The following is a 112961-nucleotide window of genomic DNA, read 5'->3' as shown; positions in this document are numbered from 1 at the left end:
GTCCTGATGTGGCTGGCAACGGACATATTTGGCCTGCGCAAGCAGTGATTGGAGAAAATGTGCTGCGTCGATCCCGCACATATAGGGGCGGTTATCTGCGTCCTGGCAGGGCTGGTTCAGCTCCGGTGCATCTATGCCGAACAGGCGCACAAACTTCTGCGTACCTTCCAGCACAATCGTGTCGCCATCCATAGCATTTGCAGGGCCTTGCATGGGTGCGGCAGCAGCTGAGCCGCCACAAATCAGAAGTGCAATCAGAGCAGAAAATGCCATTCGTTTTGCATACCCGCAGAGCGAATTACTCACTGAATTTCGGCCTTCTGGAATGTTGTACAACTGCAACAGGCGAGGGGTGCTCTGGATTGTGGCCATTGTTCAGCCTCAAGTGGCATCCATATCAGCGGCATACAACCTGAGCGTGAATGAAGCATCGGCATTCCCAAGCCATTCATTTGCGTCAATACCATGAGGGGTTTCGACATGAAACGTATTGCACTTCTACTTGCTTCTGCCGCTTTGATCACGCCTGCTGTTGCAGCCGATGTTATCTATGAAGAACCAATTGCTCCGGCTCCGGTTGTGGCTTACGAGCCTGCCTTTACCTGGACCGGCTTTTACATTGGTGGCCAGGCTGGCGTTGCTTTCAACCGCGATGCAGGTGATTTCACCAGCACGTCGTTCGTTGGCGCCAACAATGACAGCGAAACATCGTTCATCGGTGGTGGTCACATCGGTTATGACTACCAGATGGGCAATTTCCTGATTGGTGCTGTTGCTGATCTGAACTACATCGACGCTTCCACGACATCGACCTACGTTTTCCCAGGTGACAGCATTGTTTACGGTGCTACGCAGGAAATCGACTATGTCGGTACTGTTCGTGCCAAGCTCGGTTACGCGGCTGACCGCATCGCTGTTTACGCAACAGGCGGTCTGGCTTACGGCGACACGAAGAACAACTATCTCGGCAGCGCGACCACGACCATTGGTGGCACGCTTTACGACGTAAGCGTTACGGAAGACACCGATGATGTCGGTTACGCCGTGGGCGCAGGCATCGACTATCTCGTCACTCAGAATTTCTCGGTTGGTGTTGAATATCTCTACACCGATCTGGGTGATTCGAAGCTGAACGTTGATTACTCGCTGCCAGGCGGTCCGGGCGTAGCTGCGTTCTCGAACTCTTCGTCTTCAGATCTGGACTTCCACACAGTCTGGGCCAAGGCTTCTTACCGCTTCAACTAATCAACCGGCATTCGTGCCGATCGATGATATTGATGCATAAAAAGATGGGGGCGCTGTTTACAGCGCCCCCATTGATATTTCGCAAAGGTTTTACAAGCAGAAAAAATCAACCGTAGTTGAGGTCGATTTTCTTGCGGTATTCCTGCAACTGGGTCGTGCGTAGTCCCGCCAGACCATGCTGATCAATGGAAACCTGCCAGGAAAGAAATTCTTCCACCGTCAGTGTATATTTGGAGCAGGCTTCGTCCAGGCTTAAAAGCCCGCCACGAACAGCAGCCACAACCTCTGCCTTGCGCCGAATGACCCAGCGACGGGTATTTGGCGGCGGCAGGTCGGCTATGGTGAGCGGACTTCCGTCCGGCCCGATGACATATTTTACTCTCGGTCTAACCTGATCGGTCATTGTACTCTCTACACATTTCAAGGACCCAATCGTCGGAATGAACTTAGACCACTGCATTTAAAAAATTCGCTAACCTACGAGTAACTAATCGCTAACTTGTGTTAATTCCCACAGGCCCGTCTTTTAAGATATAAAGGTCTGACCACCGCGCGCCGCAATTGTCAGGCGTGACTTGCCGTCGCTAAAAGCGATACCGATTTGCGTGCCAATCCTGTAGGAAGGGTTCAGTCCGTCAATGACGATGACCTTTTCCGGTTCAACTCCCTGGAACTCTGCCTGATGTTGAATAGTCTCGATATTTCAAAGCCAGCGGCCGACACACGTGTTGTGGTCGCCATGTCCGGTGGCGTCGATTCATCTGTTGTTGCCGCTATCCTGCAAGCGCAAGGCTATGAGGTTATTGGCATTACGCTGCAGCTCTATGATGGAGGTGCGTCTGCGCGACGTGCCGGTGCCTGCTGTGCCGGCCAAGATATTAACGATGCCCGGCGCACGGCGGAAATTATTGGCATTCCGCATTATGTTCTCGACTATGAGGACAAGTTTCGCGAGCAGGTGATCAACCCGTTTGCGGAAAGCTACATGGCGGGAGAAACACCGATTCCCTGCGTGGCCTGCAATCAGACCGTCAAGTTCAAGGACCTTCTGGCAACGGCGATTGATCTGGGTGCCGATGCACTTGCAACGGGCCATTACATCGAAAGCCGTGCCAATGGTGCGCACCGCAGCCTTTACCGACCGATAGATCTGGCGCGCGACCAGAGCTATTTTCTCTACGCAACGACGCAGGCGCAGGTGGATTTTCTGCGCTTTCCGCTGGGCAAGCTGACAAAGCCGGAAACTCGCGCCATTGCCGAGCAGTACGGGCTGGGAGTCGCTGCCAAGCCCGACAGCCAGGACATTTGTTTCGTTGCAAATGGTCGCTACACCGATGTGATACAGAAACTTCGTCCCAATGCGGGAGAGCCGGGCGATATTGTTCATATTGATGGGCGCGTTCTGGGACGCCATGACGGTGTGGTCGGCTTTACCATTGGTCAGCGCAAGGGCATTGGCATTGCCACCGGCGAGCCGCTTTATGTCATATCCATCAATGCGCGGGAAAAAACTGTCACCGTTGGACCGCGGGAATGTCTATCGACCAACCGGCTGGCGCTGCGGGAGATCAACTGGCTTGGCCAGATGCCATTGGGTGAAGCGGCACGCAACCGCACCGAGCTGATGGTCAAGGTCCGCTCCACCCGGCCGCCAGCCCCGGCAGTTTTGATGGAACAGGACGGAGAAATCCTGATCGAGCTTCTGGAGGGCGAAGAAGGCGTTTCACCCGGCCAGGCCTGTGTTTTCTACGCGGCAGATGGGGCAGGGGCCATGGTGCTTGGCGGTGGCGTCATAGCTCGCACCCATCGTGCTGTTGTGGACAACGTGTATCAACATCGACCGTTCCAGACAAACCCTGGATCGCCGGAAACAGTCTGACACTTCTTGTTGTTGCCTTGCCCGGTAAAACGGAGCTGGTTCAGCGGGTCATGAGCTAGGCTCGTGGCGATGCCGTACTGAGCAAGGCGACAACCAGCGCTGCTTCCTCCGCACCTGTCCGCGGCATGCTGCGCGTTTCGACGCAATGGATGAAATGCTCCATCTCTCGCGTCAGCGGCAGGCCGGGGGGCACATCCAGATAGACCGGATCCGCGTGATGGAAGGCGTGTTGCGAGCCCTCTGCCCAGACACGATGGCCGTAAAATGCCAGTTTCTGGCCATCGGGCAGAAGATCATCAAATGTCAGCATACCTTCCGTGCCGATGACGCTCAGCCGGCGGTCGCGGAATGGCGATATGCGCGAAACATGAATTTCCGCGGTGATGCCATTGTCGAAGGTCAGTCGAATATCCGCAACGTCTGTTTCGTTGGACAAAATTGTGCTGCGCATGGATTTCATGGTGACCGTATGGCTGCCCGCCAGATCCAGCACCATGGAAAGATCGTGCGGCGCAAGGTCCCACACGGCATCCATGCCAAGAAAGCGGCCAAGGCCAAGTCTGGTCGCAACAATATGCCGCAATTCGCCAATTCGCCCTTCAGCCACCTGCTGGGCCAAAGCTTCATAAACCGGGTGAAAGCGCAGTACATGACCGACCATCAGCAATTGCCCGCTGCTTTTGGCAAGCTCGACAGTTTCTGCCGCGTCCAGAGGATCAAGCGCAATCGGCTTTTCGATCAGCACATCCTTGCCGGAACTGAGCACCTGCCGCGCCACGGTTCCATGCAGATAGGGCGGCAGTGCAACCGTGGCAGCATCAATCTGGTCAGATGCGAGCAGCGCTTCCAAGGAGAGTTGCGGAACGCCATACTGGTTTGACAAATGTTCAGCACGCACCGGATCGTTGTCACTGATCGCCGCAAGGGCGCCAAGGCTTGATAATGTTCGCACATGGTTCTGGCCCCATTGGCCGCAACCGATGACCGCAATTCTGGCTGACACAAAACCTCCTGCAATGGCATGCTATTCCTAACGGCGTAGCCCCGCACGCTGCCGAGTGCAACCCGGGGGAAGTAAGGCACAGCATATCATTTTGATGATTCTTCGAAGTCGGTACTGGTATTTGGCCAAAGCTGTGCCATGTTGGATTTGGCTGAATCAGCCAGTGACTATGGAGGCATATATGAGCGACAACCCATTTGAAGAAGGCAAGAAGGACCATGCCCGCGGTTTGGCGCGCTCTGCCTGCACATATGACGTTGGAACACCAGAATTTGACGCCTGGAATGAAGGTTGGGGTGAGGCGATGAGCGTTGCCGCCTATGTTTCTGCACCGGCTGTTGGTGAATCTTCGAAAAAGAAGGCAGAAGCCGCTCCAAGCGCCAAGCTATTGGGTATTTTATAAGCGCAGCCAACCGTTTGGCGCGCATTGACCCAGGCTTATAATATTCAACGAGCCCGCAGAAATTGCCGGGCTCGTTTTTTATTGGCCATTGGTCTGGTCTGGAATTTATAGAAAGATCATGAGCGTATTCAAGCCGCCATAAATTATCACCGTAAAGGCAATGGCGGCTGCTCGCCTGTATCTGTTTTGCGAGTAAGACAACACCGTAAACTGGCCAACATCGTAATCGGCAGGCAGCCATTTTACGACCCTGTAAAAGTTTTTGAGCATGGTGTAAAAATCAATCAGGGGAAAGAAGAAAGCAAGTCCAAATCGCCAGACCCGGACTTCCCTGTATAAATGATCTTTAAATGACAGTGTTCGCTGGTCAGATTGTATTGGGACTGCTTTGATGGCAAAAATGGCTTTTCCAATGGAATTGCCAAATACCGTTATTGTTAAAGCGCTAGATATCAGAATATTTGGTACTATTAATATATAAGTTGCATTTTGGATTATATTATTAATTGTTACAGGTAGAGCAATGATGATGATCGCATGCATAATGATGGTGATGATTGATGCGGGAATTATCATCACGATCATGTCCAGCAAGCGTGCAAAGAACCGCGTCCATGGGCCTGCAAGCTGGCGATTGGCAGAGTTTTCCAAGAGCAATCGAACATTGATGATTTGCTCATGCTCCATATCAATGGCGGCGGCCCCCTGATCAGTCTTCGTACCTGATAAAGTGGGCGATATTGCCGCTGAGGGCAGAACAGGAGGCAGCCGGAAAATATCTGCAAGATCCTGGACATCGCGCGCCGGTGCCCAGTCTTTCATTTCCTCATTCCGGACAAGTGTATCACCATTGATCTGGCCAGACGATATGGCCTGTCTGATAGCTTGTTCTTCGAATGGGCCGCTGTCCACTTCATTTACTGTGTAATACCAATGCATTCATGCCATCCCCGCGCCGTTTATACACACAGCCATGTATTAAGAGATGGTTCTCGCGTCCAGCAAAATTCATATATAAAATAGAGAATATTTCTGATTGCGTGACCGCGCCGGCCGGCATTGCAAAGGAATGCCAGCAGATAAGCTGTCAGGATATCAGGTGACGGGGTCGGCGCGGGCCCTCAAAAGCCCGCGCAAGCTCTGGTTAATCAGAACAGGTCGAGCGAGAAGACCTTGGATATGCCAATGCCGAAATAGAGCTGGTCTCTGCTGCCAGCCTGCATGATGGGTGAATCTGCCGCGCTGCCAATCAGGCGATCGTAGCCGGCCTGGCCGTTGAGGAACCACGAGGGCTGGAACTCCAACCGGGCCTCGGCGCTGAGCCCCACCGTCTTGAAGCCACCTGATGGATCATAAATATCCAACGCGCCACCGGATGCTATGCTTTCCTGTGGGGAAACTGAAAAATACGTGTCGATATAGCCGTTTGAAGCGAATGTGGCCGTGGGGCCAAACTTCAATGTCAGGCTTTGGGTCGGGCGAAATATACCATTTGCACCGAGTCCGCCCACCAGGCCGGTGGCCTCTCCGAACGCGTAACGTGCCTCACCATAAACTTCCGCGCCATATTCCGGCGCAAAGCTCCAGCCGTAACCAAGACGAAGGCCAAGCTCATATGTCGCGTCAAGGTCCTCAAGCCCATAGAGGCCTGGTACGTCGGTTGCCTTACGCTCACCTGTGTAGCCAAAAGAGGGGCCGATGCTCAGGCCCGTATCCAGCCCCTGTCCAATTTCTATCAAGCCTGGAATGTTGAGATAATGCAGCCGGATGATTGGCGAAGGAACGATCTCGTACTGCGAGGACCCTTCAAAGCTTGGACGGATGAGCGGACCAACACCAAGTTCCAGCAGGATATCGGTTTCCGGCGCCGGAGCGATGCGCACATCCTCCTGTGCTGCTGCATTGCCAATATGCATGGCGCCCAAGGCGAATATTACAGGTAGCAGTTTACGCATCACATTCAGCCCTCGTGACGAATTCTGAGACAAGTCCGGAAACTGCCTGCCGGCCGTTCGCCCGAAATTGCGGCGGAACAAAGAGTTGGAGAGTCCCGCAGTGAAGACAGGGGGCGGTAAGCTCCAGCGTCATTTATTCGTAATGAAGCGTTATCAGATTATAAATTTAATGGTACTGCCTACCTGTGGTCAGCAATCAATGTTTTGAATTGTGTTGCTTTTGATACAGGCCCAACAGCGGATAGCGTCAAGCGCCATTAATCTGCTGCTGCCTTGACGGCATCAAATGCATCGTCCGCAAAAGAGCCGATCGCTCCCTTCCCACTTTCGTAGTCGATGCCTTGCACCACGCTGACTGTCACATCACCAACGGCAATGCACTGCGCGATGAAAGCCCCGCTTCCTTCACGTCCGCCGCTGACAGTCACAAGCTGGTTCGGATAGCTCTGGATGTCAGAGCGCAGGCCGGTATTTCTTGCCTTCTGCATGACTGCCTCGCCGCACGTTTCGATACTGAGTTGAGCGCTGGGAGTGCGTTCAACGTGGTAAGTCAGATGAAAATCGGATTGTTCGGCATTTGCGGAGAAGGCCAGGCCAATAAAGCCGATGCTGGAAAGCATCAGGGCCGCATAGTTCATTGCAAATTCTCCTTTGGCACTTGGCAGGCCCGGCCAAATATGGAGCGGCGTCGCGCTGTGTGTAGCTAGATGAAGCGATTATCCAGTGCGCAGGCGCTCCATGACATAATCGGCACGCTCTTCAACTCCAACGAACGGCAACTCGACAATCTCATAGCCGAGCCTGGTGTAAGTTTCGACCATAACCCTGCCGGTAGCCTCAGCTTCTTCCAGGTTTTGCTTCCGTTCGGCATCTTCGGTAAAAATTGCGTTCCAGAATGGCGCGAGGAAGACGCGCCTGTTGTACCGGTAGAGTTTTGCGGCGGCCTCGACATGACTTGGAACAGGCAGTCCGCAGAGGTCGAGATAGCCCATCACATCGGGGATGCCCCGGTCCATCACGACAGTTCCCGTTATTGCTGAAGCTTCGTGCCAGGAACGCAATTCCCATCCAAGCATAAGGTCTGCAAAGGCAGCTCTGTCTGACCAGGGCAGAGCCACTCCGCCAATCCTGACCTGATCCTGTATAATTGCCCGGCCGGCCTCTGGCATGCTGAGAAAGCCGCGTTGCGCCAGTTTCTCGATCAGGCAGGTTTTGCCTGTGCCGGGTCCGCCCGTGACAATAAACATATGGTCAGGCATTCGTTGCGTTCCCCTTAGATCATGCCGCCATTGGCCCGGAGTGTCTGCCCGTTGATCCAGCCGCCATCGGGGCCGGCCAGAAACGACACCACGCGCGCAATGTCATCCGGCTGCCCCAGTCGTTCCAGCGGGTTGGCCTTGCTCAGGAACTCAATCTGCTGATCCGTCTTGCCGTTGAGAAACAACTCCGTTGCCGTCGGGCCTGGCGCAACTGTGTTAACGGTGATCGAGCGCCCACGAAGTTCGTTGGACAGGATGGTGCTCATTGTTTCCACCGCCGCTTTTGTTGCGGCATAGACGCCGTAGGTGGGCAATCTGGAGCCGATGACCGAGGTTGAGATATTGATGATCCTCCCGCCATCCGGCATGCGTCGTGCAGCCTCGCGAAGAGTGTTGAAGCTGCCCTTCAGGTTGACGCTCACCAGCCGATCAAAAAGATCGTCGTCACTTTGGGCAAGCGATGCCAGTTGCATGATGCCTGCCGAATTCACAAGCACCTGAGGTGAACCAAAGGAGCTTTCAACCTTGTCGAACAAATGGGCGACCTGTTTGGCATCGGCGACATCTGCTTTTACAACATGCGCCTGCCCACCAGCCCTGGAAATTGCTGCTGCAACCTTTTCTGCAGCTTCCAGATTGGTTGAATAGTTTACGATGACAACAAAGCCATCCGCTGCCAGACGTTCTGCAATTGCCGCGCCGATGCCACGAGACGCGCCTGTAACCAAAGCGACCTTAAGATTTCCAGTGGTCATATGCCGTTTCCTTTGCAAGCATTTTTCATGGACCCATGTGTTTGGTCACGGACAGATAGTGGCAATATTTCTGTGGGTAATCCCGTTTAATCCAGCATCAGTATCCGGTAAATTCGAACAATGGACAGATTCGATGCGATGCGTGTTTTCTGCAGGGTGGCTGAAACGCGCAGTTTCACCCAGACCTCTCTGGAATTGGGACTTCCGCGCTCGACGGTCACCGACGCCGTCAAGTCGCTGGAGGCTCGGCTTGGCGTGCGCCTTCTTGACCGCACCACGCGTGTGGTTACGCCAACCCTTGATGGAGAGGCTTATTTGAGCGCCTGCCATACAATCCTGGCCCATATTGAGGATGCCGAGGCCAGCTTTACGAGGGGTGAGGTGAGGGGGCGCCTGCGTGTCGATGTCCATGGCACGTTGTCGCGCCACTTTCTGCTGCCGCAGATAGGCAGCTTTCTCGATCGGCATCCTGAGGTTGCACTCGTTCTATCAGAAGGTGATCGGCTCGTCGATCTTGTCAGAGAGGGTATCGATTGTGCGGTTCGTGTTGGCGTTCCGCGCGACAGCGACCTTATCGCCCGACGGCTTGGCGAGTTAGCCGAGATCACCTGTGCGGCTCCGGCCTATCTAGAAAAGTGTGGGGTGCCTTCCTCGTCTGATGCGCTCGACGGGCACCAGATGGTTGCCTTCATATCATCGGTAACCGGCGCGGTCATTCCGTTGGAATTCATGACGGCAAAGGGCAGGCGCGAGATTGTGCTGCCAGCCAGAGTTTCCGTGACGGGAGGAGAAACCTTGCGGTTGGCGGCCCTTGAGGGGCATGGCCTTATCCAGTTGCCACGCTACCATGTGGAGGCCGATCTGGCGACGGGTCGTCTTGTCGAAGTGCTGCAGGATGCGCCGCCATCGCCGTCTCCGGTTTGCGCAGTCTACCCTCGTGATCGACAGCTTTCTCCCCGCGTGAAAGTCTTTCTGGACTGGCTCGCCAATATCCGGTTCGGACCCTGACAACGGGCAGGTATAATGCGCGCAGTGCGAACGCATACTGAGTACGCCGCGCTCGACGAGGAGAACGCTCTCGTGGTATTTCGCATGCAGCCGACTGCTCAGAATGGGCAGGCTTCAATATCGGCGGCGATAAATAAGGAAGCAAGCATGATCCGCAGTAAGACTATCACCATAATCCTTGCCGTTTTGATGATTGTGGCAATGGGCGCATGGATGCTTCAGGGGGTTGCGGTGGATGATGATATCGTAAACACCGAAATCAACGGCACGCCGGATTGATCAATGACATCACGAGCGGATTTCAAAAGACCGGAACGGGTCTGACAGTTCGAGTCATCAACGGTGTTCGCAAGCGACGACGCACAAGTGCTTGCGACTCCGTCATCGAACCACCCTTATATTTTAGGCCACAGGCTTGGACTTCTACCACTAATTGAGTATGGTCGCGCTGACTTCCCCGGCAGAGAGTGTGCAAATGTTTCGTGATCTCAAGCTTGGCGATGAAGCCGGCCGGTTGGCCGCTGTGGCGCGTTATGAGGTGATAGACACGCCTGCGGAACCACAATTTGATCATATCGTCGAACTGCTCAAGATTATTTTCAAAGTTCCCATAGCGTTGGTTTCAGTGATTGATGACAAGCGTCAGTGGTACAAGGCCAGTGCAGGGCTGAGCATTTCTGAAGTGCCGCGTGACATTGCATTCTGTAATTATACCATTCAGTCAGATGCTGTTCTCAGTGTCGAAGACACTTTGCTGGACTACAGATTTGCCAACCACCCACTGGTTGTCGGTCCACCGCATTTGCGCAGTTATCTTGGCATTCCGCTGACGTCTCCCGACGGGTATAATGTTGGCACTATCTGCATTGCAGACACGAGCGTGAGACAGTTCGGGCCGGGTGACTTTGCTACGCTGCGCCATTTCGCCGGAATTGTGATTTCGCAGTTTGAATTGCGCCAGATCGCCTCACGCGATGCGTTGACTGGAACCGCCACACGCAGGGCGTTTACCGAGGCGGCTGAGCGCGAGATGAAGCGGCATGTGCGCCATGGTCAACCGGTCACCCTTGCTCTTTTTGACCTGGACCATTTCAAATCCATCAACGACACACATGGCCACGGCGTTGGGGATGCCGTGCTCAAAAGCGCGACCGCTGCCTGTGAGGACGTTATGCGGAGTGAGGAACAACTGGGACGAATTGGCGGGGAAGAGTTTGCTGTGCTGCTGGTCAACACAGACGGTGCGGACGCGTTGAAAGCTGCGGAGCGTCTGCGCCACGCTATTGAATCCGCGACGATCCCTCAATTGCCCAGTCTGCCCTTTACCGCGAGCTTTGGCGTAGCGGCATGCCACGGTTTGGAGGAAGTGCAATCCTGGTTCGATAAGGCCGATAAAGCGCTCTATAAAGCCAAGTCACAAGGCAGAAACCGCTGCATTGTGGCATAACCGCGTGGCGCACGCGGGCCACCGTGCCTTTGAGTGGCGCGGTCCCAACTGTAGTCTGTTTTACCTGGATCAATGAGCGCGACAGACGCCGAAGGCCGGATGTCAAGTGTCCGGCTCTGTGCGCGTTACAAGCCGGTAGGGTCGGCTCCAGAATCCTCAAATTTTCCGTCTCAGTAGCATAAGCATTTCAGAAGGCTACTCAGTATGAAATGATAATCCTTATTGTCTATGGATTTAATAGATATTGTTGGTTCACTGTTTAGGAGCCGCAATATGACAACCAGATCCCCATCCCGTCGCCTCATTCTCAAGGGCGCGCTGGCAGCAGCGGCGCTGGCCACTCTGCACAGACCCTCGCATGCAGACAACGCGCTGCCGGACGTTATAAGACTTGCCGGGCCGGGTGCAGGCTATGGCAAAAACTACGGATTGCAGGGACTTGGACTGGTGCGAGCCAAAGAAAGTCTCGAGAAGGAATTTGCGGGCGAAAACGTTCGCATCGAGTGGGATTTTCCAACGAAAGCCGGACCGGCCATCAATGAGGGTCTTGCCGCTGGGCAGATAGACTTTGCCGCGTATGGAGGGCTGCCAAACATTATCGGCCGCAGCCGCGGGTTGAAGACAAAGATTTTGTCATCCTATGGCGCGGGCCACATGTATCTCGTCGTGCGCAAAGGGGCGGGGATCGAAACGATCGAAGATCTTCGCGGCAAGAAAATCGGATTGAACCGCGGCAGTATCGGCCAGCTGACTTTATCCAATCTGCTGGCCACCCATGGTCTCAAGGAAAGTGACGTTGAGCTTTTTGATATCACCAACCCTGATCAGATCACCGGTCTGACGACGGGCAATCTCGATTTCGGCTGGGGCGGATCCAACTTTCTGAAGCTGGTGAAGGATGGTGTTGCCGACCTGCTCTATTCTTCCAAGAATGAGATTTCGCCGGTCAGCACGTTTGGCTCGTTCCTTGTCACTGAAGAATTTGCAGCAGCATACCCTGAAGCCACGCAGAGGGTTCTGCGCGTTTTCATTGAAGAGTCTGCTTGGGGCTCGAATGAAGAGAACCGCGAGGAAGTTCTGGATTTGTGGACGCTCTCCGGCCAGTCACGCACGGTGATGGAGGAGGAGTTCGAAGGGGTCAATCTGCAAACCCAATTCTCTCCGGTCATTGATGAGCTGTATCTGGCGCAACTTGAAGCGGGAATAGCTTTCAGTCTTGAAAACAAGTTCATCCGCTCTCCGATTGATCTGGATGAGTGGGTTGACCGGCAACCGCTGGACACTGTTCTGCAGGAGCTCAACCTTACAAATTTCTGGCCGGTTCGTGATGCCACGGGCGCGCCCGTCAAGGCATGAATTCCAGCCTGCTGGCATCGTAAAGCATGCACGTGTCTGGAGCGGAAATGGCAGCAAGACAGCACACACTATCCAACAACAAGCAGGCATTGCGCACAGGCGTTCTGGTTATCGGCGGCGGACCCGCAGCGGCATGGGCCGCTTTGACTGCCGCTGAAGCCGGAGCGGAAGTTACGCTCGTCGACAAGGGTTATCTGGGTACAAGTGGAGCAACCGCCCCCTCCAGCACGGGTACATGGTGTGTGCCGCCTGGTGAAGGGCGCAGACTTACGGTGGAGAAGCAGCTTACGGCTTCCCTTGGTCTCGGCGACGAGCTCTGGATGTATCGAACCCTCGATATGTCGTTTGCAAACCTGGTTCGCCTTTCCGAACTTGGGTTTCCGTTTCCCCGCAAGGATGATGGAACGGTCTATATGACCCATTTGCGGGGCATGGACTATATGCGCTTCATGCGCCGGGAAGTGCTGAAGCGCCGCGTGAAGGTTTTCGATCATCATCCAGCCTTGGAGTTGCTGGCGGACGCTGACGGTCGGGTCATTGGAGCGGCAGGGGTCGAGCGTCACTCAGGTGATGTCTGGCAGATAATGGCAGGCGCTGTGGTTCTTGCCAGCGGCGGCTGCGCCTTTCGCGAGCGCATATTGGGTGGCACCGGTATGACGGGCGAGGGCTATCTCATGGCCGCAGAGGCTGGTGCTTTAATGTCCGGAATGGAATTTACCGGCAAGTACACGCTGGCGCCGCTGGGCAGTTCCCTCAACAAGGGCGTGGCCTTTCAATATGCCAATTTTTACAATCAGGATGGCTCGTCCATTGAAGCTGCAAACAGCCCAGGTCTTGCCGGGGATGAGCGTGATGCCGAAGTTGCCCGGGCGCTGCTTGCAGGGCCGGTTTTTGCCCGGATCGAGCGTCTGAACGATTATCGCCAGAAGTGGTTTCGCATCGCCCAACCGAACTGCTTTCTTCCATATGATCGGATTGGCGTTGACCCGTTCCAGGACCTTGTTCCGGTGACCATGCGGTATGAGGGAACAGTTCGAGGCACGGGCGGCGTGCATGTGGTGAATGATGAATGCTGGACAGGTGTTCCTGGCCTTTACGTTGCAGGCGACGCCGCCAGTCGCGAAAACCTGTCGGGCGGTGTTTCCGGCGGCGGTGCGATCAATGCCTCATGGGCAATTGCCAGTGGCGCCTGGGCGGGCAAAGGCGCAGCAAAGACCGCTGCTGCTGCGAAAAATGCCGATGGCCGGGAAATTCCCCTTGGCAAAGCAGGTTTGCGACCGGACGTCGCTGGCAGCTTGAATCAGGAGGAAATACTTGCAGGCGTTCGTGCGGAGTTGGTGCCGCTGGACCGGAGTTTCTTTCGAACGGGCGCAACGCTTCGCAACTCCCTGGGTGTATTTGATGATCTTTGGGCACATATCCGGGAACGCGGCGGCCAACTGCCCGCTGAGCGGTTTCGACATCGTGAACTGGCGGGCATGGTTGCTGTGGGTCGGTGGATCACACGGGCTGCACTGGCGCGGCAGGAAACACGGGGCCTGCACCGGAGGCAGGACGCACCCCAGCATCTGCGCACGCCCGCACGACTGCTTCTGAGTGGTGAGGATGGGCAGTTCGTTGCACCGCTGTCCCGGAGTGCTGCGTCATGATCGAGGTCGTTTCAGCCACCCGATGCATCGAATGCGATATCTGTGTCAAAATTTGCCCAGCGGGAGTTTTTGACACGACGCCCGAGCGCATACCCGTCATAGCCCGGCAGGACGACTGCCAGACCTGCTTTCTTTGTGAAATCTATTGTCCGGCCGATGCGCTTTATGTGCATCCGCATGCCGAAGGCCCGCTCGGCATCAGCGAAGAGAATGTCAGCGAGGCGGGTCTTTTTGGCAGCTATGCACGTCAGTTGGGGTGGGCGCGCGGAAAGGTTGGCGGAAGTGAAAACGCACAGAATTTCAGGTTGAGCGAATGAGCCATCAGATAGAAGCTGGCGGAGCGCTTCCGGCAGGTCGCGCGGCCTGGTGGAGTGGGCGCGGCGATAAAGCGCCGCTTGTCTGGCGCGGTCGCGCCTTCTTGCCAATTGTGCTGCCACTTTTGCTTCTGCTGGTCTGGAGCGTGTCTGCCCGGTATGAGCTGATTTCGCCCTTAATCCTGCCGCCTCCTTCACTTGTGCTGCAAACCGCTGTTGAACTGATCGGTACCGGCCAGTTGCAAAGCGAATTGGCGATCAGCTTTCTGCGGGTGGTGCAGGGCCTGCTGTTGGCGGTGGTTCTGGCGATCCCGCTGGGAATTGCAATGGGGCGTTCCAAAAGGGTTGATGCCTATCTCGGCCCATTCATTCGTGCCATCTGGTTTGTACCAAGTCTCGGTTGGATTCCCTTTTTGATGCTGTTCCTGGGCATTAGCGAGGCCCTGAAGATTACGGTGATTGCCAAGGCCTGCTTTCTGCCCCTCCTGGTCAATTCCTATGAAAGTGCGCGTATTCTGCCGCGCCGCCTGTCGGAAGTGGGTGACGTACTGGAGCTTTCCAGGTTTGCACGGCTGCGCTTCATTGTTCTGCCGGCCATGGCTCCGGCGCTGTTCACAGGCTTCCGAACCTCCGTAGGCAAAGGCTGGCAGGCGTTGGTCGTTGTGGAAATGATCGCCTCGGCGTCGGGCATTGGCTATCTGATGACGTGGGGTCGGACGATGTTTCAGCTCGATATCCTGATCGTTGTGGTGATTGTCATCGGCTTGGCCGGTTGGGCACTCGACTATGGCCTTCTGCACGCGCAGACCTGGCTGGGTCGCAAATTTCCGCGAGGATGAGAAATGACGGCCGAATTGCCCCCAAGCTATCCCCCCAGATCCTTGTTTCGCCGTGCCTCTTCGCCGGAAAACTCCGCGAAAGCGCTGACCATGCCTGATATGCGTGGTCTGGCACTGCCGGTGATAATTCTGCTCGCCTGGGGGATTGCTGCCCATTTTCAGTGGGGAAACCCCAATATCATTGTGCCCGTCCACTCCATTCTTTCCGCCTTGGTCTCAATGGCGGCGGACGGTACTCTGCTGACTTCGCTTGGCAATACGGTGCTGAAAATGCTGCTCGGTTTTACGATCGGAGCATCAGCCGGAATTGTTCTGGGTTTGGCATTCGGCCTTTCCACCACAATGCGTTCTCTTGGCAGTCCAAGTGTCAATGCTTTGCGGCAGGTGGCCATATTTGCCTGGGTGCCACTGCTGACAGCCTGGGTTGGCAATGGCAGCACAGCGATTGTCGCGCTGGTATCGCTTGCCAGCTTTCTACCGGTTGTCATCAGTGTCGAAGCCGGCTGCCGCGAGGTTCCACGCTCGTATCTTGAAGTAGGGGATGTGCTGGAACTGGGCCGTTTGGCGCAGATACGCACAATCGTGGTGCCAGCGGCCTTTCCGGCCTTTGTATCCGGGCTTGAACTGGCCATTGCTTCTGCGTGGCTTTCCACCGTTGGCGCGGAGTATCTCATTGCCAGCGGTGACGGGCTGGGTGTCGTTTTGGCCGCGGCCCGTGTGGACGGGCGGATGGACGCCGTTCTGGCCGCAATTCTGGTGCTGGGCATCATTGGCTTCATTCTGCACCGAATTCTGAAAATCGTTTCTCGGAAGGGTGAAGCATGGTTGGAGAACTGATCAACGAGGCAATTGCCCCGGCGAGTGAGGGACTAAGCCTCGAACATGTCTCAAAAAGCTTTCTGGTGAACGGTGCTGCATTCGATGCAGTGAAGGACGTTTCGCTTGATGTGCCAAAAGGTCAGTTTGTGAGCATCGTGGGCCCAAGCGGCTGTGGCAAATCAACCATTCTGCGCTTGCTTGCGGGCTTGGAAACTCCAGATTCCGGCTTGCTGAAAGTTGGCGGCAGGCCCATTGCGGGTCCCAGTATCCAGCGGGGCATGGTGTTCCAGGATCATAGGCTGCTGCCATGGCTGACCGTGGAGCGCAATGTGCGGTTGGCCCTTCACAAGTCCCAACTGGCACCGGAGATCAAACAGCAGCGGGTTGCGGAACTGCTGCAACTCGTTGGCCTGACCGATTTTGCCAGTGCCTTTCCGCATCAACTCTCTGGCGGCATGTCGCAAAGGGCGGCATTGGCCCGCAGCCTTGTGACGCGGCCAAATGTGCTGTTGCTGGATGAGCCGTTGGGTGCTCTGGATTCGCTGACGCGGCGGCAGGTGCAACTGGAACTTCTGCGGATATGGCGGCATCACCGGATAACGGCCCTGATGGTCACACACGATGTGGAAGAAGCAGTTTTGCTGTCCAGCAAGGTCGTTGTCATGGCTTCTCGCCCCGGACGCATCAAAGATGTTGTCGACATTCCGTCTGACGCGGCTGACAGAAACAGCACTGCGTTCAACCTGGCCAAGTCCGAAATTTATCAGTCGCTTGAAACCTGATAGCTTGCTGAGGAGGATCTCCGCACAGATTCCTTTGATTGATTAGGCGGCATTGCAAATAAATAGCCCGGTGAAGAGCGGGCTATTTTCGTCTGTCTGAAGACTAAGATGCTCGTTCTTGCACTACTTAATTTGGATTGTTGCGCGCCGGGCAGCGAACTTTCTGCGAGCCATAACAGCGCTGGCTACAAGTGAGTGAAGGTCGCTGACTTGGCGCCCGCGTGTCGCACGGATTCGTCGTTAGCCCAGGATGCCACTGTCATAAACGGGAATTTCACGCATCCGTTAGCGACCTGAAACCACCCATCATATAGACGGCGTGACAATTAAGGCGCTGTTTTAAAAGCTTATTTTTGGTAGCGGAGGAGGGACTTGAACCCCCGACACGCGGATTATGATTCCGCTGCTCTAACCAACTGAGCTACTCCGCCAAAATCGAGCTAATGGAAGCACCGACCCACCGCCCGAGCCGTATTAGCCGCAGGCAGTGGCGCGATATAGGAAAAGCATTGCTCTCCTGTCAAGCAGGATATTCACTTCTCTGCCGATGTTTGGACATAAGCTTCCACAGTGCCCTTCAGCTTTATGGTGATCGGGTTGCCCGCGCGGTCCAGTGCCTTGCCGGCGGCAACGCGAATCCAGCCTTCGCTGATGCAATATTCCTCGACATTCGTCTTTTCGACGCCGTTGAACCTTATGCCAACACCCTGCTTCAGAAGGTCTTCATTGTGAAACGGGCTCGATGGATTGACCGATAGACGATCCGGAATCTCACTCATTCATTACATCCCTTGTTTAGCGTTGCAGGCTTAATCCAACACAACGCGTGAGGAAAGCCTTTATCAGCCAACAAATGCTCAAAGCATTGACTTGCGTCTGTACATAAGTCACACAAAAGCAAATTTGGTCAGGCCAATTTGCTCCTGTCATTTGAGGGTTGAATCAATGAGCATAGACAATGCCCGTGCGGTGAAAATTTTCGCTCCCGAAGATCTGCGAGTTGTGGATGAACCTCTGGGCACCGTGGCACCCGGCATGGTTCGCGTCAAATTCGGCGCGGGCGGCATTTGTGGCTCCGACATGCATTATTTTCGCCATGCACGCACCGGGGATTTCGTTGTCACCTCGCCACTGACGCTTGGCCATGAAGTCGCCGGAACGATTGAGGCGCTGGGTGAGGGCGTATCCGGGCTGGCGATCGGAGACCGTGTCGCGGTAAATCCTTCTCGCTGGTGTGGTGAATGCCCGCAGTGCCGCGCTCATCGAGAAAATCTGTGCGAGAATATCTACTTCATGGGCTCGGCGTCCAAAACTCCGCATATGGCCGGCGGTTTTGCTTCCAGTTTTGACGCAGTGCCCGCACAATGCGTAAAAATTCCTGATGGCGTGCCTATGGAGGCCGCAGCGCTGGCTGAGCCGCTGGCAGTGTGCCTGCACGCTGTTTCCAGGGCGGGCGACGTATCTGGCAAGCGTGTGCTGGTCATGGGGGCTGGCCCCATCGGTCTGCTGACTGCAATGGTGGCTCGTTACCGGGGTGCCGCGCACGTTGCCCTGGCCGATATTGCTGTCGGACCTCTGGCCTTTGCCGCCAAGCTGGGCTTCACGCCCGTGGATCTGTCTCACGCTGATCTGGCGGCTGCTTTGGCAGAGATGCCAGATGTCGTGTTTGAAGCAACGGGCGTGCCTGCGGGGTTGAACTCCGCTATCCGCGTCGTGCGGCGTGGTGGCACGATTGTGCAGATAGGCAATCTTGCTGCGGGTGAGCTTCCGGTGCTGGCCAACAATGTCATGTCCAAGGAAATTGATCTCAAAGGTTCTTTCCGCTTCGGCAATGTCTTTGATCTTGCAGTGCAATTGATCGGCAATGGCACCATTGATGTTGCAGCGCTGATCACCGCCCGGCAACCGCTGGAAAACGCCGTTGCTGCGTTTCGTCTGGCCCTCGACCGTTCGCAGAGTGTCAAGGTTGTGCTGACTGCCGCCTGAAATTGGAGCATTGCATGTCTCTTCGCCTTAGCCAGGCCGCTTTGTCGCGCCTGCCGGAAGCCATTTCACGCCCGGCCTATCGCCCGGACGACTTGCAAACCGGTATTGTGCATCTTGGAGTGGGGGCGTTCCACCGAGCCCATCAGGCGGTTTACACGGAATCCATTCTGAACTCCGGCGACATGCGCTGGGGCATCCTGGGGGTTTCCCTTCGCTCGCCAGCGACGCGCAATGCCCTTGCGCCACAAGACGGCCTTTACACGGTTGCCGTGCGTGATGCTTCAGGAGAGACGCTGCAGATTGTTGGTTCATCTACAGGCTTGCTCGTCGCCCAGGAGTTGCCTGAAGCCATTATTGCGGCCATGGCCACCCCGGATGTGCGCATTGTGACCTTGACTGTTACGGAAAAAGGTTACTGCTATTTGCCTGCAACGGGCGCACTGGACGAGCAGCATCCGGATATTCTGCATGATCTTGCAAATCCACACGCGCCTGTCAGTGCCATTGGTTTTCTGGTTGAAGCGGCCAGCCGACGTCGCGCCGCCAACCTGCCACCATTCAGCGTGGTTTCCTGCGATAATCTACCAAGCAATGGCAAAACCGTTGCCAGTGTAGTGCGTCGTTTTGCCGAGCTGCGGGATCCTGAACTCGCGGCGTACATCGCGGAATCGGTGTCATTTCCCTCCACTATGGTGGACCGGATCGTGCCCGCGACGACGGATGCGGATCGGCAGCATATTCAGGCCCAAACTGGTCTTACCGATGAGTGGCCGATTTTTACCGAACCATTTTCGCAATGGGTCGTGGAAGACAGCTTTGTGAGTGGCCGACCTGCCTGGGAAAATGCCGGAGTTACTTTCGTTTCTGACGTTGAGCCATTTGAGCTGATGAAACTGCGACTGCTGAACGGCAGCCATTCAACACTTGCCTATCTGGGATATCTGGCTGGCCATGAAACCGTGGATGCGGCGATGGCTGCGCCGGGGTTTGAACCATTGCTTGCCAGCCTGATGCGCGAGGCAATGCCAACCTTACCGCCATTGCCGGGTTTTGATCTGGCGGTTTATTGCGACCAGTTGTTGGAGCGCTTCAGAAACCCGGCGCTGAAACACCGCACATGGCAAATTGCCATGGACGGCTCGCAAAAAATCCCGCAACGCCTGCTGGGAACAATACGGGCCAGAATTGCCCATGGGCAGGGTTACACCTGTCTGGCCCTGGGTGTTGCGGCCTGGATGCGCTATGTCAGCGGCGTTGACGAAGCCGGTGATTTCATCGATGTGCGCGACCCGATGCTGAATGAGATCCGCGGGCGGTTGCAAGGTGCCGGTTCGACCGACGACATTGTTGCGGCGCTTTTGTCGCTGGATGCTGTGTTCGGCACAGATCTTCCGGTCAATGCCGGTTTTGTCTCGGCTGTTTCGCAGCACCTTGAACAATTGCAGGCAGACGGTGCTGCCGCAACCGTCGAGAGTTTTTTACGCGGCGCCGAATAGCAGAGCGTCACGCTTTTCCCTCAGATAATAGCGCATCGTCATGAGCGAGGACGAGAAGGTGAGCCCGATCGCCAGACCCCACCAGATGCCTATGCCGCCCCATCCTGCTGTAAAGGCAAGAACATAAGCTGCGGGTATTCCCACCAGCCAGTAGCTGAAAATTGCCAGCAGCATGGGAACGCGCGTGTCTTTAAGCCCACGCAGAATGCCGCTGGATATGACCTGAACCGTATCACCCAGCTGAAAGGCCGCCGCAATTGCCAGAAAGCTGATGGCGAGCGGCACAAGTTGCACGGCATCTGCCTGTGCAGGATCAATGTACAGACGGATCAACGGTGAGGGTAAGAGAAGGAACAGCAACGCTGCCAAAGCCGCTATGCTGATGCCGACGCCATGCGCCACCCATGCTGCGCGTGAGATTGCAAGCGCATCATGCCGGCCATAGGCACGTCCGACGCGCACCGTGGCCGCACCTGCAAGACCCAGCGGAATCATGAATGTAATGGAGGCGAGCTGCAGCGCGATGCCATGAGCGGCCAGCGGCAGAGGGCCGAGCCAACCCATCATGATGGATGAGGCCGCAAACATGGAAACTTCCGCCAGAATAGTCGCACCAATCGGCCAGCCAAGCCTTACAACTTCCCTGAATGCCGGTGCGTAAGGCTGCCAGATCTGGCTCAACAGATTATAGGGCTTTAAATCGGCCTTGGCCCGGCAGTAAAATGCCAGATAGCCCGCCACACAGCACATTGAAACAACCGTGGCCAAACCCGAGCCGGGCATGCCAAGTGCCGGAAAACCGAAATTGCCGAAGATAAGGCAATAATTGAGCAGAATGTTCAGTGCGCCGCCAGCCAGCAATGCATAAAGAACAATCTTGGGCCGCTCGATTGCGCTGAGAAAAGAACGCAGTGTCATGATGACGAGTTGCGGCAAAAGCGACCATTGCAGCACGCGCATATAGTCGCCCGCCATGGCCGCAATAGTGTGGTCCTGACCCAGCAGAATCAGCAGCGCTTCGCCATTCCAGAGCAAAACCATCATTACCAGTGTATAGAGTGTGATGGCCCACAGCCCCATATGAACCGAAAGTCGCACGGCCTGATGGTCGCCGCGCCCCGCCGCGTTTGCTGCCAGTGGCATGACCGCATAGGAAAAACCGGAGCCGAACATCCAGATAATATGAAACAGCTGCATGCCCAGCACTGCCGCTGCCAGCTCATGCGCACCCAGCTGCCCAAGCATGATGGTGTTGCTGACATTGATGCCCATCTGGGCAAGCTGCGCACCAATCAAAGGCAGGCCAAGCAGCAACGTCGCGCGGATGTTGCTGCTCCAGGAGTGTTGTGGTTCAACCACCCTTACGGTGGCGGGGCTGTTCATGGCAGAGTGTTCTCCGGCAGGCAGACAGCGGCGAAGAATGATGGTTCGCCTGTGCAGTTATGTCGGCCGCCCTTTGTAATGGCTTCCTTTCTCTTAGCCCAAGTCGGGCAAAAGGAAAGGGGCATCCACGCCGGAGTAAGTGATGAGTGTTTGGGCGATCGGGTTGATGACCGGAACAGCGCTGGATGGCAATATTGATGTTGCGATGCTGCGCACCGATGGCGAAACTATCGATTCGTTCGGTCCACAATCACTTGAGCCATATTCCACTGACATTGGGCCACTGCTTGCTGACGCTGTGGCCATGGCACGGGAATGGAATTTTGCCGGCCCGGAGCCGGAACTATTTGCCAGGGCGCAAGCTGCTCTGACGAGAGAGCAGGCCAATGCTGTGAACGCGGTTCTTGCTCGTCACCATATCGATCCGGCCGAAATTGCCGTCATTGGATTTCATGGGCAGACCGTTCTTCACCGCGCGCCTGCAAGCGGAATAAAGGGTGCAACCCGCCAATTGGGAGACGGTGCATTGATGGCCCGGATGACCGGCATTTGCACTGCATACGACTTTCGCACTGCAGATATTGCCTCTTGTGGGCAGGGAGCGCCATTGGCCCCCATCTACCACAGGGCATTGCTGCGTTGGCTGGGTGCGGGGCAAGAAACCGCAATCCTGAATTTGGGTGGCGTTGCCAACATCAGCTGGTGTGATTCTGCCGGAACTGTGCACGGTTTTGACACGGGGCCTGCCAACGCCCCGTTAGATGACTGGATGCGGCTCCATACAGGGGCAGCAATGGACCGGGACGGCGTCCTGGCCGCAGCCGGAACGGTGGATGAGGGGCGGCTGGCTGTTTTGCTATCGCACCCATATCTGACTGCTGACTATCCCAAATCGCTGGATCGAAATGATTTCACCTCAGGCATGGCAGAAGGATGCAACCTGCAGGATGGGGCGGCGCTCTTGACGGCATTCACCGCCGCATCCGTAGGTGCGGGTCTGGACCGCCTGCCAAGTCGCCCGGACCACCTGATTGTGTGCGGCGGCGGACGCAGGAACCCGACGCTGATGCGGCAGCTGCAAATTCGGGCTTGCGTGGAGATTGTTGATGCAGATGATGTGGGGTTGCGCGGCGATGCAATCGAAGCCGAATGCTTTGCGTTTCTGGCTGTTCGCTGTTTGAAAAGCTTGCCGATCAGTTTTCCCATGACGACCGGAGTGGCCGCTCCGTTGGCGGGCGGAAAGCTGGCGCAACCTTGAAAGGACCTCTCGCAGTTCTGACGGAACCGGCGTAATTTGCGCAAATCGATCTTGTAACGGGAGACGGGCCATATGACAGCATATGTGGTGTTCATACGCGAAGAGATGCATGATCCGCAGGGCTTTTCCCGCTACTCAGAAAAAGTTCCGGCCAGTTTTGACGGTCATCCGATAACCCCTTTGGTGATTTACGGTGAACACGAAACGCTGGAAGGTGAGGAAATTGATGGTGCCGTTATCTTGCAGTTTCCCGATATGGAAGCTGCCAAAAACTGGTACACAAGCAAACGATATCAGGAAGCGCGCAAACAGCGGCTGGCTTCCAGCCGATATCGTGTGATCCTGCTGGAGGGGCTGTAAACCATCAGCGCTGATTTCACCTGTACTTTTTTTTGATAAGGACTATTTACATTCATATGTGGATGTAATGAGGGAGCCTGTTTTGCGGCGCACGAAGGAGGAAGCAGCCCAGACGAGAGAGGCCATTCTGGATGCTGCCGAAGAAGTTTTTTTTCAGCGTGGCGTCAGCCAGACAAGCCTGAACCAGATAGCCGCGGCCGCACAGGTAACACGCGGGGCCATTTACTGGCATTTTTCCAACAAATCCGATCTGTTTCGCGCCATGCAGGACCGGGCTCATCTGCCCCAGCAGGAATACTTCAAGGCTCAGGCATTTCTGGAGCTGGAAGACCCGCTGACGGCGCTGCTGCGCTTTACCGATGAGACATTTGCCCGTTTCGTTACGGATGAACGCGCCAAGCGTGTGTTCACGATTATCCTGTTGCGCTGTGAATATGTCGGCGAAATGGAAGAAGCGCTCTGCGAGCACCGCGCCAATGAAGATTCAATGCGCACTCATGTATTTGCCGTGTTTGAATATGCAAACCGGCTTGGGCTTTTGAATCGCCGCTGGACGCCTGAAGCTGCTACGGATGCCTTTGTGTGCATTATCGTCGGACTGCTGGTGGAGTGGCTGCGCAACAGTTGCGAATTTGATCTGCGAACAGTGGGCGCCCTGAGCATGCAGGGGCTTTTTGCCAGCCTGCAGAAAATTTGAAGCACACCCGTTTCGAGACGATGCATCTCGAAGGCTTCGTTAGTGTTGATTTTCCCTGTGTCGGACCCGGCCCGCCCTTTTAAATCGCGCGTTGAGCTGGCTTCCTGAAAACCGTGGTTCAGCAGCTTTCTCAGCGGGTTTTGCATCCAGCATCGCTTGCGCTCGTTTAAGGGCGATGTGTGCGTTGATATCATATTGATGCCCGCCCTGGCGCACTTGCCGCCCCATAGCCTGAAGCTGGATTTCAATGGCTGCTCGCGCTGCGATTCGCAGTTCCTGCGACAGGCTGGCTGTACCCCGCTCCGGCAACCGGAGCACCTCCTGACAATCGAACCCAAGCCGCACCAGAACCTTATAGAGCTCAAAAATGCTGGCGTTGTCCTTTTCCTGCTGGCGCAGAAGGTTGACATAGCGGTGCACTGCCTTGGCCAGAGAGGACTCAGTTTTGTCGAGCGACAGGAAGTTTTTTTGCATAGGGCACCTCGGGCGGGAAAAACCAGAGGATGCACTGCGCGCAGAGAGCGAGGATAAAATTCCTTTAACAGATAGTTGAATTGCAGTGGAAAACCCAGTGGCCGCGGCCTTGCAATGGTGCGTTTAAGCCTTTCAATGAAGGAACTTATTCACATGGCTTCGGATCATTGTTCAATCATGCCGATAGAACGCCGATAAGGACATTCGGAATGATACAGATACTAGAAGTTGTGCAGGGCGGAGGAGACAAGATCAGTGCCAGCGCGTCGCAGCGTCGTGAAAGTGACCGGGCCTGTTCGCTGGCCATCTCGATAGCCGGTGCGTTTTTTGACAAGAAGGAGGACGAAATCTCTTCTCCTTCCCGATCGTCTGCGGCAGCCTGTGAAGCGCGGCATATTGCGATCTATCTGGCGCATGTTGTTTTTCAGCAGCCGCACCGAAGCATAGCCGCTGCCTTTGCGCGGGACAGGACCAGCATTACCCACGCATTGCGCAGAGTGGAGGACAGGCGCGATGACGTTAAATTTGATGCACTCTTGTGCCGGATGGAGCGGTTAGCCGCCAGCTGCCGCGACCAGCTTAACCACCACAGCATTGACGAGGGAGTTGCACAATGAAGCGCGGGGCGGATAGCCCGCTCGCCCGCCTGGCAAGTCGCGATGGCTCGCATGGTGGCGCCTATCTTTCCCGAGCAGAGGCGCTGGCGGGAGAACGGCTGGGCAGCGATTTTCTGCGTGGAGGTATGCAGCCTCGCGTGACGCAGAATTATGAGTTTGCCGTGCGCGCGGATAGCGGTTTTTCTGGCGGCAGCGACCGGCTGAAGGACACCGCCCTGGACTGCAGGCAGCGGGTGAGTGATGCACTGAAAGCAGTGGGGCCGGAACTAAGTGGTATATTGCTGGATGTCTGTTGCCTGGAACGGGGCGTTGCCGAAGTGGAGAAAGAACGCCAATGGCCCGCACGGTCCGGCAAGCTGATGCTGAAGACAGCCTTATCGGTACTGGCCAGATATTACGGCTATGATGAAACCGCATGCGGAAGCGGGGCAAACGCAGGTCGTGTCAGAAGCTGGCACGACAACCGGGTGGCTTCCATGCCGGTTTGAACTGCCATTCAGACACCGGATTGAGAAAGACTTTCCGCGTCCTTCCTGATCCGCGCCACCATGGAGCGAAGCCCGTTGGACCTTTGCGGCGTCAAATGCTCCTTGAGGCCAAGGCTCGCAAAGACCTCTTCCGCGTTGGTTTCCAGAATTTCGGCTGCCGTACGGTTGGAAAACAAGGCGAGCACAATAGCCACAAGCCCTTTGACAATGTGGGCGTCCGACTGACCTGAATAGTGAAGCCGGGGCGGTTTCGAATCATCTGTTTTTACAGTCAGCCACACCTGACTGACACAGCCCGGAACCTTCGTTGAATCATTCATCTGCGCTTCGGGCAGGGGCTCGAGCTCCCGCCCAAGCTCAATGAGATAACGATACCGGTCTTCCCAATCATCGAGATAGGCAAAATCTGTGTCGATATCCTCGATGGTTCGCATGACATAATTCCAGTGATCTGGTTCGGTTGGACGTGTAACGAATTGCGCCCGGAGTTGCTCCGGGTGCAGCCCATAAGTCAAGAACCTGTTTGACCGGGGCGGGATGATGGCGTCGGAATCGCATTTTCCGGCTGGGTCACGCCATGCGTTGCGGCCGGTACAGGGGTGCCGCCTGCTGGAGGGGCGCGGTTTTGCGCCGGGGTTAGAGGCAGCGAAGCGGGCGGTGTGTTGGTGCCCGGGGGCGGGTTGTTCTGCCCGCGTATCAATTCGTAACCGTAGTTGAGCCCGTCACCAATGCGGTTGCCAACAAAGCTGGCTATCTGCCCGCCTGCGCCGCACGCTGTCGGAGCCCGGTCACAAAAGCCGCTCATATCCGACATTAACTCTTGAAACCCGGCAAAGGCGACAAAATAATTGATCTCGCCGCCTTCATTCGAGCTTTTACTGCCCGGAAGGAAAAAGGCGATAACGCCCAGCCAGAATGCAATTTTGATAATGAAGCGGATCACCTTTCGCGCCTGTCCTGCCGGTTGGTCTGCCTCGTTCTACCGCATGGCGGTTTCTGCTTTCTTGCCAGTGAGCAATCTACCAGTAACCGCAAAGCCAGAAGCAATAACGAAAATAGCTAACTAATTGATTTGTATGTATCATTGCGTGATACCTGGCGTTAACCATAAAAGACATTGGTCAAGATTTGCGGGTGTTTGAGGACGTTTTACCCGGCATTTCGGCCCCGGGAGCAGGAGCAATTTATGGCTTCCTTAAAGGATTGGCGTCACCATTTGCCAACAGATTCCTGATGCACCTCTGCATCGGGCGGCAAGACATGGAACAGGCGATGACACAACGACAGGGCAGGAAAGGGAGATCATCCACATCTCATGCTGCTGCCTTGTTGAACGCGGCGTTCAATGGGCTGGATACTTTTGTGCCTGCCGAAATTGATTGCGCGCGGGAGAGGCGTCTGCGTGCTGTGCTGATTGGTGTCGGGCTGACCATATCCGTTGTGTTCACGCTGGTCTTTCTGATGCTGGTGCTTTCCGGCCAATTCACCGGCCCCGTCCTCTATATTATCTGTGCCGCTTCCTTGATGTTGACCGCCGTTGCCGTTCTTGCGTCCAGCACATTCAAACTGGCGATCTGGCCGGCTTTAAAGCGCGCTGCCAACGGTTTGTCTGCACAGGAAAGCAGCCTCCTGGCGCAAAGCGCTGCCGAATATGTGCTGAAGTTTGACCGTATGGGCAATCTTGTTCGTCTGCCGGACGCAGCCACCGCGCTTTTTTCACAGACATTGAACGTCGGCGACAGTCTTGCAACTGCAATTCATCTTCGCGACCGGGTTTCCTTTCTTTCGGCATTTTCAGATTTGCGCGAAGGCCGCGAGCGCTCGAGCACCCGCTTGCGCGTGATGCAGGGCGATGCTGATTGGATCCTGGTGGAAATGCGGCTCATAAAAGCCGACAGCACCGACCGAAACGGAGCCGTTCTGGGGCTTTTTGACCGTTTGCCAACGGAACGCGCACAGGCCACCAGCAAAATGCCTGCTGTTGCAAATGGTGGTTTGCTGGCGGCTATTGGTGAAGAGCTGCAATCGCGTCAGCACGCGACTTCGGCGTTTGATTTGCATAGCCTGTCTGTTGCCATTTCCGATCTGGCAAGAATTGAAGCCGGGCTTTACGCATTGCAGCCAGACACCATGGTCTTGTCGGAACTGGTTACTGATGTTCATGATTCGCTGCCGGACAAGCAGAGGCTGATGATTGCCTCAGCGGCCGATGTCGCCACGACTTTTACCGGCGATCGGCGCTCGCTTCATCAGATGCTGAGTTGTGTGTGCAGCAATGCCCTTCGGCAGGCACCGCAAGGCGTCGTAACCATAAGCATTGCCCTGGACGAAGGCGCACTGACCATCAGGGTGGCAGACACCGGCCCTGGCATTGGGTACGAGCAATCCGCGCAACTGCCATTCATGCTGCTTCTGGCCAAGGCTTTATGCGAACTGCACTATGGCCGAATGGATGTTTCCAGCCAGATCGGTGTGGGAAGCGAGGTCAGCCTGTGCATTCCGGCTGATTGTGCCGAAAGATTTCAAACACCCGCATTCAACCCATTGGAAAATATCGTAGACCTGATCGATGCCCGCAAGAAAAACCAAGACCACCCGCAGTCCCGCTCGCAGAAGACCGACCGCCGCACAGCCTAGCCGTGTGCGAGAGGTTTTCGGCCTGTTGATGAGCCTGATTGTGGCGGGCATTGTGGCCGCCACCAGCGCTTTCGCACGCCGCCCGGCCTTTTATTCCGGTGCAGCAGCCTTTGTGATTTTGTGCGTCATGATTGGCAGCAACGCCTTTCGCCAGGAGGCGACAAGCACTGCGCCAATTCTGGCGACGCGCATGGACACCACAGTACCCGTGGTTGGCGCCTTGCCGGAAGTTGCGGTGGAAGAGGTGGCTGCAGAGCCTTGGCGTCCGACCAATGACCCACGCGTAATGTCTGTGCCGCTGGTGCGGGAAGTGCAGCAGCTTCTGAAAGAAGAAGGCTATTACAAGGGTGCGATTGACGGACGACCCGGGCAGGCTACCGACCTGGCAATCCGTGAGTTTCAAGCAAGCCAGGGCTTGAAAGTTGACGGTGTGATTGAGCCCATGCTGCTGATACAGATCAGGCAACTGCTTGCCGTCAGCCCTACGCCGGGCGGTGATGACCGCAGTCTGGAAGAGCGCGTTGCAGAGCTGAACGCTGAGCCGCAGCCTGATCGTGAGCTTGTGCGCCAGATTCAGGCTGCGTTGACCAACGCCAAAGTTGCCGAGCTGAAAGCCGACGGTATTGCCGGAGAACAGACCCGTGCAGCCATTCGAGTTTTTCAGGCAACGGCAGGGCTGAATGTGACCGGGGAACCTGACGGTGCCGTGTTGGAACGCCTGACCCAACTGGGTGCTGTGAACTGATGGCCGGCCCATGCGGATAACCGCGGAGCTTTTTGTTTCTCAACTCGTGCGGCGAGTTTTCAATGATGGCGGCTTTGCTGCAATCGTTCGTCGCGGTGCAGAAGCGGCCGGTGCTGTTTTTGTGATCATACGCGGGCAGAACGGCGCAAGCGCGCTTTATGGACCGGCTGTGCAGATGATGGCAGCTGACGATGGTGAACGGCGCTTCATGCGCGAGAATGTTGACACCGACGAGGCTATTGAGCGCCGCATGGAGCGCGAGGAGCGCTTTGACCCGGATTTTTGGCTTGTCGAGCTGGAGACCGGAACTCCCGAGCGGTATCTGACGCTGGTAGAATGACTGCGAGTCAAATCCTTACGTTACGATCAGTCTTTCGCCGGAAGGCTGCCGGAGCAAACCGAAATTTCTTAGCAATGGCCGTTTTTTCACGCTTTCCTGAGCCGGCGGGCACATTTTCGAGCTGACATGACGCTGCTCGGCGGAGATTCGATGCTGCGCAAGTTGCGTTTTTCGCACATGGCTCAGCATTGAGGCAGCAGCAGGCGGCAAGGCTCTGAACGCCTCATCCTGAGCAAACAGTGCTGAAAGGCCCGCAGGTATGCAGGCCGCTGTGCACAATGCCTGCCGGATGGCGCGCCGGGTAGATGGCGCCAGCTTTGGCCAATTGGCGGCAATCAGACTGACGAGCGCGTTTTGCTGATGGTCCGTCGGGCGCTGAAGGGCCGTGTAGGCCGCAACCGCTGCGAGAGTCACCGTGTCGAAACCGGCACGCCCCTCTGCTTTTTCCAGCGAACGAAAAATATATGGTAGCGAAGATGTTTTCATAGCCAGATGATTGCCCCCGATGCGTGGTCAATGCCTGTCAGGTTGAAATGCCACCTTGTTTGGCCTGTTCGCCAAAATTAGACCAAAAGTATTAATCATCCATTAACCATGCGATCAGAGGTTGGGATTTTGCAGCGGCGTACAGGACAAGGTCGAAACAAAATCGCGCGCCTTTTCTGCAAGGCTCGGCTCTTCTGCAACTGAACGCAGGATCACATATCCTTCGCTGGCATTAAACGGCACAGGAATTGCGGAAGCTTCATCAAAAAAGCCGGCAATTCTGGCTTCGTCCAATTGTTCCTGAGAGCCGATCGCCAGATCCAACTGGTTATCAAGTGCCGAGCGTTGGTTGATGCTGTATGAATTATCCCCCGCTCTGGTGAAAATGGCGGTGGACCAGAACGCACTGTTGGGTTGCGCTGTAATTCGCACTGGACCACTTGCAAGCGCAAAGCGGCACACCGCAATCTCGAACGCCGGATCAAAGAAGGGAAACATGGTGCGCGTATCCGGCGCAATTGTTGCGCTTTCGAACACTTCCGCCGTCCGGGCGATGCGCCCCCAATTGTTGTCCTGCGCCAGCGAGGGCAGGGCGAAGATGACCGCAATATGGACAATACCCGCGCCCACGACGCCAATCAGAATTGCAAGCAGCACTTTACCCATTTGGCTTGCATCCCAGGCGCTCGATTGACGGCATAACCGGAACTGCTGCACCGGTGGAGGTGGTGACAGGTGTGTCGTACAGCGTCAATGCAAGGACGTAAGGCCTGTTTCCTGCCAAGGCCAGCCAGTTTCCCGGCTGAGCTGTTGCGCTTACGATAATGGGTGCCTCGTTGGCGTCATTGCGCGCCAATCCGGAAGACAGGAGATAGGCTGGAAGATTTGAAGGCTGAGCCACAAGCATCTGGCCGTCAACCGAAAACGCAGCAAGGCTGTACAACCGAGCGGCCGGAACGCGCCCGCTAAGTCTATAGGTGCAGTTTGTGTGCAGCGCCTGCCCGGAAGAATCCAGTGCCGCGCGAAACGAGACACCTTCGCCCAGCCCTGGTGCCAGACTGCCTTGCCGCGCGTAACTGGCACGCGAATAAGGATCGGCATTGGGCGAACCGGCCATTCTGTCTGCCTGCCATGGCCCCACGCGCAAAATGTCCGAACCGGAAAAATGGTCCAGCATGGCTTTTGCAGACCAGGCTCCGCCGGCAAATGCGATTGCCAGAGCAGCGAGGCTTAGCAAAACTGTGCGAATGAATGCCATTTCCGGACTCTTCAGTGTGTTTCGACAGGCCGGGTGCCGGGCTGCCGCACCGTGGCGACACGATTTGTGTCTATCGGCGCTGCATTTGTCAGGCGTTTGGACAGGTCTACCAACACTTTTTGCGCCTCGGCGTTGATGCCGGGTCTGCGCACCACAACCGGCTGCTCACCGTCAGTGTTGCTGGCCACCGGCACACTGCCTGGATCCGGCAACGGATTTTCAATGCCGGGGATTGGCAGGAGATCGATGCCCTGATGCGCCGCTTCCATAAAACGTTGCCATGTCATTGCCGGCAGAACACCACCAGTAAGCCGCTTTGTTGGCTGGTAGCCATCATTGCCGAACCAGACCGCTGCGGTGAAATTGCCGGTATAGCCCACAAACCAAGCGTCACGATAGGCCTGGGTGGTGCCGGTTTTGCCTGCGGCGCGTGTCATGGTCAGTGCCGCACGCCGCGCTGTTCCGCGCTCGGGAATCTGAACCAGCATTTTGTTCATGGACCCGGCAGCCTGTTCTGACAGGACGCGGCGTCTTTCCGGCAAATCTGTTGCAGCATTCCAGATGGTGTTGCCTCTGCGATTGCGTATTTCCAATATTGCATGGCGGTGGGAATCCATGCCGCCGGCCGGAAACACTGCATAGGCCGTTGCCTGATCCATGACCGTCACTTCATTCGTGCCAAGCGCGATGGTTTTATCGCCGCGCAGGGGTGTCGCAACGCCCATTTCCTGAGCAAGCTTTGCCACATTCCCCGATCCGACTTTTTGGCTCAGCTTGACCGCAACCGTGTTGATGGACCGCGCCAGCGCGGTTTCCACCGTCATGCGCCCTGCAAACGAGTTGCCGTAATTGCCTGGAGACCAGTTGCCAATTCTGACCGGGCTGTCCACCACCATGTCTTCCGGCTTCATGCCATCTTCCATGGCTGCGGCATAAATATAGGGTTTGAAAGAAGAGCCGGGCTGGCGCAGCGCCCGCGTTGCGCGGTTGAACTGCGAAACGCCATAGTCGCGCCCACCGACCAGCGCCCGAACGCCACCTTCATGGTCAAGCACGACCATGGCGCCTTCTTCCACGTCATAGGTTTTGCCAAACTGCTTGAGGTGATAATCCACCGCGTCATCCGCAACTTTCTGCAGGCCCATATCAATCGTGGTGCGTGCGGTGAAATTGCGAATGTTCATGTCTGCGGTGATGCGGCGCACCTCATCAAAAGCAAAATCCAGAAAATAGTCCGGCGAGGTGATGGTCGATCTGTCTACCGCAGTGGCTGGACGCAGCCGTGCCGCCACCACCTGACCCTCGGTCATCAGACCGGAATCCACCATGGCTTTCAGGACCACATTGGCTCGTGCGCGGGCGGCAGGCAGGTTGATGTGCGGAGCATAAGCCGCAGGTGCCTTGAAAAGTCCGGCCAACATGGCGGCCTCTGCAAGCGTCACGTCCCGGACATCCTTGCCGAAGTAAAATTCGGCAGCCGCAGGCGCGCCAAATGTGCCGCCGCCCATATAGGCACGGTCCAGATACATAGCCAGAATTTCGTGCTTGGTCAGGTTGGCTTCCAACCAGAGCGAAATGAAAGCTTCCTTGATCTTGCGATCAAAGCTGCGCTCATTGGTCAGGAACAAATTTTTTGCCAATTGCTGGGTTAACGTCGAGCCACCCTGCACCACACTGCCGGCACGCGCATTTTCGCTCATTGCGCGCGCCAGACCGACAAGATCTATGCCCCAATGCTCAAAAAACCTGCGGTCTTCGGTTGCCAGCACGGCTTTGAGAAAATGGTCGGGAATTTCCTCAATCGGCACAGGTTCAGCCCGTACTTCTCCGCGGCGGCCGATTTCGTTGCCATGCCTGTCCAGAAACAAAACGGAGTAAGCGCCTTTTTGTGGCAGCCCCCCTGCGGTCAACTGCATGGCCGGCTGGGCAAGAGCAAGCAGGACGAAAAGCCCGGCGAGGCCCAATGTCATGGTTTCACAGCCGAGTTCCACCATGGCGCGGTTGAAGCCGCGCACGCGAAACCGGCGGAAAAAAATGGTCAAACGCTCCCACATGGCAGAAAAGCCATGAAAAAAACGCCACAAGCTGGTATCCAGCCAGGCGTCAACCTCAATAAGAGGTGTAAGCCTGTGGCTCTTCGGTTTCCTGGGTGGGAACTGTTCTGGCACGCTTCTGACCACCACACATTAGGGCACTGACTTTGCCCAGTTATCATACGCCTTTCTTAACTCTAGGTGTGCAAATTGACGTTAAACAACAAGCCACAAGTCGCGGAATCGTCATTGATTCCTCCAGTGCGTGATTTCGGCAACGGCCCGTTCTGGAAAGGGCGGCCGTTGGAGGCTTTTTCAGAAGCGGAATGGGAATCACTCTGCGATGGCTGTGGGCGCTGCTGCCTGAACAAGCTGGAAGACTGGGATACGGGCGAGATTGTCTGGACCTCGGTGGCGTGCAGTTTGCTGGACTGCGACACCTGCCGTTGCGGCGACTATCCCAACCGGCTGGCCACAGTGCCGGACTGCCTGCCGCTGACCCCCGTCAGCGTGCGCGAAATTTCGTGGTTGCCGCCAACATGCGGTTATCGGCTGGTGGCCGAAGGCAAGGATCTTTACTGGTGGCACCACCTTGTTTCCGGCAGCCGGGAAACCGTGCACGAAGCCGGAATTTCCGTGCGTGGGCGGGTGGTGAGCGAGATTGGAATAGGGCCGGACGATTACGAGGACCACCTGGCGGATTGGCCGGGCGAGAATCCTATGAAAGATTAAATTCATTTTATGAAAGAATAAGGATTGACAGCGTAACGGATGTTGGGTAGACGTTACCTACAGTCGGAAAACTGTAAGAATTTTGATGGGTCGGCAATTGCCGGCCTTTTTGCGTTCGGGGTGACAATGGCCCGTCAAACACAAACCGGAACGGGCGCACGCCAGAAACGGCGAACCGCAAAAACTGACCGGCAGCAACTGGCGGATATGGCAAAGGGACACGCCGAGGACGCATTGGCGGCACTTGTGGAAATTGCGCGTGAAGGGGGAAGTGAAACGGCCCGCATTTCCGCAGCAAATGCCATTCTAGATCGCGCCTATGGCAAACCTTCGACCGCAAGCCAAACTGCCGCAGACATTGAGCCACTGCCGAGTTCAGTTAACCTTGGCGAACTGTCGGATGAGGAACTGGTGGCCATTGCCCAAGGTGGGCCTATGCTTGCAAAAGGCACCAGCGAAACTGCTTGAAGCACGCGTGATAAGAGCCGTACCTTGAAGTTTCGCTGGTTTGTTGATCATTCCGGGCAATCTTCATCTGCCATTTCAGCGGCAGTTTTCTCGCCTTCCTGTTGAGACTGAACATCCTGAGGTGACGTCGCCACCTGACTGCCGTCCTGCCCAGCAGGCGCAAGAGGCATGGTGCTGCCATCCTTGGCAATGGCGTTGCTGCCGGACTCGGCACCAGTTGTGGCTGCCGCATCCTGCCCGGATTGCGGTGGCGCCTGTGTGGTGTCTGGCGTCTGCAAGGGGGCCATGCTGCCATCCTTGGAGATTGATGCCTGGTCGTCATGGCATTTTGCAGTGGCGGTGCCGCCAAGACCAATGGCGAGAATAGTGGCCAGAACTGCGGTTGTGCAGGTCTTCATTTTGACCTCCCGTGTTGTTGGCGCCCAATCGCTTAAAGCCACCATGTGGGCCCAGCGTTCCATCACATACGCGTTTTTGCGGAAATTCCAGAATGATGACACTGCCGATTATGCCGTTTCAGGCTGCTCGGGAACTCTTGCGCCGCAGGCGCGGACGCCGAAGCCTGATCGGCTTTTCCAAGGCTGTCGATATACCCGGCAAGCCTGAAAATGAGGATGAGGACTGCGAGGAGTTTCTGGAGGTTGAAAGTGGTATTGCCACGCATCACCGCCTTTTAATGCAGGAGGTGCAGACCTGTGTGGACACGCCAAACGGCCGGCTGATGGTATTCATGCCGCCCGGTAGCGCCAAAAGCACCTATGTCAGTGTGTTGACACCGCCCTTTGTTATGGGGCGCAAGCCCGGTTTCAGGGTTATCGGCGCCAGTTATGCGAGTGATCTGGCGCGCAAACTCGGGCGTCGCTGCCGCGCAATAGTTCGGCAAAGCGCCTACCGCACCACGTTTGGCACCGCGCTTTCCAGCGAAAGCGCGGCAGCGGATGAATGGGCACTGAAAAATGGTTCGGAATACATGGCGGGGGGTATTCTGTCCGGCATCACCGGCAATCGCGCCGATCTGGTGTTGATTGACGATCCGGTCAAAGGCCGGCAGGACGCTGAAAGCCTGGCGGTTCGCAAGAAGACAATGGACGCCTATCAGGATGACCTGATGACGCGGCTGCTTCCCGGTGGATCGGTGATCATTGTCCAGACGCGCTGGCACGAGGACGACCTCGCCGGGGCGATTCTGCCGCAGGGTTATGACGGGCAATCCGGCGCAATCGAATGCCGCGATGGTCAGACCTGGCGCGTGGTCTGTTTGCAGGCAAGGGCAGAGCGCGGCGACGACCCGCTGGGGCGGAAGCCGGGGGAGTATCTCTGGCCGGAATGGTTTGGCCGTGAGCACTGGCGACAATTCGAGCAGAACCCGCGAACCTGGGCCAGCCTGTTCCAGCAGCGACCGTCGCCCGATAATGGCGACATTTTTCAGCGCGAGTGGGTGCAGTATTACGACACTCTTCCGCAGGGTTGCCGTTTCTATGGCGGTTCAGATTACGCTGTGTCGGACGAGGGTGACTTTACCGTTCACGTTGTTCTGGCGATTGACCGCGACGGTAATTTGTACATTCACGATTTGTGGCGCGGCAAAGGTGAACCGGACAAATGGATTGAGCCGCTGCTGGATCTGGTGGAGCTTCACAATCCGCTCTGCTGGGCGGAAGAGGCCGGACAGATTAACAAATCCATTGGCCCGTTTCTTCGCCGCCGCATGGCAGAGCGCAAAGTGTTCTTTCAGCGCCGACAGGAAGCATCGACAACCGACAAAGTGGCGCGGGCGCGCTCGTTTCAGGGCCAGATGGCTTCCGGCAAAGTGTTCTTTCGCCGTGGCACCGAATGGCAGGCTGACCTGATCAGCGAGTTGATGGTCTTTCCAAATGGCCGCCATGACGATCAGGTTGATGCCATTACCAAGACAACACAGATGCTGGACCGCATGCGCGGCGCACCTGACAGCCAGGCTGCAAACACAATGCGCAATGCGTTTGCGGCACGCAATGCATTTGCCCCCAGAAAAGCAGGAACACGACTTTGAGCAACGCAACGGATTGGTCGGGCCGCATTGAAGAGGCGCGCCGGGTGGAAAGAGACTGGCGAACCAAGGGCAGGGAGGTGATCGACATTTACCGGGCCGAGAAAACTGCCGATGGCGGCAGCGGGCGCGGGCGATTCAACATGCTTTACGCCAATACATCCATTCTGGCCCCTGCGATGTATCAGCAGCCACCACGGGCGGACGTGCGCCGCCGCTTCAGCCGGGCAAACCCGGTGGCAGACCGCGCGGCCGCAATTTTGCAGGCGGCGTTGAATGCATCGTTTGAGACGGGTGGGCTGGACAGTGAAGTCAAGCGCATGGTGCAGGATGTGCTGCTGCCCGGGCGCGCAGTGCTGCGTGTCAGGTGGGTGCCCGTGGTTCAGGAACTCTTGAGCACCGGCCCCGACGGCGTGCCACTGAAAGAGGTGCGGAAGGTCTGGGAGACGCTGGAATACGATCACGTGTTCTGGGAAGATTTTATCTGTGAGCCGGCGCGCCGTTGGAAAGAAGTCAACTGGTGCGCTTTCCGCCATTATCTGACCCGGCAGCAAATGCGGGAAGAGTTTGGCGACAGCGAAGACATTGCCAGGCTTTTGGATGATGGTGAATGGTCGCGCGCAGCATTCGTTCATTCTCCATCCGATACGGAGCAACTGAGCAATACTTGCAAGTCTGCGGAGCCAAGGGCCATTGTCTGGGAATGCTGGGACAAGACTGGCCGTGTGATTGACTGGATTGTGCCGGGCATCAGCTCGCAATTGTTGCGGCGTGACGAAGATGTCCTGCAGCTTCAGGGATTTTTTCCATGCGCCGAACCGCTGACATCTGTTTCTACCAGCAACACAATGGTGCCGGTGCCGGAATATGAGATTTACCGCGACCTTGCAGCGGAAGTCGCCCGGCTGACCGAGCGCATAGATGCGATTATGAAGCGCATGCGCATACGCGGCCTTTTTAACGGATCAATCGAGGAACTGGCCGATGCGCTGGATGGCGAGGATGGCAAGATGGTTGCCGTTGCCTCCGTGGAAATGGAAGCTTTGGCCAGCAATATCTGGTTGATACCACTGGACATGCTGGCGCAGACCGCCATGGCACTCTACGGCGCGCGAGAGCAATCCAAACAGGCACTTTATGAAGTTACCGGCATTTCTGATGTCTTGCGTGGGGCGTCTGTAGCAGGCGAAACCGCCACTGCACAACGGATCAAAGGCAATTTCGGCACTTTGCGCATTGACGACCGGCGGCGTGCGTTGAACGGCACCATTCAGCAGGTTAATCGAATTGCCGCCGAAATCATGGCCTCGAAATTCTCCGCACAAACCCTGTCGATGATGAGCGGATATGAGCTGACGCAGGATGTCGAGGCGTTTCTGCGCAACGAGGCCATGCTGATGTGCCATGTTGATGTGGAAACAGACAGCACCATTGCAGCCGATGAGTTCGGCGAACAGGAAACCGCAACCCGGCTTGTGCAGGCCGTGGGCGGAATTCTGCAAACCTTTGCTCCCTTGGTGCAGGCCGGTTTCGCTCCGCCGGAATTTGTGGCCGAAACCATGAAAATGCTGCTGCGGCCCTTCAAGGGATCGCGCGATCTGATCGACATTCTGAACCAGGCGATTGAGCAGCAACAGCTTCAGCAACCGGCGCAGGACCAGCCGCAACCGCCATCCCAGGAACAGGAAATGGCTGGCCAACAGGCCCGGATGCAGGCTGCCAAAGCGCAGATAGACCTTCAGGCAAGGCAGCAGGACATGCAACTGCGGCAGGAAAAGCACGCAGTTGATATGGCACGTGCTCAACAGGACATGGCCTTGCAGCGCGAAAAAATGCTGCTGCAAACAGCACGAAGCAGCGCCCCACCACCCCCGCATATCTGAGGAAACCATGAACGATTGCCGTTCTGATTTTCCATGTCCCGGCATTGCCCGGGCCATGGCTCCATACCGCTCGCCCGTATCCGGGCGCGAAATCACCACCCGTGCAGAACGGGCGGAAGACCTGAAACGCCATGGCTGTGTTGATGCCCGTGACCTGAAGGGCATGCGGCTGGCCAATGGCACAACGCATAGAGGATAGATCATGCGCACGACGGACCAGACAGAAGCCCAGACAATTGATGACGCCCTGCGGGCGGCATTTGATACGGTAAAGGCCACACGGGCTGGAACTGACGCGCAGAACAGCCTCCGCACACAGAATCAGACGCCGGCTGCAACCGCCGAACAGGTGGTTGCGGCCCCCGATGAATGGACTGAAGCAGACCAGCTTGCGCTGGCCGCATTGTCACCAGAGGTGCAAGCCCTTCTTGGCAAACGGATTGGTGCAATTGAAGCTGGCCACACCAGCAAAATGAATGAACACGCCGGTGCCTTGAAGCTTGCAGAAGGCGTGAACGCTCTGCTTGACGGCGATTTGCGCGGTCGCCTGCAAGCCTCTGGCATGGACGAAATTGCCGGTCTTCAGCATCTGATTAATCTTGAACGCTTTGCCACAAAAGATCCTGCGGGATATCTGCGGTTTGTCGTCCAGCAGGTTCAGGCCAACGGGGTTGATCCGGCAATGGTGCTTGGCCTGCGCACCGATGCCTCTGCGGCGGAGGACGACCCGTTTCAAGACCCGCGTGTCGCCAGGTTGCAAAGTCAGATCGGCGCAATGCAACAGCATTTGCAGCAGCAGGAGCTTGCCCGCCAGCAGGCAATTGTTGAGCAGCAGATAACCGCGTTCAAGGCCGACCCCCGGCACAGTCACCATGATGCCGTAACTCAGGACATGGCTCTGTTGTTACGGGCGGACCCAAAGCTTTCGCTTGAGCAGGCCTATGAACGTGCTGCGTGGGGCAACCCATCTGTGCGACAGCAAATGACGGAAACCGAATTTGCCAAACGGCAAGCTGATGAGCGAGCAAAGCTGGAAGCGGCCCAGGCCGCAAAAGCTGCCCGGCATAATGTCCGGGCTGGCGGGCGCGCTCTCAGCGCCAAGCCGGAAATCAACAATCTCGATGACGCAATCAACGCCGCCCTTGCCGGGCTTGGCGCATAAAAAGGAAGTATCTCATGTCTCCAGCCATGCTACGCCAGCTGCTTGCAACAACAATTTCCAACTACCGCAGCCAGCTTTATGACAACATCACTGGCTCCAACCTCATTCTTGCGACTTTGGAGAAAAAGGGCCGCATCACGTCTATCGACGGTGGCGCAGACATTCGCGGCCCGGTGATTTTCGATGAGGAAGAATTCAAATGGTATGATGGAATGGACAGCCTTGGCCGTGTCCAGAAGGAAACCATAGGCGAGGCGATTTACAGCCCCGGCATGGCAGCCGCTTCCATTACCCTTTCCGGTGAGGAAATGGCCAAGAACAATGGCAAGTCGCAGATCGTCAAGCTGATGCGCGGCAAAACGCAGAACGCCGAAAACACTCTGAAATCCGGCATCACCCGCGCCATTTATGGCGATGGTACGCTGGCAAAGTCTTTTGTCGGTCTGGACGCCATTGTTTCTGATACGCCAGCAGTGGGCACCGTTGGCGGCATTGACGCGGCTGCCAAGGCATGGTGGCGCAATAAGGCCGTAACTGTGGCCATGGCGGGTGCTGCGGATGACGCAGAGCGCTATCGCCGCCTGCGCAAAGGGATGAGCGCCTTGTATCGGGCCTGCGCCGTTGGCACCGAAAAGCCGGATGTCATTACGCTGGAAGATGATGTCTATGGCGTGTTTGAAGGCGGGTTGCAGGAAAACCAGCGTTATGCCGATGCCAATGCGGCGGCGTTGGGCTTTGACACGCTGAAATTCCGCCAGGCATCGGTGATCACCGAAAGTGCTGGCAGCGCGCACCCGGCTGATCATGGCTTTTTCATCAACACGGACTTTCTGGGTCTCGAATATTATGAGGGCCGCGGGTTTGATGAACTGGACCTGCCGGAATCCACCCCGGATGTTGATGCTGTTACCAAGCACATTGGCTTCATGGGCGCGATGACCTGCTACAAGCGCAACCGCCATGGCCGGTTGATTGTCACCGGCCTCTAATTTCCCCCGCATTCAATGTGAAGCGCCGTCGCAAGGCAACTTGCGGCGGCTTTTGTTTTTACAGGAGAGCAGAATGATCCGATTTTACGACAAGGCTGAACCGGCAGAGACCGGAGGCGACGGCCTGGCTACCTACCGGTTGGAAACCTATTTCGAAGCTTACCGCGACATCACCACGCGGATCGTGCGCCGGGCGCGCCCGGCCGACATTGCTGCATATCCGGCACAATACGCTGCTTACCAGGCTGCGCGGGTGGATGCTGATGATGGCTTTCCGCTTGTGGCCTGGCCCGGCGCGGATGAGGCCGTGCGGTTGGGTCTTGCCGAACGGGGCATATACACCGTGGAGCGTCTGGCACAGGCCGACCTTGCCGCTGCGCCGGTGGAATATCGTGATGCCCAATTGAAGGCCGCAAAATTCATCGATGACATTCGCATGGATGCGCCACGACTTGCGGCAGAGATTGCACAGTTGAAAAGCGAATTGACTGCCCGGGATGAGGATATTGCCGAACTGCGCAGCGAGATTGCGCGGCTGAAAAAACCGGCGAAAAAGCCCGCAAAGCCTGCTGAGGGCGAATAATGCAGGTGGGCTCGCTGGTTCAGGAAATTCTGGTCAGCCTGCAGTTGGCGCGACCGGGCACTGTGGTTGGCAATTCTGACCCGGCTGTTTCGCAAATGCTGTCGGCGCTTGCATCGGCAGCGGACGAACTGGTGCAGCGCCACCCATACACCCGCTTGCTGGTGGATGGAAAATGGGTGCAACCCGCTATCGGCCCCGCAACCGATGCTGTGACGCTGGATACGGACGAAATCCTGTTTGACACTTCCACCATTCGCGCCGCCACCAAATGGCGTTGGCAGGAGTGGAACGGGCTGGATTATGCCGAGGCTTTTCGGCAAACCGAAGACAGCATTTCGCGGGCGGCGGCGCGGCACTTGCGAGCAACACGCAGTGAGGTGGTTTATTGATGCGCCAGCCCCTTATTCGCCGTGTTTCACCCGGCATGCGCCGCGCGATGCCACAAACCATTCAGGCGCCCTATGGCGGCATCAACGGAGTTGACGCGCTGGCCGGGGGCATGAACCCGGTTGACGCAATCGATTTGCGCAATTTCATCTGCATCGATGGCGGGTTGGAAACCCGCGCCGGGTATGCAATCCGCAATGACCTTGGCACCGGTGCGCCAGTGCATTTTCTGCACAAAATGCCAGCCGGTGACTCCAGCATCGCGGGCAGCGGCGGCAAGCTGTTTTCGGTGGCGGGCGGCGTCACGCTTCTGGCGTCCGGCTTTACGTCCGACCGCTGGCGCTGTGCCGTCATGAACCAGCGGCTTATGCTGGTGAATGGCAGTGATGCACCCCGCACAGTATACGCCGGTTCCGTCACTGCAACGGCGTGGACCGGACCCGCCGACCTGACAAAGCTGCACCGGGTGCGCGCCCATGCAAAGCGGCTGTTTTTTGCGGAAAAGGGAACAGCAAGCTTCTGGTACACGGAAGCGCCTGGCAATATTGCAGGCGCGTTGAAATCCTTCGACCTTTCCGGCATTGGCAATCGCGGTGGCACACTGGTGGACATTGCCACAATGGCACCGGATGGCGGGCTTGGCGGCGACGACGACGCAATCGTGTTCTTCATGTCGTCGGGAGAGGCGATTGTTTATCGCGGATCCAACCCGGATGATGCGGGTAATTGGGGCCGCGTTGGCGTGTTTCAGGTTGCGCGGCCGGTGGTGGCGGAAAGTCATGCGGGCGATGTTCTGACAGTTTCAGCCGATGGGTATTCTGAATTGTCGCGGGTATTGCCTGCGGGCCGCTCTCCGGTTGCCGGGTTCGGTGCAAAGCTTGGGCGCATCGCCCGCCGCGCGGTGGCTGATTTTGGCCACAACCCCGGTTGGCAGGTGTTGTATCACCCCGGCCAAGGCTTGTTGCTTGTGCATTTTCCGCAAACTGCCACCAGCGGCCAGCAGCATATCTTGAACATGGCAACCGGCGCATGGTCGCGCTGGACAGACATGCCGGCCACCACATGGGGCCATATTGGCGATGCGCTGTGCTTCGGCACATCCGACGGCAAAATTTGCTCATATGGCGCAAATTCTGATGCGGGGGCGCCGATTGTTGCAACGGCGCAGGCCGCATGGAATGTGATGGGTGCGCCAGGGCATAAAAAGCGCATTGGACTGGTGAAGCCCTACGTAACCTCAATGGCAACGCCCACAGTACGGCACATTATCGGCGTGGATTTTCGAGCGCCGGTCTATGGCGCGGCGGCGGGCCTGACCGTGGCGGATGATACCGGCATATGGGACACAAGCGACTGGGACCACGCCGTTTGGGCGGGTGCCGAAAAGGTGACGGCGGATTTTCGCGGTGGCGGTGCACTTGGCGAGTGGATTGGCCTGGGCCTGCGGGTGGACAGTCAGGCCGGGCCGGTTAAGTGGCTGGCGACGACAATGAATGTCGAATTCGGGGGCTGAGCCATGGCCTACGAATTGTTGCTGAATGAAAGCGATCTGGTTTCGCGCTGGATTGCCAGACAAATCACCGATGAGCCAGATTTGTCCGGCGCTGTAGCCTTTGGCGCGGTGCGTAATGGCATGCTGGTTGGCGGCATTGCCTTCACAGAAATGCGCCATCCCGACATGCGCGTAACCGTGGCCGGTTATGGGCCATGGCTGTCGCTGCGCCTGCTGCGAACCGGCTTTGCCTATGCGTTCATTGATCAGGACTGTCGGCGGATAACCGCCATGGTCAAACGCACCAACAAGCCATCCCGCAAGCTGGTGGAAAAGCTGGGTTTCAAACTTGAAGGCGTTCACCGGCAATCCTTTGCCGATGGTGGAACGCTGTGCAGCTACGGAATGCTGCGAACTGAATGCAAGTGGTTGAAGGAAAAGAATTATGGGTAAATCAGCACCAAAAGCGCCGGATCCATACGCAACAGCGGCGGCGCAAACGCAGGCCAATACTGCCGCCACTCGTGAAAGCGCCAAGCTGAATGCTGTAGACCAGTATGGGCCTTATGGCTCGACCACGTACCAGCGTGCTCCTGATGGCGTCCCGGTTTCTCAGACAGTCAGCCTTGCGCCGGGCGTGCAGAATGTTTTCAACAATCAGGTGGGTATTGCAGACCAGTTGACCGGCAAGGCCAGCCAGCTGGTCAACCAGATACCAACAGGGCCAATGGATATTTCCGGCCTGCCTTCGCGCCAGACCAGCATTGCAAATGCTGGTGCTGTGCAAGGCTCTGTGCCTTCACAGTCTGCCAATCTGCAAACCTACAATTCGAATGGTTTGCCGGAACTGCCAGGCGCCAATGATTTTGGTGCGGCCGCAAAAACTGCGCAGGATGCGGCATTTGCCAAGGCGCAGGCATTGTTACAGCCGGGGCAGCAGCAAGAACAAAGCCAATTGGTGCAATCGCTGTCAGATCGCGGCATTCCACTGGACAGTGCCGCGGGGCAGGCAGAGCTAAACCGCATGCAGCAGGCGCAGAGCGAGGCGCAAAACCGCGCGGCATATGATGCTGTGTCGGCTGGCGCGGCAGAGCAATCACGGCAATACGGTCTGGCTGCAGCCGCACGCAACCAGTTGCATAGCGAGGGGCTTGCCACCGCTGGTTTCAACAATCAGGTGGCAGATAGCCGGTTCGGGCAGGATATGACGGCGGCGCAGTTCGCCAATTCCGCACAGGCACAGCGTTACGGCCAAAGCTCGCAAAACGCAGCATTCACTAACCAGCAGCGCAACGACGCTCTGACTGAATCCATGATGCTGCGGAACCAGTCGTTCAACGAGGCCTCGGCAATGTTGCAGGGCGCACCTGCCATGCAGTCGCCGGGCTTTATGAATCAGCCGGCCTATTCGATGCAGCCCGCCGATATTACCGGCCAGATCAACCAGAATTATCAGAACCAGTTGAACAGCTACAACAACCGGCAACAGGGACTTTGGGGCTCCGTCTCAAACCTTGGAACAGCCTGGTTGATGAGTTGACTGTGATGAGCGGAGATAACGAAATGATTCGACCCATTGAGATCGGCCCACAGAAGTCGAATGCTCTGGCAGAAGCTTTGCTGGCAAGGACAATGCGCAGTCAGGCTAGTAGCCCGTTTGAGGCCTTTAGCAACATAGCGACCGCCTATATGGCCGGAAGGCAGATCGAAAATAACAGCAACTACAACAATTCAAGGCTGGCTCACGGGCTTAACCGCGAGAATGGGGCAATGACGATGCAGCCCAATGAAGGCTGGCAGGTTGTGGACGGTTTGAGAATTCGGAGGAAGTGAGATGCCAATTTTTGAAATCTACGCTCCAGATGGCAAAATCGTCCGGTTAGATGAACCAGACGAAGCAACCGCTATCGCAAAATTCAAACAAGATTCTGCACAACGGGTAAACCCGCAGTCAAGGCAGCCTCAATATGATGGATTTGCAAATTTAGGGGCTGGTATGACCGAGGGAATGAGCCATGTGTTTGGCGCTCCCATAGGTGCGTCGCGTTGGATGGAGGAAACGGTAGGCTCCTTACATCCAGCCTTTGACCCCGATAACACCGCAGCCAACACTACTGGTGAAAGGGCTTTGCGTTATGCAGGCAATGCTATCGGAGCTACGCTTGCAACGCTCCCTCTTACGCGGAGTGTTCAACTGCTTGCAAGAGTTGGAATTCCAGCTATGACGTTTTTAAGCCGGTTCGCTGGCCAAACCAATAGTGTGGGAGGTGCCACAGCGGAAATGTTTGCGGCTGGTGTGGGAGGGGCCACTTCAGCTTGGACACAGGAGCAAGTTCCGGACAAATATAAGCCCACTGCTGGTCTCGCGGGCGAATTGGGTGGCAGCCTGTTTGGCACTGCACTTACCGCTGTCCCTAAACTGGCTTGGGCAGGGGTGCGCACTTCCGGGCAACTGATTGGGGATTTCATCGCCCCGCTTACGCAAACAGGCAAGGAGCGTATTGCGGGCGAGAAGCTTATAAAGTGGGCCGACGATCCAGAGCTTTTCCGAGAACAAGCGTCAAATCAAGTAATCGAGCTGGTTCCCGGTTCAAAGCCGACGCTAGGCCAGCATACAGGCGACGCTGGAATCACTAGGCTGGAACACAAATTGCATGGCCAACAGCCTTCGGCTTTCGAGCAGCGAATACTGGATCAGAATGCTGCTCGCCGATCCGCATTGGCAAATATCGCTCCACACGGTTCAGCAGACAGTGTTTCAATGCTTTTACGTGAGCAATTGGCTGGTATCGACAATGAAATAGCAAGCGTTGTCACAGATGCAAGAAAGCTCTCTGACGCTACGGTAGACCAACTCGGTTACCCATCATCGCCAACCGAGGCTGGTGGCATAATGCGTGCCGAACTAGAGGCTCGCAGAATTGCCGCAATGAAAAAAGAAGCTGATTTGTGGAATGCAGTCGATCCCGATGGAAATCTGGCAATGCAGCCACAAACGACAGTTAGCGCCGTGGCGAATATCCACCGTGATATTCCCAAATCGGCCAAGCTGCCAATGGGTGAAGAGGCTGGAATTTATAATACTGTCACCCAGTATAAGAATATCATACCATTCCGTGAAATTTCGGTGCTCCGGTCACGTGTATCCCGGGCAATGACAGAAGAGTACAATCTTCGTGGAAAGTCCGAAGAATGGCATAGACTGTCAAGTATTCGAAACTCTATTGATGAAGACGTCGGAAATGTTGTAAATTTTGGAATTTTACAAGACAGTAAGGCTGTTGGCTCTGGAGTTCTGGCTGAGAAAGACGCATTCTCGTCCAGAGTTTTAGGAGTATTGGAAGAGTGGGATGTTGAGCGAGGCTCAAGAGCAATCGGTCAGGACACTGGCTCTTATATTGTCGGAGCGAGAGCCCAAGGAACAAATGCCGTTAGTGGCCTTTATGGAGCAGTGCGCCCGCCAGCGCGGGGATCTGCAACTTCTGAAGGCGTGCCGGGACTACCGGGCGATTCGCGAGGCGGGCAAATTGCACCTTTATCTTCCCCCCTCGACGAGGCAGCACGCGGAAGAGTGATTCAAGCGCAAAATGCATCTCGGAATTTGGCTGCAACCTTCGACGAATCTCGTTTCGGGCCAATGCTGGAACGCGCTTCCTACACCGCACCTTACAAGACGGAGGCGGCAAGTTTTGCCGCGAGTGTTTTTGCGCCAGGTCCGGAGGGCCGAGCGATTATTGCAGATTTTCAAAAGGCAGGCGGTACCGAAGCAGCGATGAAAGCGCTTGAGGGCTACGCCGTGAATAGCTTGCGGAAATTCGCAATGAAAGCCGATGGCAGTATCGACGCGGAAAAACTGCTGAAATGGCGGTCGCATTATGATTCGGCATTGCAAGGTCTGCCCGATTTGAACCAACGCGTTCTCAGTGCTGAAGATGCTGCACGCGCGATGGAAAAAGCGATGGGCGATCGTGCCAACGCGGTTGCAGATCGACAGATTGGAGCTTTGGGCACGCTTCTGAAGATGGAAGATCCCGCGACGATTCGAAATTACCTTGGGCGGCTATACGAGACGCCCGGCGGATATGACGAGCTCCTGACAGTCCGACATGCTCTTGGTGATGATCAAAAGGCACTTGAAGGCATGCGACGGGCAACAGCAGACTATTTTTCTTCGCGCATTCTTTCTGATGTCGCTGGTAATGCCAAGGCCAAGGACTTGTTGAAGGGAGACGAGGTCCGATCTTATGTTCAAAAGAATGAAAAAGCCCTACGTCTCGTTCTTTCGAAAGAAGAGTTCGACACAATGTTGGCGGTGGCCACCGATGCGGGGAGGTCCTACGGACCGGAGTCTATCCTGCAGAAGGTGGTTGGAGGGCAGGGTGTTTGGCAGAGGCTTAAAGAACCGCTCGGGGCGGGCGTGGGTGGCACGGTAGGAAACGTCGTAGCAGGGGATTACGGCAGTATTGCCGGAGCTGCTGGCGTGAGCAGCCTCCAAATATTTCTGGGCGCTCTCCGTCAGAACGGAATTGAGTCGGCTGAGGATCTTCTTAGAGATGCCGTTCTCAATCCACAGCGAGCGGCATTTCTGATAACGAAAATTCCGGCTAACAAACCGCATGTTGAGAATAAAATGTGGGAAGACCTTGCTGCTCGCTACGTGCGGTCCGCGACAATTTCGAGTTTGTTACCTATTGAATCTGAGCAGTAACTCCAAAGCCTTATCAGCCTGATTGCGGCTTTGGACCTGAGCCATATAAGCCATTAGCTGACAATAGCCCCGCTCCGGCGGGGTTTTTTATTGGAGAAACCCATGCCCTTCACTGGCAACAATTTCGTGCGCAACCAGAACTTTGTTTCTGATCGCAATGCTGGCCCGCCAGACGACCTTATTTCCGCTGATAAGGTGGATAATGAACTGGACAATATTGCCGATGGATTGACGACCGTTAAAACTGCCGCGGCCACCGCCGACAGCAAAGCTGTGACCGCCGAAGCCCGCGCCGTTCAGGCAGAGGTAAACATTCGCGATGGCGTGGAAGCCGGGGCGAATACATTGGCGAAACTGCTGGCCATGGTTCGTGGCTGGTTTCCCGTGCTGGCGATTGGCATTGCCGGGCGCTATATGCGGGTGAATGCTGCCGGCACCGCGTGGGAAAGTCGGACACCTGCACAAACTAGGGCAGATGTTGGCGCTCTGGCTGCTGCTGGCGACACCATGACTGGGCTGCTGACATTCAACAAAGCCTTGTCCAGCAGCAATATGCTTGCCGATCTGATGCAGGGTTACGGCGTCTACTCCGACAATACCGGCATCAATGGCAACCGTCTGTGGCTCAATGCACCGAATGGCGGTCAGATCATCATAGGCCCACGCGCTGGGGCGGATAGTCTTGCGCAGGTCAATATCAAAGCCACCAGCGCGCAGGTGAATGGCTCGGCGATTTGGACAGAGGCTACCTTCAACCCTGCCACGAAGGTGAATGTGACGGGCGGCGTCCTGACCGGAAATCTGCTGGTTTCCAAAGTCGACCCTAAGTATCAGCTCACATATCCCGGCGCGCGATCGTGGTCGTTCGACATCCACCACACCGGACGCCTGCGAATTGTGGACGAAACGGCCGTTGTTGACCGGGCCGTGTTTGAAACCAGCGGCAATGTCTGGCTGAATGGCCGGTGGCTGAGTGATGTTTATGCCGCTGTAGATTACGCCGGTACACGTTCCAACGATGCCTGGACCAAGGCCGATGATGCGCAGAACAACCGGATAGTTCGCGATTCCGTGGACATTGGCGGGCTGTTTGGTGGCGATCGTTACCGGCCATTTTTCCGTAAAAGTTCAGATGGCACATACACCCACATGATCAGCACCGTGCTGAACCAGGTTTTCGCCGTCAACCGCAAGAGCGGCTATATCGAATTCAATTCGGATATCGGAATTGTTGGCTGCAACTACTTTGTATCGGATGAGCGGGCAAAACAGGTTCATGGCCCTGCTACCAAAGCCGCATTGCCGGTGATTGATGCCTTGTCATTCATCGACTTCAACTACTCCGCTGATGGCTTCGACAAAAACACCCGTCATGAAATCGGCTTTTCCGCGCAAAAGCTGCAGGCCGCCGAACCGACATTTGTAACCGAAATTGGCGAGTATTTATCGCCGAACCCGGCCACTCTTCTGCCTTATCTGGCAAAGGCGGTTCAGGAGCTTTCCGCCCGCGTGAGGCAGTTGGAAAGCCGGTAGCGACTTCAACATTCTGACTTGCCCGCCGCCATTGGGCGGCTTTTTTTATGGAGGTGACCATGCCTGCAATTGATCGGTTTGCCAGTGCTGCCGTCAAGGAATTCGCCCCGGCTACCGCTGTTTTTGCGGTAACGCCGCATGATGTGAATGAGTTGGCCTATGTCACCAATGGCATTTATGTTGGTGGTGCCGGTGATATCGTCCTGGTAGACAAAACCAGCGGCACAGCGGTGACATTCAAGGCCGTACCTGCTGGTTCCATCCTTCCGGTTCGCACCGCGAAGATTAATGCCACCAGCACCACGGCCACCCACATTGTGGGGCTGGCATAATGTCCCCGGCAATCGGCCTTGCCATTGGCATCGGGTTTAACAACAAGCCGCCTGGCCCGGTGCTTGACCCCGATGCAATGGCGCTCATCGCCCGGATGAGTGTCGAGCCGAATGCAAGCCGGAAGCTGCTGATTTCAAATCTGATCAAAGCTTTGAAGGCAGGCGGGGTCTGGTCAAAGCTTGATGCATTCTATGTGCTGGCCTCCCATGATGCTCAGGCGGCAAGGCTGAATTGGGTTTCCGGCCTGCTTGGACTAAGCCTGGTTGCATCGCCGGTTTTTACGGTGGACAGGGGCTATAAGGGCGATGGAGTTTCAGCCTATCTGGCCATCGCCAGTCCATTGGCCGATTCAGTGAAGTTTCAACTGACTGACGCCAGTGCGGGGTTGTGGGCGCAGGAAGTGGTGAATACCGCGAACAAGGTTGCAATGGCAGGCGGCGCAAGTGCCTACACAAACATCTACCCCTTGAACACCGCAGGCACACAGTTTTCAGCCAGGACGAACTCCAATTCATCGGGCTATAGGAATGGGGGCGGGACGGGGATGTTTCACACGTCAAGGGTTAGCGAGCCTGGTTACACTCAGCGTCACGGCTTGGCGGCCCGGTATGACATGAATGGCGTGGCATATGCGAGGGCTGTTCCCGAGCGAATTCTGGCGGGTACCAGCGGGTGGGGCTTTTCCGAGCATCGGGTGGCAGCGGCATATTTTGGCGCAGGCATGACTGTCGGGCAAGAGGACGCGATCACAAACGCACTCTCAACATACATGACAGCAGTGGGGGCGGCGTAATGGAATGGATTTTGATGACGCCCGACCAACGCGCCCGGGCAACGGTGCTGAACGACCGGAATGCCATGCTTGGCTCACGCCGGATCGTGAATGAAAAGGCGGGTGAACTCGTCGGGAAATGGGTGGCGCCAGCGCGACTGCTGGAAGATCCGGATTACGAGCGATGGCATGAAAGGCTTTCCCCGTTGCCGCGGATTGTGGCCGAAGGTGATGACCTTTTCGAGCCGCCAGCATCTGAACAAATCGACTGATTCAGCCCGCCACGAGCGGGCTTTTTTAATGAGGATTTACATATGAAAATGAGCAAACAGGGCCTTGCCGAATTGGCGGGTCATGAGGGCCTTGTCACGTCCAGGTACAAGGATAGTGTCGGCATCTGGACCATTGGCGTTGGGCACACAAAAGCAGCGGGCGCGCCCGATCCTGCCAGCGATAAACGAACATATACCGTATCAGAGCTGCTGGACCTGTTTCGACAGGATGTCGCCAGATACGAGGCAGAGGTGCTTCGGGCGCTGAAGGTGCCCGTAAACCAGACGCAGTTCGATGCACTGGTCTCGTTTCACTACAACACTGGGGCTATCGGCTGGGCCGGACTGACCAAGGCGATCAATTCTGCAGATATGAAGCGGGCAGCCGAGTTGTTCATGAGCTGGAAAAAGCCGGCTGAAATCATCCCTCGCAGGAGAGCGGAGCAGAAGCTGTTTCGCGACGGCGTTTACTCAAATCAGGGCAGGGCAACCGTTTATCCGGCGACGGCGGGCGGCGTTGTGCAATGGGCCAAGGGCCAGCAGGTCGATGTTCTGCAGCTTTTGAGAGAAGCAATCTGATCCATAGGAGTCATGTGATGAATCGACTGAAATCTGGTCTCATATCCGGAATTCTTGCCGGCTTGAACGCTGCCGCCGCCAGCCCGTCTGTCGCAATGGATGCGAATGCCGTGCCCGCAGTGCAGGCGGCAGTGGAAAGGGCAATTGAACCCATTATCGCCAATGAAGCCAATGCCGAGCCCTGGTTTCGCTCTCGCGTGACATGGGGTGCCATAGTTTCTGTTGCGGTGCCTGCTCTTTCTGCACTGGGTGTTGCCACAGAATGGCTGCAGGCAGATGAACTGGTTGCGCTGCTAACGGCGACCGGTGCAACTGCTGGCGGCGCATTGACGCTCTACGGCCGGTGGCGTGCCAAAAGGACGATTGGAGCCGGAAGCCAGTGAGTGAGCACAACACACCGTCTGCCCAATGGGCGGAGCTGCCATCCGACACGCGCGAATTTTTGCAGCGGCTGGAGAGGGACGACATTGCCCTCCTGGAATCAGGGATTGAGCTTGTCCGCTCATCTGTCACCGTTGGCAAATTCGTGAGATGGCTGGCGATATCCATCGCCGGTGGTTTTCTGGGAGCATTGCTGCTTTGGGAAGGCGCCATAAAGCTGGCAGGCTGGGTTAAAGGCGCTGGCCGCTGATTATTCAGAGATGCACGGATTAAATCGTCTTTGCAGAATGGCCCCCGCAGCGGTCATTCTGCAGAACTTCCTGCCGCCATGGTAACTTCTGGTAGTTGATCTCTTTAAGTCAATAATTTCCAAAAATTTCATTGTAAATTTCTGGAATGATTCGCAATGATCGAAATGATTTTTACATCTCAGTCGATGGATGTTTGTTGATATTTATAAAGGGCAATAAAAACATTCAACCTTAAGTAGAAATTTTTAATAATATTAGGGGTTATTAACAGCTAAATCAGATCCTCCATAAAAATATCTGGAAAAGCTTCACATGAATGGTATGGCTGCAACCGCAGAGTACCAGAGGGGGCCATCATGACAATAACTCATAATAAACTGGTAATGGTTGCCAGTCAGCCGGGTTCAAATGTAATGGAAACATCATCACCCAAAGCAAAGCCAACCGGTCGAGTGCGTTTGCGCATCAAGCGGCAGAAGCACTGGGCCGAGCAGGCACCCTGGTTGGCCTATTTGCGTTGGGAAGACAGCGCCAACTCTCTTTCCTTCCAGGCAAATGTGCCAGTGTCACCCACCGGTTCTGCTGCCTACCTGCTGCCAGGGGAAACATTTTCTGCAATGCTTTGCCGGTCTGGTGCCAGCGGTGCACCGGCAATGTTGCCTTTGCCTGGAATGGTGGTGAATGGCAGGCGCTATCGCGGTGGCAATCCGGCTCAGAAAGACAACTGGCCCTTGCTGAATTAGGTGCGAGACTTCGCGCCGCCCGCCTCGTCTTCAGCAATCGCGTTGCAACTCCGCGAGCTGGCACTCCGCGATTTGGTGAACAGATTAATAAATATTAACGTGGACAAATCCGGGCGATCACGCCAGATTACTTTATGTTTCTGACGTGATTAACAGGAGCCGGACATGCCACATTCCGACGCCAGACTTGAAACCGCCATCGTTGACAGACTTGTCGGGGATCAGACGCTCACAAATATGCTGGGCGGGCCCAAAGTCTTCGAACACATGGCAAATCGTGCCAGTTTTCCTTATCTCACGCTTGGCTGCACTTCGGTTATTGATTGGTCGAGAGGCCTGGATGATGGCTCGGAATTTGTGCTGACGCTGCACATATGGGCAGGAAGTGAAGGAAAAGCTGAAACCTTTGAAATCATGAACACGGTTTCCGAGCGCCTGCATGAAAGTTGCCTGCCGTTGGAAGGTGAAGAAGTGGCTCGGCTGTTTCTGGAATTCGCCCAGGCTCGGCAGGAGCCCGAGAGCATCAATTACCACGGCATTCTGCGCTTTCGCGCTGTCCGTCAACTCCTCGCCTGAATGCCGGCTTGGGGAGGCTGACGCCAGGACCGACCTGCAAATTCAACTAGACGTTGGACCTAAAATACCTGTAAGCAGCGATGCGAAGCAGGCTCAGCATTTTTGATGCGTGTCTGGTGAAAACAAGGGCTGTTGCCCGGTGCGCGTCGGGAGATGAATGGTGAGTTTGACCATGGGTATTGCAGGTAAACGGGTCTTGGTTAGCGGGGCCGGAGGGTTTATTGGCAGCCACCTTGTTGAGGCGCTGGCACGGGCCGGAGCAGATGTTCATGCGCTTTTGCATTACAATGCTCAAGGTGCACTCGGAAATCTTGCACTGGTGCCGGAAGATGTTCTTTCATCCGTCAAAATCATTCATGGCGATATAACGGATGCTGAATTCTGTTATAATCTGGTTCGCGATCGTGACATTGTTTTTCACCTTGGCGCGTTGATCGCAATTCCTTATTCCTACACGGCTCCCCGCAGCTATGTTGCGACCAATATTTCCGGAACGTTGAATTTTCTTGAGGCTGTGCGCAGTCAGGGGTCTGCCAGGCTGGTTCACACCAGCACGTCTGAAGTGTATGGCAGCGCGCGTTTCGTGCCGATGGATGAATCACATCCGCTGCAGGCCCAGTCTCCCTATGCGGCAACCAAGATCGGTGCCGACAAGCTGGTAGAATCCTACATTAACAGCTTTGGTCTGAACGCTGTCACAGTCCGGCCTTTCAACACATTCGGCCCGCGCCAGTCGGCACGAGCAGTTATTCCGACCATTATCGGTCAGGCTTTGGGCGGCCGTGGCGTTATCAAGCTGGGCTCGGTTACGCCCATTCGCGATCTGACCTATGTCACTGATACGGTCAGCGGCTTTATCACCGCTGCTACGGCAGAAAATGTTGTCGGCGGATGTTACAATCTGGGCACTGGCCGCGGCGTTTCCATTGGTGAACTGGCGCAGACACTTCTGGACCTTATGGGCAGCAAGGCACGGATTGAGAGCGACTCTCAAAGATTGCGTCCGGAGGCCAGCGAAGTGGACCGGCTGATTTCATCCCATGATGCATTCACGGCAGCCACGGGCTGGCAGCCGGAGGTTTCACTGGAAGATGGCCTTGCCCGCACTGTCGCGTTTTTCCAAGCAAACCCGCATCTTTTGCCAAAGGCTGGATATGTCATCTGATCAGGGCGTCGGCGCTATTCTAATGGCAGGGGGGCAGGGCACCAGACTGCGCCCCTACACCACTGTTTTGCCAAAGCCGCTTATGCCACTGGGCGACAGGCCAATCCTTGAGCTTTTGCTGCGCCAGCTTGCCGCCAACGGCGTAGAACGCGTCTATGTTGCGGTGAATTATCTCAAGGCTTTGATCCAGGCAGTGGTTGGCGATGGTTCACACCTTGGAATGCGGATTGAATACGCCGTTGAGGACCAGCCACTTGGAACCTGCGGGCCGGTATCTCAAGTGCTTGATGATATGGCGGAGAACTTTCTGCTGCTGAATGGCGACTTGCTGACGGATATGAGCTTCAGCGAATTGCTGACGCGGCATGTGTCGGCCGGCGCGGACGCCACCATCGCAGGAGTAAGGCGGGTAACCCGGCTGGAATACGGCGTTCTGGACATCCATGACAACGGGCGTCTTGCCGGAATTCGTGAAAAGCCAGCGTCAGAAAATATTCTGAGCATGGGTGTTTACGCGCTGCGTCGGGAGGCGGTGCGGCCGCTGGTTACGCCGGGTCAAAGGCTTGATATGCCGGATCTGCTGCAAAAAATGCTGATGACCGGCGGCTTTGTTAACACGCACATCACCGACTGCCGGTGGCTGGATATTGGCCGCCCGGAAGATTTTGTTGAAGCGCAGGCACTGGTCGAGCAATACCAATACGCAACCTTTCATGAAAAGCCTGCCTGATGTCTCAAAAGGCGTTGAGAGTGGGCCTGAAATATTCGCGGTCATAATAGTCCGCGCTTGCCATTGGCAGATGGTCCACTTCAATCCAGTTTTCGGGGGTTTTCAGCCGGTCCTGCTGCAATCGGCAGAGCCATTGCAAAAACCCTTCGGCATTGGCCTCGTCTGGTGGCACCAGCCAGGTGCCGGGTCTGCCATAAGTGCGCTCGGGAACAGCGCCGATGCCAGTCGCCAGAACAGGCAGGCCATTGGCCATTGCATCGGACAAGGCAAAGCTGTGGGTTTCGGCGGCGGTGAACGGAAACCACGCCAGATGCGGGCGAAGCTGGCAGACAAACTCCATCAATCGTGATTGCTCGAAGCTGCCCAGCACTTTCAGCCGCCCGCTGATCTGCAAATCCGCTGGCGGATACTCAGTGCCCGCTCCCAGAGAATAAAAGGTGATATCCAGCCGCTGGCGGATGGTTTCCCTCACCACATCCAGAATGATGTCCCGCCCCTTATGGGCCGTCAAAACGCCCAACAGCAGCACGCGCATGGTCTCATTGTCGCGAAGCGGGCTGGCATGCAGCGCAAATTTATGCGGTTTTCCCGGTTCGGGCAGCAAAACCGGACGGATTGTCAAATGCGGTGCCAACCGACGCGCGCGCGCAGCAAGCTCACCGCTGCAGGCAACGATGCGGTCTGCCCCTTGCAGAAGAGGTCGAAATGCCCGTCGATTTTTCTGGCCCGTCGCAAAGTCACCCGTGAAACGGCCACGGGTGTCTGTCATATGCGGACTGTCTGCGATCATCTGATAGTCGAGCAGGGTCACATCAAACGGCACACCCAGCTGGTCCAGCAGACTTTCTATATGTGCATCAAATCCATAAGTGTGCAGCACATCAACCCGGTTGACGCCGAGGCTCTTCAGCGCATGGGCAATGTTTGAAAGTCCGTTCGCAACATCAAAAGCCGCTTCCGGGACCATAGGATCAACTGACGACAGAAAGAAGTTCTGTTCGTCTGTGCCCCAGCCGAACAGAACATTTGACTTGTCGCGCATTTTGGCGGCCAGCATGTCGGCATAGCGAATTGTGCCCCCGCCCACACCATGGGTGAACAGCAGAAGCGTTGGGCGGCTGGTGATCGGGTGGTTTTGAAGAGTGATCCTTTCGCCGGTTTGAATGCGCGGAACACTTTCAGCTTGCAACTGGCCTGCCAGGTTCACCGGCGTCGCATGCTGCGTGATAGCGGCCTCTTTCAAGTGCCTAATTCGAAGCCCGGACCGGTAAAGTGTCTGCACAGGTGGCTTGTTGGGGTTTGTTGCAAGAATGGCCATGGAACGAAGGCCCAGAACGCTGCCACGCATCAGCAATGTCAAAAAGTCTTCTGGCGGCGTGGCGGGCATGTGCATGTAGGCCACCGCCGGCGACGCGTACAAGTCGAGAAGAGCTTCTGTCAGATTGTCGGCGCTGACCGTGCTGCCGGCACTCAGAAACACCATACAGTTCGAGTCCTGGCCGTTATAAAGTGCCTGAATCAGGTCTGCATATTGCGCATCGGGATGACCCGCCAATCGGATAAATTCTGCCGGAGTGGAATGGATGGTTCTGCGCTCGTTGAAGGAAACCCACGCATCTTGCGTTCGGTCCAGAACAATCAGCTTTTCAACCGCTGTTCCGCTGGCCTGCACTTTCGCCATTTGTCGCGACAAGCCATCCGCATTTTCAGCCTCGACAATCAAGACAGTTTTTTGATCCTTGAGCAACTGCTTCATGCGACCAAGCGCCAGGGCTTTCGCGCCATGATAGGGCGCATCGCGCAAAAAGCCCCAAACTCTTTTTAGCTGTGCAGGGCTTTCAATCCGCTCCTCCAGCATCTGGCACCAGAGCAGATTGGCTTCTTCGAGATGCCGGAAGCTGCGCGACCCCTGATTTTCGTGCACCCGTGAAAGAACATGCGATTCATACACAGGCACGAAAGGGTGCTGTTTGGCGATTTCAAACCAGAGCTTGTAATCCTGCGTGGTCGGTAGTGCCGGATCAAAGGCAAAGCTTTTGGCTATCTGCCGGGATACAAGCGTTGCGCAGCCGCTGATCCGGGCTTCCATAACAGCCCATAATCCATCCGTTTCAAAAAAGCCTTTGGTGAGGTCATTGAGTTGCAGGAAGCGTCCGTCTTCGTCGATCATATCGACATTGCCGAACAAGACGGCCGGTTCCTTCAGCGTTCTGGCCACTGCCATATAGGCAGCGATTTTGGTTGGCTTATACAGGTCATCGTGGCTAAGCCAGCTGAACCATTCACCTCGCATGGCAGCAATGCCGGAATTGAGAGCGGTAGCCACGCCGCCATTCGGTTTGGTGATCAGGCGAATTTTATCGCCATAAGACAGCGCAATCGCGCGGGTGGCGCCACCGTCATCCGAACCATCGTCAACAACCAGAACCTCAACCGCTGGCCAGGTTTGGGCCAGCGCACTGTCGATGGCCTGCCTTAAAAAGCGTCCGCCACGAAAAACCGGAATAATGATGGAAACCAGCGGGAATTCAGGTGTGCCGCTGTTGTCGTCTTCAATCACCCATCACCTACATAGTTTAGTGCTGCCTGGCAGAGTGGTGTACGGGCGCACGCAGCAATTCTCAATGTTCAGTCTATGAATTATGCGGTCTGCGGGTGGAAAAATGCAAATAGCGTTGTATGGATCAAGCAGGATATTATTTTGCAGTGGTCTCACATGTCTGATCAAGCGTCTCTGGAAATGATAGGCTGGCTAAGTTCGGAATGGTCAGGCTTTTTCCAACTGCCAACGGATGATCTGCCCGTTGGTGAGTGGTGGGAGCATGGACCGTTTTTGCAATGGCTTGTCAGCACGCTCAACCCTCGGACCGCCGCTGGCACCGGTGAAATCTGGAATGGGGTGCAGCATTTCATAGACAGGCATGAACGGCTCTGCCGACCCCCCAGTCTGCAGGATCCACAGGCTCGGTTCGACCTTCTGGTGCTGAGTGCGCAGGAGGTGGAGCCAGAACAGGTCGAAAGCTTGCTGGAACAGCTTGCCAACGTTGCTGTTGTTGTTCTGCACGGGATCAACCCGGGATATTGCGGTGCGGATCTTTGGCCGCTATGCGCCCGGCAGGCGGGTGCACAGACATTTGAAATGCAGTCCGGAGCCGGCTTGGGACTGGCGCTGATCGGCAATGAAACTGATTTTCCATCGGCGCTGGCCGGCCTTCTGCATCTGACCCCACCTCAGAAACAGGCGTTCACCAACCGCTGCGCCAGACTGGCGGACGCATGGGAGCTTGCAAGGCAGCATCGGCTGCAAGCCGTTCGCATTGCCAGCCTGTCACGGCGGGTGCAACTTCTTGGCACTGTAGCGCCGCCAGATGTTCGCCGCCCGTCAGAAGCAGTGAGCAACAATGCCCCATTCCAGCCGGCCTCCTATGCGAGCAGGTTTACCAACAGGGCAAAACGCTATGTGGCAAGATTGCGCGAACCGAAGCCGGCTCAGGAGACGCTTCTGGTCAAGGAATTGGCGGCCCGTCCGGATCTGTTCGACGCTGAGGTCTATCTTCAGGAAAACCCGGATGTTCTGGCTGCCGGTGTCGATCCCTATATTCATTTTGTCCAGTATGGTGCTGTTGAAGGGCGCTATTCCGGGCCATTTGACGGGCCCTGGTATCTGGACGCCTATCCAGAGGTCGCCAGAGCGAAACAACATCCGCTGTTGCATTATCTGAGTGAAGACAAAAAGCGCAGACGGCCAATCCGTCTAAGCGGGCCTGACACCATTGCCCTGCCATTCTGGCACAGTGCAGCTACTGAATTTGTAAGTGATGGCAGTCTTACCGACGCCACTTTGTACCGCGTTGGAACGGGCGTCGTCGCACGTACTGTCGACAGTGCAAAATTGCAAACCCTGCTCAGTGCAATTGAGCAAGGTCTGGACCTTCTGGCCCAGACAGTCCCGCTGATGCGTCTGGTAGTGGACGATGGAGTGCCTGTTGATCTCCGGGGTCTTGTTTCCGGAGATATCCGTTGTTTGCCATTGGCTGGCGTGTCCGGGTTCAGCGGCGGGCACAATCGTGCAATGGAAGCGGCTTTTGAAAGCGGCGCCAATTTCTATGTTGGCGTGCACGCGCAAGCGCAGATTTCAGCCCGCACACTCCCGGCAATGGTCATGGCGATCAGGGGATCTGGTGAGGATTGCCTGGTGCTGGATCGCCTGCCATGTGTCGGCGATCAGGGCGAAAACACGGATGTCGCCTGTTTTGCCATATCCGAGCGGTTCTATCAGAAAATTGGCGGGCTGGACGTTTCTCTTTCTGCGCGTGAGGCGCTGATTGATTATGTTCTGCGGGCCATGCGGCTTGGCGGTAAAATTCTGATTGCTTCAGGTGTCGGGACTCAGATGCCATCAGTCCAGAAAAATGCCCAACTGAGCGGCATTCAACGTGCTGGTTCTGCAATCAATCTGGGTCGAAAATGGCGCTGCAAAGAGCTGGTGGACCAGTCTGCGGCCAGATTGCAGGCCAGCGGCGCCGCCGTGCCGATGGATGAAAGCCACCAGACTGGGCAGATGCCTCCAGTGCGGCTGCCGGAACTTGCCTGTTTTGATCAACCGGAATTGCTGTGGTAATTGCCATTATGCAATGATGACTGCCAGACAAGCGAAGTGGTTTTGTTCATTACGCATTCAATGTCGACCCTATAGGTTAGGGCTTCGTTTGAATGCAGGCTCCCCGATGCTGCAAGGCTTGATATGCGACTCGTGAACCGCTGTATTAAATTTCTGTTTTTCGCCGCCGGGCTGTATTTTGCAGCTCCTCTTCCGGCTGCGGCAGCGCTGGTGTCGACTGCATCAGAAAATACAGCACCGCAGGATGCCATATTGATTGCGCAGGGCAGCTGCTCGGCTGCGGCCTCACAGGCTGCTGCACAATCCGGCGGTCAGGTTCTGTCTGTAACGATGGCCCAGCAGGGTGGCCGCACTGTCTGCGTGGTCACATTGCTTGTGCCGGGGCGAGATGGCGGTCGCCCCCGCCGCACAACTGTTACAGTGCCGCAGTAAAGAGTGGAGCGCCAGACATGCGAATCCTGATCGTCGAGGATGACAAAGATCTTAACCGTCAGCTTGCGGAAGCGCTGACCGGTGCAGGCTACGTGATTGACAAGGCGTTTGACGGCGAGGAGGCACACTATCTGGGTGACACTGAACCCTATGACGCGATCATCCTGGACGTTGGCCTGCCGTTGATGGACGGTATCAGTGTGCTGGAGCGCTGGCGCCGTGACGGGCGGACAATGCCGGTTTTAATTCTGACCGCGCGTGATCGGTGGAGTGACAAGGTCACCGGCATTGATGCCGGAGCTGATGATTATGTAACAAAGCCCTTTCATGTTGAGGAAGTGCTGGCGAGGGTGCGGGCGCTGATCCGCCGCGCGGCCGGCCATGCCTCGGCTGAGATTTTGTGCGGGCCGCTTCGGCTGGACACCAAGGCATCCAGAGCCAGCCTTGATGGATCACCGTTGAAACTGACCTCGCATGAATACCGGTTGCTTGCTTATCTGATGCATCATCAGGGACAGATCGTTTCCCGTTCGGAACTGACAGAACATATGTACGATCAGGATTTTGATCGTGACTCCAACACGATTGAAGTTTTTGTTGGCCGGTTGCGGCGCAAAATCGGTAACGATCTGATCGAGACTGTGCGTGGTCTGGGCTACCGGATGCAGGATGCATCCGGACAGTCGTAAACGGCCTATGGCCAAAGTTCGACCCAACTTTCTATCCAGCCTGACCGCCCGCGTTATCGCGTTAAGCAGCCTTTGGGCGCTGGCGGCATTTCTTGTCGTTGGCGGAGTTATCTCCAGCTTTTACCAAAGCACTGCCGAGGCGGGGTTTCAGGCTGTAGTGCGTGCGCAATTGTTCAATCTCATCAACACCGTTGCGGTGGATGAAGCCGGCAGATTGACAGGCTCACCCGATCTTGGAGACCTGAGTTATTCGCAGCCATTGTCCGGCTGGTACTGGGAGGTGCTGCCCGCGGCCGATAACACCAGCGGGCATCTGATGTCTTTTTCGCTCGGCCCGGGCGAAATTGCCTCGCCAACCACAGCGGAAGTGCCGTTTGACGGACAGTATCGCCGTGCCTACGAAACCGATGGGCTGGACGGCGAAGTGGTTTATGTCGAAGAGGCGGAAGTCGTGCTGGATGCCGACAACCACGTGGCACGTTTCCGGGTCATGGGAAATGCCGACATCATCCGTTCAGATATTGCGCGTTTTAATGAGAATTTGTCGCTCTATCTCGGAGCGTTTGCTGCCGGCTCCATTCTGATCAATGCACTGGCCATCTTGTACGGTCTGGCACCGTTGCGCCGCGTTCGGCGCGCACTGGGCGAGGTGCGTGCCGGCCGCAGTGAAACATTGGCGGGGCAGTTTCCGCTGGAGATTCAACCGCTGGCAATTGAGCTGAATGCCATGATCGACAACAATCGCCGTATTGTAGAGCGCGCACGCACCCAGGTGGGCAATCTGGCCCATTCGCTGAAAACTCCTATCGCTGTGATGATCAACGAAGCCGACGCAATCGGCGGTGAACGCGGCCGCGTCGTGGCGGAGCAGAGTGAGCGGATGCGGGTGCAGGTGCAGCATTATCTGGACCGCGCCAGAGTTGCTGCGCTGAGCGAGGGTGCAATTGCGCGCACCCCGGTCAAGACCTCATTGGAACGATTGGTCAAGGTTATCCGTCGGCTGAATCCGCAGATTTCGCTGAAGGTGAACTGGCAGACATCCACAGAGCTGGTCTTTGCCGGAGAGAAGGAAGATTTCGAGGAAGTGTTGGGAAATCTTCTGGAAAATGCGGCCAAGTGGGCACATTCGCACATCAATATCACGATTGCCGAACTGGGTGATGACGCATTTCAGGTGTTGATTGACGATGACGGGCCGGGACTGGGTGAGGATGAGATTGCCCAGGCGACCAAGCGGGGCCGCAGATTGGATGAGGCCAAGCCGGGAAGCGGGCTCGGTTTATCAATTGTTGCAGATACAATAACGCAATATCGCGGGCAGTTTAACCTGTCTCGCGCACCGATTGGGGGCTTGCGGGCAGAAGTTCTGTTACCCACAGCATCGGCTGTTGACACAGAACCATTCTGACGGCGAGACAATTTAACCATCCCAGGGGTTAAACCGTTACGGCTGATAGAAAGATCGCCTGAAACGCTTCATGGCCAATGGAAAGCCGTTCCGCTTTTACCGCTGATGCTGTAGGGGTGAAGTTGGAATGCTTATTGTCGCCGTGGATGTTGTCATGCTTCGTTTGGCCAGAATTGTCAGCCTGATCGTTGTCGCCAGCGTATTGAGCGGGTGTCTGAGCAGTCGTCAGGCACCGCAAGGCTCGGAATCACGCCCGCCTGTCTCACAGGGGCTTTCCGGTGCGGGTCTTCCCGCGCGTGCGCAGCAGGTGGCGTCTGATGCAGAGTATCAGGCGCTTCAGTTCGGTAGAGTCGGGCAGCCCGTGCCATGGTCCAGTGGCAATGCGTCGGGTCAGGTTGTGCCCACACAGCTTTATCGTGTCGGTTCACAGGATTGTCGCGGCTTCACCCACACCATCACCACAGGCAGCGAAACGGTGCGGCACGTTGGTTCGGCCTGCCGGTCGGGTGATGAGTGGACCCCGGTCGCCTGATAATTTTCAGATAAACCGTATTTTACACGTCGGCGTCAAAGTGATGCTGTGTTTTCGGGCGACAAGTTGATAATGAATGCTGGAACAGCTCCAGAATAGCTGGAGAGGTGAGGCACCGGCCTGTAGGCTTGTACGGATAAGAAATGCTGTTTTGGATTATCGCTGCCGCGCTGACCGCCATCGTTACACTAGCGGCGGTATGGCCGCTTTTGCGCAGTCATGCCGCACTGGCAGAAGGCCGGGCTGCGCATGACGTGATGGTGTATGAAGCGCAGTTGAAAGAACTTGAGGCTGACCTTGGACGCGGAGTTATAAGGGGTGAGGAAGCATCTGTTGCGCGGGCTGAAATTGCGCGCCGGCTTCTGAAGGCCTCACGTGAGGCGTCTGCCGAGGGTGGACTCAAAACTTCGGCACGAATGGCCTGGATAGCCGGGTTGATTTTGCTGGCCGTTCCCGTGGCAGGTGTCACCACTTACTATTGGCTGGGGGCTCCACTGGTGGAGGATATGCCACTGGCCATCCGCGACAATGATGCCGCTGATGCCGAATTTGCTGCGCTGGTTGCGGCAGCGGAAGCGCGGCTCGTCCAAAATCCGGATGAGGGGGCGGGTTGGGATGCGCTTGCTCCGATTTATCTGCGCACCGGCCAGTCGGAAAAAGCGGTTCAGGCCTTTTCACGGGCGATTGATCTGCTGGGTGCCACGCCTCGCAGACTGACAGGTTATGGTGAGGCTTTGATTCAACAGGCCGGAGGCCGTGTGAGCGAACAGGCAGGTTCAGCTTTCGCCCAGGCTCTGGAACTGGACCCGCAAGCGCTGCTGCCACGCTTTTTCCTTGCATTGGCCTTGTCACAGCAGGACCGTCTGGCTGAAGCCGTGCCCGCATGGCAAAGCCTGATCGATGACAGTCCGGAAAATTCGCCCTGGCTGCCAACGGCAAGGGCAGCGTTGGAAGAGGCGCGAAGCCGCACCGGAATGGTTGCAGTGCCGGAGGCCGATGGTCTGGCCGCTATTGCAGCGCTGCCGGAAAATGAGCGGCAACAGGCCATCGGCGATATGGTGGCGGGGCTGGCTGCTCGGCTGGAGCAATCGCCGGATGACGCACAAGGCTGGCTCCGTTTGATCCGCTCCTATACAATCATGGAACGCAAGGACGATGCGGCCCGGGCTCTGAGAACGGCACTGGCGACATTTTCCCCCGGTTCTCCCGAAGAGCAGGCGATTGCCGCGCTCGCTCGCGATTTGAACCTTGAGCCTGCGGACGAGGTGGCGCAATGACACGCAAGCAAAAGCGATTTTCGGTGCTTGCCGCCATGCTGGTCGTCATTGGTGTCGCGGTTGGCCTGGTCTTGACGGCCCTGTCCGACAGTGTGGCTTTCTTCCAATCCCCGACAGACATCATGACCAGAGAGCCGGTGGCCGGGCAGCGCATCCGCCTGGGCGGACTGGTGGAAGACGGTTCCATACAGCGCGGTCCTGCGGAACTTGTCCGGTTTCGGGTCACCGACACGGTTGAAACCGTGGCCGTGGAATATTCCGGTTTGCTGCCGGACCTTTTTCGCGAAGGGCAGGGCGTTGTTGCTGAAGGGGTGATTGGCACGGACAAAGTGTTCAACGCAGACACGATTCTGGCCAAGCATGATGAGAATTACATGCCCAGGGAAGTCGTCGATGACATGAAGGCGCGGGGCCTTTGGCAGCATGAGCCCGGTGCACAGCCTGCGCCCGCTGTCAGCGAGGAAAGCGGAACATGACAGTAGAGCTCGGTCATTTTGCGCTCGTTTTGGCGACGTGTCTGGCGCTTGTTCAGTCAATCGTGCCACTTGCGGGGTCGCTGCGTGGCAATGCGCGAATGATGGAGGTTGGCAACAGCACATCCATCGGCATTTTCGCTCTTTTGGGTCTGTCCTTTGCGGCACTGACCATGGCTTACGTCAACTCTGATTTTTCTGTTCTCAATGTTGTGCAGAATTCGCATTCCGACAAACCGATGCTTTATAAAATCACCGGTGTCTGGGGCAATCATGAAGGGTCGATGCTGCTCTGGGTGCTGATCCTGGGTCTGTTCAGTGCCCTGGTCACATTGTTCGGCCGAGACCTTCCTGCCAGTCTGAAGGCCAATGTCCTGGCGGTCCAGGCATGGATTATCCTGTCGTTCCTTGCATTCATATTGCTGACGTCCAACCCGTTCGAACGCATTTTCCCGGCACCCATGCAGGGGCAGGATCTGAACCCGATCCTCCAGGATATCGGCCTGGCCATTCACCCGCCATTGCTCTACCTCGGCTATGTCGGATTTTCTGTTGCCTTTTCCTTTGCCGTCGCTGCGTTGATAGATGGGCGCATCGATGCTTCATGGGCGCGGTGGGTGCGGCCGTGGACTTTGGTTGCCTGGCTGTTCCTGACAGCCGGCATTTCGATGGGCTCCTACTGGGCTTACTATGAACTGGGCTGGGGAGGCTGGTGGTTCTGGGACCCGGTTGAAAATGCTTCATTCATGCCTTGGCTCTCGGGCACCGCGCTGTTGCACTCCGCGCTGGTTATGGAAAAGCGCTCGGCGTTGAAAATCTGGACATTGCTGCTGGCAATTCTGACTTTCTCGCTTTCATTGCTCGGCACATTCCTTGTTCGTTCCGGCGTTCTGACATCGGTCCATTCCTTTGCGGTGGACCCGGAACGCGGCGTATTCATTCTGGCAATTCTGTTCGTGTTCATTGGCGGTTCGCTTGCGCTGTTTGCGTTTCGCGCCAGCGAGCTGGAAAGCGGCGGGCTGTTTGCTCCCATCTCGCGAGAGGGTGCACTGGTCTTCAACAACCTGTTTCTCACCACGGCCACAGCCACGGTGCTGATCGGTACATTGTACCCGCTGGTGCTTGAAGTGCTCACCGACACCAAAATTTCTGTTGGTCCACCGTTTTTCAACCTGACATTCGGGCCACTTATGGTGCCGCTGCTGTTTGCCGTGCCGTTCGGCCCTCTGCTGGCCTGGAAACGGGGTGACCTGCTGGCGGCTGCGCAGAGACTGTATTTTGCCGCCGGTTCGGCCATGGCTGTCATTATCATTGCACTGGCGGTCATGCATGGCACGCGTCTTCTGGCGGCATTCGGATTTGGCCTTTCGGTATGGTTGATGGTCGGCAGCCTTGTTGACCTTTATTACCGTTCAGGGTTGCCGCGCGTTTCTCCATCGGTGGCCTGGCGCAGATTTGTCGGCCTGCCACGTTCCGCTTTTGGCACGGCGCTGGCGCATTTTGGCGTTGGCGTAACATTGCTGGGCATTGTTTCAACCAGTGCACTGGAAACCGAAACGGTGCGGCTGATGGAGCCGGGCTCGGTGGTGGAGGTTGGCGGCAATCAGCTTCGGTTCGAACGGATGGAGGCACGACAGGGGCCGAATTTCACGGCGGAAACCGGAATATTCACCTTGCTGCGGGACGGGCGCTCACCGCAAACCATTGAAAGCTCGCGGCGGCTTTATACGGCGCGGCAAATGCCAACCACGGAAGCAGGCATATACACGCATATTTTCAGCCAGACCTATGTTTCCCTGGGTGATGCGCAGTCCAATGGTGGTTCCATGGTGGTCCGCATCTGGTACAAACCGTTGATCACGCTGATATGGATTGGCACCATCTTCATGTCGCTGGGCGGTGTGGTGTCCCTTGCCGACAGGCGGTTGCGGGTTGGTGCACCTTCACGTCGGGCTGCGCTCAAGGTTGCGCCAAAGGAGAGCGCGGCATGACGCGGTTTTTAGTGGCGATACTGCTGATGTTCAGCCTGTCAACAGCCTATGCCATGTTGCCCGATGAGGTGCTGGACAATCCTGCGCTTGAGCAACGGGCCAGAGACCTGTCTTCCGGTTTGCGCTGCATGGTCTGTCAAAACCAGTCAATCGACGACAGTGATGCGCCCTTGGCGCGGGATCTGCGGCTGTTGGTGCGTGAAAGGCTGACTGCGGGTGACAGTGACAATGAGGTGATTGATTTTCTGGTAGCGCGTTATGGTGAGTTTGTTTTGCTGCGGCCAAGGATGCATTGGCAGACCGTGGCGCTTTGGGCGCTGCCGGCAATCCTTCTCGTCTGTGGTGCGCTTTTTCTTTTCACAAGAAATCGCACTCGACCTGAACCGGAAAAACCGCTGTCAGGTGAGGAAGAGCAGGCGTTGAACCAATTGCTGGATGAAAACAGGCGCTGATTTGTCGCAACCTTACGAAGATTTCATTTCACCGCAAACCTTCCGTAAGTCAGCAGCGCCTACATCTACCTTCGACACGGGGCGATAACCCGTCACCAGATCTTCGTCGAAAGGTTGCACGATGCAAAATTTGTCTCATTCCAAAACAAGGCGCCGTATCACTGCCGCTGCTTTGGCTGCCGGTGTTGCTGGCTTCGCCTTTGGCGGAGTTTTGACCAACACATTGCCATCCAGCGCGGAGGCTGTCAGCGTGGACGCGCCGCAGCAGCAGTTTGGCTTTGCTGATGTTGTCGAACATGTTTCTCCTGCGGTGGTTTCCGTTCGCGTTCGCGGCGAAACAAAGCCTGTTGCCTCGCGCGATCAGGATTTCCAGTCCCCTTGGGAAAATATGCCGGAAAATCATCCGCTGCGCCGGTTCTTCGAGTTCGGCAACCCGGATGGTCGCAGTGGTCCACAGGGCCGCTCGGCACCCCGCGCCCAGGCTCGCCCATCCATGGCTCAGGGTTCAGGTTTCTTCATCTCTGATGATGGATATCTTGTCACCAACAACCACGTTGTAGCCGATGGTACCGAGTTCACCATCGTGACCAATGACGGCAAGGAATATCCCGCCACACTGGTTGGCACCGATCAGCGCACGGACCTTGCTGTGCTGAAGGTCGATGGCGGCGATACCAAGTTTACCTATGTCGAATTTGCCGATGACTCGCAGCTTCGCATTGGTGAATGGGTGGTGGCTGTCGGCAATCCGTTCGGCCTCGGCGGTTCGGTCACCGCCGGCATTGTTTCGGCCCGTGGCCGCGATATCGGCGCCGGTCCATACGATGACTTCCTGCAGATCGACGCAGCCGTGAACCGCGGCAACTCCGGCGGTCCTGCTTTCAATCTTGAGGGCAAGGTTATCGGCGTCAACACTGCCATTTACTCGCCATCCGGCGGCAATGTCGGTATCGCATTTGCCATTCCATCCTCAACTGCAAAATCCGTTGTTGAATCGCTTCGTGAAAATGGTAGCGTTCAGCGCGGCTGGCTTGGCGTGCAGATAGCACCGATCTCTGACGATATAGCCGATGCGGTTGGTCTGTCGGATGACAAGGGTGCAATCGTCACCCTGCCGGAAAGTGACACACCAGCGGCAAAAGCTGGCATTCAGACCGGCGATATCATCACCGCCGTTAATGGTGAAACCGTCGCCGGCCCGCGCGAACTGGCCAAGATGATTGCGACTTTCCGCCCGGATACAGAGGTGGATATCACAATCTGGCGGGATAATGCGGCGCAGGATGTCAAGGTCAAGCTTGGCGACATTTCCTCGCTGGATGAAGCCGCTTCATTGAGCGGCGGCGCTCCTGCCGTTCCAACCGATGCATCAGCATTGGCCGGATATGGCCTCAAACTTACACCTTCGGATGAAGGTGACGGTCTGGTCGTAACAGACCTAGATCAGTCTTCCGAGGCAGCCAATAAGGGTGTGCAGGTCGGCGACGTGATTGTTGCCGTCAATGGCAAGGAAGTGCGCAGCCAGAAAGACGTGGAAGACGCCATCAAGGCAGCTTCAGACGCCGGACGCAAGGCAGCCCTTTTCCAGCTTCGCACCGGTGACCAGAACCGGTTCGTTGCACTGCCAATCGCCGGAAGCTGATAATCGCTTAAGCTGATTGAAGCGGCGGAGGAGCACGCGCTTTTCCGCCGCTATTGTGAGCAGAGCCCGTTTCACCCTTTGCTGACAATCCGTAATTGCCGGCGCAGTTCCGAGCGCAAGACCGTTCTGTGCTCTTGCTGGAATTGCATCTTTGTTGGCGCAATTCCGACCGCAAAACCGTTTCACACATTTGCTGGAATTGCATTTCTGTTGGCGCAGTTCCGACCGCAAAACCGTTACGCACCTTTGCTGGAGTTGCATTTTTGTTGGCGCAATTCCGAACGCAAAACCGTTTCACACTTGTGCTGGAATTGCTTTCAAGGAATCCATACGATGAGCAGTGCAGATTCCTTTTCTCCCGCGCACTTCGGCGCAACAGCAGGTGCCATGCGAATTCTGATTATCGAAGACGACAACGAAGCCGCCGCCTACCTTGCCAAAGCTCTGCGTGAAGCCGGACATGTGCCCGATCGCGCCGGCGACGGCGAAACCGGCTTCCACATGGCCGACTCCCAATCCTATGATGTGTTGATTGTCGATAGAATGCTGCCCCGACGCGATGGACTCTCCGTCATCACCGGCTTGCGCCAGAAGGGCAACGAAACACCCGTTCTGATCCTTTCTGCACTGGGACAGGTGGATGATCGCGTCACCGGCCTGCGAGCCGGTGGTGATGACTACCTCACCAAGCCCTTTTCCTTTTCCGAACTGCTTGCAAGAGTGGAAGTTCTGGGCCGTCGCCGTGGTTCAAAAGACCATGAAACACAGTACCGCGTAGGAGACCTGGAACTTGACCGTCTATCGCATGAAGTGCGCCGTGACGGGCGTTCCATCATTCTGCAGCCCCGCGAGTTTCGTCTGCTGGAATATCTCATGAAACATGCCGGACAGGTGGTAACCCGCACCATGCTGCTGGAAAATGTCTGGGACTACCATTTCGACCCGCAAACCAATGTCATCGATGTGCATATTTCGCGCCTTCGCTCCAAGATCGAGCGTGACTTTGCCTCGCCATTGCTGCACACGGTGCGCGGTTCGGGCTACATTATGCGTGCGGAATAAGCCTTGCAGAAACTCCGCGCCCTGATGCGAATGACGTCAGTTCGCCTTTCGGCGATCTTTCTGGCGTTGTTTGCAATCTTTGCCATTGTGCTGGTGGTCTATGTCACAGCCACTGCATCCGGCATTTTGCAGCAGCAGAGCCGCGTGGTCATATCGGATGAAATCCGCGAACTGGGCGGCGTCTACGGGCGCAGCGGCATTGTTGGGCTCGTGCGGTCAATCGATCAACGGGCAAGGCAACCTGGCGCATCGCTGTATCTGGTCACAGATGCCACGGGCCGCATACTTGCCGGAAATGTGCAAAGTCTGGATTTTGGCGTAATCGACAAGTCCGGCTATATCAGCAAACCTTTTGGCTATGAGCGGTTCGCCGAAGATCCAGCCGACCGTTACCACGAAGCCGTGGCAGAGGTTATTGCATTGCCCAACGGCATGCGGGTTCTTGTCGGCCGCGATGTCACCGATCAGGATCGCATTCGGCAGGTGGTTCGTGATGCCCTGGTGCTAGCCCTCGGGTTGATGGGGGCAGGCGCATTGTTTGCCTGGCTGCTGGTCGGTCGCAGGGCGTTGCATCGGCTTGATCTGATGTCCAGATCCTCTCGCCGGATATTGGCAGGCGACCTCTCCGAAAGACTGCCTGTCACCGGTGCGGGTGATGAGTTTGACCGCCTGTCAGAAAATATGAACACTCTTCTGGCCCGGGTTTCGTTATTGCAGGAAGGGCTGCGCCAGGTTTCTGACAATATTGCCCATGATCTGAAAACACCGCTCACCCGGCTCCGCAACCGTGCGGAAGCGGCCTTGGCAGACCATTCCGAAGGAGCTGATCCGCGTGCTGCGCTGGAGGGCGCCATGGCCGAAGCCGATCAGATGATCCGCACTTTCGATGCGCTTCTGATGATCAGCCGCGTTGAAGCTGGTTCCCACCCGGTGGAAAAAACCATGGTTGACCTGACGCAGATCGCTTCTGACGTTGTGGAGCTTTACGAACCCGTTGCAGAAGATGCGGGTGCCACCATTGTGCTTGGCGCGCCAGAGCCTGTGCGCGCTCTCGTCAGCCGCGAACTGATTGCACAGACATTTTCCAATCTGATCGACAATGCGCTGAAACACGGTAGTGCCGAGCTGGACAATGCCCGGGTGCAGGTAACGGTGGAGAAAGATGGCGGTCTGTGCCGGCTGGCTGTAAGCGACAATGGGCCCGGCATTCCTGTGGAAGAGCGTGAGCGGGTTCTTGAGCGGTTTTACAGACTGGACAAGAGCCGCACCTTGCCTGGTTCCGGGTTGGGCCTTTCACTCGTGCAGGCAATTGCAAGGCTGCACGGCGGCAGGTTGCTTGTCGAAGATGCTCAACCCGGTTTAAAAATCGTCCTGGAGTTTCCAGACGGCGTTGAAGCTTCCGCCAATGAACAGGAGTCGGGATTTGGCTAGCAAAAGCATGCTGATCGGCGGCAACGTGTCACTGCAGGCATTGGATCCGGTGCGTGCGGAAAGCTGGCTGGCAGATCTGTCTGCTGCGGCGGAACAGGCGGATTGCCACCGACTGGTCGGATTTCTGGCCGGCACGAGTGCAGACCGTTCCAATCTGGGCGCCATTCTCGACCTTTCGCCCTATCTGAACGGGCTGATGCTTGGCCATCCTGAGTGGGTGGATGCTTTATTTGACCAGACGGCGCAAAAACAGATCGCGGCATTGGTTGCGGCGTTGAATGAACCGGTACCCGACCGGGCGTCTGAAGGCGAGGAGATGACGTTCGTCCGCCGAAGCAAAAATCAGGTCAGTCTGTTGATTGCACTCCTGGATTTGTTCGGCGTTGAAGACGAAGCCTATGTCACCGGATGGCTCTCAGAACTGGCAGAGGCCGTCGTGCGGAGAGTTGTGCGTTTTTGCCTGAACGATCTTCAACGGCGCGGACAATTGCAATTGCCGGACATGGCCAATCCGGAAAAGGGCAGCGGCCTGTTCGTGCTGGGTATGGGCAAGCTGGGTGGGCGTGAACTCAACTACTCCAGCGATATTGACCTGATCATCCTGTTTGATCCGGAAGTGCCTGCCATCGTGGACCCGACGGAATGCGTCGAGATGTTTTCGCGGCTGGCCCGGCGCCTTGTGCGCATGGTGGGCGAGCGAACCCGTGACGGCTATGGCTTTCGCACGGATTTGCGCTTGCGGCCTGATCCTTCTGCAATGCCGCTTGCCATACCGCTGCCCACGGCACTGGTTTACTACGAAAGTGCCGGGCGGGATTGGGAACGTGCGGCGATGATCAAGGCACGCGTGGTTGCTGGAGACGAGGCGGCGGCAGCCGAGTTTCTTTCCGCCATCACGCCGTTTGTGTACCGCCGTTATCTGGATTTTGCCGCCATACGCGACATTCAGGCCATGAAGGGGCGGATAGACCGGCACCGCGGGTTTGAGGGGCTTGGTGTTGGCGGTCACAATGTCAAACTGGGCCGAGGCGGTATCCGCGAGATCGAGTTTTTTGCCCAGACGCAGCAATTGATTGCCGGTGGCAGGGCGCCGGAACTGCGTTTGCTGCAAACCATTCCCACCCTTCATGCTTTGGCGCAGGGTGGGTGGATCAGCAAGGATACCGCCTCGGAACTGACCGAATGTTACTGGTTCCTGCGGCATGTCGAGCATGTCATCCAAATGGTCGCAGATGAACAGACGCACACTCTGCCTGAAACTCAGGAAGACCTGCTGCGTGTGGCGCGTCTGGCAGGCTATGGCTCGGTGCTGGAATTTTCCAAGGCTTTGCTGCAACGCCTGGCAATTGTGGATAAGCGCTTTGGGCAATTGTTTGCTGGCCGCGACCGAAAGGAAGTGTCGCCCGTGCTGGCGGTGTTGAGCGATGAGACCGACGAGCGGGCGCAGGAATGGCTGGCCGAAGCCGGCTATAAGCGCGTGTCGGATGTTGCGCACATTATTCACGGCTGGGGCACGGGGCGGTATCGGGCCATGCGCTCGGAAGCTGCGCGCGAACAGTTGACGCGCATGTTGCCGCAATTGCTTGAGGCTTTTTCATCGGCGAGGGATCCGGATTCTGCGCTGGCAATGTTTGACCGGTTTCTTCAAGGACTTCCGGCAGGCTTGCAATTCTTTGCACTCATCGCATCAAATCCGCGTTTGCTGGACCTTCTGGCGCTTATTCTCACCACAGCGCCCAATCTGACGGAAACCATTTCCCGTCGCCCACACGTGTTTGATGCGCTGATTGACCCATCCTTCTTTGGCGAAATGCCGTCTCGTGACTTGATCAACGAGAGGCTTTCGGCATTTTTGCAGGATTCTCCCGGCCATGAGGACCGGCTGGACCGATTGCGGATCTTTGCTTCGGAGCAGAAATTTCTCACCGGAGTGCGGCTGCTTTCCGGCGCAATCGAAGGCGAAGAGGCTGGGGAAGCATTTTCTGATCTGGCCGATGAAGTGATCACCGCGCTTCTCGAAACGGTCGAGAATGAGTTTGCTTCACGTCATGGTCGGGTCTTGGGTGGCAGGCTTGGGTTGCAAGGTCTTGGTCGGCTGGGCAGCCGCGAGCTTACGGCCACGTCAGACGTCGATCTGATCCTGTTTTACGACCATGATGCGGATGCAGAAGAGTCGGATGGTGAACGGCCACTGCCGGTCTCAACCTATTATGCGCGGCTGACACAGCGGCTCATAGCGGCACTGTCCTCTCCCATGGCGGAAGGCATTCTATACGAGGTGGATTTTCGCCTACGCCCATCCGGCAACAAGGGGCCGCTGGCTACGCATGTTGATGCCTTTGCTCGCTATCAGGAGCAAGAAGCCTGGACGTGGGAGCGCATGTCGCTGACAAGATCCCGCCCGATTGCGGGTGATAAGGTCTTGCTGGAAAAGGTTGGCAACATCATCCGCCACACCATTGCCGCTCACAAGGCCGATGACAAACTTGTCGGCGACGTCGCGTCCATGCGCAGGCGGATCGGCAAAGACAAGCCGCCACGCGGACCGCTGGACCTGAAACTGCTTCCAGGCGGGTTGATTGATCTGGAATTTATTGCGCAATGGGCTTTGCTGGCTGGCGTTGTCCCGGCAGATTTTGTTGGCAAGCCAACGGTTGAGGTGCTGGCAGCGCTGGAAGCAACCGACCATCACCCGGCTGTCAGCGGCCTTTCCACATCGATGCAGATGTTCAGCCGGATCGCGCAATTGCGGCGTCTTGGGCCAGACAATGCCCGTGCCACGGATGATTTGCCGCGTGGCTTGGCAGAGCGGATTGCCAGAAGCATAGACGCTCCGGACATATCGCAGATCGAAGCCATGGTTGCAGATTCGGCGGCGGAAGTGCGTGCGGTGTTCAACGCACTTTTGCCAATGCCAGACGATGTGGATCTGCCGGGCAAATAGACTAGAATGTTGGCGGCGTGCAGGCGCTGACCACTTCACATGGTACGGGCCCGACGCAGCGAAACCGGTGCGGTCGGCGGCTTTCAAAATAATAGGCGTCGCCCGGGCCCAAAATCCGCCGTTCGTCATCCACGGTGACTTCCAGCCGGCCGCTCAATACAATCCCGCCTTCCTCGCCGTCATGCACAAGGGGAACTTTGCCGGTGTCAGCGCCGGGCTGGTAGCACTCTTTTAAAATCTGCAAGCTCCTGCCGAACAGATTGTCACCCACCTGACGATAGGAGATTGGCCCCTTACCAATTTCCACCAGTTCAGACGCCTGATAAAACGCCTGCCGGCTGCGTTCCGGCTCGTAAGAGAAGAACTCGGCCAGGCCGATTGGAATGCCATCCAGAATTCGCTTCAGCGCACCAACAGACGGGTTTGTGCTGTTGGATTCAATCAGCGAAATAGTGGAATTGGTTACACCTGCAAGCTGGGCAAGCTGACGCTGTGAAAGGCCTCGGGCTTCCCTCAGGTGCCGCAATCTCCCACCAATATCCAGTGCCATAGGCAGTTGTTCCTCATGTTGAGTATATCAAACACATGAGAAATTTTCACAGACAGGTCAATGGCTTGTGCCTGCCTAGAAAACGACTTGTGTGCAGATGTAAAATCGCGTCCACATGGGCAGGTTAATGGAGATGGCCAATGGACAGCCTGGAAAAATCAAACACCCCCTCACTCGACAGTTACTGGATGCCATTCACTGCGAACCGGCAGTTTAAAGCGTCCCCGCGCATGCTGGTTGCAGCGTCGGGAATGCATTACACCGATATTGATGGCAACAAGGTGCTGGATGGCACGGCGGGCCTGTGGTGTGTGAACGCTGGTCATGGCCGCAAGGAAATTGCCACGGCGGTGGAACGCCAGCTCACCAGCCTTGATTACGCTCCATCGTTTCAGATGGGGCACCCGATTGCGTTTGAATTTGCCGAGCGGCTTGCAGCGGTGGCGCCTGGGGTGGGTGACCAGCGGCTGGACCGGATTTTCTACACCGGCTCGGGCTCTGAATCTGTTGATACCGCACTTAAAATTGCCATCGCATATCAGCGCGCTATCGGGCAGGGCACCCGGACCCGGCTGATTGGCCGTGAGCGCGGCTATCATGGCGTCGGCTTCGGCGGCATTTCGGTCGGCGGTCTTGTCAACAACCGGCGTGTCTTCCCGCAGTTAAATGGCTCCGACCATTTGCGCCATACCCATGATTTAACCCGCAATGCCTTTGTAAAGGGCGTGCCGGAACACGGGGCAGAACTGGCGGATGATCTTGAACGGCTGGTGGCCTTGCATGGCGCTGAAACGATTGCCGCCTGTATTGTTGAGCCAGTTGCCGGCTCCACGGGCGTCTTGCTGCCTCCAAAGGGATATCTGGAACGCTTGCGGGCAATTTGCGACCGCCATGGCATATTGCTGATCTTTGATGAGGTGATCACCGGTTTTGGCCGGTTGGGCGCCAATTTTGCCACTGATCTGTTCGGCGTGCTGCCCGATATCGTCACCACGGCCAAGGGGCTGACCAATGGCGTCATACCCATGGGAGCGGTGTTTACCAGCCGCAATGTGCATGATGCGCTGATGCAGGGACCAGAAGGGCAGATTGAGCTTTTCCACGGGTACACCTACTCCGGGCACCCGGTGGCATGCGCGGCGGGTCTGGCGACACTGGATGTTTACATGTCCGAAGGGCTTCTGACCCGGGCGGCCCATCTGGAAAGCCAGTGGCATGATGCAATCCACTCGCTGAAATCGGCACCCAATGTCATCGACATTCGGACAATCGGCCTGGTAGCTGGAGTTGAATTATCTCCAAGGGAAGGGGCCATCGGCGCCCGTGCCTATGATGTGTTTGTGGATTGCTTCAAAAAAGGTGTTCTCATTCGGGTCACCGGCGACATCATCGCGCTGTCACCACCGTTGATTGCAGAGCCAGAGCACTTCAATACGATTGTCGAAGTGCTGGGTGATGCTCTGCAGAAGGCCGCCTAGAGCGTTGTCTTGCCGTTGAAACCATTTCGTTTCAACGGCAATGCTCTGAAGGTCAGGCCAGAGGCACAGAAAGGGAAACCAGCGTTCCCTTGCCCACGCGGCTGGAAATCTTCATACGCCCGCCATGCAGTTCCACCAGAGACCGGGCAATCGCCAGGCCCAGCCCGGTTCCCTTGTTGGTTCTGGTCAGCTCGTTTTCCACCTGCTCAAATGGCAGGCCAAGATTTTTCAGGGCGTTTGCCGGAATACCAATGCCGCTATCGGCAATGGTAATCAGAGCCTTGCCGTTCACAACGCGGCTGCGCAAACGCAGATTTCCCCCCTCCGGGGTAAATTTTACCGCGTTGGAAATCAAATTCAGCAGCACCTGCTTGATGGCGCGGCGGTCGCCACGCAATGGCATGGACTGCGAAAGGTCGCGCTGCAAGGTCAGCTTCTTGGCATCCGCCTGAACTTCCAGAATTTTCAGCGCTTCTCTGGCAACCTCGGTCACATCCATATCTTCCGATGCCATAACCATGCGCCCGGCTTCAATTTTCGACATGTCCAGAATGTCGTCAATCAGCTTAAGAAGGTAGTGGCCACTGTGATGAATGTCCGAGGCATATTCGCTGTATTTCTCATTGCCAATCGGACCAAAGGCGCTGTCGCGCATAATTTCGGAAAAGCCGATAATGGCATTCAGCGGGGTGCGCAGTTCATGGCTCATATTTGCCAGAAATGTCGTCTTGGCGCGGTTTGCACCCTCAGCACGGTCTTTTTCGGCAATGTAACTTTCGTTCAGGTCCGCCAGCGCCTTCGCCTTGGCTTCAGCATCCCGCCGTGCGGCGGAAAGGTCGTTGATGGTTGCCATCAACCGGCGTTCGCTGTCGCTCAACCGCTCCTGATGCACTTTCAACTGGGTGACGTCGGTACCAATCGAAACATAGCTGCCATCGCCCATGGTGCGTTCTGAAATCTGCAGCCAGCGGCCATCACCCAGAAGTGCCTCGGCGGCGCGTTCTCCCGCCACAAAACTTGGATTGGTCAGCTTGCGTTCGGCAACAGGCTTGCGGGAACGCGCCAGAATAACGTCACGAGGTGTACCTGAAAGGATGTCCCGGTCAGAAAGGCCGAAAACTTCCTGATATTTCGAATTGCACAGCACCAGCCGGTTTTGCGCATCCCAGAGAACAAATGTCTCAGACACGTTTTCAATTGCACTCTGCAGCCGGGTGTTGGCCTCATTGGTCATGCGCGCCAATGTCTGATTTTCGCTCACATCCACGGCAACGCCGATCAGATGCAGGTCGTTTTGCGCATTGCGGGTCACTTCGGCGCGGGCCCGAAGCCAGATATATTGGCCGTCGCTGCGGCGCATGCGGAACGAGCGTTCCATGTTGGTCAGCTTGCCGGAAGCAATCTGCCGGGCAATCTCAAAAAAGCTGCCATCTTCCGGGTGGATCAGTCGCGACACTTCGCCAAATGAAAGCACACCTTCCTGAGGTCGCATGCCCAATATCTCGTACATGGAGCGCGACCAGTACATGCGGCCCCGCGCCAGATCCCAATCCCACAAGCCGCAGCGTCCGCGGGACAATGCGGTGTCTACGCGCTGGTTGGCTTCTGCCAGAAGCGCATCGGTAATGGAGACCCGGGTCGATTGCCGAAAATAGGCCAGCAGGATCGTCAGCAGGATAACGCCGGTCATGGCGAAAAGCGTGACATTGATTGCAGCGGTGCGCCGCCAGGCAGCGAAAAGCTCCGCCTCCGGCTGCAACAGAACAGCCGCACCAAGTGGTGCTGTCAGGTTGGCGCCGGAAACCAGCATCGAACCAGTGGCAAAATCAGTGCGCATAATGCCGGCGCGCTCACCAAATATGGTTACAGGCTGCGCCTGACGCAGCAATTCACCCGCGTCCAGCCCCATATATTCGCCGCTGCCCGGCGAGGTGGCGATGATCCTGCCCGAAACATCCGTCACGAAAGCCTTGCCGCCCGTCGAACCAAAACTTTCCGGCAGATAGCTTGTCAGAAGGGCCTGCGCGCGTTCGGTAGCGCTTGTGTCGCTTTGCGCCAGCAGCGTTTCTTCGGCACGCAGCAGGCTTGCATTAACGCTCAGCCGATCTCGCGCCGCCGTTTCCACGTCACCGCGGTGGTCCATCAGCGAGACAAAACGGACAAAGCCCAGAATTATCAGAAACAGAACTGCCAGAAACGGTATGGAGCGGCGCAGGAAAGACTCCCACGTGGCCATGCTGGTCCAGCTTCCGCTTTGCCGAAAATCCACGGCATGGCGCACCTTGCGCGCAATGGCGGCGGCCAGTCCCGGGCGTTGTTGCCCGTTTGCTGCCCGAACGCTGCCAGCGTTAGCCGCCATGTACCTGTCCTCGCTTGTTGCTCTGTAACTATAGAGCAAACCTGCCCCCGAATCACCTTTCAATGAATCAGAGCGCGAATCACTTGTCCAGTCTGGGAAGGCTGGGATTGGTTACAATTTTCTGAACATTTCTGTGTCTGTTCACTTCAAGGTTCGTTCCACGATATCACGCAGGTCGCGAGACAGGTTTTCACTGGCTGCCAGTTGGCGCAACGCTGCCTCGGCCTGTTGGCGCAAAGCCGGGTTCATAGACCGCCAGGAGCGGAAGGCAGTGGCCATCCGCGCAGCGGTTTGCGGGTTCAAACTGTCCAGTTGCAAAAGTACGCCGCACACCCAACGATAGCCCGCACCATCTGCCCGGTGAAAGACGGAAGGGTTGGCCCCAGCCAGTCCGCCGATCACCGCTCGCGCGCGGTTTGGATTGGCCAGCTTGAACTTTTCATGGTGCAGCAATGCTTCAACCCGCTCCAGCGTGTCAGCATTGGGAGAGGCGGCTTGCAGGGCAAACCATTTGTCCAGAACCAGCGGGTCGCTTTCAAAGCGATTGTAGAAGTCCGTCAATGCATCCTGGCTGACCAGTTCCTGCGGAAACTGATGCACGAGCACTGTCAGTGCGGCCATGCGGTCGGACATGTTGGTTGCCTGCGCATATTGCTTGGCCGCATCATCCGGCCTGCCGGCCGCGGCGCTCAACGGTGCCAGCAGACAATTGCGCAGCGCTCTTCGTCCTGCACTGGCGGCAGAGGCAGAAAATTCACCAGCCGGTTCGGCCAGTTCCGCACGGAGAGATCTGAAAGTTTCGCCGCCCAGCATGCCGAGCCGCGCCAGGGTTTGCAGGCGGAGGGTGTGAATAATCTCGGGGTTTACATCTTCCGCAACCAGCCGCGCGATTTCGGTTTCTCCCGGAAGGCTGCACATTTGTGCACGCAGGGCAGGCTCCAGCGATGTGTCGTCAGCCGCTTCGACAATTGCACCCAATACCGTGTCAGACACTGTCTGCGGGCCCGATTTCGCCCATTGCCTTGCAGCATCGGCCAGACTGTCACCAACCAGATCGGTCAGTGCCCGCCAGCGGCCATATGCATCCGGGTCCAACCTTGCAAGGGCCAGCCGGTCGGCTTCGCTTTCCTCATATTGCAATTGAACCGGCGCGGAAAAATCGCGCAGAATCGACAGAAGTGGTCTTTGGTTCAAGCCTGTGAATACAATGGTCGCAGAGGCCGTGGTCAGGTGAATTGTGTCGCCGCTGACCCTGGCATCATCTGACGCTGCTTCTGCCGCAATGTCCTGGCCGTTTGCGCCCACAAGGCCAAAGCGCACCGGAATGTGCATTGGCAATGTGCCAGTTCCCGCAGCGCCCTTGTCCAGTTGCTGCTGAAGGTTCAGTGTCAGCGTGCCAGCCTTTGCATCATAGCTCTGGGAAACGGTCAGTCGCGGTGTGCCCGCCTGATTGTACCACAGCGCAAATTGCGAAAGATCCATATTGGCCGTTTGCGCAAAACAAGCGATGAAATCCTCAATCGTCGCTGCGTCACCGTCATGGCGTTCGAAATACAAATCCATCCCGGCGCGGAATTTGTCCTCGCCAAGTATGGTTGCCAGCATCCGCACCAGTTCAGAGCCCTTGTCGTAAACCGTGGCGGTGTAAAAATTGTTGATTTCCCGGTAAGTTGTGGGGCGCACGGGGTGCTGTAACGGACCCTGATCTTCCGGGAACTGATTGGCCTTCAGCGTGTGCACACATGAAATGCGTTTGACCGGGCGCGATCGTTCATCAGACGAGAACTCCTGATCGCGATAAACCGTCAGCCCTTCTTTCAGGCAAAGCTGAAACCAGTCGCGGCAGGTGATGCGGTTGCCGGTCCAGTTGTGGAAATATTCATGCGCAATAACGGTTTCGACACCTGCATAATCGGCATCTGTCGCAGTTTCAGAATCCAGCAATACATATTTGTGGTTGAAGACGTTGAGGCCCTTGTTTTCCATGGCGCCCATATTGAAGTCTGAGATTGCCACGATGTTGAAAACATCAAGGTCATATTCGCGGCCAAAGCGGCGCTCATCCCACCACATGGAGCGTTTCAGCGCATCCATGGCGTAGGTGGCACGCTCGGCCAGTCCTGGCTCGGTGTAGATAGCCAGTTCAACATGTCTGCCGCTTATGGTTGTCAAACTGTCCTTCAGCACATCCAGTCGTCCACCAACAATGGCAAACAGGTAAGACGGCTTAAGGTGGGGATCGATCCATTCGGCGAAATGCCGCCCATTCGGCAGATCACCACTGGCCACCGGATTGCCATTGGCAAGCAATACCGGTGCGGCAGCCTTGTCGGCTTCAAGGCGCACTTTGTAAGTTGCCAGAACATCGGGCCGGTCGAGAAAATAGGTGATCCGGCGAAAACCCTGGGCCTCGCACTGTGTGCACCATATGCCGTTGGAACGATACAGCCCCATCAGTTTTGTGTTCTGCTCCGGGTGGAGCCGGGTGCCAATTTCCAGTGTGAATTGGTCCTGTGCCGGCAGATCATCTATTTTGAGACTGTCGGGAGCCACGGTGTAGTTCTGCGGCGAAACAGGGGTGCCGTTCAACGCCAGCGACGTGAGCGACAACTCGTCGCCATCCAGCTCAAGCGGGGCCTCGGCAGCAACGCCCTCGCGCCGCTGCATGACCAGCCGGGTCAACACATCTGCATGGCCATCACGCAGGTCGAAGGTCATGTCCACCTGATGAATGACGAAATCGGCCGGCAGGTAATCTTCCAGCTTTATGATCTGTCCATTTTCCGCACGCATAGGCAACCTCGCTCAAAGCATCTGGTCAGAGCATTTGGCTCTGCAATCGGGCTTACCGGTCTGTTCACGTTTTGCCAACGGCTGGCAAACAACTTTACCACCATTGCAAGCCAGCTCCCTCGACGCAACGCGCCCAAAAGCCTAACACTGTAAGCCTGCCTTTCTTTTCCGATTCGTTTCTTGAAACGCCCATCCCGCAAGTTTTAAGTCTGATTTCGCTATGGTCCGGTCCCACATTCCGCTTGAAGCTGGCTCGCGGCCGCTTCGGGGAATCCTGCTGAAAATCATTTCGGTGTTTTTCTTTGTCGGCATGACAACCTGCCTTAAAGCTGCAGGTGACGTCGTACCCCCCGGGCAGCTGGTGTTCTTCCGGTCGTTTTTCGCTCTGGTGCCGGTGCTGCTTTACTTGTGGTGGGTCGGCGGGCTGCGCACCTCACTCTCCACAGACGACCTGACGGGCCATTTCATTCGCGGTATTGTTGGCGTTACGTCCATGGCGCTCGGCTTTTTCGCGCTGACGCAGTTGCCTTACCCTCAGTGGGTTTCACTGTCCTATGCCGCGCCTTTGATGACAGTGGTGTTCGCCGCCATTTTCCTGCGCGAAGTGGTGCGTGCCTATCGCTGGTTCGCGGTGCTGATCGGTCTGGTTGGCATCCTGATTGTTGCCTTGCCGAGCCTTTTTTTTAGCGCTGATGAAGCAGTGTCGCGCCACTCACTGGGTATCGTGGCATCTCTGGGTGCCGCGGCCGCTGCTGCCATTGCCATGATCCAGGTTCGCGTGCTGGTCGCCCATGAAAAAATCACCACGATCGTTGTCTATTTCTCGCTGACATGCAGCATCATTTCGCTGGCCACGGTGCCCTTTGGCTGGGCGCCGCTCAATGCCACGCAGGCCGCACTTCTGGTGACAGCCGGGCTGTGCGGCGGTGTCGGCCAACTGCTTCTGACCGGGTGCTACAAATACGCAGACACTTCCACCATCGCGCCATTTGAATATACGTCCATCATCGGCGCGGTGCTGATCGGCTACTATTTGTTCGGTGAAAAGGTGGGGATCTCGACGCTTCTCGGTGCAACTATCATCATCAGTGCCGGGGTGTTCATCATCTTCCGCGAACACAGGCTGGGCCTCGAACGGCGGACTGCGAAAAAAGTCAGTCCACCCGGGCCGTCGTAAAAGCCTGCTCTTTCGCTTCGGTGGTTGTCGCGCGAGGGTCCAGAGCAAATGTTGCCGGTGTCTGAGTTCTGGCCAGCGGTGTTGACCGGAAGTCTTCGCGGCTTTCCGCGGGTACCGGCTGACGCCGCGTTGTGCGGTAGATGGAATATGCTGCCAGAGCCGCATGGGCGGTGCCGGTCGCCAGGAAAATTCCCATTGGCCCATAATTTTCCATCAGCCAGGCAGCCAGAAGCGGGCCGCCCATGGTGCCAAAACCATACAAGATCAGCATGCCGCCCGAAATTTTTACAAAATCGGCTGGCGCAGCGAAGTCATTGGCGTGGGCAACGGCCAGTGAGTAGGCCGGGTAAATTGTGCCACCCAGCAGAAATGCCAGAATGAACAGCACCGCCGGCGTTGTGGAAGAAAGGCCGATGGCCAATGTGGCGGTGGCTACGCCGATAATACCGGTGACGCACAGAACAAGGCGGCGATCCAATCGATCGGAAAGCCGACCAAGCGGATACTGAAAAATCATTCCACCTGCCATGGTGCACACCAGCAATGTGGCAATGCTGGTGGTGGAAAAGCCAATATCCGCACCAAAAACCGGGGCCATATTCGACCATGCAGAGGCCAGAACGCCACTCAGGAACACGCCGATTGCGGCGGCGGGCGAATTGCGAAAAATTGCGGGCAGGTCCAACCGAACCTGTGTCAGCGGCTTGGGGCTTTGTGCGCGTGACAATGCATTGGGAATAACCGCCAGGCAGAAGAAAATCGCACAGACCATGAAAGGAATGGTCAGTTGCGGCTGGCTAAGCGGCAACACATATTGACCAGACATCATCGCGGCCATGGAAATCATCATGTAAAGTGAGAAAATTGTGCCACGCGACTGGTTGGTTACCCGCTCGTTCAGCCAGCTTTCAATGATCATGTAAGACCCAGCCAGAGCAAAACCGGAAACCCCACGCAGCAAAATCCAGGCGATGGGGTGAACGATCATGGCATGCAGCAGAATGGCGATCGCCAGCAGTGCGGCCAAACTGCAAAACGTCCGCACATGGCCAGCACTGCGCACAAGTCGCGGCGCAATCAGGCAGCCCGATGTGAAGAAAACGGCGTAACCAGTGCCCAGCAGGCCGATTTCATAGGCAGACCATTGCTCGATTGCCCCGCGCACAGGCAGCAGAATTCCCTGAAGACCAGCGCCCGCCATCATGAAAAAAGTCGATGTCAGCAGGGAAACGATAGGTAGAATATGAGAGCGCATTGCATCGGCCTTGGCATGAAAATTCGAGCTGGAGGCAATTCCAGCACACGTCTGTAACGCTCTTGCGGTCATGGCGCACAAAACGCCTTACGCTTTGCACATCACCTACGAACTGGGCGGCATTTCTGCACGCTTATAAACGACAGATCATGGTGTGTTTGCGACAAGTGCCAGATTATCGAGCCGTGATTTTATAGCCAGTAGATCTCGCCATGCCAGTCGCTTCTGCGCGGGCTGGCGCAACAGGTAGGCAGGGTGCAAAAGCGCGGTTGCCGGGACCGGTTTGGCAAGGCCGGGCAGGTTCAGCTCGGTCCAGTGGCCACGCAGGCGCATAATGCCTTCTGTGGTGGAAAGAACGGCCTTGGCCGATGGCGATCCAAGGCAGACCACCACTTTTGGCGCAATCAACTCAATATGGCGCTGAACGAAGGGCAGGCAGAGTTCGGTTTCGGCGGGGGTGGGGCTGCGATTGCCGGGCGGACGCCAGGCAATGACATTGGTCACACGCACGTCGTTTCGCTCCAGCCCGATGGCGTGCAGCATGCGATTGAGCAATTGGCCGGAACGGCCGACAAATGGCTCTCCGGCGATATCTTCCTCGCGCCCTGGGGCCTCTCCAATCAACATCAGATCAGCATTGGTGGCACCATTGCCGAAAACCAGGGTCTTTGCGGTCAATTTCAGGGAACAGCCTTCAAAGGCAGCATAGGCAGCGGCCAGCTCTTCTAGCGACTGCGCATTGCGGGCCATCTGGCGGGCTTCATCAGCAGATATGTCGCCGGAAATAACGGGGTGATAGGCCGGCAGGCTGCTGGCCTGCGGCGCGGCTTCCCTGACCGCGGGGGGCGGCGCAGCGGATGGGGTGGCCGGTCGCGAAGTTTGCCGTTCGGCGGCTTCCGATGCTGTTTCGGCAAATCGGTCGCGGGGCGATTCCTGCACCGGCTCGGTCACACCGGCATGGCTTAGCCAACGCAGTACGGCATTGATGCTGTCTGCGGCGCTGGCGGGCGAATTATTGTGACCGAAACCATTCATGTGCGCATCATACTGGCGCCAAATTGAACATCCAACTGAAAAAGGCGGTTGCCAAGATCGGTAGAAACATTCCAAACCAATTGCGACACTTTAGTAAGGAAAGAACAATGTCGATTAGCGAAACCGGTCTTGAGCTGCCCGAGCGCGAGAGCATGGAGTTCGACGTTGTCATTGTTGGCGCCGGTCCATCAGGGCTGGCAAGCGCGATTCGCATCAAGCAGCTTAATCCGGACCTGTCAGTTGTTGTGCTGGAAAAGGGCGCCGAGGTTGGCGCGCATATCCTGTCCGGCTGTATTCTCGACCCTTCTTCGCTGGATGAGCTTCTGCCTGAATGGCGGGAGGAAGAAACGCCGATCAGCCAGCCGGTTACAGACGATCGTTTCTATATTTATGGTCCTGCTGGCAGCGTTCGCATTCCGGGTTTTGCCATGCCGCGCTTCATGGGCAACCACGGCAATTATGTTGTTTCACTGGGGCTTGTGTGTCAGTGGCTGGCCGGCAAGGCAGAAGCCCTCGGCGTGGAAATTTATCCAGGCTTTGCCGCGGCAGAGATTTTGTACAATGAAGCGGGCGCGGTTGCCGGTGTGGCCACGGGTGATATGGGCGTTGAAGGCAATGGTCAGCCGGGACCCAACTATCAGCGCGGCATGGCGCTAATGGGCAAATATGTGCTCATAGGAGAAGGGGTGCGTGGCTCGCTTGCCAAGGAGCTGATTGCGCGCTTCCAGCTTTCCGAGCAATCCGAGCCGCAAAAATTCGGCCTTGGCATTAAAGAGCTTTGGGAAATCGCGCCGGAAAAGCACAAACCGGGGCTGATCCAGCATTCATTCGGTTGGCCGCTGGACAACCGCACAGGCGGCGGCTCGTTCCTGTATCACCTGCCGAACAATCAGGTCTATGTCGGCTTTGTCACGCATCTGAACTACCGCAACCCATACATATCGCCGTTCGCAGAGTTTCAGCGCTTTAAAACCCATCCGGATATCGCCGAACTGCTGGAGGGTGGCAAACGCCTTGGCTATGGCGGCAGGGCTATCACGGAAGGCGGCTATCAGTCGGTGCCGAAGCTCACATTCCCGGGCGGCGCGCTGATTGGCTGCTCGGCTGGTTTCGTCAATGTGCCGCGCATCAAAGGCGTTCACAACGCAATCACGTCGGGCATGCTGGTGGCACAAAGCGTGGCCGATGCGATTGCGGCGGACAGGGCGCAGGATGAACTGGCAAGTTATGACGCGGCGTGGCGCGGGTCTGCCATCGGCAAAGACCTGAAGCCGGTGCGCAATGTCAAACCGCTTTGGTCAAAGTTCGGCACCATTGGTGGCATTGTGCTTGGCGGGTTGGATATGTGGACAAACTCGCTGTTGGGCTTCTCGTTTTTCGGCACATTGCGACACGGCAAAACGGATGCGCAGGCAACGGAACCGGCCGCGAAGCACAAGCCGATTGCATATCCCAAGCCGGACGGGGTGCTGACATTTGACAAGACCTCGTCGGTGTTCCTGTCGAACACCAACCACGAGGAAGACCAGCCTGTGCATTTGAAGGTGCAGGATATGGCGCTGCAGAAAACATCGGAGCACGATGTGTATGCTGGGCTTTCCGAGCGTTATTGCCCGGCGGGTGTCTATGAGTGGGTGGGCGAGGGCGCTGACCTTCGATACCAGATCAACGCGCAAAACTGTGTCCACTGCAAAACATGCGATATCAAGGACCCGAACGGCAACATCCGCTGGACTGTACCGCAAGGCGGTGAGGGTCCGGTTTATCAGACGATGTAATGTTGGCGGATAAGATCCGGAAGTGTTGAGTAATAAGGCATTTCTTAAACACGTTTACTGAAACGCGGTCTCAAAGAACGAGCGCAGCTTGCGGGAGTGCAGCTTTTCATGCGGCATTTCCGCAAGGCTCTGCATGGCGCGGATGCCGATCTTCAGGTGCTGCGCCACTTGCCGTTTGTAAAAGTCCGTCGCCATCCCCGGCAGTTTAAGCTCGCCATGCAGTGGCTTGTCCGACACGCAAAGCAACGTGCCATATGGTACCCGAAACCGGTAGCCATTGGCCGCGATGGTGGCAGATTCCATGTCCAGCGCAATCGCGCGCGACTTTGAAAGCCGCTCGACCGGCTCCTTCTGATCGCGCAATTCCCAGTTTCGATTGTCAATCGTTGCAACCGTACCGGTGCGCATGATCCGCTTGAGATCATATCCCTCAAGTCCTGTCACGTCGGCTACCGCCTGTTCCAGTGCCACCTGCACCTCGGCCAGGGGCGGCACCGGCACCCACACTGGTAAATCTGCGTCCAGCACATGGTCTTCGCGCACATAGGCGTGCGCCAGAACATAGTCGCCCAGAGCCTGTGTGTTACGCAGGCCGGCACAGTGGCCAAGCATCAACCAGGCATGCGGGCGCAGAACAGCAATGTGGTCGGTGATGGTTTTGGCATTGGAAGGCCCAACGCCAATATTGACCATGGTGATGCCACCATTTCCCTTTCGGGTCAGGTGATAGGCCGGCATTTGCGGCAGCCGGTGCGGAACGACGCCGCTTTCCGGCGCGACTTCGCCTGCCAGGGTCACCACATTGCCCGGCTCAACAAAGCTGTCATAACCATGCCCGCCTTCTGCCATCATGGCACGGGCCATTGCTGTGAACTCATCCACATAGAACTGGTAGTTGGTGAACAGAACAAAATTCTGGAAATGCCGCGGGCTTGTGGCCGTGTAGTGGGAAAGCCGCGCCAGTGAATAGTCCACACGCTGAGCTGTGAACGGGGCAAGAGGCATAGCCTCGCCGGGTTCTGGCTCGTAATTGCCATTCACAATCCTGTCGTCGGTCGCGCCAAGATCGGGAACATCGAAAATGTCGCGCAACGGCTTGTTCAGCCGCTCCGCCATGGCACCATCCACATAAGAGCCTTCTGGAAAAGCGAAATGCAACGGTACAGGCGTGTGTGAATGACTGATGCGAATGGGTTGCTGATGGTTTTGAATCAGTTGATCAATCTGCCGGGTCAGATACCTGCCAAACAGATCCGGCCTTGTGATGGACGTGGCGTAATGCCCCGGACCAGGCACAAAACCGAATGACAAACGAGAGTCGATCCGCGTATGGCCAGATGTGGTGATTGACACTTCCGGGTAATAGGCGCGGTATCGGTGATCAGAACCACCTTCCTTCAGCACCTCATCAAATTTTTGCAGCAGAAAGCGAGCCGACACATCGTAAAGCTCCGTCAGGGCCGCAACAGCCTCGTCGGCGCTGTGAAACAGCTGCCCCTTTTCTATCGGCGGTGTTTCAAGGGTGGCGGGCTGTGGAATCTGGAATCGTTTTGTCATGCATCAATGACAATATCCTTGTCTCGTTCGCTAGGGAAGCGACGAGTGGAATGCTCTACACATTCATAGTTTAGCGCAGCCCACCCTGTGGCGCGCAAACCAGACCCTGGTCATAACAACTGGAAACATATGCGAAGGACTGATTTCCACCGTCGGACTTGACATGGGTGCTGAAACCCACGGCAAAGGCGGCCAGAATAAGCGTAAGGGTAGCCAATCTGAAAACCATGAGAATGTCCTTTCTGCTCGTGCCGCCAGTCATACAGTGTCAGGCTTAACCGTAGATGGCGAAGGCGTTAAGCGCGCGTTCAGCTTACGATTGAATAAACAAAGTATAGTTTCAAAATAAGAAAAAATCATGGTTGCGTTTTTAATCGGGCATTAACCATAGAGCAATAAATCAAAGGTTGAGTTAAATTCATTAGCGGTAGAAAATAACATCAAATCTATATTTGTTTGCATTCAAGCAAATTCAAATTTCAGCACAACAAGCCACAAACTCCTGTCAAATCACGGGCAAATTGTGCTGCATTCGACTTCAAGCTTTATTCGACTTCCTGTAGTGCAGCTTTCAAGGCGGCGCGAAACATTTCCATTTCGTCCGGTTTGCCAACAGTTACGCGGATCATCCGATCCAACGGCGCAATCCCTGGCATGCGGATAAAAACACCCTGGCGCAGCACTGCCTGCAAAAGTGCGCGTGCGTAAGCACCATCCCTGCCACAATCTATCGCCACAAAATTGGTGGCAGAAGGCAAAGGCAGCAGCCCTGCATCGCGCGCTATATTGTTCAGTGTTTCCCGAGCGTTGTGTATGGCGGCCACGGTCTCGTGCAGAAAAGCCTGGTCATTCAATGCGGCAATGGCGCCTGCCTGTGCCATGCGGGAAACCCCGAAATGGTTTCTGACCTTGTCAAATTGCGAAATCAGGCCCGCCTGCCCGATAACATAGCCCACGCGCACTCCGGCCATGCCATATGCTTTGGAAAAAGTGCGATAGCGCAATACATTCGGTCGCAAGGGTTCCAAGGGAGGCAAGCTGCCATGCGGGGCAAGGTCGCTATAAGCTTCATCCAGAATCAGCAAAGTCTCTTCCGGAATTTCGTCCATGAGCCGGGTCACTTCCTCGGCCTGGTGCCATGAACCGGTGGGGTTGTCCGGGTTGGCAAAGTAAAGAAGCTTTGGCCTTATGTCTCGTGTGCGGATCAGCAGCGCTTGCGGGTCCTCCCGGTCATCCAGATAAGGCACAAAGCTCAATTCGCCGCCATGCACATTCACATGGTAGTTGAATGTTGGATATGCGCCTGCAGAGGTAACAACCTTATCGCCAGGAACTACGGTTAACTGCACGGTCAAGCCAAGCAGGCCGTCAATTCCTTCGCCCACGGCAATGTTTTCCGGCTTCACTCCATGATGGTGCGCCAGCGCTTCTTTCAACTCGAATTGTTCCGGGTCGCCATAGGCCCAGCTATCCACAGCGGCCTTGGCCATGGCTTCCAGCACCTGGGGGGAAGGGCCAAACGTGCTTTCATTGGCGCCGATACGGGCCTTGAATCGAATGCCAAGCTGCCTTTCCAGAGCCTCGGGGCCAACAAAGGGCACAGTCGCCGGCAGCGACTTTGTAGTGTCAGTCAAAAATTGCATGGGATCAGACATCAATCTGCTTCAACCCGGCGGCGAAGCGTTTCCAGTTGGCGATGTAGTGTTCGGCAGATTCCTGCAAGGCGGCAACCGCTTCCGGCCCCAGCTCTTTTGAAACGCGGGCGGGCGAACCGACGATGAGTGAATTGTCGGGAAACTCTTTTTTCTCGGTTATCAGTGCGCCGGCGCCAATAATGCAGTTTTTGCCTATGCGTGCGCCGTTCAATATTGTTGCTCCCATGCCTACCAGCGAGTTTTCACCGATCGTGCAGCCATGCACAGTTGCGCTGTGTCCAATCGTGCATCCGGCGCCAATCGTCAGCGGAAAACCTTCATCCGAATGAAACACGCAATTTTCCTGGACATTGGTGCCATCGCCAATTTCAACCCACTCATTATCTCCGCGAATAACAGTGCCGAACCAGACGCCAACATCCTTACCGATTCGAACGCGCCCGATAATCTGCGCGCTGGGGGCAACCCAGAACTGACCTTTTTCAGGAAGTTTCGGTGAATCACCGTCCAGTGCATAAATTGGCATGTGCTTTCCCCCTTATGGTTGCGCGAGGGTGCGATAGCCCGCCTCATGAATCAAGCTTGTCTTTCGCAATCCGCCTGCGGGCAGCCTTATGAAGGTTGATGCGAGGTGGCCAAACAGGTAGCGAAGAGAGAAAGGCGAAATTCCTTTCGCTGACGTTTCGATCCTTGGCAGTGAATTTATGATCCGCATTCTTCACACAGCAGACTGGCAGGTCGGCAAGCCGTTTGGCTCATTCGGCCCCGATCAGCGCGGCGAATTGCGGGCAGAGCGTTTTGCGGTGGTTGCGCGCATAGCCGCTTTGGCCAAGGCGCGCGGGTGTCATGCTGTTTTGGTGGCAGGCGACGCATTTGACGACAATACAATTTCCGATCGGGAAATCGTGCGCACATTGGAAGCGATGTCGGGCTTTTCAGGCCCGTGGATCTTGTTGCCCGGCAATCATGATTCCGCATTGGCCGTTTCTGTCTGGAGCCGCATTGCAGTGCTGACCAGCCAGCCGGGCAAATGGCCGCAGCTTATCATTGCGGACAAACCGGACATCATCGAATTGCAGGATGGCCAGGTTGCCGTTTTGCCCGCACCTTTGGTGCGCAGGCATGAGGTCAGTGATTTGACGCAGTGGTTTGACGATGCGCAAACCCGCCCAGGCGCCGTCCGCATCGGTCTGGCTCATGGCGCGGTTCTGGGTCGTCTGCCTGAAAAGGCTGAAAGTCTTAACCCTATCTCCGATACACGTGCCGTCTCGGCGCAGTTGGATTATCTGGCGTTGGGAGATTGGCACGGCTTTGTCGAAATTGCGCCACGCACGGTTTATTCCGGCACGCCGGAACCAGACCGTTACCCCGCCAATCGGCCAGGCCATGTCGTTATTGTGGAAATAGACGGGCCCGGTGCAACTCCTCGCATAGATGCTCAGGCAACCGGACGGTTTGTCTGGAAAAACATGGCGCTTTCACTCAACGGCGATATTGCGGTGCTGGACGATGCAATGGCGCAATTGCCGCAACCGGCAGATACGTTGATCAATCTTGCTTTGTCCGGCAGCGTCAATCTGCGCGAAAGGGTGGCATTGGAAGAGCGGTTGAAATACTGGCATTCGCGCCTTTTTGATCTGCGGGTCAAAGATGATGATCTTCTGGATGCCCCGGACGAGGACGATCTTGCCGGCATCGATGTCGCGGGCTTCGTGCGCGAGGCGATAGAGCTGCTGCGGGCAAAAGCCGCGGACCCTTCAGATCCTCAGCGCGAGGCGGCATCCATGGCGTTGCGCATGGCCTATGTTGAACATCGTCGGCTCGGCGGGTCCTGAAATGCAGCTTCTTTCTCTCTCCGTTCTGGGTTTCGGTGCGCTGGGCGATGTGACATTGCCGGAATTGCAACCGGGATTGAATGTCATCGCTGGCAGCAATGAAGCGGGCAAATCCACTTTGCTCACCGCGCTTCGGGCCGCATTTTTTCACCGGCACCGTTCCACCACCGGTGTGGTCAAGTCGTTTGCACCATACAATGGCACCGGGCGGCCGGAAGTAACGGTCGGGTTCTCGCTGGGTCAGCAGACCTATGTTCTGCGAAAGGCATTTTTGCAAAAGGCAGAGGCGGAGCTTTCCTGGAATGGCGGGTCCTTGCGGGGCGATGCCGTGGAAGACAAGCTGGCGGAGCTGCTGGGGTTCGCGCACCCGAAGAACACTGAGCCCAAACTTCTGGAACATCAGGGCACATTTGGCCTTTTGTGGGTGGAGCAGGGCCGCTCGCCACTGGGGTTGGATGTTGGCCTGGGTAAGAATGCGCTCACATCCTCGCTGGAAGGCGAGGTCGGACAAATTCTGGGCGGTGAGCGTGGGCGCGCAATACTTGGCGCAGCAAAGGCGCTTCAGGACAGGTTTTTTACCGCGGCACTACGGCAAAAGGCAGATTCGCCGCTGCGATTGGCGGAAGACGAACTGGCTGCCTTCAATGATGAACTGAAAGTCCTGCGAGAGCGACACAGCCTGTATGAGCAGCGTTTGGAGCGGCTGGAACAGCGCCGTCTAACGCTGGCTGGCTATAAGAAGAATGATCAGGAGCGCAAAGAGCGCGAGGCATTGGAGGCTGCACGACAGGCGGCGGATTCAATAGCACGCCTGCAGGATGGCGTTCGCGAGTCGGAATTTCACGCAAGCGCGGCGGAACTCGCCCTGAAACAGCATGTGGAAAGCCTGACGCAGCGGACGAAACTGCGTGAAGAGCTGGAGCAGGCAAAGCGAGCCTGGCAGGCCGCGTCGGATGCGCTGGCAGAGCTTCAGGAGAAGCATGGTCAGGCGACCGCAGACTGCGAGGCCAAAGATGCCGAAGTCAATTCGGCGCGCGACGTTGTGGATAAAGCCGAGCAGGCAGTAGAAGCTGCGCAGAACCGGCAACAACAGATCGCGCTGGAAAAGGACGTTGCATCGTTGCGCCAGCGCAGCAAGGATGCCGGCGCCATTGTTGAGCATCTGCAGGAGTTGAAACGGTCGGCAACCGCCCGGCCGGTCAATGCAGCAATGCTGAAGGAAATTGAACAGGCGTGGAGCGCGCTTCGGGAGGCGCAGATAAGAATGTCGGCCGCGGTGCCGATTGCGCAGTTTCTTCCGCAGGCCGGAAATGAAGTCCGTGACGAAGAAGGAGCCTTGGTCGCAATTGACGATGGGCTTCCGATTGGCAGGCAGCGCACATTCTTTCTGCAGGGCTTTGGTCAGCTTCTGATCCGCCCGGGTGGTGGAGCTGATGAACACTCGCGCAGGGCCGAAGCTGCCCGGCACGAATGGCAGGAACTGATTTTCAAAGCAGGTGTAGCAAGTGTTGAAGACGCCCGCCAACGCGTTCTGGATCAGGAAACGACCGCCCGAAGTCTGGCGGCGCGGCAAGCAGACCTGTTGCGGATCGCACCAGATGGCATTGATGCGCTGCGTCACGCATTGACAGTGGCAGAGGGTCAACTGGCAGCACTGCCCGTTTTGGAAGGACCGGCGGAGGACTGGCAAACTGTTCAGGATGCGCGCCGCAGCGCCCGCGAAAATTGGGCAAGCAAGGAAGCGGCGCGCGACGGCGCGCGCAGGAGTCTGAGCGGCTACAATGAAAAGCTGATCCGTGCAAAAGCGGACCATGAGCATCGCCTGGATATAAAGAGTGACCTGCAGCAAAGGCTGGAGCAATCACTTGCTGTCATGTCCGATGCAGAGCTTGAAAAAGCTGTTGCCTTGGCACAGCGGAACGAGCAGGAAAAACGGGCAATCCATCAGGCGCAATGTCGCGCGGTGGACAATGCAGATCCCGAAGCGAACCGGTTGGAATTGCAGCGGGCCGAGCGTGCGGTGGCGCAACTGGCTAAAACGCTGGATGATCTGCTTCGCGATATTCATTCGCTGGAAGGCGAATTGCGGGTGGAGGGGGCTTCGGCGCTGGGCGAAAGCATCACCCGGGTTGAAGGCGAAATCCAGACAGTGTGCGCCCGCATTGATCGCCTGCGACTCGAAGCAGAGGCCGCCAGACTGCTCCATTCCACTCTTCAGGATTGCCAGAAGGCTGCGAGAGACCATTGGCTGGCGCCGATCAAAAGCACGGTCACTCCTTATCTGCGCCTGATTCAGCCAGACAGTGCGCTGGATTTTAACGATCAGACACTTGAGATTCTCAGCCTGCATCGCGGTGGCGTTGAGGAAGACTTTCACAGGCTATCCGTTGGCGCGCGTGAGCAGATCGCGGTTGTAACGCGGCTGGCCATGGCGGAATTGCTGGTGAAGGCGGGCAATCCTGCATCAGTTATCCTGGACGATGCACTGGTGAACACGGATGAGGTGCGACTGGCCCGCATGCATCTGGCTTTGATGAAGGCTGCCCAGACCGTTCAGGTTATCATCCTCACCTGCCGTGAGCGCGATTTTGCGCCGCTGGGCGTGCCGATCCATCGCTTATGACGGCGCGCCAACGGATTTGCTATTTAAAGTAGTAGTTATTGCATTTCATACAATAATTTACCACGTGCGGTTGCGCGCGGACGTGTTTATGACAAGTTAATCCACAAAACCTGCGGTAGTAATGACTGGCTATGACTTCATGGTTGCATAGACCATGAGTAGTAAAATCGTGCCATCTGTACAACAAATCTTATATGAGCGCCGTCTGTTCGCTAATTTGCGCGCTTTATCCATTGTTGTAAAGGACATCAGATAATAGTTTAGAGGATGAAAGAAGGCGGGTACGAACCTGCCACTTTCAAGGGGATGGGGCAGGGAAGGCTGTCCTTCGGAAAAAGGCCCAACCCTACCTGTAAACTTGACTGGAGGTCAGGAAAATGAACATTAAGAGCCTTCTTCTCGGCTCCGCGGCAGTTCTCGTCGCAGTATCCGGTGCTCGCGCTGCTGATGCGGTTGTCATCGCTGAGCCCGAGCCAGCTGAATACGTTCGCGTTTGCGACGTTTACGGCGCAGGCTTTTACTATATGCCAGGCACAGAGACCTGCATTAAGATCGGCGGCTACGTCCGTTACCAGTACAACTTCAACGGCAATGCCAAGCTGGACACCGGCGCTGGCGATTTCGGTGGTGGTTACGACGCAGTATCACGCGTTCGCGGCCGTTTGAACTTCGATATTCGTGAAGAAACTGATCTGGGCACACTGCGCGGCTTCGTCCGTCTGCAGGCACAGAACACCAATGGATCAGATGCCAACTTCCAGATGACGCAGGCCTACCTGCAGCTGGCTGGCCTGACCGCTGGTTATTATGACTCGCTCTGGACTTCCGACATCGGCGGCGCAGACGATGGCTTGCTCACCGACACCGATCTGGCAGTTGGTGACGTAACGGCCAACGTTCTGTCCTACACCTATGCGGTTGACGGCATCACCGGCACGCTCAGCGTTGAAAACCCAGTTTTCACTGACACCGGCGAAGAATTCCCAGGTGGTCCTTCGGTTTCCGAAAACTCGATCGACGTTGTTGGCAAGGTTGCCTATAGCGGCGCTTGGGGCGGTGCATATGTTGCTGCCGTTTACGACGGTGAGGCTGACTATTACGGCGCACCTTCGGATCTGGGCGAAGGCACAGCATTCAAGGGCGGCCTCTGGGTCACGGATCTGCTGATGGCAGACTCAACCTTCAAGATCGAAGGCACTTACGCTCTCGACGAGACAGACTTTGCAACGGTTGACTCGGTTCTGGTTGGCGACGCTCTGCCGCTGCTGTGGACTGCGGGCGCTGGTTACAGCTTCGGCTTCGGCGACTTCTCGTTCGCCTTCGCTGGTCGTTATGGTCAGACATTCGACGACGTTCTGGTTGCTGGTGGCGATCCAATCGACGTTTACAACCTGGTTGGTAACATCGGCTACGACATCACCGACAATCTCGGCCTGTTGACGGAAATCTCCTACGAGCACCTGGACATTCCAGCTGTTGCAGGCTCCACCGTTGATGCGACCGAAGGCACGACTTCAGGCTTCGTTCGCTTGCAGCGCAGCTTCTAATTCTTCAGATTTATCTGAGGAGGGAAGGGCCCGGCATTGCCGGGCCCTTTGCATTTTCAGAGCCCCGTCGCTGTGCGGCGGGGTTTTTTGCATTCCGCTGGCCGCGGGATTAAACTATGCGCCTGCAGGGCAGGTTTCGCGAGCTGACAGACGATATCTGCCACTATCCTCCACTTTCAAAATCACGACACGGCGCGGGGGAATACGCCCGACGAAAGTCGATGGCAATTCACGATGGTCGCTGTCCGGAGTGCTTTCATCCGTCCAGACTCTTCAGAAAAGACCCGGCGCCGCGTGGATGGCAGGTCTGTTTCAGGTGCCAGGCATGGCCGTAAAACATTGGCTGACTAATAAATTGTCGGCTTAGGATTCGCTGCTTCGGCTAACTCCAAAGCGTTAATTTGCTGTTGTGAAGCGCAACTTCGAATGGAAATTTGGCGTGATTCTACCGATTCCTCTATCAATTGCACTCTATTTTTGGTTGTTTCCTGGGTATACGTCAGGTCGATGGAAGGCCCGGAAATGCCGGAAATGGGGCAAAATTTAACGGTTCGTTAAGATAAGCGTGGCGAATTCGCAACAGCACTGTGGCCAAGATACTTCATCGGCCGCAACTGGTGGTTTTAATGATTGCGTCGAAACCGCTGGTAGCTATTGTCGACCTCGAAAGCCGGCGGGGGGACGAACCTGCCACTTTCAAGGGGATGGGGCAGGGAAGGCTGTCCTTCGGAAAAAGGCCCAACCCTACCTGTAAACTTGACTGGAGGTCAGGAAATGAACATTAAGAGCCTTCTTCTCGGCTCCGCTGCGGCACTCGTTGCAGTTTCAGGCGCTCGCGCAGCTGACGCGATCGTAATCGTTGAACCAGAGCCAGTTGAATATGTTCGCGTTTGCGACGTATACGGCACCGGTTTCTACTACATCCCAGGCACAGAAACCTGCATCAAGACCAGCGGTTACGTCCGGTTCCAGTACAATGTTGCTGGCTCCCCTGCGACTAACCTCGAAGGCGATGACTACCAGGCTGGTTCCGCTGTTCGCGCTCGTTTGAACTTCGACGTTCGTGAAGAGACAGATCTGGGCACTCTGCGCGCTTACATCCGTCTTCAGGCCACCAATGGTCTGACTGCTGGTGACGGCATTGCAATGAACCAGGCTTACTTGCAGCTCGGCGGCTTCCTTGCTGGTTACCGCGACACAATGTGGTCGAACAACATCGGCGGCATCGAAGACGGTCTTCTGACCGACACCGATCTCGTCATTGGTGACTTCCGCACCAACCAGATTTCCTACACCTTTGCTTCGGGTGGCTTTGCAGCTTCGATCGGTCTTGAAGACGACCGTACAGGCGACATTGCTCCAGACGTTCATGGTAAGCTGGCTTACACCGGCGCATGGGGTGGTGCATACCTCTCGGCAGTTTACGACGAGACCTACAACTCAGGCGACATCAACCGCTACACCACTATTGGCGGCGTCTCCTACCTGTCGTACGGCTTCCCATACCTGCCAGCAATCGGCGTGGACGGAAGCAACGATGCGTTCGCTCTGAAGGCAGGCGTTCTCTTGAAGGATCTGCTGGTTGCAGATTCGCAGTTCAAGGTTGAAGGTCACTATGCATTCGACCCAACGGTCTATGCTACGATCGATGGCCTCGGCAATGCATTCTCGATCAGCTCTGCTGGCACGGGCACCATTGTCAACGCAACTCCAGGAGCCATTCCTTTGGTTCTCGAGTGGAGCGTCGGCGCTGGTTACACTCAGCAGTTCGGCAAGGTTAAGGCTGGTATCGCTGGTCAGATTGGTAAGACCTTTGACACAGCGTTCCTGACAGGCTTCCTGCCAACCGCTGTACCAGTCTACACAACGGCTACGGGTGACTACTACTCGATCGTTGGTAACCTGGGCTACGACCTGACCAAGAACCTGAACCTGTTGGCTGAAGTTCAGTACACCAACGTAGACTTCGGTCCTTCGGTTGGTGAAGTTGACCAGACCAAGGGCTTCCTGCGCATTCAGCGTAACTTCTAATCGGCTCTGTCGATTAACAGAAAAGGCCGATCCTCGGATCGGCCTTTTTTTGTGCCCCGTTGTTTCAGCGGGGCTTTTTTACGGATATGGTCTAAAGTTGTGAGTTCAGATCCCGACACTCTTGGCCGGGCTGAAGGCAAAAGATCATTTGCACATGCGGCTATGCAGTGGCGTCAGTGCCTTCTGAAGTCTCAGCTGAGCTCGCTTGAATTCGCGCGCGAAACCACATCACGACACGCTGACATTGGATTTTTGTTGAGCGAGTTACGGATGCGAAGCCGCTTCGTGCTTTGTTGAAGCGGCTTGTTCGTTGACGCAATTTCAGACGCAAAGCCGCTTCGCACATTTGCGGAAATTGCTTTTTTTGCTGGCGCAATTTCGGACGCAAAACCGCTTCGCACTTTCGCTGAAATTGCTTGGGTTAATTCCTTCCCGTGCGCAGATCTTTCTCGATTGAGAACCCTGCACCAAGCCTTATTTTATAAACCTGGTAATTCTCCATGACCCGCTGCACATAATTGCGCGTTTCCGTAAACGGAATCATCTCGATCCAGTCAACCACTTCGTCCAGCGGCTGGCCACGTGGGTCACCGAAGCGCTGGATCCATTCCCGTGCGCGCCGCGGCCCGGCATTGTAGGCCGCAAACGTCAGAACATACGATCCATCAAAACTGCTGATCTGATTGCCCAGATATTGCGAACCAAGTTGCGCATTATACGAAACATCCGAAAGCAGTTTTGCTTCCGAATATGGCAGACCCGCCTCCTTGGAAAGCGATTGCGCAGTCGCCGGCATAAGCTGCAAAAGCCCCAAAGCACCGACAGGCGATTTCGCCCGCGGGTTAAACGCACTTTCCTGCCGGGCAATGGCATAAGCCAGCGCTTTTCCTGAAGGTGAAATGCGCGCGCTATCGGGAATGACGCCGGTGGGAAACGCCAGTGCCGGTGCGTTGACACCGCGCGCATAGGCACGCTTGCCAACGTCAAGCGACAAAGCATGGTTGCCCCTGCGCTCAGCCAATCCGGCAAGCAGAGCCAGTTCGCCCGGGCTTTCCAGTTCTTCAGACAGTGAGCGATACAGTTGCGCCGCACGCCAGTCAGACCCGATTTCCTGCAAGCGCAGAATAGCCTTTACTGCGTTCCGGTTCTGGAACCTTTGGCGGTCGGAATTGCTCGGGCTCGGATAGCGAATATCTCCCGGCGTCTGCCTCAGACGCACGGCAGCGAGCTGCCCATAGAACGTTGCGCCATACTGTGCAGCCTGTGCAAAATATCGATTGGCATTGCCCGGGCCGCCCACCTCCGCGGCACGGCCCATCCAGTAATAGGCTCGCGATTGGGTCAATGGACGATTGGAAACCTGCGCAATCTTGGCAAAATGCGCGCCTGCGGTGCGTGGGTCGCCCAGAGCGCGCATGGCATACCAGCCCGCGTGAAACTCTGCCTCAACCCGGGAAACTATGCCAGACGCGGAATGCCGGGAAACAAGACGATAAGCTTCGGCTGCCTGCCCGCGTTCCAGGAGCATGCGGGAAACAATCCGCTGCTCGTTCCACCATTTATCACCATCCACCAGCAGAGCCGGGTCACGCGGCGCGCTCATCAGGATTTTTGCTGCTTCAACGGGCTGGTTTTTCTTGCGAAGATTCTCTGCCTGGGTGAAGAGGAAGCTTGGATCTGACCGCTGATTTGCGGGAACCCTGGCCAGAAGTTGATCGGCATCCGCCGCGCCGCGAATGGATGCTGCGCGCGCGCGATACAGTGTTTCAGAGTTCGCAAGCCCCGCCACCCGCTGGGCATCACTCACACGTCCGGCATAAAGCAGCATATCCATGCGGTATTTGTGATCCGCCTTGGTAAGCAACGTACCGAAATTGTTGAGAATTTGTGTTTCAAGCGATTGGTCCAGCCGCTCGTTGCGCCAGACAGAGACGATAATGCTCTTGGCCTTGCCTGCTTGCCCGGTCTGAATCAGGGCGCGTGCCAAAGCCATGTTGCCCTGCGGCGTCTGTGGCGCGCTGGAAGCAAATGTGTTCAGTATGTCAGTAGCGGGCCGGTCTTCACGATACAAGGCGCGCTCGGAATTTTCCCGCAGAGTTTGCATACCAGGCCAACCCTGCAACTCGCGCATTGCAGCTCCGATCTCGCTCGCTGGCACGTCGCTCCCGCCGCGAAGGGCAATTGCCCAGGTCAGAATCTGGTGGTCGAGTGAATCTGGCGCCATGCCCGCGCGTATTGCCCGCGCCGTCCGCATGTCATTGTGTGTGGCGTCAAGGCCGTCTTTCAGGCTTCCACGCACTGGGCGCACAGAGGCAGAGCGCGCTGGAGCGGCGATGGATGAGGTGAAGGCGTTGGCAGCGGGTGCCGCCGCCGCCGCAGGCGCTGCAGGTCGCGGGGCAAGTGCCGGCGCGGGAGATGGCACGGGTGCGGGCGCGCCGAATCGACTGTTGTCTATCGGCGCAGGTGGAACAGGAGCACCAGAGCGTAAAGTCGGCATGGGCCCGGCAGTGGGCAAAGCTGTCTGGGCGGCAGCACCAGCCACATAAATGCTGGCAAGCGCGGTTTGCACAACAAGCGAGCGGACACAGGATTTCAAGCTCATGGCACCCCTTATAAGTCGCCGCATCGAAAGGCGACTCGAACTGACACCAGATCCGCCTTGCTCATGGTCTGATTAAGGGCAGAATATGGCTTTTATAACAACTGGATAGGATGGCAGAGCCGATGTTCGGCGCAGACCCGCATCCCCATTGACTGCAAGCTTTGCATGGTAAGGTGAACAGACCGTAAAATTCTGCCGGTAGCAGGGCTGTAACATATGATCAGGAATGCTTGTTTCGCCCGTGATGGTTCATTAAGGTGCCGGAAATTCAATCGGGACGAGCGGGTCTGACCTCACTCTGTTCCCGGCAGGGGAAGAGAACATGTTCAAGGGTTCGATGACGGCACTCGTGACGCCGTTCAATGATGATGGCAGTCTGGATGAGGGCGGGTTTCGCTCTTTTGTTGATTGGCAGATCAAAGAGGGCAGTCACGGACTTGTGCCTGTTGGAACCACCGGAGAGAGCCCCACACTGACGCATGATGAGCACAAGCGGGTGGTTGAACTTTGTGTTTCAACGTCGGCCGGGCGCGTTCCTGTCATGGCTGGCGCCGGCTCAAACAATACGGAAGAGGCGATTGATCTTGCCCTGTTTGCGCAGAAGGCCGGTGCCGATGGTGTATTGGTGGTAACGCCTTATTACAACAAGCCAAATCAGCGCGGGCTGTATGCGCATTATGCTGCTATTGCACGTGCGGTTGATCTGCCGATTGTCATCTACAACATTCCGCCGCGTTCGGTCATTGACATGACGGTGGACACAATGGCCAAGCTTGCCAAGGATTTCCCCAACATTATCGGTGTCAAAGATGCAACGGCCAAGATCGACCGTGTGTCAGAGCAGCGCGGTGCAATTGGTCCTGAGTTTCTGCAGCTTTCCGGCGAGGATGCGACAGCACTGGGGTATAACGCGCATGGCGGCCACGGCTGCATCTCTGTTACCGCCAATGTAGCTCCCAGACTCTGCGCCGAGTTTCAAAACGCATCGCTTTCCGGTGATTTTGTCACCGCGCTGCAGTATCAGGACAGGCTGATGCCTTTGCATAAGGCCCTGTTTCTTGAACCCAACCCCGGCGGACCTAAATATGCCTTGTCGCGTCTGGGGCTGGTGCGCAACCGTTTGCGCTCGCCACTGGTCAGCATCGAGCCTGAAACCGAGCGGGCAATTGACGCGGCTTTGCTGCACGCAGGACTTATCAATTAAGACGGCAAGCGCAACCGCCGTCATTGAAATGGAATAACATGGCCGAGGGCAAGGGAACGAAGTCAAATATTGTGGCGGAAAACCGCAAGGCGCGTTTCCATTACGAGATTGTCGATACGCTGGAAGCGGGCATGGTGCTGACTGGCACAGAGGTGAAGTCGCTGCGTGAAGGGCGTGCGACAATCGCCGAGTCCTATGCGACGGAAGAGGGCGGGGAAATCTGGCTCATCAATTCCTTTGTACCGGAATATCTGCAGGCCAACCGTTTCAACCACGCACCCAAAAGGCGTCGCAAACTGCTCGTGCACAAAAAGCAGTTGAACCGTCTGGCCGGCGCGGTGCAGCGGGACGGAATGACGCTGGTACCGTTGAAAATCTATTTCAATGAATCCGGTATGGCCAAACTTGAGCTTGCAGTGGCGAAGGGCAAGAACGCACCGGACAAGCGTGAAACGATCAAGGAACGCGACTGGAACCGCCAGAAGCAGCGTGTCATGAAAGAGGCAGGCCGCGATTGAAATTGCGGCGTCTGGCCATTTGGCGGCCTATGGCTGACGGTCCAGCTCGGCACGCACCGCAGCGAACACGCTAACAAACATCTCCTCCGTCAAACGGCCAGTGTTCGTGTTGTATCGCGAGCAGTGGTAGCTCGAAAATATGGAATAGCCTGCAATCCGGTTCACGCCGCCATGTGAAAATGGCGCTTGCGCTATGCGTCCGCCCAGCGCGCGTATGGCTGAATCATGGCCGATACGGCCCAGGGTCACAATGCAGCTCAGTTTCGGAAGCGCTGTAAAGACTGGCGTTAAAAACTGCCGGCAATTGTTGATCTCGGGCCCGGTCGGTTTGTTCTCGGGTGGTACGCAGCGAACAGAGTTGGCAATACCCGCCTCCAGCAGTTCAAGACTGTCATCCGGTCGCGCTTCATAAGTCCCGGTGGCAAATCCGAATTTCTTCATGGTCGAATAAAGAAGATCGCCGGCATAATCGCCGGTGAAGGGGCGTCCGGTACGGTTGGCTCCTCGAAGGCCTGGAGCCAGACCGACAATCAGCAACCGGACATTGGCCACTCCGCCGCGTGGCAGAAAAACCGGCACGGGTCCATTGAACCAGCTTGGCTCGCGCGCTTGCCATTCATGCCGAAAAGCCGCCAGACGCGGGCAAATCGGGCAATCTCTTGCCGGGCTTGCTGCGTCTGGAAGCTGTAATTCTGTCAACGGCACGGCGTCGGCTCAGCCGATGTCCTGTTCGTCGTCAAGGTCACCCTCAGCTTCCGAACGACGCGTGAGTCGAGATTCACGCTCTGCCGGATTGCGGCCAATTTCATTGCGCAAATGGTATAGGTCAATGAAGTGGTCGGCATGACGGCGCAAATCATCCGATACCATTGGTGGCTGCGAAACCAGTGTGGAAACGACAGAAACCTTGCGGCCCTTGCGCTGCAATGCGGCCACCAGCGAGCGGAAATCGCCGTCGCCGGAGAACAGCACGAAATGGTCAACCGTTTCAACGAGTTCCATGGCGTTGAGCGCTAGCTCAATATCCATGTTGCCTTTGATTTTGCGGCGGCCGGAAGCATCTGTAAACTCACGCGCAGGCTTGGTGACGACTTTGTAGCCATTGTAATCCAGCCAGTCGACCAGCGGGCGAATGGACGAATATTCCTGATCTTCCACAAGGGCTGTGTAGTAGTAAGCGCGAAGCAGATAGCCGCGCTTCTGAAAAGCAAGCAGAAGCTTCTTGTAGTCAATGTCGAAGCCAAGATTGCGTGAGGTTGCATAGAGATTTGCACCATCAATGAAGAGGGCAATTTTCTCGCGGGAGTCAAATACGTGCATAACACCGTCGTCTTCGTGCATAACACCTTCTTCATGAAAATGTTTAGTTGAAATCATATGCAGTTGTCGATCGTCGCGTAACGACCGAACAAGGCCATAAAAAGACGATAACTTGCCATAAAATAATTGCAATAGCTCATAGCGCCATAACAGCCGCGGGGAAAGGTATTTGAGTCTAAACTTTCGCGCTGCACTTGTATTGCGGTCCGGCAACGGCTAAAGGGTGCGCTTCAATTCTATAATTTGCAACCAGGAGACAGGCATGGCCCGCGTCACCGTAGAAGATTGCGTCGATAAGGTTGAAAACCGTTTCGAGCTTGTGCTGCTTGCCAGCCACAGGGCGCGCCAGATTTCACAGGGGCAGCCGATCACGGTTGACCGCGACAATGATAAGAACCCGGTTGTCGCCCTGCGGGAGATTGCCGACGAAACCTTGTCACCCGGCGATCTCAAGGAAGATTTGATTCACTCTCTGCAAAAGCATGTGGAAGTGGATGAGCCGGAGCCACAGGCTCCGCCAGCCAGCAGCGCGCCCAGAGCGGCCATTGCTTTGGAAGATGAGGTCGAAAACATTACGTTTGACCGCATGTCCGAAGAAGATCTGCTGTCCGGTATTGAAGGCTTGATCCCGCCGGAAAAAAGCGACGACTATTAAACGCAGTAACCTTTCGCCGGCTGCCTGTTAAAAGGGGCTTCCGGGAGAGGGGGCATTGAATCTATATGGAAGGACGCACAGGTTTATCCGGTGCGTCCTTTTTATTTTACAGTCAAGGTACAATACCTGCCATGATGCGCCAGTATGAGCTCGTCGAACGCGTAGCGGCTTACAAGCCCGATCTCGACGAAGGGCTTTTGAACCGTGCCTATGTCTACGCCATGCAGAAGCATGGGTCGCAGAAGCGGGCGAGCGGTGATCCCTATTTTTCCCATCCTCTGGAAGTGGCGGCGATTCTCACCGATCTGCATCTGGACGAAGCCACAATAGCGGTGGCGCTGCTCCACGATACCATCGAGGACACGGATGCGACACGCAAAGAAATTGACCAGCTTTTCGGCTCGAAAATCGGACAGCTTGTCGAGGGGCTGACAAAGCTTAAACGGCTTGAGCTTGTTTCCAAAAAAGCCGAACAGGCGGAAAATCTGCGCAAGCTGCTCCTGGCCATTGCAGATGACATTCGCGTCCTGCTGGTCAAGCTGGCTGATCGGCTGCACAATATGCGCACAATCGGGGTCATGCGCCCCGAAAAGCGTGAGCGGATCGCGCAGGAAACAATGGATATCTATGCCCCGCTGGCCGGGCGCATGGGTATGCAGGACATGCGTGAAGAGCTTGAAAATCTGTCTTTCAAGCACATCAACCTGGAAGCTTATGAAACGGTTACAGCACGGTTGCTGGAACTTAAAGAAAAGCATGCCGGAACAATTAACGAGATTGAGGCAACGCTTTCAGAGAAATTGAAGGAAAACGGCATTGAAGCCGGTGTTTCCGGACGTCAGAAGAAACCCTATTCGGTTTTCTCCAAAATGCAGCGCAAAGCTCTGTCTCTTGAGCAATTGTCGGATATTTTCGGGTTTCGGGTGTTGGTTGACACGGAGGAAGACTGCTACCGAACACTTGGTATAGTTCACCGCACCTGGCCGATGGTGCCGGGGCGGTTCAAGGATTATATCTCGATCCCAAAGCAGAATGGCTATCGATCCCTGCACACCACAATTGTCGGCCCATCGCGCCAACGTGTGGAACTGCAGATCAGAACCCGGGCCATGCACGAGGTGGCGGAATACGGTATTGCCGCGCACGAGCTTTACAAGGATGGCGTGGACGGCGACGAGCGCGATGCGCGGCTCAGCACCGAATCCAGTGCCTATGCCTGGCTGCGGCGCACAATCGAACTGCTGAATGAGGGCGATACGCCGGAAGAGTTTCTGGAAAACACCCGGCTGGAACTGTTTCAGGATCAGGTTTTCTGCTTCACGCCAAAAGGGCGTTTGATTGCATTGCCGCGCGGCGCCACTCCGATCGACTTTGCCTATGCTGTCCACACGGATGTGGGCGATACGTGCGTCGGTTGCAAAATTGATGGTCGGATCATGCCGCTGGTGACTGAACTGGCCAACGGCGATGAGGTGGAAATCATCCGATCCAAGGCGGCAACGCCGCCGCAGGCGTGGGAAACAATTGCGATCACCGGCAAAGCGCGTGCGGCTATACGGCGGGCAACCCGTATGGCAATTCGCAAGCAATATTCCGGTCTGGGCCAGCAAATACTGGAACGCAGCTTCCAGCGTGCCGGCAAAACCTTTTCGAAGGATGGGCTGCGTCCATATCTGAACAAACTGGGGCACAAGGAAATTGAAGACGCTCTGGCGGCGGTTGGCCGGGGGGAGATTGCCTCTGCCGATGTCCTGCGGGCGGTTCATCCGGATTTTCAGGATACACGCGCGGCCAAACCGGGCACAAAATCGGATGGAGATGGCTGGTTCAATTTGCGCAGCGCCACGGGTATGATTTTCCGTATTCCTGGCAAAGGCACGGACGAACCCGACGCAGAGGGGGCCGCAGTGCCCATTCGCGGTGTTGCAGAAGATATGCCGGTGCTGTTTGGTCCTGACGGGGCTGTCCCGGGCGACAGGATTATCGGCATTGTCGAGCCGGGGCGCGGCATCACCATCTACCCGATCCAGTCACCGGCCCTTGCCGCATTTGAAGATGAGCCGGAGCGGTGGGTGGATATTCGCTGGGATCTGGATACGGAAATGTCGATGCGCTTTCCGGCACGGGTGCGAATTTCAGCTATGAACGAGCCGGGCGCTCTGGCGGAAATTGCGGAAACGACAGCCTTGAATGACGCGAATATCAGCCGGCTGACAACGATTTCAAGCGAGTCCGATATCGCGGTTATGCTGATCGATCTTGAGGTATGGAATCTTCAGCATCTCAATCGCACGTTGAGCCAATTGCGGGCAAGAACTTGCGTAACGGATGCAGTGCGTGTGAACGGTTGAAAAATGGCAAAACAGGGGTGCGCGGAGCGTGGATAATTCGCAGGTCATAGATATTTTTCGTCAGGCGGGAGCCTATCTGGAAGGTCATTTCATTTTGACATCCGGCCTTCGCAGCCCGATTTTTCTGCAAAAAGCCAGGGTGTTCATGCACCCTGATCTGACGGAAAAACTGTGCAAGGCACTGGCGCAGAAAATTCGCGATGTGGTGCCAGGCCAGATCGACTATGTTGTCGGCCCTGCAGTTGGCGGCTTGATACCGGCCTATGAAACCTCGCGGCATATTGGCGCTCCGGCAATCTATGTAGAGCGGGAAAACGGCAAGTTCCGGCTGCGGCGCTTTGATGTGGAAAAAGGCGCACGAGTGGTCATCGTGGAAGATATTGTTACAACGGGCCTTTCTATTCGTGAGACAATTCAGTGCCTTGATGATATCGGAGTGGAGGTTGTTGCTGCTGCGTGCATCATTGATCGGTCGGCCGGCAAGAGCGATGTTGGCGTACCGCTGATTGCGCTGGCCGAATATGAGGTCCCGGCCTATCCGGCAGACAAACTGCCGCCGGAATTGGCGGCCATACCGCCGGTCAAGCCGGGCAGCCGGTCGCTGTAAGGATCGTTTGCGTTATGTTGTTCCGACGCCGTAAACCAGAGGGTCTGTTGGCCAAAGTGCGGCTGTATTTGTGGCCGCGCCGGTCATGGCGGCGTTCGTTCACCTATATTCGCAAACGCGTGCTGCGGCTTCGCGCTACACCGCATGCCATTGCGGCAGGCTTTGCAGCTGGTGTTTTTGCGGCGTTCAGCCCGTTCATCGGCGGGCATATTCTCATCGCTCTGGTGCTTGCCTATTGCATTTCCGGCAACATGGCTGCGGCCATCATCGGCACCACGGTTGCCAATCCGTTGACATTGCCGGTCATCTGGGCCGGAACTTATGAACTGGGCCATATCCTGCTGCCATCCCGGTCCGCCGGCCAGATCGGCGTCGGCGGCATCGGCAAGGCACTGGCCAGCATGGACATTGCTGCCATATGGCGACCTTACCTGGCGCCTATGCTGCTTGGATCTCTGCTTCTGGGTGCATTGGCGGCAGTTCTTGTCTACAGCTGTCTTTACCCGGCAGTCAGGGGCTATCAACACAGGCGTTTGCACCCATGATCCTAGGTCTAGGCAGTGATCTGATTGACATTCGCAGGGTTGAAACGGTGCTGGACCGGCATGGCAGCCGGTTTGAGGAACGGGTGTTCACAGAAATTGAGCGGGCCAAATCCAATGGCCGGAAAGAGCGGGCCGCATCCTATGCCAAGCGGTTTGCTGCCAAAGAGGCTTGTTCCAAGGCCTTGGGCACCGGGCTGGCGCGCGGGGTGTACTGGCGCGACATGGGCGTGGTGAATTTGCCGGGAGGCAAGCCCACCATGCGTTTGACAGGCGGGGCATTGGCGCGGCTGCAAGCCATGGTGCCGGCTGGAATGCAGGCTGTGATTCACCTGACAATCACCGATGATTTTCCACTGGCGCAGGCTTTCGTCATCATTGAAGCAAGGCCGTCAGACTGACACTGGCAACCGGAAAAGATTGCTCAACAGAGCGCAAGACTTTAAAGCAAGTCAGAACACCATAGCGCTTCGCAGTTTTGCTGGAATCTCATTAAGGATATCAAATGGTTGAACGTGCCGCAAAAAAGTCATCGGCAGGCTTTGGCGAAATGATCGTTGCAATTTTGCAAGCGGTTGCGCTGGCTTTGGTCATCCGGACTTTGCTTTTTCAGCCGTTTTCCATTCCCTCAGGCTCCATGATGCCGACGCTTCTGGTCGGTGACTATGTGCTGGTGACAAAGTGGAGCTACGGCTACACCAAATATTCCCTGCCGCTGTCTCCCAACCTGTTTGAAGGGCGGATCTGGGCTTCAGAGCCAGAACGGGGCGACGTTCTGGTTTTCCGCAAACCCAGCGAAACCGATGTGGACTTCATCAAACGGCTGATTGGTCTGCCAGGCGACAGGGTGCAGATGCGCGATGGTGTGCTGTACATCAATGGCACCGCAGTGCCGCGTGAGCCTGAAGGGTTCTTTGTCGAAGGCAATGGCGTTCAGGTGCCGCAGTATCGTGAAACATTGCCGAACGGCGTAACCTATCTGACGTTGGATAAAGCCAACACCATGGCTGATAATACGCGGGAATTTGTGGTTCCAGCCGGTCATTACTTCATGATGGGTGACAATCGCGACAATTCCGACGACAGCCGCGGCAGCGTTGGCTATGTGCCGTTTGAAAATCTCATTGGCAAGGCGCAGTTGATCTTCTTCTCGATAGACGGAGACTGGGCGTTGAAGTTCTGGAAGTGGCCAGAGGAACTGCGGCTGAACCGCTTCTTCACATGGATCAGATGAAACACCAAACCTCTCTGCCCAAGCTTGAAAAACTGCTGGGCGTCACCTTTACCGACCGCGAAAGACTGGCGCTGGCATTAACCCATTCCAGTCTTCAGCAGGGGCGTGACGCTGCCAATTATGAACGGCTGGAATTTCTGGGTGACAGGGTTCTGGGCATGGCAGTGGCCGAAAGGCTGTTTGCGCTCTATCCCGATGCCGATGAAGGCGAATTGTCCGTGCGGCTCAATATGCTGGTTTCAGCGGAAACCTGCGCTCTGGTGGCGGATGAAATAGACCTTGCTCGGTTCATTCGCTTCGGTGTTGACCTGAAAAACCTGGCTGATGCGAGAACGCGCAGTATTCGAGCCGATGTGGTTGAAGCATTGATTGCGGCGGTTTATCTTGACCACGGCTATGAAGTGGCGCGAGATTTTATTTTGCGGCACTGGGAGCACAGGTTGCACTCCGCGGCTTCGGCGCGCCGAGACCCGAAAACAGAATTGCAGGAATGGGCGCACCGGGCTACCGGCGCCGCTCCGTCATATGAGTTGCTGGAGCGCAGCGGGCCGGATCATGAACCGGTGTTTACAGTGCGCGCCTCAGTAAAAGGTTTTGCGGCCGAAACCGGTAAGGGCCGTTCAAAGCGCCAGGCTGAAACAGAGGCCGCCAGCCGCATCCTGTTGCGGGAAGGCGTCTGGAAATCCAATTGAATGAAAGAGCACAGATCTTGATCGACGAACCCGTTGCCCCATCAGAGCCCCAGGCCGAATATGACACACGTTCAGGCTTTGTTGCGCTGATTGGTGCGCCGAATGCTGGCAAATCCACGCTGGTCAACCAGCTGGTGGGTACCAAGGTCTCCATTGTAACGCACAAGGTGCAAACCACGCGGGCGCTGGTGCGCGGCATTGCCATTGAAGGCAAAACGCAAATTGTGTTTGTGGATACGCCGGGCGTTTTTCAGCCGAAGCGCCGGCTGGACCGGGCCATGGTGCGCACCGCGTGGAGCGGCGCGCGTGATGCCGATCTGGTTCTGGCAATTATCGATGCCGAACGCGGAATTTCCGACGAGGTGAGCACGATTCTGGAGCGGTTGAAGGACACACGTCAGCCGGTCATTCTGCTTTTGAACAAGGTGGACAGAGTTCAGCGTGAAAAACTTCTGGCGCTGACCCAGGAAATTACCGCGCGTGTGGAATTTGATGCCGTGTTCATGATTTCGGCGCTGACGGGTTCCGGTTGCGGCGATCTGATGAAATATCTGGCCAATCGGCTGGAGCCGGGGCCATGGTACTACCCGGAAGACCAGATTTCGGATTTGCCGCTGCGTCAGCTTGCGGCGGAAATCACCCGTGAAAAGCTGTTTCTCCGGCTGCATCAGGAACTGCCCTATGCATCCACTGTAGAAACAGAGCAGTGGCAGCAGCGGCCGGATGGCTCTGTGCGCATCGAACAGACAATCTATGTGGAACGCGACAGCCAGAAGGCGATTGTGCTGGGCCACAAGGGCGAAACGATCAAGGCAATCGGGCAGGCCGCCCGCAAGGAAATTTCAGAAGCAGCGGAACAGAAAGTCCATTTGTTCCTGTTTGTGAAGGTGCGGGAAAACTGGGGCGATGACCCGGAGCGCTACCGTGAAATGGGGCTGGATTATTCATCCTGAGACGTGCTGGCGAAGTGCTGAACTGTCCAATCGACGCAAGGCGATGATATGGAGTGGCGGGAAGAGGCCATAGTTCTGGGAATACGCCGCCACGGTGAAACCAGCGTGGTTGCCGAACTGATGACCCGCTCACGCGGGCGCCATCTTGGGCTTGTTCAGGGCGGGCGCTCCCGTGCTCAAAGGCCGGTTCTGCAGCCCGGCAATCTGGTGGAAGCGCGCTGGCGTGCCCGCCTGGACGAACATCTGGGAAGTCTGACGGTAGAGCCAGTTCAACTGCGCTCTGCCGGCCTGATGGAAAGCGCCATTGCACTGCATGCTGTGCAGCTTCTGGCAGCGCACATTCGTCTTCTGCCAGAGCGAGACCCGCATGAAAGGCTGTATGACGCCTGCCAGGCCATCCTGTCGCAACTGCAGGCATGTGAGGCGGTTCTTCGCCCGCAGTCCGCCAGTGCCGACCATGTGGAAGAGGCAGCCTTGATCGGGCATATGATGCTGCGGTTTGAATTGGCTTTGCTGGAAGAGATGGGCATCGGGCTGGATCTTGAAGTGTGCGCTCTCTCTGGCGCGACGACGGGTCTTTCCTATGTTTCACCCAAGACTGGCCGCGCTGTCACTGCGGCGGCTGGTGCGCCCTGGGCAGACAAATTGCTGCCGTTGCCGGCGTTCCTTGTCCAGGACAGTGGCTGTACAGTTGTGGAGCTGCAGTCTGGCTATGCTTTGACCGGGCATTTCCTGATGCGCAACATCTGGGAACCGCGCGGGATCAATCCGCCGGATTCGCGCTATGGGTTTCTCTCAGCCCTGGTGCGCTATCTGGAAGTCAGGATGGCAGGCCCGGCTGCGAATGCACAGCCGCATCCAGTTGATGGAACCGCTGCATGAACATCTGTTCCACTGCTCTGGCAGATTTTGGTTCGAAGAACGTCTCTGGAATTGCCAATGGCGGTTTTTTACAGAACAGGCTGGAGGCTTCCGGAACGGTAAACCCGGCAAGCAGGGTCGCCTCATAGAAAGCCGATATGCGATCAGCCTTTTTTATGCTGCGGGAAACGGGTGCAGGCAAAGTTGCAGGCAGGCCGAAACGCAAATGAATGGCTTTCTGCAAACGGTTTTCGACCGATTTGTAATCATCGCCCAAGACAGATTTAAAGGGTGAGATCATGTCGCCGATAACATATTCCGGTCCATCGTGCAGCAGAGCGGCAACGCCCCAGCGCGGATCTGGAGTTTCCGTTGCCATAATCCACTCAACAACCAGCGAGTGCTGCGCAACGGAATAAGCATGCTCGCCACGTGTCTGGCCGTTCCAACGTGCAACGCGAGCGAGACCGTGGGCAATATCTTCAACCTCGATGTCCAGAGGAGAAGGGTCTATAAGGTCCAGCCTGCGACCGGACAGCATTCTTTGCCAGACTCGGCGCTGGCTGGTTCTGGTCTGGCTCATTCAGGCTCTCCCGGCTGTGGTAGACCATAGCCCGCCCAAGCCGGAATTTCCGCCTCCACTGCAACTCCGTCCACCACTATCTCCTGACCTGCACTCAAGGCATCCGCCAGCCGGTCAATGCGCACAATGGCCATGGCAACGGTTTCACAGGCCGCAAGCACAGTACCGATGGCCTTGGCTCCACTTTCGACATTGGCGCCTTCAGTGATGTGGGATTGTGCACGCAACACCATGATACGGCGGCGGGCGGTGGCGCGGTGCTGCATGCGCGACACAACCTCCTGACCAATGAAGCAGCCTTTTTTGAACGACACGCCGCCATTCTGGTCCAGCAGCACATCGTGAGGAAACACATCGGCGGCTGGAAAATCAGCCTCTGCCTCAGCAACCCCCGAACCTATGCGCAATGCGCGAAACTCCTTCGTGGCGTGGCCCGCTTGTGCTGCTGCCGCGCCATAGGCCCGGTAAACCTGTTTGTCGGGGAAGCGTTTGTCTGCCAGCCATTGCGGGCGGGTTTCCTCCTCCCAGAATGTGGCCACAGCCTCGTCCGAAACGAGAATCGTCACTTGTGCGCGCAATTTGTACATGGTGAGGCGCTTGGTCAAAGCGTCAACCGCTGCCTTCGCAAGGTCAATCCGAAGACCGGCATCCACACGGCTTATGAGGAAATCAAACAGGATTTTCCCCTGCGGGCTCAGCAATGCTGCGGGCCGGGCCTCATCGGGCGCAAGGTCCGACAACTCCGCAGTCACAAGGTTCTGCAGGAAGGGCAGGGCGTCCGCGCCCGTCAGGTGAAGTGTGGCTCTGTCTGAAAGTAAGGCTGAGGGCATGACAATATCCGTAGAGGTGACCACATTGATATGATCTGCACGAGCCGGTTGTGCAACCATGCAGCAATCCTGTATCGCGATACAGGCATTCACAACGGGAAAAAGCTATGACGTTCGACAGGGTTTTGAAGGGCGGCGTTGTCGTCAACCATGATGGTGCGGCTGTCCGCGATCTTGGTATCAATAATGGCCGTATAGCCCATATTGGTTCCATAGATGCGGCAGAGGCCGGAGAGGTGGTAGACTGCACGGGTCTGCACATTCTTCCCGGTGTAATAGACAGTCAGGTGCATTTTCGCGAGCCGGGCCCAAGCCACAAGGAAGATCTCGAGTCAGGTTCCCGTGCTGCGGTGCTGGGCGGCGTAACCACTGTTTTTGAAATGCCGAATACCGATCCGCTGACCACCAGCGAGGCTGCGCTGGCGGATAAGGTCCAGCGTGGCCACCACCGCATGCACAGTGATTTCGCGTTCTGGGTGGGCGGAACGCGCGAAAATGCCAGAGATGTGGCCGAACTTGAAAGATTGCCGGGAGCGGCGGGTATCAAGGTCTTCATGGGTTCATCCACCGGCAGTCTGCTGGTTGAGGATGATGAGGGTGTCACCGAAATTCTCAGCAACACGCGCCGCCGCGCAGCTTTCCA

Annotated in this window: 112 protein-coding genes and 1 tRNA gene (2 of these 113 cut by a window edge); 79 read left to right on the top strand and 34 right to left on the bottom strand. The window is 56.4% G+C overall.

Features of this window, described 5'->3' with window-relative positions:
• On the bottom strand, positions 1-273 hold the 5' portion of the coding sequence (locus tag FPY71_RS11840) for a thermonuclease family protein (RefSeq protein ID WP_188052316.1). 465 nt of this gene lie to the left of the window's left edge; only the first 273 of its 738 coding nucleotides appear in the window; the start codon lies at positions 271-273; its stop codon lies beyond the left edge, outside the window.
• A 207-nt stretch (positions 274-480) separates the two neighbouring features.
• On the opposite strand from FPY71_RS11840, the gene FPY71_RS11835 reads away from it, so the two are divergent.
• Positions 481-1245 carry an outer membrane protein gene (locus FPY71_RS11835; protein ID WP_149300433.1) on the top strand — a complete coding sequence of 255 codons (765 nt, stop codon included), beginning with the start codon at positions 481-483 and terminating at the stop codon, positions 1243-1245.
• 106 nt (positions 1246-1351) lie between these two features.
• On the opposite strand, the gene sciP is transcribed toward FPY71_RS11835, so the two are convergent.
• Positions 1352-1648, bottom strand: coding sequence for a CtrA inhibitor SciP (gene sciP, locus FPY71_RS11830; protein ID WP_149300432.1), 297 nt, complete (start codon positions 1646-1648; stop codon positions 1352-1354).
• A 276-nt stretch (positions 1649-1924) separates the two neighbouring features.
• On the opposite strand from sciP, the gene mnmA reads away from it, so the two are divergent.
• Positions 1925-3124 carry a tRNA 2-thiouridine(34) synthase MnmA gene (mnmA, locus tag FPY71_RS11825; protein ID WP_188052329.1) on the top strand — a complete coding sequence of 400 codons (1200 nt, stop codon included), beginning with the start codon at positions 1925-1927 and terminating at the stop codon, positions 3122-3124.
• 55 nt (positions 3125-3179) lie between these two features.
• Here mnmA and FPY71_RS11820 read toward each other — a convergent pair whose 3' ends face one another.
• Entirely contained in the window at positions 3180-4127 is a 948-nt protein-coding gene (locus tag FPY71_RS11820) for a Gfo/Idh/MocA family protein (RefSeq protein ID WP_149300430.1), read from the bottom strand.
• Between the two features lie 181 nt (positions 4128-4308).
• Here FPY71_RS11820 and FPY71_RS11815 point away from each other — a divergent pair, with 181 nt between their 5' ends.
• The gene (locus FPY71_RS11815; RefSeq protein ID WP_149300429.1) at positions 4309-4530 is read left to right on the top strand and encodes a hypothetical protein; all 222 of its coding nucleotides are present in this window, start codon (positions 4309-4311) and stop codon (positions 4528-4530) included.
• 105 nt (positions 4531-4635) lie between these two features.
• Here the strand turns inward: FPY71_RS11815 and FPY71_RS11810 are convergent, their stop codons facing one another.
• The 5 genes from FPY71_RS11810 to FPY71_RS11790 all read right to left on the bottom strand — a co-directional run bounded on the left by FPY71_RS11810 (position 4636) and on the right by FPY71_RS11790 (position 8499).
• Positions 4636-5469 (bottom strand): RDD family protein, encoded by an 834-nt coding sequence (locus FPY71_RS11810; protein ID WP_149300428.1) that lies wholly within the window; start codon positions 5467-5469, stop codon positions 4636-4638.
• Between the two features lie 209 nt (positions 5470-5678).
• Positions 5679-6485: a MipA/OmpV family protein gene (locus FPY71_RS11805; protein WP_246160379.1), complete on the bottom strand. Its 807-nt coding sequence runs from the start codon at positions 6483-6485 to the stop codon at positions 5679-5681.
• A 257-nt stretch (positions 6486-6742) separates the two neighbouring features.
• Entirely contained in the window at positions 6743-7123 is a 381-nt protein-coding gene (locus tag FPY71_RS11800; RefSeq protein WP_149300427.1) for a DUF6180 family protein, read from the bottom strand.
• Positions 7124-7201: 78 nt separating this feature from the next.
• The gene (locus FPY71_RS11795) at positions 7202-7744 is read right to left on the bottom strand and encodes an AAA family ATPase (RefSeq protein WP_246160378.1); all 543 of its coding nucleotides are present in this window, start codon (positions 7742-7744) and stop codon (positions 7202-7204) included.
• Positions 7745-7758: 14 nt separating this feature from the next.
• Entirely contained in the window at positions 7759-8499 is a 741-nt protein-coding gene (locus FPY71_RS11790; RefSeq protein WP_149300426.1) for an SDR family oxidoreductase, read from the bottom strand.
• A 120-nt stretch (positions 8500-8619) separates the two neighbouring features.
• Between FPY71_RS11790 and FPY71_RS11785 the strand changes: the two genes are divergently transcribed.
• The 9 genes from FPY71_RS11785 to FPY71_RS11750 all read left to right on the top strand — a co-directional run bounded on the left by FPY71_RS11785 (position 8620) and on the right by FPY71_RS11750 (position 16713).
• Positions 8620-9507, top strand: coding sequence for a LysR family transcriptional regulator (locus tag FPY71_RS11785; RefSeq protein ID WP_149300425.1), 888 nt, complete (start codon positions 8620-8622; stop codon positions 9505-9507).
• Positions 9508-9654: 147 nt separating this feature from the next.
• On the top strand, positions 9655-9786 hold the full coding sequence (locus tag FPY71_RS18765; protein ID WP_281287496.1) for a hypothetical protein: 132 nt from the start codon (positions 9655-9657) through the stop codon (positions 9784-9786).
• 196 nt (positions 9787-9982) lie between these two features.
• Positions 9983-10954 carry a sensor domain-containing diguanylate cyclase gene (locus tag FPY71_RS11780; RefSeq protein ID WP_149300596.1) on the top strand — a complete coding sequence of 324 codons (972 nt, stop codon included), beginning with the start codon at positions 9983-9985 and terminating at the stop codon, positions 10952-10954.
• A 273-nt stretch (positions 10955-11227) separates the two neighbouring features.
• Complete coding sequence (locus tag FPY71_RS11775) at positions 11228-12310, top strand: ABC transporter substrate-binding protein (protein ID WP_188052315.1); 1083 nt, start codon at positions 11228-11230, stop codon at positions 12308-12310.
• A gap of 47 nt (positions 12311-12357) precedes the next feature.
• Entirely contained in the window at positions 12358-13959 is a 1602-nt protein-coding gene (locus FPY71_RS11770; RefSeq protein ID WP_149300423.1) for an FAD-binding protein, read from the top strand.
• The gene (locus tag FPY71_RS11765; RefSeq protein ID WP_149300422.1) at positions 13956-14276 is read left to right on the top strand and encodes a 4Fe-4S dicluster domain-containing protein; all 321 of its coding nucleotides are present in this window, start codon (positions 13956-13958) and stop codon (positions 14274-14276) included. The genes FPY71_RS11770 and FPY71_RS11765 overlap by 4 nt, the downstream gene beginning before the upstream one ends.
• Complete coding sequence (locus tag FPY71_RS11760) at positions 14273-15112, top strand: ABC transporter permease (protein WP_149300421.1); 840 nt, start codon at positions 14273-14275, stop codon at positions 15110-15112. The genes FPY71_RS11765 and FPY71_RS11760 overlap by 4 nt, the downstream gene beginning before the upstream one ends.
• 3 nt (positions 15113-15115) lie before the next feature.
• Positions 15116-15949, top strand: a complete 834-nt coding sequence (locus FPY71_RS11755) for an ABC transporter permease (RefSeq protein WP_149300420.1) — start codon at positions 15116-15118, stop codon at positions 15947-15949.
• Entirely contained in the window at positions 15934-16713 is a 780-nt protein-coding gene (locus tag FPY71_RS11750; RefSeq protein ID WP_149300419.1) for an ABC transporter ATP-binding protein, read from the top strand. The genes FPY71_RS11755 and FPY71_RS11750 overlap by 16 nt, the downstream gene beginning before the upstream one ends.
• A gap of 354 nt (positions 16714-17067) precedes the next feature.
• Here FPY71_RS11750 and FPY71_RS11745 read toward each other — a convergent pair.
• Positions 17068-17144, bottom strand: a tRNA-Met gene (locus FPY71_RS11745).
• Positions 17145-17246: 102 nt separating this feature from the next.
• Positions 17247-17492 carry a DUF3297 family protein gene (locus FPY71_RS11740; RefSeq protein ID WP_149300418.1) on the bottom strand — a complete coding sequence of 82 codons (246 nt, stop codon included), beginning with the start codon at positions 17490-17492 and terminating at the stop codon, positions 17247-17249.
• Between the two features lie 166 nt (positions 17493-17658).
• Here FPY71_RS11740 and FPY71_RS11735 point away from each other — a divergent pair, with 166 nt between their 5' ends.
• Both FPY71_RS11735 and FPY71_RS11730 read left to right on the top strand, forming a co-directional pair.
• Positions 17659-18699, top strand: a complete 1041-nt coding sequence (locus tag FPY71_RS11735; RefSeq protein WP_149300417.1) for an L-idonate 5-dehydrogenase — start codon at positions 17659-17661, stop codon at positions 18697-18699.
• Positions 18700-18713: 14 nt separating this feature from the next.
• The gene (locus FPY71_RS11730; protein WP_149300416.1) at positions 18714-20195 is read left to right on the top strand and encodes a mannitol dehydrogenase family protein; all 1482 of its coding nucleotides are present in this window, start codon (positions 18714-18716) and stop codon (positions 20193-20195) included.
• On the opposite strand, the gene FPY71_RS11725 is transcribed toward FPY71_RS11730, so the two are convergent.
• Entirely contained in the window at positions 20178-21578 is a 1401-nt protein-coding gene (locus FPY71_RS11725; protein WP_149300415.1) for an MATE family efflux transporter, read from the bottom strand. The genes FPY71_RS11730 and FPY71_RS11725 overlap by 18 nt on opposite strands.
• Positions 21579-21720: 142 nt before the next feature.
• Between FPY71_RS11725 and FPY71_RS11720 the strand changes: the two genes are divergently transcribed.
• From FPY71_RS11720 to FPY71_RS11710, 3 genes are all read left to right on the top strand, one after another.
• The gene (locus FPY71_RS11720) at positions 21721-22836 is read left to right on the top strand and encodes an anhydro-N-acetylmuramic acid kinase (RefSeq protein WP_425457878.1); all 1116 of its coding nucleotides are present in this window, start codon (positions 21721-21723) and stop codon (positions 22834-22836) included.
• Between the two features lie 72 nt (positions 22837-22908).
• On the top strand, positions 22909-23196 hold the full coding sequence (locus FPY71_RS11715; RefSeq protein ID WP_149300413.1) for a DUF1330 domain-containing protein: 288 nt from the start codon (positions 22909-22911) through the stop codon (positions 23194-23196).
• A gap of 67 nt (positions 23197-23263) precedes the next feature.
• The gene (locus FPY71_RS11710) at positions 23264-23893 is read left to right on the top strand and encodes a TetR family transcriptional regulator (RefSeq protein ID WP_149300412.1); all 630 of its coding nucleotides are present in this window, start codon (positions 23264-23266) and stop codon (positions 23891-23893) included.
• Between the two features lie 39 nt (positions 23894-23932).
• Here FPY71_RS11710 and FPY71_RS11705 read toward each other — a convergent pair whose 3' ends face one another.
• The gene (locus FPY71_RS11705) at positions 23933-24367 is read right to left on the bottom strand and encodes a hypothetical protein (RefSeq protein WP_149300411.1); all 435 of its coding nucleotides are present in this window, start codon (positions 24365-24367) and stop codon (positions 23933-23935) included.
• A gap of 209 nt (positions 24368-24576) precedes the next feature.
• Here FPY71_RS11705 and FPY71_RS11700 point away from each other — a divergent pair, with 209 nt between their 5' ends.
• Entirely contained in the window at positions 24577-24984 is a 408-nt protein-coding gene (locus FPY71_RS11700; protein ID WP_149300410.1) for a helix-turn-helix domain-containing protein, read from the top strand.
• Positions 24981-25472: a DUF6456 domain-containing protein gene (locus tag FPY71_RS11695; protein WP_149300409.1), complete on the top strand. Its 492-nt coding sequence runs from the start codon at positions 24981-24983 to the stop codon at positions 25470-25472. The genes FPY71_RS11700 and FPY71_RS11695 overlap by 4 nt, the downstream gene beginning before the upstream one ends.
• A gap of 8 nt (positions 25473-25480) precedes the next feature.
• Here the strand turns inward: FPY71_RS11695 and FPY71_RS11690 are convergent, their stop codons facing one another.
• On the bottom strand, positions 25481-25906 hold the full coding sequence (locus FPY71_RS11690; RefSeq protein ID WP_149300408.1) for a SufE family protein: 426 nt from the start codon (positions 25904-25906) through the stop codon (positions 25481-25483).
• A gap of 77 nt (positions 25907-25983) precedes the next feature.
• Positions 25984-26415 carry a DUF5330 domain-containing protein gene (locus tag FPY71_RS11685; protein ID WP_149300407.1) on the bottom strand — a complete coding sequence of 144 codons (432 nt, stop codon included), beginning with the start codon at positions 26413-26415 and terminating at the stop codon, positions 25984-25986.
• Between the two features lie 329 nt (positions 26416-26744).
• Between FPY71_RS11685 and FPY71_RS11680 the strand changes: the two genes are divergently transcribed.
• Genes FPY71_RS11680 through FPY71_RS11670 form a run of 3 tightly spaced genes read left to right on the top strand, consistent with a single transcriptional unit; the run spans position 26745 to position 29194 of the window.
• The gene (locus FPY71_RS11680) at positions 26745-28109 is read left to right on the top strand and encodes a sensor histidine kinase (protein ID WP_188052314.1); all 1365 of its coding nucleotides are present in this window, start codon (positions 26745-26747) and stop codon (positions 28107-28109) included.
• A 4-nt stretch (positions 28110-28113) separates the two neighbouring features.
• Positions 28114-28854 (top strand): peptidoglycan-binding domain-containing protein, encoded by a 741-nt coding sequence (locus tag FPY71_RS11675; protein WP_188052313.1) that lies wholly within the window; start codon positions 28114-28116, stop codon positions 28852-28854.
• Between the two features lie 10 nt (positions 28855-28864).
• A complete protein-coding gene (locus tag FPY71_RS11670) occupies positions 28865-29194 on the top strand; it encodes a DUF1491 family protein (protein ID WP_149300404.1) in 330 nt (109 codons plus the stop codon).
• Between the two features lie 15 nt (positions 29195-29209).
• Here FPY71_RS11670 and FPY71_RS11665 read toward each other — a convergent pair whose 3' ends face one another.
• The 4 genes from FPY71_RS11665 to FPY71_RS11650 all read right to left on the bottom strand — a co-directional run bounded on the left by FPY71_RS11665 (position 29210) and on the right by FPY71_RS11650 (position 33106).
• On the bottom strand, positions 29210-29680 hold the full coding sequence (locus FPY71_RS11665) for a hypothetical protein (protein WP_149300403.1): 471 nt from the start codon (positions 29678-29680) through the stop codon (positions 29210-29212).
• 114 nt (positions 29681-29794) lie between these two features.
• Positions 29795-30346 carry a DUF1254 domain-containing protein gene (locus FPY71_RS11660; protein ID WP_149300402.1) on the bottom strand — a complete coding sequence of 184 codons (552 nt, stop codon included), beginning with the start codon at positions 30344-30346 and terminating at the stop codon, positions 29795-29797.
• The gene (locus FPY71_RS11655; protein ID WP_149300401.1) at positions 30339-30938 is read right to left on the bottom strand and encodes a DUF1214 domain-containing protein; all 600 of its coding nucleotides are present in this window, start codon (positions 30936-30938) and stop codon (positions 30339-30341) included. The genes FPY71_RS11660 and FPY71_RS11655 overlap by 8 nt, the downstream gene beginning before the upstream one ends.
• Before the next feature lie 11 nt (positions 30939-30949).
• Positions 30950-33106 carry a transglycosylase domain-containing protein gene (locus FPY71_RS11650; RefSeq protein WP_149300400.1) on the bottom strand — a complete coding sequence of 719 codons (2157 nt, stop codon included), beginning with the start codon at positions 33104-33106 and terminating at the stop codon, positions 30950-30952.
• A 117-nt stretch (positions 33107-33223) separates the two neighbouring features.
• Between FPY71_RS11650 and FPY71_RS11645 the strand changes: the two genes are divergently transcribed.
• Both FPY71_RS11645 and FPY71_RS11640 read left to right on the top strand, forming a co-directional pair.
• Entirely contained in the window at positions 33224-33703 is a 480-nt protein-coding gene (locus FPY71_RS11645) for a YcgN family cysteine cluster protein (RefSeq protein ID WP_246160484.1), read from the top strand.
• A gap of 126 nt (positions 33704-33829) precedes the next feature.
• Complete coding sequence (locus FPY71_RS11640) at positions 33830-34171, top strand: hypothetical protein (RefSeq protein WP_149300398.1); 342 nt, start codon at positions 33830-33832, stop codon at positions 34169-34171.
• 47 nt (positions 34172-34218) lie between these two features.
• Here FPY71_RS11640 and FPY71_RS11635 read toward each other — a convergent pair whose 3' ends face one another.
• Positions 34219-34569 (bottom strand): hypothetical protein, encoded by a 351-nt coding sequence (locus tag FPY71_RS11635; protein ID WP_149300397.1) that lies wholly within the window; start codon positions 34567-34569, stop codon positions 34219-34221.
• A gap of 92 nt (positions 34570-34661) precedes the next feature.
• On the opposite strand from FPY71_RS11635, the gene terL reads away from it, so the two are divergent.
• The 23 genes from terL (at position 34662) to FPY71_RS11520 (ending at position 54739) form a co-directional block, all read left to right on the top strand.
• A complete protein-coding gene (gene terL / locus FPY71_RS11630; protein ID WP_149300396.1) occupies positions 34662-36203 on the top strand; it encodes a phage terminase large subunit in 1542 nt (513 codons plus the stop codon).
• On the top strand, positions 36200-38083 hold the full coding sequence (locus tag FPY71_RS11625) for a hypothetical protein (protein ID WP_149300395.1): 1884 nt from the start codon (positions 36200-36202) through the stop codon (positions 38081-38083). Before terL ends, FPY71_RS11625 begins: the two co-directional genes overlap by 4 nt.
• Before the next feature lie 7 nt (positions 38084-38090).
• Complete coding sequence (locus FPY71_RS11620; protein ID WP_149300394.1) at positions 38091-38282, top strand: hypothetical protein; 192 nt, start codon at positions 38091-38093, stop codon at positions 38280-38282.
• Positions 38283-38285: 3 nt separating this feature from the next.
• On the top strand, positions 38286-39245 hold the full coding sequence (locus FPY71_RS11615; RefSeq protein WP_149300393.1) for a hypothetical protein: 960 nt from the start codon (positions 38286-38288) through the stop codon (positions 39243-39245).
• Positions 39246-39259: 14 nt separating this feature from the next.
• Entirely contained in the window at positions 39260-40234 is a 975-nt protein-coding gene (locus FPY71_RS11610) for a phage major capsid protein (RefSeq protein ID WP_149300392.1), read from the top strand.
• A 73-nt stretch (positions 40235-40307) separates the two neighbouring features.
• A complete protein-coding gene (locus FPY71_RS11605; RefSeq protein WP_149300391.1) occupies positions 40308-40817 on the top strand; it encodes a hypothetical protein in 510 nt (169 codons plus the stop codon).
• Positions 40817-41206, top strand: coding sequence for a hypothetical protein (locus FPY71_RS11600; RefSeq protein WP_149300390.1), 390 nt, complete (start codon positions 40817-40819; stop codon positions 41204-41206). The genes FPY71_RS11605 and FPY71_RS11600 overlap by 1 nt, the downstream gene beginning before the upstream one ends.
• On the top strand, positions 41206-42717 hold the full coding sequence (locus tag FPY71_RS11595) for a hypothetical protein (protein ID WP_149300389.1): 1512 nt from the start codon (positions 41206-41208) through the stop codon (positions 42715-42717). The genes FPY71_RS11600 and FPY71_RS11595 overlap by 1 nt, the downstream gene beginning before the upstream one ends.
• 3 nt (positions 42718-42720) lie before the next feature.
• Complete coding sequence (locus FPY71_RS11590; protein WP_149300388.1) at positions 42721-43149, top strand: GNAT family N-acetyltransferase; 429 nt, start codon at positions 42721-42723, stop codon at positions 43147-43149.
• Positions 43142-44236, top strand: a complete 1095-nt coding sequence (locus tag FPY71_RS11585) for a hypothetical protein (protein WP_149300387.1) — start codon at positions 43142-43144, stop codon at positions 44234-44236. Before FPY71_RS11590 ends, FPY71_RS11585 begins: the two co-directional genes overlap by 8 nt.
• 5 nt (positions 44237-44241) lie before the next feature.
• On the top strand, positions 44242-44529 hold the full coding sequence (locus FPY71_RS11580; protein WP_188052312.1) for a hypothetical protein: 288 nt from the start codon (positions 44242-44244) through the stop codon (positions 44527-44529).
• A gap of 1 nt (position 44530) precedes the next feature.
• Complete coding sequence (locus tag FPY71_RS11575) at positions 44531-47404, top strand: hypothetical protein (protein WP_149300385.1); 2874 nt, start codon at positions 44531-44533, stop codon at positions 47402-47404.
• 102 nt (positions 47405-47506) lie between these two features.
• Complete coding sequence (locus FPY71_RS11570; protein ID WP_149300384.1) at positions 47507-48937, top strand: tail fiber domain-containing protein; 1431 nt, start codon at positions 47507-47509, stop codon at positions 48935-48937.
• Positions 48938-48996: 59 nt separating this feature from the next.
• The gene (locus tag FPY71_RS11565) at positions 48997-49269 is read left to right on the top strand and encodes a spike base protein, RCAP_Rcc01079 family (RefSeq protein ID WP_149300383.1); all 273 of its coding nucleotides are present in this window, start codon (positions 48997-48999) and stop codon (positions 49267-49269) included.
• Positions 49269-50063 carry a hypothetical protein gene (locus tag FPY71_RS11560; RefSeq protein WP_149300382.1) on the top strand — a complete coding sequence of 265 codons (795 nt, stop codon included), beginning with the start codon at positions 49269-49271 and terminating at the stop codon, positions 50061-50063. Before FPY71_RS11565 ends, FPY71_RS11560 begins: the two co-directional genes overlap by 1 nt.
• Positions 50063-50314, top strand: a complete 252-nt coding sequence (locus FPY71_RS11555; RefSeq protein ID WP_149300381.1) for a hypothetical protein — start codon at positions 50063-50065, stop codon at positions 50312-50314. Before FPY71_RS11560 ends, FPY71_RS11555 begins: the two co-directional genes overlap by 1 nt.
• Positions 50315-50356: 42 nt before the next feature.
• Positions 50357-50893, top strand: coding sequence for a lysozyme (locus tag FPY71_RS11550; RefSeq protein ID WP_149300380.1), 537 nt, complete (start codon positions 50357-50359; stop codon positions 50891-50893).
• A 17-nt stretch (positions 50894-50910) separates the two neighbouring features.
• Entirely contained in the window at positions 50911-51276 is a 366-nt protein-coding gene (locus FPY71_RS11545) for a hypothetical protein (RefSeq protein WP_149300379.1), read from the top strand.
• Positions 51273-51524: a hypothetical protein gene (locus tag FPY71_RS11540; RefSeq protein ID WP_149300378.1), complete on the top strand. Its 252-nt coding sequence runs from the start codon at positions 51273-51275 to the stop codon at positions 51522-51524. Before FPY71_RS11545 ends, FPY71_RS11540 begins: the two co-directional genes overlap by 4 nt.
• A gap of 357 nt (positions 51525-51881) precedes the next feature.
• Positions 51882-52268 carry a hypothetical protein gene (locus FPY71_RS11535; RefSeq protein ID WP_188052311.1) on the top strand — a complete coding sequence of 129 codons (387 nt, stop codon included), beginning with the start codon at positions 51882-51884 and terminating at the stop codon, positions 52266-52268.
• Positions 52269-52433: 165 nt separating this feature from the next.
• Positions 52434-52844, top strand: a complete 411-nt coding sequence (locus FPY71_RS11530; RefSeq protein ID WP_149300376.1) for a DUF3168 domain-containing protein — start codon at positions 52434-52436, stop codon at positions 52842-52844.
• 157 nt (positions 52845-53001) lie between these two features.
• Positions 53002-54009 carry a GDP-mannose 4,6-dehydratase gene (locus FPY71_RS11525; protein ID WP_149300375.1) on the top strand — a complete coding sequence of 336 codons (1008 nt, stop codon included), beginning with the start codon at positions 53002-53004 and terminating at the stop codon, positions 54007-54009.
• Positions 53999-54739, top strand: coding sequence for a nucleotidyltransferase family protein (locus tag FPY71_RS11520; RefSeq protein ID WP_149300374.1), 741 nt, complete (start codon positions 53999-54001; stop codon positions 54737-54739). Before FPY71_RS11525 ends, FPY71_RS11520 begins: the two co-directional genes overlap by 11 nt.
• Positions 54740-54743: 4 nt before the next feature.
• Here FPY71_RS11520 and FPY71_RS11515 read toward each other — a convergent pair whose 3' ends face one another.
• Positions 54744-57299, bottom strand: coding sequence for a glycosyltransferase (locus FPY71_RS11515; protein WP_149300373.1), 2556 nt, complete (start codon positions 57297-57299; stop codon positions 54744-54746).
• A gap of 156 nt (positions 57300-57455) precedes the next feature.
• Between FPY71_RS11515 and FPY71_RS11510 the strand changes: the two genes are divergently transcribed.
• From FPY71_RS11510 to FPY71_RS11450, 13 genes are all read left to right on the top strand, one after another.
• The gene (locus FPY71_RS11510; protein ID WP_149300372.1) at positions 57456-59360 is read left to right on the top strand and encodes a glycosyltransferase family 2 protein; all 1905 of its coding nucleotides are present in this window, start codon (positions 57456-57458) and stop codon (positions 59358-59360) included.
• Between the two features lie 123 nt (positions 59361-59483).
• Positions 59484-59792, top strand: a complete 309-nt coding sequence (locus tag FPY71_RS11505) for a hypothetical protein (RefSeq protein WP_210246276.1) — start codon at positions 59484-59486, stop codon at positions 59790-59792.
• Between the two features lie 17 nt (positions 59793-59809).
• The gene (locus tag FPY71_RS11500; protein ID WP_149300370.1) at positions 59810-60481 is read left to right on the top strand and encodes a response regulator transcription factor; all 672 of its coding nucleotides are present in this window, start codon (positions 59810-59812) and stop codon (positions 60479-60481) included.
• A 7-nt stretch (positions 60482-60488) separates the two neighbouring features.
• On the top strand, positions 60489-61889 hold the full coding sequence (locus FPY71_RS11495; protein WP_149300369.1) for an ATP-binding protein: 1401 nt from the start codon (positions 60489-60491) through the stop codon (positions 61887-61889).
• A gap of 127 nt (positions 61890-62016) precedes the next feature.
• On the top strand, positions 62017-62421 hold the full coding sequence (locus FPY71_RS11490) for a hypothetical protein (protein ID WP_149300368.1): 405 nt from the start codon (positions 62017-62019) through the stop codon (positions 62419-62421).
• 143 nt (positions 62422-62564) lie between these two features.
• Positions 62565-63698, top strand: coding sequence for a c-type cytochrome biogenesis protein CcmI (ccmI, locus tag FPY71_RS11485; RefSeq protein WP_149300367.1), 1134 nt, complete (start codon positions 62565-62567; stop codon positions 63696-63698).
• On the top strand, positions 63695-64174 hold the full coding sequence (gene ccmE / locus FPY71_RS11480; RefSeq protein ID WP_149300366.1) for a cytochrome c maturation protein CcmE: 480 nt from the start codon (positions 63695-63697) through the stop codon (positions 64172-64174). The genes ccmI and ccmE overlap by 4 nt, the downstream gene beginning before the upstream one ends.
• Positions 64171-66162, top strand: coding sequence for a heme lyase CcmF/NrfE family subunit (locus FPY71_RS11475; protein WP_149300365.1), 1992 nt, complete (start codon positions 64171-64173; stop codon positions 66160-66162). Before ccmE ends, FPY71_RS11475 begins: the two co-directional genes overlap by 4 nt.
• Positions 66159-66614 (top strand): cytochrome c-type biogenesis protein, encoded by a 456-nt coding sequence (locus tag FPY71_RS11470; protein ID WP_149300364.1) that lies wholly within the window; start codon positions 66159-66161, stop codon positions 66612-66614. The genes FPY71_RS11475 and FPY71_RS11470 overlap by 4 nt, the downstream gene beginning before the upstream one ends.
• A 121-nt stretch (positions 66615-66735) precedes the next feature.
• Positions 66736-68256 (top strand): Do family serine endopeptidase, encoded by a 1521-nt coding sequence (locus FPY71_RS11465; RefSeq protein WP_149300363.1) that lies wholly within the window; start codon positions 66736-66738, stop codon positions 68254-68256.
• A 387-nt stretch (positions 68257-68643) separates the two neighbouring features.
• Positions 68644-69318, top strand: a complete 675-nt coding sequence (locus FPY71_RS11460) for a response regulator transcription factor (protein WP_149300595.1) — start codon at positions 68644-68646, stop codon at positions 69316-69318.
• 24 nt (positions 69319-69342) lie between these two features.
• A complete protein-coding gene (locus FPY71_RS11455) occupies positions 69343-70749 on the top strand; it encodes a sensor histidine kinase (protein ID WP_149300594.1) in 1407 nt (468 codons plus the stop codon).
• A gap of 7 nt (positions 70750-70756) precedes the next feature.
• Complete coding sequence (locus FPY71_RS11450) at positions 70757-73693, top strand: bifunctional [glutamine synthetase] adenylyltransferase/[glutamine synthetase]-adenylyl-L-tyrosine phosphorylase (protein ID WP_342791279.1); 2937 nt, start codon at positions 70757-70759, stop codon at positions 73691-73693.
• Between the two features lies 1 nt (position 73694).
• On the opposite strand, the gene FPY71_RS11445 is transcribed toward FPY71_RS11450, so the two are convergent.
• Positions 73695-74243: a cupin domain-containing protein gene (locus FPY71_RS11445; RefSeq protein ID WP_149300361.1), complete on the bottom strand. Its 549-nt coding sequence runs from the start codon at positions 74241-74243 to the stop codon at positions 73695-73697.
• Between the two features lie 140 nt (positions 74244-74383).
• On the opposite strand from FPY71_RS11445, the gene aptA reads away from it, so the two are divergent.
• A complete protein-coding gene (gene aptA, locus FPY71_RS11440; RefSeq protein WP_149300360.1) occupies positions 74384-75721 on the top strand; it encodes an omega-aminotransferase AptA in 1338 nt (445 codons plus the stop codon).
• Positions 75722-75773: 52 nt separating this feature from the next.
• Here the strand turns inward: aptA and FPY71_RS11435 are convergent, their stop codons facing one another.
• Together FPY71_RS11435 and pepN are read right to left on the bottom strand one after the other, a co-directional pair.
• Positions 75774-78080 carry a PAS domain-containing sensor histidine kinase gene (locus FPY71_RS11435; RefSeq protein ID WP_246160369.1) on the bottom strand — a complete coding sequence of 769 codons (2307 nt, stop codon included), beginning with the start codon at positions 78078-78080 and terminating at the stop codon, positions 75774-75776.
• A gap of 141 nt (positions 78081-78221) precedes the next feature.
• The gene (gene pepN, locus FPY71_RS11430; RefSeq protein ID WP_149300359.1) at positions 78222-80873 is read right to left on the bottom strand and encodes an aminopeptidase N; all 2652 of its coding nucleotides are present in this window, start codon (positions 80871-80873) and stop codon (positions 78222-78224) included.
• 220 nt (positions 80874-81093) lie between these two features.
• Between pepN and FPY71_RS11425 the strand changes: the two genes are divergently transcribed.
• A complete protein-coding gene (locus tag FPY71_RS11425) occupies positions 81094-82050 on the top strand; it encodes a DMT family transporter (RefSeq protein WP_149300358.1) in 957 nt (318 codons plus the stop codon).
• Here the strand turns inward: FPY71_RS11425 and FPY71_RS11420 are convergent.
• Positions 82028-83377, bottom strand: a complete 1350-nt coding sequence (locus tag FPY71_RS11420; protein ID WP_246160367.1) for an MFS transporter — start codon at positions 83375-83377, stop codon at positions 82028-82030. The genes FPY71_RS11425 and FPY71_RS11420 overlap by 23 nt on opposite strands.
• 75 nt (positions 83378-83452) lie before the next feature.
• Entirely contained in the window at positions 83453-84340 is an 888-nt protein-coding gene (locus FPY71_RS11415; protein WP_149300357.1) for a uracil-DNA glycosylase, read from the bottom strand.
• A 113-nt stretch (positions 84341-84453) separates the two neighbouring features.
• Between FPY71_RS11415 and FPY71_RS11410 the strand changes: the two genes are divergently transcribed.
• Positions 84454-86118, top strand: a complete 1665-nt coding sequence (locus FPY71_RS11410) for an electron transfer flavoprotein-ubiquinone oxidoreductase (RefSeq protein WP_149300591.1) — start codon at positions 84454-84456, stop codon at positions 86116-86118.
• Positions 86119-86172: 54 nt separating this feature from the next.
• On the opposite strand, the gene FPY71_RS11405 is transcribed toward FPY71_RS11410, so the two are convergent.
• The 4 genes from FPY71_RS11405 to FPY71_RS11395 all read right to left on the bottom strand — a co-directional run bounded on the left by FPY71_RS11405 (position 86173) and on the right by FPY71_RS11395 (position 89856).
• Positions 86173-87675 carry an AMP nucleosidase gene (locus FPY71_RS11405; protein WP_149300356.1) on the bottom strand — a complete coding sequence of 501 codons (1503 nt, stop codon included), beginning with the start codon at positions 87673-87675 and terminating at the stop codon, positions 86173-86175.
• Positions 87676-87745: 70 nt separating this feature from the next.
• A complete protein-coding gene (locus tag FPY71_RS18515; protein WP_188052310.1) occupies positions 87746-87904 on the bottom strand; it encodes a hypothetical protein in 159 nt (52 codons plus the stop codon).
• 316 nt (positions 87905-88220) lie between these two features.
• The gene (locus FPY71_RS11400; protein ID WP_246160366.1) at positions 88221-89330 is read right to left on the bottom strand and encodes a pyridoxal phosphate-dependent aminotransferase; all 1110 of its coding nucleotides are present in this window, start codon (positions 89328-89330) and stop codon (positions 88221-88223) included.
• A complete protein-coding gene (locus FPY71_RS11395; protein WP_149300354.1) occupies positions 89323-89856 on the bottom strand; it encodes a gamma carbonic anhydrase family protein in 534 nt (177 codons plus the stop codon). Before FPY71_RS11395 ends, FPY71_RS11400 begins: the two co-directional genes overlap by 8 nt.
• Before the next feature lie 178 nt (positions 89857-90034).
• On the opposite strand from FPY71_RS11395, the gene FPY71_RS11390 reads away from it, so the two are divergent.
• The 4 genes from FPY71_RS11390 to FPY71_RS11375 all read left to right on the top strand — a co-directional run bounded on the left by FPY71_RS11390 (position 90035) and on the right by FPY71_RS11375 (position 97366).
• Positions 90035-91165, top strand: a complete 1131-nt coding sequence (locus tag FPY71_RS11390; RefSeq protein WP_149300353.1) for a metallophosphoesterase family protein — start codon at positions 90035-90037, stop codon at positions 91163-91165.
• A complete protein-coding gene (locus FPY71_RS11385; protein WP_149300352.1) occupies positions 91134-93788 on the top strand; it encodes an AAA family ATPase in 2655 nt (884 codons plus the stop codon). Before FPY71_RS11390 ends, FPY71_RS11385 begins: the two co-directional genes overlap by 32 nt.
• A 377-nt stretch (positions 93789-94165) precedes the next feature.
• Complete coding sequence (locus tag FPY71_RS11380) at positions 94166-95335, top strand: porin (RefSeq protein ID WP_149300351.1); 1170 nt, start codon at positions 94166-94168, stop codon at positions 95333-95335.
• A 774-nt stretch (positions 95336-96109) separates the two neighbouring features.
• The gene (locus tag FPY71_RS11375; protein WP_149300350.1) at positions 96110-97366 is read left to right on the top strand and encodes a porin; all 1257 of its coding nucleotides are present in this window, start codon (positions 96110-96112) and stop codon (positions 97364-97366) included.
• Positions 97367-97787: 421 nt separating this feature from the next.
• Here FPY71_RS11375 and FPY71_RS11365 read toward each other — a convergent pair whose 3' ends face one another.
• Complete coding sequence (locus FPY71_RS11365) at positions 97788-99968, bottom strand: lytic transglycosylase domain-containing protein (RefSeq protein WP_149300348.1); 2181 nt, start codon at positions 99966-99968, stop codon at positions 97788-97790.
• A 322-nt stretch (positions 99969-100290) separates the two neighbouring features.
• Between FPY71_RS11365 and dapA the strand changes: the two genes are divergently transcribed.
• On the top strand, positions 100291-101172 hold the full coding sequence (gene dapA / locus FPY71_RS11360; RefSeq protein ID WP_149300347.1) for a 4-hydroxy-tetrahydrodipicolinate synthase: 882 nt from the start codon (positions 100291-100293) through the stop codon (positions 101170-101172).
• A 38-nt stretch (positions 101173-101210) separates the two neighbouring features.
• Positions 101211-101690, top strand: a complete 480-nt coding sequence (gene smpB, locus FPY71_RS11355; RefSeq protein ID WP_149300346.1) for an SsrA-binding protein SmpB — start codon at positions 101211-101213, stop codon at positions 101688-101690.
• A 27-nt stretch (positions 101691-101717) separates the two neighbouring features.
• On the opposite strand, the gene FPY71_RS11350 is transcribed toward smpB, so the two are convergent.
• Both FPY71_RS11350 and FPY71_RS11345 read right to left on the bottom strand, forming a co-directional pair.
• Positions 101718-102395 carry a uracil-DNA glycosylase gene (locus FPY71_RS11350; RefSeq protein WP_246160364.1) on the bottom strand — a complete coding sequence of 226 codons (678 nt, stop codon included), beginning with the start codon at positions 102393-102395 and terminating at the stop codon, positions 101718-101720.
• Positions 102396-102404: 9 nt separating this feature from the next.
• Positions 102405-103031 (bottom strand): LabA-like NYN domain-containing protein, encoded by a 627-nt coding sequence (locus FPY71_RS11345; RefSeq protein ID WP_246160361.1) that lies wholly within the window; start codon positions 103029-103031, stop codon positions 102405-102407.
• 241 nt (positions 103032-103272) lie between these two features.
• Between FPY71_RS11345 and rpoZ the strand changes: the two genes are divergently transcribed.
• The 9 genes from rpoZ (at position 103273) to recO (ending at position 110926) form a co-directional block, all read left to right on the top strand.
• Entirely contained in the window at positions 103273-103665 is a 393-nt protein-coding gene (gene rpoZ, locus FPY71_RS11340; RefSeq protein ID WP_149300345.1) for a DNA-directed RNA polymerase subunit omega, read from the top strand.
• 131 nt (positions 103666-103796) lie between these two features.
• Positions 103797-106016 carry a RelA/SpoT family protein gene (locus FPY71_RS11335; protein ID WP_149300344.1) on the top strand — a complete coding sequence of 740 codons (2220 nt, stop codon included), beginning with the start codon at positions 103797-103799 and terminating at the stop codon, positions 106014-106016.
• Positions 106017-106044: 28 nt separating this feature from the next.
• Complete coding sequence (gene pyrE / locus FPY71_RS11330; RefSeq protein ID WP_149300343.1) at positions 106045-106623, top strand: orotate phosphoribosyltransferase; 579 nt, start codon at positions 106045-106047, stop codon at positions 106621-106623.
• 14 nt (positions 106624-106637) lie between these two features.
• Positions 106638-107168, top strand: coding sequence for a DUF2062 domain-containing protein (locus FPY71_RS11325; RefSeq protein WP_149300342.1), 531 nt, complete (start codon positions 106638-106640; stop codon positions 107166-107168).
• Complete coding sequence (gene acpS / locus FPY71_RS11320; RefSeq protein WP_149300341.1) at positions 107165-107566, top strand: holo-ACP synthase; 402 nt, start codon at positions 107165-107167, stop codon at positions 107564-107566. The genes FPY71_RS11325 and acpS overlap by 4 nt, the downstream gene beginning before the upstream one ends.
• 104 nt (positions 107567-107670) lie before the next feature.
• A complete protein-coding gene (lepB, locus tag FPY71_RS11315; RefSeq protein WP_149300340.1) occupies positions 107671-108399 on the top strand; it encodes a signal peptidase I in 729 nt (242 codons plus the stop codon).
• Positions 108387-109091 carry a ribonuclease III gene (gene rnc, locus FPY71_RS11310; RefSeq protein WP_149300339.1) on the top strand — a complete coding sequence of 235 codons (705 nt, stop codon included), beginning with the start codon at positions 108387-108389 and terminating at the stop codon, positions 109089-109091. The genes lepB and rnc overlap by 13 nt, the downstream gene beginning before the upstream one ends.
• A gap of 20 nt (positions 109092-109111) precedes the next feature.
• A complete protein-coding gene (gene era, locus FPY71_RS11305) occupies positions 109112-110044 on the top strand; it encodes a GTPase Era (protein ID WP_149300588.1) in 933 nt (310 codons plus the stop codon).
• Between the two features lie 48 nt (positions 110045-110092).
• Positions 110093-110926, top strand: a complete 834-nt coding sequence (gene recO / locus FPY71_RS11300) for a DNA repair protein RecO (RefSeq protein ID WP_149300338.1) — start codon at positions 110093-110095, stop codon at positions 110924-110926.
• On the opposite strand, the gene FPY71_RS11295 is transcribed toward recO, so the two are convergent.
• Positions 110865-111488: an HD domain-containing protein gene (locus tag FPY71_RS11295; RefSeq protein ID WP_149300337.1), complete on the bottom strand. Its 624-nt coding sequence runs from the start codon at positions 111486-111488 to the stop codon at positions 110865-110867. The genes recO and FPY71_RS11295 overlap by 62 nt on opposite strands.
• Complete coding sequence (gene ygfZ / locus FPY71_RS11290; RefSeq protein ID WP_246160359.1) at positions 111485-112378, bottom strand: CAF17-like 4Fe-4S cluster assembly/insertion protein YgfZ; 894 nt, start codon at positions 112376-112378, stop codon at positions 111485-111487. Before ygfZ ends, FPY71_RS11295 begins: the two co-directional genes overlap by 4 nt.
• 47 nt (positions 112379-112425) lie before the next feature.
• Here ygfZ and FPY71_RS11285 point away from each other — a divergent pair, with 47 nt between their 5' ends.
• Positions 112426-112961, top strand: partial view of a dihydroorotase gene (locus FPY71_RS11285; RefSeq protein WP_149300336.1) — the 5' portion only. It continues 793 nt past the right edge of the window; only the first 536 of its 1329 coding nucleotides appear in the window; its start codon is at positions 112426-112428; its stop codon lies off the right edge, out of view.

It is taken from the genome of Aureimonas fodinaquatilis (genome assembly GCF_008369445.1).
GTDB lineage: Bacteria > Pseudomonadota > Alphaproteobacteria > Rhizobiales > Rhizobiaceae > Aureimonas > Aureimonas fodinaquatilis.
The sequence above is the reverse complement of the archived record's forward strand: the minus strand, read 5'-3'. Positions and strand labels throughout refer to the sequence as shown.

What these genes read in the sequence shown, in the direction of transcription:
- FPY71_RS11835 (WP_149300433.1), top strand. Translation starts at nt 481, where the DNA reads ATGAAACGTATTGCACTTCTACTTGCTTCTGCCGCTTTGATCACGCCT.
- sciP (WP_149300432.1), bottom strand. Translation starts at nt 1,648, where the DNA reads ATGACCGATCAGGTTAGACCGAGAGTAAAATATGTCATCGGGCCGGAC.
- FPY71_RS11815 (WP_149300429.1), top strand. Translation starts at nt 4,309, where the DNA reads ATGAGCGACAACCCATTTGAAGAAGGCAAGAAGGACCATGCCCGCGGT.
- FPY71_RS11810 (WP_149300428.1), bottom strand. Translation starts at nt 5,469, where the DNA reads ATGCATTGGTATTACACAGTAAATGAAGTGGACAGCGGCCCATTCGAA.
- FPY71_RS11805 (WP_246160379.1), bottom strand. Translation starts at nt 6,485, where the DNA reads ATGCGTAAACTGCTACCTGTAATATTCGCCTTGGGCGCCATGCATATT.
- FPY71_RS11800 (WP_149300427.1), bottom strand. Translation starts at nt 7,123, where the DNA reads ATGAACTATGCGGCCCTGATGCTTTCCAGCATCGGCTTTATTGGCCTG.
- FPY71_RS11795 (WP_246160378.1), bottom strand. Translation starts at nt 7,744, where the DNA reads ATGCCTGACCATATGTTTATTGTCACGGGCGGACCCGGCACAGGCAAA.
- FPY71_RS11790 (WP_149300426.1), bottom strand. Translation starts at nt 8,499, where the DNA reads ATGACCACTGGAAATCTTAAGGTCGCTTTGGTTACAGGCGCGTCTCGT.
- FPY71_RS11785 (WP_149300425.1), top strand. Translation starts at nt 8,620, where the DNA reads ATGGACAGATTCGATGCGATGCGTGTTTTCTGCAGGGTGGCTGAAACG.
- FPY71_RS18765 (WP_281287496.1), top strand. Translation starts at nt 9,655, where the DNA reads ATGATCCGCAGTAAGACTATCACCATAATCCTTGCCGTTTTGATGATT.
- FPY71_RS11780 (WP_149300596.1), top strand. Translation starts at nt 9,983, where the DNA reads ATGTTTCGTGATCTCAAGCTTGGCGATGAAGCCGGCCGGTTGGCCGCT.
- FPY71_RS11775 (WP_188052315.1), top strand. Translation starts at nt 11,228, where the DNA reads ATGACAACCAGATCCCCATCCCGTCGCCTCATTCTCAAGGGCGCGCTG.
- FPY71_RS11770 (WP_149300423.1), top strand. Translation starts at nt 12,358, where the DNA reads ATGGCAGCAAGACAGCACACACTATCCAACAACAAGCAGGCATTGCGC.
- FPY71_RS11765 (WP_149300422.1), top strand. Translation starts at nt 13,956, where the DNA reads ATGATCGAGGTCGTTTCAGCCACCCGATGCATCGAATGCGATATCTGT.
- FPY71_RS11760 (WP_149300421.1), top strand. Translation starts at nt 14,273, where the DNA reads ATGAGCCATCAGATAGAAGCTGGCGGAGCGCTTCCGGCAGGTCGCGCG.
- FPY71_RS11755 (WP_149300420.1), top strand. Translation starts at nt 15,116, where the DNA reads ATGACGGCCGAATTGCCCCCAAGCTATCCCCCCAGATCCTTGTTTCGC.
- FPY71_RS11750 (WP_149300419.1), top strand. Translation starts at nt 15,934, where the DNA reads ATGGTTGGAGAACTGATCAACGAGGCAATTGCCCCGGCGAGTGAGGGA.
- FPY71_RS11740 (WP_149300418.1), bottom strand. Translation starts at nt 17,492, where the DNA reads ATGAGTGAGATTCCGGATCGTCTATCGGTCAATCCATCGAGCCCGTTT.
- FPY71_RS11735 (WP_149300417.1), top strand. Translation starts at nt 17,659, where the DNA reads ATGAGCATAGACAATGCCCGTGCGGTGAAAATTTTCGCTCCCGAAGAT.
- FPY71_RS11730 (WP_149300416.1), top strand. Translation starts at nt 18,714, where the DNA reads ATGTCTCTTCGCCTTAGCCAGGCCGCTTTGTCGCGCCTGCCGGAAGCC.
- FPY71_RS11725 (WP_149300415.1), bottom strand. Translation starts at nt 21,578, where the DNA reads ATGAACAGCCCCGCCACCGTAAGGGTGGTTGAACCACAACACTCCTGG.
- FPY71_RS11720 (WP_425457878.1), top strand. Translation starts at nt 21,721, where the DNA reads ATGAGTGTTTGGGCGATCGGGTTGATGACCGGAACAGCGCTGGATGGC.
- FPY71_RS11715 (WP_149300413.1), top strand. Translation starts at nt 22,909, where the DNA reads ATGACAGCATATGTGGTGTTCATACGCGAAGAGATGCATGATCCGCAG.
- FPY71_RS11710 (WP_149300412.1), top strand. Translation starts at nt 23,264, where the DNA reads ATGAGGGAGCCTGTTTTGCGGCGCACGAAGGAGGAAGCAGCCCAGACG.
- FPY71_RS11705 (WP_149300411.1), bottom strand. Translation starts at nt 24,367, where the DNA reads ATGCAAAAAAACTTCCTGTCGCTCGACAAAACTGAGTCCTCTCTGGCC.
- FPY71_RS11700 (WP_149300410.1), top strand. Translation starts at nt 24,577, where the DNA reads ATGATACAGATACTAGAAGTTGTGCAGGGCGGAGGAGACAAGATCAGT.
- FPY71_RS11695 (WP_149300409.1), top strand. Translation starts at nt 24,981, where the DNA reads ATGAAGCGCGGGGCGGATAGCCCGCTCGCCCGCCTGGCAAGTCGCGAT.
- FPY71_RS11690 (WP_149300408.1), bottom strand. Translation starts at nt 25,906, where the DNA reads ATGCGAACCATCGAGGATATCGACACAGATTTTGCCTATCTCGATGAT.
- FPY71_RS11680 (WP_188052314.1), top strand. Translation starts at nt 26,745, where the DNA reads ATGACACAACGACAGGGCAGGAAAGGGAGATCATCCACATCTCATGCT.
- FPY71_RS11670 (WP_149300404.1), top strand. Translation starts at nt 28,865, where the DNA reads ATGCGGATAACCGCGGAGCTTTTTGTTTCTCAACTCGTGCGGCGAGTT.
- FPY71_RS11665 (WP_149300403.1), bottom strand. Translation starts at nt 29,680, where the DNA reads ATGAAAACATCTTCGCTACCATATATTTTTCGTTCGCTGGAAAAAGCA.
- FPY71_RS11660 (WP_149300402.1), bottom strand. Translation starts at nt 30,346, where the DNA reads ATGGGTAAAGTGCTGCTTGCAATTCTGATTGGCGTCGTGGGCGCGGGT.
- FPY71_RS11655 (WP_149300401.1), bottom strand. Translation starts at nt 30,938, where the DNA reads ATGGCATTCATTCGCACAGTTTTGCTAAGCCTCGCTGCTCTGGCAATC.
- FPY71_RS11640 (WP_149300398.1), top strand. Translation starts at nt 33,830, where the DNA reads ATGGCCCGTCAAACACAAACCGGAACGGGCGCACGCCAGAAACGGCGA.
- FPY71_RS11635 (WP_149300397.1), bottom strand. Translation starts at nt 34,569, where the DNA reads ATGAAGACCTGCACAACCGCAGTTCTGGCCACTATTCTCGCCATTGGT.
- terL (WP_149300396.1), top strand. Translation starts at nt 34,662, where the DNA reads ATGATGACACTGCCGATTATGCCGTTTCAGGCTGCTCGGGAACTCTTG.
- FPY71_RS11620 (WP_149300394.1), top strand. Translation starts at nt 38,091, where the DNA reads ATGAACGATTGCCGTTCTGATTTTCCATGTCCCGGCATTGCCCGGGCC.
- FPY71_RS11615 (WP_149300393.1), top strand. Translation starts at nt 38,286, where the DNA reads ATGCGCACGACGGACCAGACAGAAGCCCAGACAATTGATGACGCCCTG.
- FPY71_RS11610 (WP_149300392.1), top strand. Translation starts at nt 39,260, where the DNA reads ATGTCTCCAGCCATGCTACGCCAGCTGCTTGCAACAACAATTTCCAAC.
- FPY71_RS11605 (WP_149300391.1), top strand. Translation starts at nt 40,308, where the DNA reads ATGATCCGATTTTACGACAAGGCTGAACCGGCAGAGACCGGAGGCGAC.
- FPY71_RS11600 (WP_149300390.1), top strand. Translation starts at nt 40,817, where the DNA reads ATGCAGGTGGGCTCGCTGGTTCAGGAAATTCTGGTCAGCCTGCAGTTG.
- FPY71_RS11595 (WP_149300389.1), top strand. Translation starts at nt 41,206, where the DNA reads ATGCGCCAGCCCCTTATTCGCCGTGTTTCACCCGGCATGCGCCGCGCG.
- FPY71_RS11590 (WP_149300388.1), top strand. Translation starts at nt 42,721, where the DNA reads ATGGCCTACGAATTGTTGCTGAATGAAAGCGATCTGGTTTCGCGCTGG.
- FPY71_RS11585 (WP_149300387.1), top strand. Translation starts at nt 43,142, where the DNA reads ATGGGTAAATCAGCACCAAAAGCGCCGGATCCATACGCAACAGCGGCG.
- FPY71_RS11580 (WP_188052312.1), top strand. Translation starts at nt 44,242, where the DNA reads ATGAGCGGAGATAACGAAATGATTCGACCCATTGAGATCGGCCCACAG.
- FPY71_RS11575 (WP_149300385.1), top strand. Translation starts at nt 44,531, where the DNA reads ATGCCAATTTTTGAAATCTACGCTCCAGATGGCAAAATCGTCCGGTTA.
- FPY71_RS11570 (WP_149300384.1), top strand. Translation starts at nt 47,507, where the DNA reads ATGCCCTTCACTGGCAACAATTTCGTGCGCAACCAGAACTTTGTTTCT.
- FPY71_RS11565 (WP_149300383.1), top strand. Translation starts at nt 48,997, where the DNA reads ATGCCTGCAATTGATCGGTTTGCCAGTGCTGCCGTCAAGGAATTCGCC.
- FPY71_RS11560 (WP_149300382.1), top strand. Translation starts at nt 49,269, where the DNA reads ATGTCCCCGGCAATCGGCCTTGCCATTGGCATCGGGTTTAACAACAAG.
- FPY71_RS11555 (WP_149300381.1), top strand. Translation starts at nt 50,063, where the DNA reads ATGGAATGGATTTTGATGACGCCCGACCAACGCGCCCGGGCAACGGTG.
- FPY71_RS11550 (WP_149300380.1), top strand. Translation starts at nt 50,357, where the DNA reads ATGAAAATGAGCAAACAGGGCCTTGCCGAATTGGCGGGTCATGAGGGC.
- FPY71_RS11545 (WP_149300379.1), top strand. Translation starts at nt 50,911, where the DNA reads ATGAATCGACTGAAATCTGGTCTCATATCCGGAATTCTTGCCGGCTTG.
- FPY71_RS11535 (WP_188052311.1), top strand. Translation starts at nt 51,882, where the DNA reads ATGACAATAACTCATAATAAACTGGTAATGGTTGCCAGTCAGCCGGGT.
- FPY71_RS11530 (WP_149300376.1), top strand. Translation starts at nt 52,434, where the DNA reads ATGCCACATTCCGACGCCAGACTTGAAACCGCCATCGTTGACAGACTT.
- FPY71_RS11525 (WP_149300375.1), top strand. Translation starts at nt 53,002, where the DNA reads ATGGTGAGTTTGACCATGGGTATTGCAGGTAAACGGGTCTTGGTTAGC.
- FPY71_RS11520 (WP_149300374.1), top strand. Translation starts at nt 53,999, where the DNA reads ATGTCATCTGATCAGGGCGTCGGCGCTATTCTAATGGCAGGGGGGCAG.
- FPY71_RS11510 (WP_149300372.1), top strand. Translation starts at nt 57,456, where the DNA reads ATGTCTGATCAAGCGTCTCTGGAAATGATAGGCTGGCTAAGTTCGGAA.
- FPY71_RS11505 (WP_210246276.1), top strand. Translation starts at nt 59,484, where the DNA reads ATGCGACTCGTGAACCGCTGTATTAAATTTCTGTTTTTCGCCGCCGGG.
- FPY71_RS11500 (WP_149300370.1), top strand. Translation starts at nt 59,810, where the DNA reads ATGCGAATCCTGATCGTCGAGGATGACAAAGATCTTAACCGTCAGCTT.
- FPY71_RS11495 (WP_149300369.1), top strand. Translation starts at nt 60,489, where the DNA reads ATGGCCAAAGTTCGACCCAACTTTCTATCCAGCCTGACCGCCCGCGTT.
- FPY71_RS11490 (WP_149300368.1), top strand. Translation starts at nt 62,017, where the DNA reads ATGCTTATTGTCGCCGTGGATGTTGTCATGCTTCGTTTGGCCAGAATT.
- ccmI (WP_149300367.1), top strand. Translation starts at nt 62,565, where the DNA reads ATGCTGTTTTGGATTATCGCTGCCGCGCTGACCGCCATCGTTACACTA.
- ccmE (WP_149300366.1), top strand. Translation starts at nt 63,695, where the DNA reads ATGACACGCAAGCAAAAGCGATTTTCGGTGCTTGCCGCCATGCTGGTC.
- FPY71_RS11475 (WP_149300365.1), top strand. Translation starts at nt 64,171, where the DNA reads ATGACAGTAGAGCTCGGTCATTTTGCGCTCGTTTTGGCGACGTGTCTG.
- FPY71_RS11470 (WP_149300364.1), top strand. Translation starts at nt 66,159, where the DNA reads ATGACGCGGTTTTTAGTGGCGATACTGCTGATGTTCAGCCTGTCAACA.
- FPY71_RS11465 (WP_149300363.1), top strand. Translation starts at nt 66,736, where the DNA reads ATGCAAAATTTGTCTCATTCCAAAACAAGGCGCCGTATCACTGCCGCT.
- FPY71_RS11460 (WP_149300595.1), top strand. Translation starts at nt 68,644, where the DNA reads ATGCGAATTCTGATTATCGAAGACGACAACGAAGCCGCCGCCTACCTT.
- FPY71_RS11455 (WP_149300594.1), top strand. Translation starts at nt 69,343, where the DNA reads ATGCGAATGACGTCAGTTCGCCTTTCGGCGATCTTTCTGGCGTTGTTT.
- FPY71_RS11450 (WP_342791279.1), top strand. Translation starts at nt 70,757, where the DNA reads ATGCTGATCGGCGGCAACGTGTCACTGCAGGCATTGGATCCGGTGCGT.
- FPY71_RS11445 (WP_149300361.1), bottom strand. Translation starts at nt 74,243, where the DNA reads ATGGCACTGGATATTGGTGGGAGATTGCGGCACCTGAGGGAAGCCCGA.
- aptA (WP_149300360.1), top strand. Translation starts at nt 74,384, where the DNA reads ATGGACAGCCTGGAAAAATCAAACACCCCCTCACTCGACAGTTACTGG.
- FPY71_RS11435 (WP_246160369.1), bottom strand. Translation starts at nt 78,080, where the DNA reads ATGGCGGCTAACGCTGGCAGCGTTCGGGCAGCAAACGGGCAACAACGC.
- pepN (WP_149300359.1), bottom strand. Translation starts at nt 80,873, where the DNA reads ATGCGTGCGGAAAATGGACAGATCATAAAGCTGGAAGATTACCTGCCG.
- FPY71_RS11425 (WP_149300358.1), top strand. Translation starts at nt 81,094, where the DNA reads ATGGTCCGGTCCCACATTCCGCTTGAAGCTGGCTCGCGGCCGCTTCGG.
- FPY71_RS11420 (WP_246160367.1), bottom strand. Translation starts at nt 83,377, where the DNA reads ATGACCGCAAGAGCGTTACAGACGTGTGCTGGAATTGCCTCCAGCTCG.
- FPY71_RS11415 (WP_149300357.1), bottom strand. Translation starts at nt 84,340, where the DNA reads ATGAATGGTTTCGGTCACAATAATTCGCCCGCCAGCGCCGCAGACAGC.
- FPY71_RS11405 (WP_149300356.1), bottom strand. Translation starts at nt 87,675, where the DNA reads ATGACAAAACGATTCCAGATTCCACAGCCCGCCACCCTTGAAACACCG.
- FPY71_RS18515 (WP_188052310.1), bottom strand. Translation starts at nt 87,904, where the DNA reads ATGGTTTTCAGATTGGCTACCCTTACGCTTATTCTGGCCGCCTTTGCC.
- FPY71_RS11400 (WP_246160366.1), bottom strand. Translation starts at nt 89,330, where the DNA reads ATGTCTGATCCCATGCAATTTTTGACTGACACTACAAAGTCGCTGCCG.
- FPY71_RS11395 (WP_149300354.1), bottom strand. Translation starts at nt 89,856, where the DNA reads ATGCCAATTTATGCACTGGACGGTGATTCACCGAAACTTCCTGAAAAA.
- FPY71_RS11390 (WP_149300353.1), top strand. Translation starts at nt 90,035, where the DNA reads ATGATCCGCATTCTTCACACAGCAGACTGGCAGGTCGGCAAGCCGTTT.
- FPY71_RS11385 (WP_149300352.1), top strand. Translation starts at nt 91,134, where the DNA reads ATGTTGAACATCGTCGGCTCGGCGGGTCCTGAAATGCAGCTTCTTTCT.
- FPY71_RS11380 (WP_149300351.1), top strand. Translation starts at nt 94,166, where the DNA reads ATGAACATTAAGAGCCTTCTTCTCGGCTCCGCGGCAGTTCTCGTCGCA.
- FPY71_RS11375 (WP_149300350.1), top strand. Translation starts at nt 96,110, where the DNA reads ATGAACATTAAGAGCCTTCTTCTCGGCTCCGCTGCGGCACTCGTTGCA.
- FPY71_RS11365 (WP_149300348.1), bottom strand. Translation starts at nt 99,968, where the DNA reads ATGAGCTTGAAATCCTGTGTCCGCTCGCTTGTTGTGCAAACCGCGCTT.
- dapA (WP_149300347.1), top strand. Translation starts at nt 100,291, where the DNA reads ATGTTCAAGGGTTCGATGACGGCACTCGTGACGCCGTTCAATGATGAT.
- smpB (WP_149300346.1), top strand. Translation starts at nt 101,211, where the DNA reads ATGGCCGAGGGCAAGGGAACGAAGTCAAATATTGTGGCGGAAAACCGC.
- FPY71_RS11345 (WP_246160361.1), bottom strand. Translation starts at nt 103,031, where the DNA reads ATGCACGAAGACGACGGTGTTATGCACGTATTTGACTCCCGCGAGAAA.
- rpoZ (WP_149300345.1), top strand. Translation starts at nt 103,273, where the DNA reads ATGGCCCGCGTCACCGTAGAAGATTGCGTCGATAAGGTTGAAAACCGT.
- FPY71_RS11335 (WP_149300344.1), top strand. Translation starts at nt 103,797, where the DNA reads ATGATGCGCCAGTATGAGCTCGTCGAACGCGTAGCGGCTTACAAGCCC.
- FPY71_RS11325 (WP_149300342.1), top strand. Translation starts at nt 106,638, where the DNA reads ATGTTGTTCCGACGCCGTAAACCAGAGGGTCTGTTGGCCAAAGTGCGG.
- acpS (WP_149300341.1), top strand. Translation starts at nt 107,165, where the DNA reads ATGATCCTAGGTCTAGGCAGTGATCTGATTGACATTCGCAGGGTTGAA.
- lepB (WP_149300340.1), top strand. Translation starts at nt 107,671, where the DNA reads ATGGTTGAACGTGCCGCAAAAAAGTCATCGGCAGGCTTTGGCGAAATG.
- rnc (WP_149300339.1), top strand. Translation starts at nt 108,387, where the DNA reads ATGGATCAGATGAAACACCAAACCTCTCTGCCCAAGCTTGAAAAACTG.
- recO (WP_149300338.1), top strand. Translation starts at nt 110,093, where the DNA reads ATGGAGTGGCGGGAAGAGGCCATAGTTCTGGGAATACGCCGCCACGGT.
- FPY71_RS11295 (WP_149300337.1), bottom strand. Translation starts at nt 111,488, where the DNA reads ATGAGCCAGACCAGAACCAGCCAGCGCCGAGTCTGGCAAAGAATGCTG.
- ygfZ (WP_246160359.1), bottom strand. Translation starts at nt 112,378, where the DNA reads ATGGTTGCACAACCGGCTCGTGCAGATCATATCAATGTGGTCACCTCT.